Here is a 110,358-nt window from a genome sequence, read left to right as displayed (position 1 = left end):
GAACCTGTTCGTCAGTCGACCTGTAATGGTGAAGTGAAGAGCCGTATGCGTTAATAGCGCACGTACGGATCTGTGAGGGGTAAGGGGCGCAATCCAAGAGAAGGAGAGGCCCCGCCTACTCGACTATTAGGGATAATGAGGGCGATTTACATAAAAAGCGAAGAGATAACGGAATGAATGATTCCTGTATTTCTTCGTTTTTTTGCTTTTTTGGGAGTTAACGGAACAACCGCTTCCGTTATTATTTTAAAGACAAGGATACGAGCACTGAGCTTAAATGTTCAGCTCCCGGCCCCCCTTATACGGGATTTTTCTGCTAATAAGCCGAGCTTTGGCGGAAGCTGCATGTCCAAACGTGGAAGTTAACAGCCTGCTTCCAATGATTATTGAAGGGGACGCTAGTGATTATGAAGGCTTGCTGTACCTGAAGTTTCGCCGACAAGAGCAAGTGGAACGCTGTTGATTATTGAACGCAATCCGTGGCTTCGGTATGCTGACGCTATCGACATAATCAAGGAGGACGATGAATGGTGGAACTGGCTTCTAAACCGTTAAAGACGCACACGGTTGCTAGGAGCAATGCCCGCCGAAGGTTAAACCGTCTGATGAAAAACAGGTGGCTGTATCTGATGGCAATTCCGGGCATGCTCTACTTTATAATTTTTCGATACTTCCCAATGTGGGGGCTGCTGATCTCCTTTCAGGACTACCAGCCGGCTCTGGGCATGCTGCATAGCAAATGGGTTGGATTCAAGCACTTCGAGCGATTTTTCTTTGACGCATCCTTCGCTATGCTGTTCAAGAATACAATCATATTGGCCATATACAATCTGGTATTCTTTTTCCCGCTGCCCATAGTACTCGCTTTGTTATTAAATGAAATTCGCAAGGAAGTATTTAAACGAACCATCCAAACGATTGTTTACATTCCTCATTTTGTATCCTGGGTTGTGGTGGTCGGTATTTCGTATATGTTTTTTACAACCGAAGGTGGAATTGTCAATGATGTGATTGCTTCCATAGGCCTTCCCAAGGTGGAATTTCTAATTTCCAGCGAGTGGCTCCGAACTATGATCGTTTCGCAGGTAGTTTGGAAGGAAACCGGCTGGGGAACGATTATTTTCCTGGCTGCGTTGGCCGGCGTTGATCCGCAATTGTATGAGGCTGCGAGAATAGATGGAGCCAACCGTTTTAGGCAGCTGTGGCACATTACGCTTCCCGCGATACGCAGTGTCATCGTGATCTTGTTTATCCTAAGGCTAGGTTCCTTTTTGGATACAGGCTTTGAACAAATCTTCCTGATGCTGAACTCTATGAACCGTGAGGTAGGCGAAGTATTCGATACGTACGTTTACAACGTCGGTATTCAACAAGGCCAATTCAGCTACAGCACGGCAGTCGGATTGTTCAAATCGGTGATCGGATTGATACTGGTGGTTGGAGCTAACCGGATGGCCAAAAAATTCGGCGAAAGCGGACTGTATTAAAGGCGGGTTTAGCCTTGAAAACTGCCTTACTTAGGAAAGGAATGGTAACTAATGGTCAATAGGGGCTTAGGCAGCCGCATTTTTGACGGCTTTAATTATACATTTTTAATATTATTCGCTTTGGTCATGCTTATTCCGTTTATCTATATTGTTTCGGTCTCTTTTGCAGAACCGGCAGAGGTGCTCAGACGCGGCTTTATATTATTCCCGACCTCCTTCTCATTGGAGGGGTACCAATACATTTTCTCTACGAGCATAATTGTAAACAGCCTATTCGTGACTATAGGAATTACCGTAGTGGGGACATTCATCAATCTTCTGTTCACCTCGCTGCTGGCCTATCCATTATCGAGGCAGGATTTTGACGGGAGAAAGCTGTTTATGATGCTCATTGTATTCACCATGCTGTTTCATGGAGGCATTCTTCCAACCTTTCTTGTTGTAAAAGCAATGGGAATGCTTAACAGCTATTGGGCGCTGCTCATACCTAATGCTATCAGCGCTTTCAATCTGATTGTGGTGGTGAGCTTTTTCCGGCAGCTGCCGGAAGGGCTTGAGGAAGCCGCCAAAATTGACGGCTGCAGCGATCTGGGCCTGCTCTTTCGAATTGTGCTGCCTTTATCCGCACCTGTACTAGCAACGTTTGCCTTGTTTTATGCAGTGGGGCATTGGAATACTTTTTTCAGCGCGATCTTGTATATCAATGATTCGAAAATGTGGCCTATTCAGGTCTGGCTGAGGCAGATTGTCATCTTATCCCAAGGCGGGATCGGCGATTCGACCCAGTTTGATCAGAACTATGTAGCTCCTCCGTCGCAAATCATTAAGATGGCCGTAATTGTAATATCTACAGTGCCGATTCTGATCGTCTACCCTTTTTTGCAAAAGCATTTTGCCAAAGGGGTCATGCTTGGATCTGTAAAAGGTTGAAGGAGCTCCCGCCAAAAGAAGGATTGGGAAGCATTCATATAATATAATAGTAAGGGGAGGCAATACGACTATGAACAGGAAAAAGGCAATGAGAAAAGCAGGAATTGCAACGATGGGTGTTATGGTAGGCGCTGCTGCACTGCTGGCTGGCTGCGGCAATGATAAAAGTCCGGCAGCGGGAGGTACGGGAAACAGCAATGCGCCCGAAGCGAAAGGACCGCTGAATCTTAGCATTATGACCTTAATGTATGCCGAGCCGCCTAAAGCGGATAGCGAAGTACAGAAGAAGATCGAAGAATACACGAACACCAAGCTGGACATCTCCTGGGTACCCAATTCCTCCTATAAGGAAAAGGTCAATGTGACGATTGCCTCCGGTGAGCTGCCTAAGGCGCTGCTCGTACAGAACAATAAGGATTCCAATATTTTGAGCGCTGTACGTGCGGGTGTATTCTGGGAAGTTGGCCCGTATTTGAACGATTATCCGAATTTGGCAAAAATGAATAAGACTGTATTTGATAATATTAAAGTGGACGGCAAGATTTATGGCTTGTATCGTGCCCGCGACCTTTCGACCTATGGGATTATTTACCGCAGCGATTGGCTTAAAAATGTTGGTCTTAGCGAGCCTAAAACCGTTGACGATCTATATAATATGTTTAAAGCCTTTTCTTTAAACGATCCTGACAAAAACGGGAAAGCGGATACGGTTGGCTTAACGGAAGAAAAAACAATGGATGGCTTCGGAGTGATAGCAGCCTTTATGGGCGCTCCGAATGGCTGGGAAGTGAAGGATGGCAAGCTAAGCCCGGATTTCCTGGCGCCGGAATATTATGAAGCTATGAAATTTTATAAAAAACTATATGATGAGAAGCTGATCAAACAGGATTTCCCTGTTCTGAACACGCAGCAGAAGAAGGATGATATTAACCAGGGTAAAGCCGGGGCCGTTATCTCGAACATGATCGATGGAGCCAGCTACCAAGCTTCGCTTACCAAGTCATTCCCGGGAGCGGATGTGGATGTAGTAAGCCGTATCACAGGTCCTAAGGGAGAACGTACGCCTGGTGGAGTAGGCTATAACAGTGTGTTTATGTTCCCCAAATCAAGTGTGAAAACAGAGGCGGAATTGAAGCAAATTCTTGGCTTCTACGATAAGATGTCCGATCAGAAGATGCTGGATTTGCTGGGCTGGGGTATCGAGGGAAGACATTATAAGCTCGAAGATGGCAAGCCTGTATTTATCGATCAAAAGCTGCAGGACACAGAGGTTGGCTCCAGCTATCTCCAACTGCAGGTAGCCAAGTATACAGCCAAAACGACAGGCAAAGAGACTCCGCTTATGGAGAAGTATGGAAAAATGATCAAGGATAACGAGTCCATCGCTGTGGGGAACCCGACGAATCCGCTTGTTTCCGAAACGCAAACTACCAAAGGCAGTGAGTTAAAGCCTATTATCGACGATGCCAGAACTAAATTTATTCTAGGCAAGCTGGATGAAGCAGGCTGGAAGCAAGCGATAGAGCAATGGAGAAAAGCAGGTGGCGACAAAGTCATCGAGGAATTCAACGTGCAAAATGGAAAAAACGGCAAATAAATTAAAGATTTTATTAAAAAAGAGGGGCAGCCATGCCCCTTCTTGCGTTATACTTGCTCTATAAGCAAGTAATTAGAGGGCTGGAACGCAGACGTGGTCCATCCCATCACAGAGGGTCTTTTTTCAGCTTTATTATGGTCGTTTAAAAAACTCTAATCAAGGAGGAGTGACAATAATGACAGCAAATAGGTTGACGGCTTGCATATCCGGTACGGACAGAGGAATAGGCTTGGAGCTGGTGAAGCATCTTCTAAAAGAGGGATATATCGTATTTGCAGGGGGCATTATCAAAGACAACGAATCTATCAGTCAGCTTGCGGAGCAATTTCCAGGACAGCTGCACGCTTCCATTCTCGATGTGGGCAGTGACGCAAGCGTGAAGGAGTTCGCCGCTTTCATCGAGAGTAAGACCGACAAGCTGGATCTTCTGATCAATAATGCAGCCATTCTCGGCGAAACGAAACAAACGGTGGAAGATTCTATTGATTTCGATGATATCCAGCGCGTTTATAATATCACTGCTGTTGGTGCCATCCGCTTATCGAACTTATTAATCCGGCCTGTTATGAACGGCGGCAAGCTGATTGTGAATATTTCGTCAGAAGCAGGCAGCATCGGGAACAGCTATCGGGAAGCCTGGTTCGGGTACTGTATGGCTAAAGCTGCGTTGAATATGGGGTCATCGATTATACATAATAAAATTCGCAAGCAGGGTGGGCGGGTTATGCTGCTGCATCCGGGCTGGGTCAAGACCTTTATGCAAGGTACATGGAATGACCAAGGCACTTATACTCCTGAAGAAGCAGCTTCTAACATTGTGAAAAGAATCGATGAATTTAAAGATCAGATTCGCGAACTGCCGATTTATATCGAGGCCGATACCGGGAAAGAACTTCCTTGGTAGACGGAATGAGAGGAGAGCTGACAATGGCGGAAAAAATACTATTGGTAGGCGATGGGGAGGCAGCTATATATCATCCTTTGGAGCCGGTCAGATTAGAGCTGGAAGCGATTCTAAAGGATGAGTTTGAGCTTATAAGCACGGAGGATTATAACGCTTTCGTTAATTTGGAGTCAAGTGAATACAAGCTTTGCATTTGTTATACGGATTGCTGGAAGCGCGATCTGACCTCCGGGCAAACTGCAGGGCTGTTGAAGTTTGTATCGGGGGGAGGCAGCTTGATCGTCCTTCACAGCGGTATTTCTATACAGGGCAGATACGAGCTGCTGCAGATGGTTGGAGCTAAATTCACCCATCACCCCAAGTATCAGTCGTTAAATTATTACGGAACGTTAGAGGGACATCCATTGCTCGTTGATGTCGACAATTTTACCGTTGATGAAGAGCCTTATATGTTTGAATTCGATCCGTTTTCGAAGAAAACCGTATTTTTGGAATATGAATATGAAGGGGAGCGTTATCCGGCAGGCTGGGAACAGGACTATGGTTTGGGCAAGGTTATTTATTTGCAGCCCGGGCATAACGCAGCTTCATTCAGACCGGCAGCCTATCGACAGCTGGTTCTTAACAGTGCCCGCTGGGCAGCGGCAAGGGAGCAGGTATAGCAGTTTTGTATAGGTAACGTGTGAGAAGATATATTGGATGATGTGTAAGAAAATTTGTAAGAAAATGTGCAAGAACATGTGTAAGCTGAAAAGACATCTCCAAGTATTCCAAAGCTGCCCATAATGAGCAGCTTTTTTTTGTTTGAATGCCAACAAGTGTAGGTTATTGCTCATTCCTTTGTCGGAGAAAGTATAATGCCCGGCGCGATAAATGTGCAATAGAAAACTAGAGCCATAATAAAAATGTCCAGTTGTGTGCAATATGCGGTCACTCTATAGTAAGCGTAAGCAGCTGGGAGAAAGGGAATTGCAATGATGAAAAAAATAGCTAAACCGCAACGAACCGTCAGCTTCTTCCACAAAAGCTTAATTATTACCTTACTCATATCCAGTATTCCAATGGCGCTCCTGACCATGCTCACCTATTATATTGGGATTCGTGAAATCGAGAGAGAAGTGGGACGGACGCAAAAGCTTCAATATGAGCAAGTTTCGGAAAGGATGGATGCGCAATTAGCCCACTTAAAGTTTACGGTGAACCAATGGGCTTACAACCCGGTTTTTAATGATCTGAAAAATCGCAGCATTTCCAAGGATGTGCGGTTCACTCTGGACTTGTACAATCAGCTGATCGTTATGAAAAGCTCGAATCCTTTAATCAACCAGGTCTCGTTATTTTTGGATCAAGAAGGAAGCTTGCTGATTGACGGAGAGAATGGCAGCCGTACGATACGAAATACAGATGAGAAGAACCGCTATCTTACGCTGCTGCAGCAGAAATCCTTCATGTTCTGGAATGAGGCACTGCCTCATAGCAGCAATGAGAAAAATTCCGTTGCCATGTCTTTAATACAGAAGGTTCCGATTGAGGCCGAGCCCTCCTATGGAGTTCTGATAGTTGATTTGAAGAAGGATGAAATCAATGCCTTGCTCCAGCAGTTGAATCCGGTAGGTCAAGGAACAGCTTTTCTTTTAAAGCAGAACGGATCCTACTTAGTGACAGACAGCAAGCATGGGATGGCCTCGACAACTAGCTCAACTCCAGACGCAAATTCATTGGATGAGATTATACGCACCGAGGTAATCAAGCATAATCAGGAGGCAGAAGCGGGAACTTTTCTTTATTCAGCGGATAAAGAAACCTACGTAGTTTCCTACGGAAAGCTTAAGAATACAGGCTGGTTCTATGTATCGGCTACTCCATTATCTCATCTGACCAAGCCGGTTGAATTAATTTCCAAGCTGCCCCTTGGCGCGAGTCTGATTGGCCTGCTGCTATCCGTGCTTCTTTCCTGGTTCGCCTCCAAACAGCTGTATCGTCCGTTGCAGCATTTAATGCGGGTATTCGGATCAGATAATAAAAGCTTAGCGCAGGGCGAAAAGAACGAGGTCGATTTTATCGAAAACAAGTGGAACTATCTCATCCGGGAGAGAACAGATTTGCAATTCAAAATGGAAAAGGCGGTTCCAGCTCTTCGGGAGGGCTTCATGCTCCAGCTCGTTCAAGGCCATCTAAGCACATTTTCGGAACAGCGGATTCGTGAGGAATTCGAGCAATTCGGTATTCAAATCCAGGATCAACAATTTTCCTTGCTTGTCATCCAGCTCTATGGCTTTACGAATTCATACAGTAATTTTGCCAAAGGGGATGAGCAGCTGATTACTTTTGCGGCAGCTAATATTGTGGATGAAATGGCTGGGCAGCTATCCAAACAAACTCAGATCATAAACTTTCAGGATTTGACCATAGGTGTATTATTCATTTCGCCGGAGGATCATTCAAGAGAGCAGATCAAGTCGGAGCTCTTTGAATTTGCGCGCTTGCTTATTGAGCCCTTACGGGATTATTTGAAGCTTCAAGTAGTTATAGGCCTAAGCCGGATTACGACTTCACTTAAGAAGATCCCTGTTATATTGGAGGATACTCGGCAGGCTGTCCGGTACCGGGATATAGAGATGGAGAATTCGATCATTGATTCGGAGGATATAGTGCTAAGAGGCGAGCATTCCACCCATTATCCTTTTATTCAGGAAAAAATGCTGATTCAATCGATGCAAATGGGGTTGAGGGATCAGTCGATGCAGCTGGTTGAGGAGTTTTTAGAGGCTTTGCAGGTGAAATCAAGTAAAGAATTCGTTATCCAACAAGGCATGCTGCAGCTGCTTGGCAATGTTCAATTCGCCATGCTTCAAATAGGCTGCAACCCTCAGCATATTTACAACGGGGTTAATCTATTCGAACAGCTGCTCCTGATTCGTGAGCCTGCCGCTATGCTGGATTGGTTTAAATCGAAGCTTATCCATCCATTTATTGAAGAGATGCAATCGATCAAGGATTTACAAACCAAGCAAATCGTTGACAAAGTCATAGCAATGCTTAACGAGAATTTTATGCAGGATATTTCCCTGGAGGCTTGCGCAGACAGGTTCGGTACTTATCCTCAGAAGCTAAGCGCGAGCTTTCGGCAAACGGTGGGCGTTAATTTTATCGATTATTTAACCAATCTAAGGCTGGAGAAATCGAAGGAATTGCTTATCAGCACCGATCTGAAAATAAATGATATTGCAGAGCAGGTCGGCTACCAGCCAACCTACTACAATCGTATCTTTAAAAAGCATGAGGATATAACGCCAGGCCAATACCGCGAAAAGCATGCATACAGAAAATGATTTGGAGGAGGAAACTAACGCATGAAAGCTTTGTCCGGTATAAAAAAGGACTCCTTTCTTTACCTGCTCGTTTTACCGGGAGTATTATACTTTCTAATCTTCAAGTATGTCCCTATGTGGGGAATCGTTATCTCCTTTCAGGATTACTCGCCTTATATGGGGGTATGGAAAAGTCCATGGGTAGGGCTTAAGCATTTTATCGATTTATTTAACAATCCCGATTTTATGATTTTATTCCGGAATACGATGGTTATCAGCTTGATGAGTATAGTCTTTTATTTTCCGATGCCTATATTAATCGCTTTGCTGCTGAATGAACTGAAATCCGCCATGTTCAAACGTGTCATTCAATCTGTCGTCTATCTTCCGCATTTTCTTTCATGGGTTATTATTTCAGGCATCACGTTCCTGATGTTATCGCAGAGCGGAGGGATTATTAATAAGCTGCTTCCTTATTTCGGATACAAGCCGTTCAATTTCCTGACCAATCCCGACATATTCTGGTGGCTGCTAACCGCACAGAGCATATGGAAGGAAACGGGTTGGGGAACGATTATATATTTGGCTGCCATTGCAGGAGTAGATCCACAGCTTTATGAGGCTGCCAAAATGGATGGAGCTAATCGATTACGGCAAATTTGGCATGTGACGATACCCGGTATCCGCAACATTATTATCACGCTTCTTATTTTAAGGCTGGGTCATATTATGGATGTCGGCTTCGAACAAGTATTTCTTATGATGAATGGCGCTGTATCCGAAGTGGCCGATGTGTTTGAAACCTATGTTTACCGTAACGGTATTCAACAGGGACAATTCAGCTATAGCACGGCGGTAGGCTTGTTTAAATCTGTCATCGGCTTGGCCCTGGTTATTATTTCCAATAAATTGGCTAAACGCTTTGGAGAGGAGGGGTTGTACTAGATGAAAGAGAGTCGCTTATTTGGTGCAGTGAATGGAGCTTTCCTGGGGATAGTTGGCATTCTGACTTTGTTTCCTCTCTATTATGTGTTTGTCGTATCGTTCACCGATCCTGCTGAGTACATACGAAAACAGGGCTTCATCTTATTTCCGGAAAAATGGTCGCTGCTCTCCTACAAATACATTTTGTCCACCTCTACTTATCTGAATGCGACAGGAGTCAGTGTATTTTTGGCAACGGTAGGCACCGTACTTAGCTTGATGGTAACAGCTTCACTGGCTTACGGTTTATCCCGCAAACGATTGAAGATAAGAAAGCATCTGATGATGATGATCTTGTTTACGATTCTATTCAGCCCGGGCATCATTCCGCATTATATTCTGGTCCGTGATTTAGGCTTGATCAACAGCATTTGGTCGTTAATTATCCCTGCGCTTAGCAGTGGTTGGTATGTGTTCTTGATGAAAAGCTTTTTTGACAGCATCCCGCCTAGTCTTGAGGAAGCAGCCATGATGGACGGGTACAATGACTTCGGAATTTTTTTCAAAATCATTCTTCCGCTTTCATTGCCGGCGCTTGCGGCGTTTGGCTTATTTTATGCAGTGGGGTATTGGAACACGTATTTTAATGCGGTGCTTTATATCAATGTATCATCCAAATGGCCTTTGCAGATTTTGCTTCAGAACATTCTAATCGATTCATCCACATCTTCCTCGGGCTCCGGGGCAGCTGAAATTATGAGTGAACAACAGGTGCCTGCCCAGACGTTGAAAATGGCTGCAGTCGTAGTTGCAACAACACCGATTTTGCTGGTTTATCCGCTGCTTCAGAAGCATTTTGCCAAGGGTGTCATGCTGGGGTCCATCAAGGAGTAGCTGCAGTAACGATGCTTGATCAGAGTGGGAGTAGACGAAGTGTTCCGGGAAAATAGTGGATGGTGGCGGGTACAGGGGAAATTGGCTGTATAGCTGGATTTTCAATGACTTTGAGAGGGGTGAGCCGGACTTTTAAAGAGATAAGAGGCAGGAAGGCGCACGAAAAAACAAAATGAAACCAGGGGAGGATTTACCGCAATGAGAACCAGTAAAATGGAAAGAGCAGCAAAGACAACAGCGATAGCTATTCTCGCAACAACAATGCTATCAGCCTGCGCAAGCAATAGCACTACGGCACCTAACGATTCGACAGCAGGCAAGGTGGATGAAAAGCCGGAAACTATCAGCATCATCACTGAGTTTAATACACCTGAAGCTCCGGGACCCGACAATCCAGTATTGAAGGAATTCGAGAAACGGACGAATACAAAGCTGAATATTATGTGGACGTCGCCTAACAGCTACACGGATAAAATCAATCTCGTTCTAGCTTCCGGTGAGATGCCTGACTTGGTAAAGGTACTGGATTTCAACAGCTCGTTGATGCGTCAAATGATTCAACAGGGAGCCTTCTGGGATCTTACCCCGTATATCAAAAACTATCCTCATTTAATGGAGTACCCGAGTACAGTTTGGGAAAAGACCAAAATTTCCGGGAAAAATTATTTGATTCCATCCGTACGTCCTCTGCATGGAGGACCTGGATTACCGATTGTACGTAAGGATTGGCTGGATAAGCTAAAGCTGAAGGTTCCTGAAACGTTGGATGATATGTACAATGTGATGAAAGCTTTTGCTGAAAATGATCCGGATGGCAATGGCAAGAAGGATACAATCCCGATGGTTCCAAGAAATGACCTTAGCTGGGTGGAAGGGGTACTTAATCACAGTAACGGGAAATGGAAGGAACAGAACGGCAAGCTGATCGATACAACATTTGAACCAGGCACACGCGAAGCGCTGCTGTGGTTAAATAAGATTTATAAAGAAGGCTTCATGCCTGCCGACTATGCCATCATGAAGGAAACGCAGTCCGAGGATCTCGTCAAAACAGGTGTTGCCGGAATTTATCCTAACACTATTGAAGCGATTTGGAGGGTTCAAGCTGAGCTGATCAAGACGAACCCTGAAGCCAACTTTTTGCCTCTGAGCTATTTGAGTTCAGCAGCGGGTAAATATGCTCCATCCACTCCCGGCTTCAGCGGTGTATACTTGATTCCGAAGTCTGTGCCGGAGAATAAAATGAAGAAGATTCTCGCTTTGATGGATTATGGCGCATCCGAGGAAGGTTTTATGCTTGCCTGCTATGGCTTGAAGGACATTCATTACACTACTGATAAAGAGGGCTTTAAAGTAGCAACGGATCAAGCGTTCAAGGATAGCGTATCCCAGAGCTCATTCGGCAAAATTTTCGAAAGATACGATAAATACCTGTGGGCTTACCGGACCGGCATGCCGAAGGAGCTTTTCGAACGCAACAAAAAGATTGTGGATGAGCGTGAAGCCGTAACCGTCAACGATCCAAGCGTAGGCTTGATTTCCGAAACGTGGCTTAAGGCAGGACCGGATTTTACGAAAAAAATCGGTGATTTAAAAACGAAGGTCATTATGGGGCAGGAACCGATTGAGGCGTGGGACAGCTTTGTTGCCAAATTAAAAACAGATGCGACTTACACAAAAGCAATTGAAGAGATAAACCAAGCTTATCAGGCTGCCAAAAAATAAGCACTAGCTTATCAGGCTGTCTAAAAAAACATTAACTTACAGGTTGCCAAAAAATAAGTACTAGTTTATCAGGCTGTCTAAAAAAACATTAACTTACAGGTTGCGAAAAAATAAGCACTAGTTTATCAGGCTGTCTAAAAAAACATTAACTTACAGGTTGCCAAAAAATAAGCACTAACTTACCAGGCGCCCCAAATAAACACCAACTTAAGTATTTGTGTATAATTGGAAATAAGTCCCCAAGGGGCTTATTTTCATTTCAATAGGGTTACCACTGTATAGACGTCGGTGGAAGAGGTGCGAGTGAATTCGGGGTCGCGTTGGAAAGCAGCATGGCGATGCTCCAGCCCGCTTACTTGCTTGCTGCCGAATTCTTTCTTTTCCGTGCTTCCCGGAGCAGTAGATAGGTAGGATGGCTACCTGACGATTCAACCCCATCCTCCTGACCTTCTCACTTCCATGCGGTACATATCAATCTCTTAGGCAAATCCCCTCTTTTTTGGAGGAGGCTGGGAGCTTACAGCTTGAGGGACAGAATAAACTAGGGGGGCAACGACCCCCTAGTGCAACACCACAACCCGCACTCGGGATCCGCGCGCGTTGTAACGATAGAATAGCAGTAAGTGACCGGGAAAGTGTTGATTAGGGTAACAAGTGTTAGCGACGGTGAACGTGCTGACTAGGGTAACATATTGTGAGTAACGGTAGATGTGCTGACTACGTAACAAGTGTGAGTGACGGTAGATGTGCTGACTACGGTAACAAGTGTGAGTGGCCGGTTACGTGCTGATTATGGTAACAAGAGTGAGTGACGGTAGATGTGCTGACTACGGTAACAAGTGTGAGTGACTGGGAATGTGCTGACTAGAGTAACAAGTGTCTGTGACTGGGTACGTGCTAACTAGAGTAACAAGAGTGAGTGACTGGGAATGTGCTGACTAGGGTAAAAAGTGTGAGTGGCCGGTTACGTGCTAACTAGAGGTAACAAGTGCACTGGGAATGTGCTGATTATGGTAACAAGTGTGAGTAACGGTAGATGTGCTGACTAGAGTAGTAAGTGTGAGTGACCGGTTACGTGCTGACTAGAGGTAACAAGTGCGAGTGACGGTAGATGCGCTGACTACGGTAACAAGTGTGAGCGACGGTGAACGTGCTAACTAAGGTAACGTATTGTGAGTGACAGCAGATGTGCTGACTAGGGTAAAAAGTGTGAGTGACTGGGAATGTGCTGATTACGGTAACAAGTGTGAGTGACGGTAAACGTGCTGACTAGAGTAGCAAGTGTGAGTGACGGTAAATTGCTGACTAGAGTAACAAGTGTGAGTGACCGGGTACGTGTTGACTAGGGTAGTAAGTATGAGTGACGGTGAATGTGCTGATTACAGTAACAAGTATGAGTGACGATAGATGTGCTGACTAAGAGTAACAAGTGTGAAGAAATCTAAGGTTTAGCAGTGCTTTTTCGTTACTATTGCGGATAATCTGCCTTTGCTATGCACCCGAAGTGCCCCGGAATGGATGACTAAGCCAATTGAATTTGAATTAACTGGAATTCCTCCTGTAAATTTGACATAGAATCCCGAAAAGATGAAGTTAACTGGAAATCCTCCATCTATTTAGGGCGCTTGGGTAGCAATTGGCTGAAATTAATAGAATTAACGGGATGTTTTCTAGTTATATGTATTAATAACCCATAAATGTTAAAATTAACATGACAAATTCCAGTTAAACCAGGAAGTTCAGCATACCAGGAGCCAATTCGTATCGGACCACACGTTCTCCTTTGCCGCGCAAAGAGGGAAGCAGCCAGCCCTTGGTACATAACTTTTGCAGCATCTGAACAGCCGTCTTATGATCGATTTCAAAATGAAGCTCCACATCCTTCGGCCGAATAGGCTGAGCCAATTGAGCTGCGAGTAGGATGATTTCTTTCTCGGCGAGCAGCACGCGAGAGATCGGCCCCCGACTCGTCTGGTATCTGCTCAGAACCATGCGCAGCAAAGCGATGCATAGATCGGGACGCTGCTCGATGTCGTCATAAGCGAAGGAGATAACGGAGTACCCCATCGCATGAAGAAAAGTTTCGCGGTTCAATTCGCTGCAATATTTGTGCCGGTCCATGTCTCTTACGTGCGATGCAAAGCCTTTGATCTCAAATAATACTTTCACGTTATCCGGAAGCCAGGCCAAATCGGCAAAGTAAGACCGGCCCCGCCAATCGAGTACTTCATATTCGGGATGGAGATCCTCGAAGTTTCCACGGAGCGGCCACCAGACATTTTTTAGAAACAGCGATTCAGCGTGTTGATGTCCCCTCTCCAGTCGTGACCGGCGTTCTCCTGCTCTGCTTTCTAGATGATGACGGATAAATGCGGCGTGCGCTTCTTTTAAAGTCATTTTCTGATCCCCCTTGGAAAAAATAAAAACGCCCCGTTCCCACTCATCAGAATGGAAAGGGACGTTCTTCATCACTTGCTTTTTATTATAAGCGCAGTACATATGATCGAGCAAGTGATGATAATTGGCGGCAGGGGCAGGGGGCACGATTATTTACAACAAGAGCTGGTGCATCGACCGATAATAAAATTACATTTCAGTGAAGGGAACAATGTTGCCTGCAGAAAGTTGCTAGCAGAAAGTTGCCTGCACAATGTTGCCCGCAGAAAGTTGCTAGCAGAAAGTTGCCTGCACAATGTTGCTAGCAGAAAGTTGCCCGCACAATGTTGCCTGCAGAATGTTGTTCACAGAAAGTTGCCCGCAGAAACTTGCCAGCGGAAGCATAGAGGATCGTTCCTCTAATCAGCAGGAGGATTCTTTGCGCTATTCGATGACGCGACTGAGGTCGGCGATAAATACGCGCCTTGTTCCGTTGACGAATCCATTGAATACAACATGTTTATCGTCCGGAGCCCATGCAGGATGCGGATCGAGCCGAAGTGTAGATGTAACCTTCGTCCCTGGATTGCCGACATTAATCCGCACAAGAGTCGTTTCGGTTTTGCTTACAAGGTCGATTAACCGTAAAGGAACCGTTCCGTCTCCGAAGGTGACCTTTTCCTTCTCATAAGCATCGGTCAGAATGTGACGCCCGTTGGGATGAACCGTAGGATGGCCGGAGCCGGGAAATTCCTCAATGATTTTCTCAAAGCCTGTGCCGTCCAGGTTCGCTTGAACGAGATACAGCTGCTTGTCTCCATCCAGGCACAGATTCATGGAAAGCTTCCGTCCGTCAGGGAACCAGTTGATATGGTGCCCGCCTTTATCCCATTGCTCTGGACCTACGGCTACATGAATATCGCTGCCGTCCGGTTTCATTGTGATGACCCAGAACTTAAGGGGGTAATCCGTAAGCTTATTCCACGGCTGTGCCTCATTCGTATCGAACCATCTCATCGTAAACAGCAATCTGTCGCCTTGCGGATTGAATTTGCAATGAAAGCCGTAGCATTCTCCATGCTCATACAGCTTCTTGTCGATGGCAGGCTGGGCGCGGTCGAACACCTCTTGGATCGACACAAGCAGCCTGCGCTTGCCGCTCTCCGTATCGGTGATGTATAATCCGTCGTCATCACGGAAGCCAAAGTTGCGGGGGACAAGGTCATCGGGAACCATGACGCCATAGCCGTACTGGGTACGTCTCATCCGTTTCATGCATGCAGAGATAATGCTCTTCCCGTCAGGTGAGATGCGGTAGATGCTTCCTTCGAGCCTTCTTTTTTCACCGTTATGAGGGTTCAACTTCACACAATAGGGCTCCCAAACTGCCGTATCCACATCGTTGTAATAGATGGAGTCGTCATCGGTACCCCAGTTAATATTGGCTCCGAGCTGCGGTTCCCAGCCGAAGGTTTCGGCTACCACCCGCTCTTCTGCCGTATGCAGATCGATAAGGACAACTTCGGCGGCTTCGCCGGGCAGTGGCAATCGCTCCTCTTGAGGCATGCGAAGCAAGGCCACATATCTTCCGGATGGGCTAACTGGCGAAGTATCGAAAAAACGGTGAAATGAGCCCTTGCATTCCGGAGTCAGGCACCACACAGGGACTAGCGGATCATACTCGGTGTAGAGTGGGAATTGCTCGTTAATGATCAACAGGGATCTCTCCTTTTATTGAATTGCACAATTATCTTAATTTCATTGTAAACGCTGCTCAGAGAGAGATGTTTATCCGCAGAAAAGATGTTTTTGTCTATAGGTTATATAACAATGTCGGGATGAATGAAGAAGGAGGCGTTTATGGGAAAGCACAGTGTAGATATACGATGGACTTCCAGATATGACTACGAGCAGGGTGGAAGGTTAAATCTTCATGAACATGATTTTTTTCAAATCATTTATTTTATTGATGGAAAAGGTACATTCACTCTAGGAGAAGCTGAATATGTCATTTCTCCGGGCGTGTTTATTTTTATAAACCCCATGCTGAAACATGGCTTCATCCCTTACGGGAATTCGCAAATCAAGACACTTGATCTGAAATTCGATATTAGTGACAAAGATATTTTGGAAATGGCGAGCGGTTTACAAGCCTATCAAACGGATGAATCCATGGTAATTAAAGATTTACTTGAAAAAATAAGGTTCGAAGGTTTGAACAAACGATTATTTTACGGGGAGATGGCTTGTCTATTCTTGATCCAAATCTTATATACGTTATTCAGGCAGAACGGCGAGCCTCCCAAGCAAAAAAACATAACACAAGCTGTTTATAAATTGAAAAACGAGCCTATAGAAGCGGCGCAACGGCTGGAGCACTATATACAAGAGCATTATGCTGAGGAGCTGTCTTTGGGAGCGATTTCGGCTCAGTTATGCTACAGCAGTAACTATTTGAGCCAAATTTTTAAAATGAATTACGGCTGCACCTTTACGAATTATTTGAGGAGAATAAGGATTGAGAGATCCAAGGAATTGATTTCCTATTCAGCCTTAAGCCTGAAGCAGATTGCAGAATCAGTGGGGTTCAAAACAATTTACCATTTCAGTAGAGTATTCAAGGAAACAGAGGGAATTAATCCGGGAAAATGGAAATTAAGGGAGCTCGAAGGGATTCGCAAGGATGTGCATTTCAATTAGTCGGATAGATCTGACAGACATTGACTTCATATTCAGAAATAAGCTATAGTAGGATTATCTTTTACTAAGGGAGAGATTTTGATGTCGGTGGCCGTTCTTAACTAAAAAATTCCATAAAGAGGTTTCGCTAATCCATGGACAAATTGCTGATTTAGCATTGTTTATTTGTTATGGCCTAATGGTAGCCTCGGAATTAGTTAAGAACAACGGATATCATACAATGCCTTAGGTGTATTCCTATCATTGCACCCGGATCCGTGCTGAGTTCAGCGCGGTTTTTTTGTTTTCCGGGGCTTTATTTAGGTGTCGATAAAAGGGCGGAGAATGGACGTAAGTTCATTCTTCGCCCTTTTTTTATTTTTTAAAAAGGAGAGATAAAAATGAACGAGAAAGCATTACAGCGGCTAGAGTACAACAAGGTCAAAGAAATTTTGATGGGGTACGCGATTTCATACTTGGGGAAACGGCATATTGATCAGATGCTGCCGATGACTTCGGGTAAACTAGTAAGAAAAAAACTGGATGAGACGGCGGAAGCCAAGTCTTTAATTCGGCATGGAGCAAGCGTTCCGGTTCCTTCGCTGGAAGGGATTGAAACTATACTAACGCTTCTCGGCACGGGTTATGTATTCAGTGAAAAAGACTTCATGCATATCCAGCAATTCCTAACCAGCTGCGCGCAGTTAATGAAATACATGGCGGCCAAATTGGAGGTTGCCCCTCATGTTAGCAGCTATGCGGCTTCCATGTATGAGATGGCTAAGCTGAAGTCGGAAATCAACCGGTGCATTCGAAACGGGCAGGTGACCGACATAGCAAGTAAGGAGCTGCTAAAAGCTCGTAAGCGAATATCCGTGTTTGAAGAACGGCTCAAAAGTAAGCTGGATTCCCTCATGAGCAAACATCGTTCCATCCTGCAGGAGAATATAATCAGTACACGAAGCGGAAGGTATGTGCTCCCAATCAAGAAAGAGCATCGAAGACTAGTGAAGGGTACGGTGCTGGATGAGTCGGCAAGCGGTCAAACAGTATTTATTGAGCCGGATGAAATTATGAGCTTTCAGTTTGAGCTTTCAAGTCTCAGAGCCGAGGAAGCACGGGAAGAAGTAAAGGTGCTGAGCGATTTGACAGCTCTTGCAGAGGAATCCGCACAACAATTCCAAGTTAACGTGGAAACCGTTGGCACCTACGATTTTCTGTTTGCCAAAGCTAAATATGCTTTAGCTATCGGAGGTTCCAATGTTGAATTAAACGAGGAAGGAATGATTGAGCTTCGGGAAGCGAAACATCCTTTGCTGGGCAATCAGATGGTTCCCCTTCAATTTGCAATCGGCAATAACTACAAATCGCTTATTATTACAGGGCCGAATACAGGGGGAAAAACACTGGCGTTAAAAACGGTCGGTTTGCTAACCGTCATGGTACAGTCGGGTTTACTTGTCCCTGTGCAGGAAGGAAGCTTGTTTTCGGTATACACAAACGTTGCTGTGGATATAGGCGATGGGCAGAGCATTGAGCATGCGCTCAGTACGTTTTCCGCACATATTCGAAATGTTATCGACATTTTGCAAATAGCCGACAGCTCCACACTTGTGCTTATCGATGAAATGGCTTCCGGGACGGACCCTGGAGAGGGTATCGGCTTGTCTGTTGCCATTCTGGAAGAGCTGCATAGAAGGGAAGCGACTGTTGTGGCGACAACCCATTTTACGGAGATCAAAAATTTTGCCGCGGCAGCACCGGGCTTTGAAAATGCGCGAATGGAATTCGATGCGCAAACGCTCCAGCCCCTCTACCGCCTGCGGATAGGGGAAGCGGGTCAAAGCTACGCCTTCCAGATTGCCTTGAAGCTGGGAATACCAGCCGAAATTATTCACAGGTCCCGTGAAATTACAGCAAGCGGTATCTCAGTTAAAGTGGCACAGGAAATTACGATGGCTGAGCCGGAGCCGCCTGTGAACGCAGGGAGCAGCAGAGTTCGGCAACCGGAAACCCGTACATGGCCCATCCAGCCTATTCATAAGGAGGAAGCTGAAGCAGGTACCATGAAACATGAGACAGTTGCTGCAAGCTTTCAGCTCGGTGACCGCGTGTTCGCAGCTTATTTAGGCCGCAGCGGCATTGTTTGTGAAACCGAGGATTCCATGGGCCAAATAGGTGTGATGATCCAAAAGCAGAAATTGAAAATAAATAAAAAGCGCCTTGTGCTTCAGATCGAAAGCAAGGACTTGTATCCTGAAAATTACGATCTGGATATTGTATTTGAAACCAAACAAAACCGCAAAATGCGGAAATTGATGAATCGCAAGCATGTGAAAGGATTAACCATTGAAAAGAGACCGGAGGAGTAATAGTTGCTGAGATGAAAAAGGGTTAGCTGTTCCCCAATCAGAGTATGGGTCAATGAAATATGGGTCCGAATGAATGAAGTCCGCGTAAACACGCGGGCTTTTATAATTTCAAAAAATATTTTCGAAATTTAGGTTTCCTGTTCTTTACATTTTAATCATACTCGATTAATATATGAATGTAAGTAAGTACTTGCATTGAAGAAGGGTAGATAAATGAACAGCAATCAAAGTACTAGTGATAAGCTTTTGTTGGCAGCAATCGATCTTATGGCGGATAAGGGGTATGATGGCACAACCACTAAGGAAATTGCCCTTGCTGCCGGAGTGAACGAAGTCACGTTATTTCGCCATTTCGGAACGAAAGAGAAGCTGCTTCAGGCCGCATTTAATCGTTATCATTATGGTCAAGAGATGGGAAAGCTTTTTAATGAAGCCCTGCAAGGAGAGCTGCATTCGGATCTTCTTATGCTTAGCCGAACGTATCATAAGATTATGAGCCGGAACAAGAAGTTAATATCAATCGCTCTCAAGGGGAGCAGCAATCTCCCTGATGAGGTTCTTCAGGAGGCCTCGCGCAATCCGAAATATTTGAAAAGCCTTTTAACGAAATATTTGACGACCATGTCTGAACAAGGTAAGGTTGTGACTTCGAATCCTGAGCTGAATGCACTGTCTTTCATGTGGATGAATTATGGCGCGTTCATTAGTAACCTGAATGCAAAAGAGGCTGTCTCAGATGACTCGCTGGACGAATTTATCGAGGAAAGCGTGCGGCTATTCGCTAGGGCTTTAACCCCCTAGCTTTTTTATAAAACAGTATGCAAGCATGTGCTTGCATACAAATCCATCAAAAAGGAGTTATTAGTTATGAAATCTGATTCAAAACAGCACAAAGGTCCGATTCTAATGCGCTTAATGATGTTTACCGTTATGATGTCATCCATGAGCTCCCTTATGTTTAACATTGTGCTTCCGCAAATCGGTGAGGAGTTTCATCTGACCCTTGCTCAGGTGAGCTGGCTGTCATCCGCCTATACGCTTATCTATGCGTTTGGCACTGTGACTTACGGGAAGCTTGCGGACAGATTTCAGCTTAAGAGCCTATTGACCTTCGGTCTTACGTTGTTCGCGGCTGGTTCTCTAATAGGGCTTGTTTCCCAAACCTTCTGGTTAGCGCTTCTCGGAAGATGCCTGCAATCTGCGGGGGCCGCAGCTATACCGGCGATTGCACTAATAATCCCTGTGCAGTATTTTTCGCCTGAGAAGAGAGGCTCCGCATTAAGCATGTCTGCCGTTGGGATTGCGCTCGGAAGCGCTCTCGCACCTGTCATTTCAGCGATCGTAGTGAGCTTTGCGAACTGGCGTTGGCTATTTTTACCCTCTTTGTTAATATTGCTGTTGCTGCCACTTTTTCGTAAATATTTGGAGCATGAACCGAAAGAAGCCCCTCGGACCTTCGATTGGCTCGGAGGAAGCTTACTCGCTGCATCCATTACGCTGCTTCTGCTTGGGGTCACGAATCTAACCTGGTCGTATTTGGTTTTCGGATTAGTCTCTTTAATCCTCTTCATTGTACGAATTTGTACCACTAAAGATGCTTTTATCGAGCCCCAATTGTTTCGAAATAAAAAGTATGCCAGCGGGCTGGCGCTTGCATTTCTAATAGCGGGCATAGGTATTTCCTTATATTTGTTAACTCCGATCCTGTTCTCGGAAGTGTACCGATTAGGCTCCAATTGGATCGGCTTCGCCATGGTTCCTGCAGCGATAGCCTCTGCCATTCTGGGACGCAAAGGCGGCAAATTGGCGGATTTGAAAGGAAACTCCTATCTGATCTCTGTTGCTTCCGGTTCTTTAATTAGTTGCTTTGCCTTGTTGTCCATCTTCACAGGAATTTCTCCGCTTTGGATTTCATTCTTTTTAATATTCGGTAATGTAGGCCAATCTTTCCTGCAGATTGCGATGTCCAATTTTATTTCAAAATCATTGCCCAAAGATCAAGTTGGAGTAGGCATGGGGCTGTTTTCGATGATCAGTTTTATATCCCAAGGAATAGCTGCCGGTGTTTACGGGATTGTAGCGGCGCATGGTTCATCCGTTAGTTGGAATCCGTTAAATGTCGATCCGGGGGGTTACGTGTTCAGCAATATTTATCTTGTTCTTGCCGCTATGCATGTGGGGATTCTGTTGTTCTACCGCGTGCAGTTCCGAACAAAAAATCCAAGTGTTTCAATAGAGCGCTAAAGCAGCAGGAAGGAGCAGGCATGTAACGTTAAAAAAACCTTCAATCCGGCTATCGAAGCGGGATTGAAGGTTTTTTCAATAAATACTTGATCCGTTACTTTTACTTACCAAGCAGCATTCTGCTTTTTTTCTTCCACGTCTCTATAAACGGCTCGTCAACAGCCCATTGGACCATAACAACGGACTCGTCAGGGGTTAAGCCTACAGACAATAGCGGCATGGGAATCAACTGGCCTTCCATTGGATAGACAACGATATCCCGATCTGTCACGACACCTACCATTTCATCATTAGGCGAAGTAAAGGCGTCTCTGGCGTCCGGGCGCACTTGCAGAATATCCTTCCAGCCTACAGTTAGCCGGTCATAAGAAACTACCGAGGTGGGCAGTTTTAGCCGCACTTCCCGAAGCTCATATTGGTTCACGTCCTGTTCAGCAGGACTGCTGTAAGCCGCTATCTTGGGTACCCATTCCCCCTGATTCCGAACAATTGCCCAGCTTTCTCCATCTGGAAACAGTTGGCGTGATTTGGAGGCATTGGAGCCGGATAATTGTGCATCTAGGCTATTATCTGCCTTCCAGGCTGGTTGTGCGGTGTCAGCGTACAGCTTGCTCAAGGAAACATGCGGGTCTCGTACAGGAGCCAGCGCATTTTGAGGTTTAGCCTGGGCTAAATCCGGCAGTTCCTTAACCCATACGTATTCAGACTGTACCTCTTTGCCTTGCTCCTTTTGGTTAACGGTTTGTGAAATGGACAAGTACCGGTTGCCTGCAAAGAGCAGCTTTTCCGAAACTTTCAAGGGCTTGGATGGTTTCAATGCCAACGCAGGAGAGCCGCTTCCATCTGCTGACAAGGAAGCCTTGAGCATTCGATACTCCTCATTAGAGCTTACCTGGCTCTGAGTGGTGATCTTCGTAAAGTCTGTTTTATAGGGCATCAATATTCCTTCGCCCTCGGCGACTTTGCTCAGCTTCCCTTGCTCCTCGGCTAGCAGCAAAGTCCGGTAAGTGCTGTATTCAGGGCTGTCGCCTGCCGGAGGATGATCCTTGCGCAAGCCTATCAGCATCGCGGAATGAACCCGGAATGCATTAATATCCGTTGAACGCAATGTTGATGCCGGCGTTTCGCGTAAAGTGATTTTATCGCCTGGTATTCCGGCTGAATCTTGGTTGAATGGTTCATGCCAATCGACTGTGAAGAACAAGGCTGCCAACGCAAGAGAGGTACAAATGCCACTGATCCAAGGCATCCATTTCTTTTGTTTATCGACTTGTTTTTCCACATTGGCTCCAATACGTTTCTTCAATTTATCGGAGAACCCATGTTGGCTAAGCGGTCCATCGGCCAAGCCTTTTAGCAACTCGTCGTTAGTCGGATCCATTGCTTTGATTCTCCTTTAATTTCGAAATTTTTTTGCGGGCATGGAATAATCTCGATTTTACGGTTCCCTCAGTGACGCCTAATATTTGTGCGATCTCTTTCATTGAAAGCTGGTAATGCGCGTACAGCAGCAGGATCTCCCGGTATTTGACAGGCAGCTGCAGCACCAGCTTCCATAGGTCGTTTACCGCCAGTTTTTCAATAACGGCTTGTTCGGTCGAGGGTTGCACACCTGAAGGCGCTATAAAGCTCATCAAGCTTACCTTACGGTAGAAGGCGGAGCGGCGATAGTCCAAAGTCATATTGCGAGTAATGGTCAAAATCCATGTTTTCACAGACGATTCATTACGAAATGTATATAAATTGCGGTACACCTTAATAAAAACTTCCTGTGTTATATCGTCCGCCTGATCCCATTTGCGGGTAATACTGAAGGCGTAATTCCACACATCCTTACCATAAGCTGTCATTAGCTCTTCCAAGATAGCTTTCTTGTCGGAGCTTTTTGACAAATATTTCAAGTAATCAAAATTCACCTTGGATTCCAACACTGCCACCTCAATTATTTGACGATCGGCTCTCATTAAAAGTTCAATTTCCATAATGAGGCGTCTCGACCTGCACTCTTCTATACCTAGCTTACCTTTTTGTGCGTTACTTGAAAAGGAATAAGGTGAATTTTATGGGAATATATAACAAATTTTCAGCGTGGGCCTTTTAGCTCCGGTACAGTGACCAACTGATAGCCTTCAGCCTTTAAAAAGGCAATGATGTTGGGAAGAGCTTCAACTGTGTTGTCCAGGTTTCCATTCTTGCCGCCAAAGCTATGCAGCAGAATAATATGGCCAGGCTTTGTATGCAGTTTAATATTATCTAGAATGCCGGATGAAGAAGTACCCGCCCAATCGCGCGGATCGATGTTCCAATCGATTAGAGGGCGTCCGGATTGCTCGAGCTCCTTCTTCAACGTGACGGTGGCAGCGCCATAAGGGGCACGAATTAAGGTCGGCATTACACCAATCGTTTTTTCAATAATATCGTCCGTATCTTTAATTTCCTGATTAATCTTTTTGGCTGAGAGCTTGGTTAAATTCGCATGATCCCATGTATGATTACCGATGGTATGTCCTTCTTCGTTGATTCTTTTAAGAACATCCGGGTGCAGACTGACTTGATTTCCCACTACAAAGAAGGTGGCTTTAATATCATTTTTCTTAAGAATATCCAAAATCTTGGGGGTATAAATGTTATCCGGTCCATCATCAAAAGTAAGCGCCACCCGTTTGGCGGCTGAGGCCGGCGTATTTGTCCGAGCTGGCTTGACTTCCGAGACAGGCTTCGGCTGAGCCGAAAGAGGAGATGAATGAATTTCTGGCGAAGCAGTTTGTTCGGGTGCTGGTGAAGACTTGAGCTCTGCTTGTACTTCCGGTGGGCTATTCAAGGGTTGATTGCCAGGCAGTGGCAGGACGCTTCCTGTAACTATAAGATTGGTAATTGCCATACTAACCATGCCGCAAAAAGTAACACCGATGATCCACTGTTGTTTTTTTTCTGTCAATATTCGCGTTGCCATCCTAAGGAACCTTCTTTCAAACATTCATCTGTAGTATTTATTATACCAAATTTGACGAATAGACTCGATAAAAGGTTTATAGTTTCGACATTTTTTTTAAGAGAAAAAAGATTGAAAAATAGTTGGAGGTAGGGTCCTTAATGAGGACTTAAAAATCCGCAAATGACTTTCGAGCAAGCCCTTTTGTAAATAATTGGATTTTACATATGAGATGAATATCAAACGTTTCCGGTAACGTTTGATATTTGAAATGCGTTTTTGAGTCAAATAAGGGGTAAATTTTAAAGTTATTATTAAGATTTTAGCGATAAAACGGCTGATTTCTTGAGATTATGTAAATATGGGCAAAACCAATTGAAACTTGAAACATCGTATTGTAACATAGGGAACGTTTCCGGAAACGTTTGTGAAGAGGTGTGCATGTGGCAAATATTAAAGACGTGGCTAAGCATTTAGGAGTATCCGTATCTACAGTTTCAAGGGCGATGAATAATCATCCCGATGTTCGCGAAGAAACAAAACTGCAGGTGATGGAGGCGATCCGAGCTTTAAATTATCGGCCTAATGCGATTGCGAGAGGTTTGATCAACAAAAAGACGTATACGATCGGTTTAATGATACCGGAAATATCGGATCCGTTTTTTGCCGGCCTGGCCAATGCTGTGGAGGAGACCTTTTCCAAGCAGGGGTATCAAGTTGTTTACGGGAATACGAACCGCGACCCTGTAAAGGAGAAGCAGTTTCTTTCCAACGCTATTGAACGACAGTTTGATGGGCTTATCATTACTCCCGATTTTCTGGACGACACATTCAAGGAGCTGATTTCAGGTCTGGATATGCCGGTCGTATTTTTACGGAGAAGAACGCCCCCGGGAATATCGGCTCCCTATGTTGATGTTGATCATTATGAGGCGGCAACTGAGGCGGTCAAATATTTAATCGAGCTGGGTCACAGGCAAATTGGTTTTATCGGGATGCCGGAGAGCTCTTTTACCGGGATTCAAAGATTGCTTGGCTACAGGGATACCATGTGGAAGCACGGCCTTCTTTCTGATGACAGCAACATCGTTATGAGCGGAGGAAGAAATATAGACTGCGGCCGGAGGGCCATGAGCAAGTTGTATGAGAGAAATCCGAACGTAACCGCTGTATTCGCAGGGAATGACTTGCTTGGCATCGGGGCTCTCGAATGGCTGGCTCAGCAGAAGATTGTGGTTCCGGATCAGATATCTGTTATCGGCTTCGATAACTTGGAATACGCGGAGCTGCACTGGATCCAATTAACGACAATGGAGCAGCCTCGTGCGGAGATGGGGACCAAAGCGGCCGATCTGCTGCTGCAAATGATCTCTGATAAAGAAATGACGCCGGAGTCCGAATTGATCAAAGCCAGACTGATCGTAAGGCAATCCTGCAAGGCGCTGCAGACAACATTATCCATATGAATTAAGCTATGCGGCATCTTTCAACTAAAAGGCCCTTTGGGCAAAAAAACAAGGAGGAACGAACGTGTTTAAAAAATGGATGGGGTCATTAACTGCCTTTACGCTTCTCACTACTGTAATGCTGACCGGATGTGGAACGAATGGAACAAATGGTGCAAGTCAGACACCAGCTTCTGCGCCGAAAGCAGCGGATACTAAGGAAGCTCCTAAAGAAACCCCAAAGGATACTCCCGCAGCATCCAAAAAGCTGACCGTGTACGCAGCCCTGAATGAAGATGATATTGTGCAAATTCAAAAAAAGTTTAAAGAAGACACCGGAATTGAAATCGAATATTTGCGTTTGAGCGGAGCCGGAGAGGCAAGCACACGAATTCAGGCTGAGAAAGCTTCTCCCAAAGCAGATGTATTTGTTGGCGGTTCTGTTGAATTTTATGAACCCCTCGCATCCCAAGGCTTACTTGAGAAATATTCTTCACCGAACGCCAAAGAGCTGGATGCCCAGTTTAATGATCCTAAAGGCTTCTGGCAAGGCTGGTACATGGGTGTGCTTGGCATCGTGCTGAATAAGGACAGATTCAAAAAAGAGCTTGAACCGAAAGGCATCAAAGAGCCAAAAACATGGGATGATCTGCTAGATCCGGCTTATAAGGGCTTGTTCATAACATCCAATCCGGCAACGGCTGGCGGTGGATACATATTTGTAGCGGATCAGTTGTTCAGATTGGGCGAGGAAAAAGGCTGGGATTACTTGAAAAAGCTCAATGACAACGTTCATCATTACACCCCTGCTGCTGGAGACGGCATTAACCTTACGGCTACAGGAGAGTTTGTGGCTGGAATGTCTTGGGCACATGATATCGTTAAATCCGCTAAACAGGGCTATCCGATCCAAGTTATCGTTCCAGACCAAACCGCCTTTGAAATTGGTGGAGCAGGTATTGTCAAAGGTGGAGCTAACACTGAAAATGCCAAGAAGTTCATTGACTGGCTGTTAACCAAACCGGTTGGAGAGATGAATACGAAATTATCAAACCGCTATTCCGTTAGAAAAGATGTTGCTCCTCCAGAAGGTATGATCAAAATCGAGGATGTTAAGCTTGTGAAATATGATCGGGATAAGGCTTCCCAAATGAAGGCTGACGTTGTGAAGAAGTTTACTGAAATGACAGGCAAAAAACAATAGCAAGACCTACAGCCAAAGAAAGCTAATTGCTGACTTGTCTGTGCGGGGGCGGCATCTCTCTTGCCGCACAGGCAAATTTAGCAATGGAAAGGTGTGACCTGCCTTGACCTCACGTGCTGTTAAAGAAGCATGGGCCGATATGAAGCGATTAAAGCACGAGCCGCTTCTGGCTATCCTTATAGTAGCGATTATTATCATCACCGTTTATTTTGTATGCTGGCCGATCATCAAAGTGATAAGCTTCCCGCAATGGAACGATTACTTAAACCTGTTTACCAATTCACGTTGGTATCATGCAGCGTTAAACAGCTTATTCATGACGCTGATTTCTACCATTTCCTGCACCGTAGTCGCTTTTCTGTTCGCCTACGCCATTACAAGGCTGAATATTCCGCTCAAAGGGCTGTTCCGCTTTATTACCCTTTTGCCGGTTGTCTCACCTCCTTTTATCGTAGCACTGTCTTACATTCTGCTATTCGGCAGGCAGGGGATCATTTCCAAGCATGTGCTGCACATTAATATCGATATTTATGGCTGGCACGGGTTATGGCTTGTTCAGACCATTACATTTTTCCCCTATGCGTATGCTGTCATTAACGGGGTTCTCAAAGCAGGTCCAACGAACCTGGAGTATGCGGCCTATAACTTGGGAGCAACGCGCTGGCAAGTATTTAAGGATGTATTTTTTCCGCTATGCAGACCGGGAATTGCAGGAGGGGCGCTGATTGCCGCCATGAATGTGCTGGCTGATTTCGGCAACCCGATGATTATCGGAGGAAACTACACTCTTCTTCCGACAGAGGCTTATATGCAGATGGCTGGATTGTTCGACCTGCCTTCGGCGGCGATGTTGTCGACCGCTCTACTCGTTCCAGCGCTTGGGTTGTTTATACTGAACAGAAATTGGGTAGGACAACGCTCCTATGTAACCGTCACCGGTAAAGAAACATCCTTAGAGCCGTATCCTGTCCCTTTTTATATAAAATGGGGTTTGTTCTCCTTCTGTTTGTTCGTTACGATTGTTATTTTAGCCGTCTATGGGGTGCTGTTTTACGGTGCTTTTACGAAGACATGGGGATATGACTGGTCGTTCACTCTGAACAATATGAACTATGTGCTCGCTAAAGGAAAGGAAATGTTCAACAGCATCAAGTTCGCGCTTATTTCCTCGGTTGCAGCAGCATTGTTTTCGCTACCGCTTGCGTATATCGTGCAAAGAAGGCAGATCGGGATCAACCGTCTACTGGATTTTCTGGCTATTTTGCCTGGAGCTGTTCCCGGCGTATTTCTGGGACTCGGTTTTGCGATTGCTTTTAACGAAGGGCCGCTTGTGCTCACGGGAACTTCCACCATTATGATACTTGCATTAATGTTCTGGAATTTACCGACCTGCTATAGCGCGAGTCTTGCGGGTCTGCAGCAGATTGGAAGCTCTCTGGAGGAGGCGTCGCTTAATATGGGGGCCGGCAATTTTAGAACCTTCAAGAACATCCTGCTTCCCCTGCTCAGAGGACCTTTTCTTTCGGGACTTGTCCTTTCCTTTTTACGATCAGTGACTTGCTTAAGCGTTATTATATTTATTTATTCGGCGGGAACTTCGGTCGGGACTGTATCGATTCTAGGCCTTGTGCAAAATGGCGCTTGGGGCAGCGCATCGGCGTTTACGGTTGTGCTTATTTCCATCGCATTCGCTGTACTGGCCATAGCCCGGCTTTTTATGAAAGAACAGGGTAAATCCATTGGGTTATAACGGAGGCAGATGATGAGCGCACAGAATTCGATTATCAAAATTGAAAGCGTGACGAAGCAGTTCGGAGCTTTCAAAGCTATCAATAATGTATCGCTGGATATAGAGAGAGGCAGCTTTACCACGCTGCTTGGGCCAAGCGGCTGCGGTAAAACGACGCTGATGAGGCTGATCGCCGGTTTTCACGAACCCGATTCGGGAAGCATTTACATTGAAGGGAATAAAGTGAACGGCACGCCGGTGTACAAAAGAAACACCCCGCTCGTTTTTCAAGAATATGCGCTTTTTCCCCATATGACTGTTTTTGAGAATATTGCCTATGGCTTGAAGCTGAAACGGATACCCTCAAATGAGATCAAGGAAAAAGTCGGAACGATGCTCGATATGTTCGGATTGCAGGGAATGGAGCACAGGTATCCGAAGCAGATGAGCGGTGGACAACAGCAGCGGGTTGCGTTCGCAAGGGCGTTGATCATTGGACAAAACATTTTGCTGATGGATGAGCCTTTAAGTAATCTGGATGCCAAAATGCGCGTCGAAGTGAGGAACGATATCAGGGAAATGCAGCAGCGTGCCGGTATAACCGCTATTTTCGTAACCCATGACCAGGATGAGGCTCTGTCATTATCTGACCGGATCGCTGTGTTTAACAAAGGAACCATCTATCAAGTCGGTACTCCATGGGAAGTTTATTTCAAGCCTAACAACAAGTTTGTAGCCGATTTCGTAGGGGTAGCCAACTTTGTGGACGGCGAAGTAGTTGGAGTTGAGTCGCAGGACTATATGGTCAAATGTGCCGATATAGCGATCAAAGTGGATAAAACCGGGTATTCTGCAAAACTGGGCGATAAGGTGACACTGGTTATAAGACCGGAATGCATCTCTGTCTTACCAAGGGAAGGCAGCTATGGAAGCAGTGATAATGTATGGAGCGGGTACATAACAAGAAGCAGCTTTCTTGGACGAATGATCAGATATTGGGCGGAGGCTGGATCTATGCAGTGGATTATAGATGATTCCAGTCCTAGCGTTCGCGGATATCTGGAAGGCCAAATCGATCTTGTTGTGGACAAAAAGAAAATACATATGTTAATTGGAGAGCAATCATGAAACCTGTATTATATGCGCTGAATGTTGGGCGGGGTGACGCCTTTTTTCTCGAAATCCCGACGGATAACGGAGTCGCTGTCATCCTAATGGACGGAGGGGATCATTTCTTTCATGACTCCGTCAGGCCATATCGTTTCGTGCAGGAAAGAGGCTGGAAGCAGATCGACTTGATGATTCTAACTCATCTTCATCCCGATCATCTGACTGGCTTGCTTGAGGTGGCGGAGCACATTCCGATAGTGGAGGCGGTTCTGCCTTATCCGGAGCTGACGCTTGGTTTGGGTGAAATGCGGCATCCAAAAGCCGTTCAAACCGCTCGAATGTTAAATGATTACAATCAATTATGGGAGCTGCTTCGCCGGCAAAAAACAGCCGTTACTTTACGTCAGCCTTTTGGTGAGACGGCTTCATGGACGTTCGGGCCATTTATGCTGCGGCATCTTGATCCTCTGCATATAAGTGATCTACCAGCCTACAGCAATCTTCAACAGCTATGTTCTTCTCATCTGGAGACGGAAATACAAGAGAAGCTGCTGGTCGCCTTCGATTCATCATCGAATCGGGACAGCAGCGTCTGGCTTCTTGAACAGACAGATGGCCAGCAGCTGTTTTTATTCAGCGGCGATGCGCTGCTGTCGAACTGGGAACGGATTATGGAAAACGAGCAACTGCGGCCAAGCGGGTTCAAGGTTGGCCATCATGGTATGGCAGATGGATGGAACGAAGATCTGCTCAGGCTGCTATCGCCAGATTGGGTATTAATAACAAATAATAACACGGAATACGAACGGTTTCGGGATGATTGGAACCGGATTGCGCAAGCCTCGGAAAGCATGTTATATGTTACAGGCTCACAGCCGGACACGCTTTATCTTGCATCCAGCTTACCGCTCGCTCCGGAAAGGATTGAATTGAAATAATGCCATCCCAACAACGCTACCGCATGGTCGTCACTGATATTGACGGGACGCTGGTGGATTTGCAGCAAAAGATCAGTGAGCGGAACAAGGAAATGATCAACGCTTTTCAACAGCAGGGCGGGATCGTTACGCTTGCAACCGGCCGGGTAGAAGAGGCTGCGTACCCCTATGCGATGGAGTTGGATATTCGTCATCCGGTCATCTTATACAACGGCGGTAAAATCGTCGATTTCGATACGGAGCAATGTCATTTTGAAGCCATTCTTAGGCAGGATGTAATTGACAGATGTCTTCGATTGATAGAGAATTACCCACATGATATGATTTTTTACGCCGACAGGAAAATATGGGTGAAAGAAATCACGGAGCCTATCGAGGAATATATGAAGAAGGATAGGGTGCAATGTCATAGCTGGGAGTCTCCTGAATTTTTGAAGCAAAGTGAAGTCAATAAAATATTGGTAATAAAAGAAGATGGTGACTTTTGCCAATTAATGGAAATACTGGAGCCAGTGGTAGGAGTGCTCTGTGAATTGGTACGCTCGGAGCCGACGTATTTGGAGGTGCTGCCCCGGTCGGTGTCCAAAGGACAGGCTCTAGAAATGCTGGTAAACCGGCTCGGAATCGATATGCAGGAAGTGATAGCTATCGGTGATAATTTAAACGATCTAGAAATGATTCGCACGGCCGGCTTGGGAGTAGCTGTCGGGAATGCCCATCCTGAGCTCAAAGCCCATGCACAATATGTTGCCAAATCACATCTTGAGGATGCTGTGGCCGAAGTGATACAGAAATATTGCTTGCCTGCAGTAACGCTGTAGCCTTACGAGTAGAGGATGTGCTGAAGGAAGCGGCAGCTGATGTAAAGAGTAAGATAGCAGTTGTGAGGAAGTAGCAACTGAAATGAAACTAATGCATAAGCTGTGAGGAAACTAAAGTAGTAACTATAAGGAAAGTAAAGGGGCTGTCCCAAAAGACATTTTGAGACAACCCCTCCACCATTTTATCCTGAATAGATGGTTGCAAAAGAGCCCTCAATTCCACTTTAATAGTTGAAGGCTCTTTTACACATTCTTGTGTATTCAGTGACGCATAAGATGAGGTAGCTTTCCAACGCGTGCTAATCGCGGGTATCGGGTTCGTGGTTCGGTTACGGCATTGCATGGCAGTCTGGCGCACTCTGTGCAATTATCAGGAAAATGTCAAGTTAGTTACTCCGAAAATAGCGTTCCAAGTCTTATAGCTGGAATTTCTCATGCTAATTCTACGTATTTTGGCTAATATCCACCATATCCCCTCTATTAGAGTTAGTTTTTCCAGTTAGATTGATTTCAGGCGATATCCACGCTGGATTAGCGTGAGGATTTCCATTTATTTCTTTTCTTATCGCAGCCTCCCGACAAATCATGGTCTCCTCTAGATTGAAAGCAGCCTTTGAACATCGCTTCTCGCCCCATCACTTAAGCGACATCCAAAAAGCGGCCGAACTCATTTTTGGATTTTCGAACCCCCCACTCTGATGGGAACTTCCCTAAAAAAGACGCTTCCATTTCCGCTTACATAGTGGTTTTGGAGGCGTATTTGTTCATAATCTGGGACTGATTCATTCACTGATACCCTTTTGGGACAGCCTCTTGTGCTGCAAGCGTAGTGCTTCGAGTCGCAGTTCTGGCGCATGAGGAAGTACTCGAAATCCGAGAGCGTGGTGATCGAGCGCAGCCCCCCGCACACGGTGTGGCGTTGTATGTTAGGTGTGCGGCCTCAATCATCGATGGATTGGTAAGCAGAAGTCCAGAAATCGACGAAGACATTGGGAGGAACAGGTGAATCCATAAGGCGCTGGGTCATCAGGATCCCGACCATGTCTTCTTTGGGATCGGAATACCCGGACGTGCCCACAGCACCGTCCCAGCCGAATCGTCCGGGAACCGTGGCCAGACTGTCGCGCCGAGTAGTGATGCCAACGCCGAACCCCCAGCTGCTTTTGTCATCGAAGAATATACTTGCCTCCGCTTTCTGCTCCGGCGTAAGTTGGTCGGAGGTCATGAGCTCGACCGACGGCCTGGACAAGATGCGTTCGCGACCGTACCGGCCTTTGTTCAGCATCATCTGACAAAACGCCAGATAGTCATCTATAGTCGAGACGAGCCCGCCTCCGCCGGATTGAAACGCGGGCGGCTGACCCCATCGACTGCAGCTGGGATCGTCATGAACCGTGAGTGTTCCGGTTTCGCGGTGGGTCATGTAGCTTGGCGGAAGTCTTTTCAGCTTGGCAGCCGGTACGTGAAAACCGGTGTCCTTCATTCCGAGTGGCTGGAAGATTCGTTCGCTGAGGAACTCCTCCAGCTGCTGATCGGCGGCGCGTGCGATCAGTACGCCGAGAATGTCAGAACCCGTATGGTACATCCACCTCTCGCCCGGCTGATGAATCAGCGGCAGACTGCCGAGGCGCTTCATCCATTCATCGGGCGGATGTGCTGGAGGGTTCGGCCCAGGGGCTAGCCCTGCTTCAGCTATCGCTTTCTGAATCGGGTACTGGTTGGGGGGAGCCATTACAGCTCCGATTCCCAACCTTAAAGTCAACAGATCCCGCAAGGTGATCTGCCGATTCGCGGGCACGATGTCGTCGAGTGGCCCATCGAGCCGTCTTAGAACTCTGCGGTTAGACAATTCGGGCAGCAGCCGATCGACCGGCTCATCCAGCCGCAGCTTGCATTCTTCCACTAGAATCATCGCCGCCGCGGCGGTGATCGGCTTGGTCATCGAAGTGATACGGAAGATGGTGTCTCGCTCCATCGGGTCGCTGCCCCCCATCGCTTTCATTCCGATTGCATCGACATGAACCTCGCCACGTCGGCTGACTAGCGTAACAAGGCCGGGAACTTCGCCGCGCTCGACATAGCCGGCCATGACATTGTGCATGCGACCGAGCCGCTCCTTGGACAATCCTCCCGTGCTCATCATCTGATCCCTCCGTTCTTTCTAATGGATAACATTACTAGATCTAACAGAACGTTTCCCATAGAGGTGACTCCTTTATTAATAAATTGCTGATCGAGCAATAGGCCCTGCTTGTGGTTGGGTATCATAGGTCTATGTTCTTAATGAATTCTCCTTTCTTTGTCAGCTTGGTTTCCACTTTAATGAATGTTCAGATCCCTCCTATTTTAGCATGCAGCATTGGCTATGGTTTCTTATCGATTGCTAGTTAAGGCAATCTCACTCAGAAACTTCTTCATAAGTACGGGCAGGGAAATCAGGATTGGAGGGTCGTCCAAGCGAGGGACGTGGAGCATAACTTGCCGATGCAGGACAGAGGGATAGGGTTCGACTATGATAGGCTCCTTCCATCGGGTGCGCAGGGTTGTGTGCGGAAGCAGAAAATCTACAGCCTGCATTCCCCACGAGACTGATGTGCCCATCAAATAATAGGTACCCGGCTTAACTCCCGTAAAGCAAAAATCCCCTAATGAAGAAAGCAGCGTTCCATATAGGGGCAGTCCTTCAGGAATAGGCTTGGCAAACAACCCGATCAGAATGACACCCTCAAAAGGAATTTCCGCCTCGATAGTCCCCTCTACTCTTGAATAGTGATGTGAAGCAGGATGCGAATTGCGCCAATCGTTAAGCTTCTGTAACGTACGCAAGTGGTCGCCGGCTTGCAGCGCAGAGTTCCGAAAGTCGGACGGCGTCACGCCTACCCGTTCGGTAAACCGGGTGGTGAAGGTTCCGAGACTTTGTTGTCCGATCTCTAGCCCGATATCGCGAACAGTAAGATTTGTGCGCAGCAACAAGTCTTTTGCCTTCTGTAATCGGAGGGAAGAGACATAGTAGAGTGGCGAGAGGCCGATTCTTTCCTTAAAAATGCGTGTGAAATGGTACGGACTATAGCCTGCATATTTGGCCAATCGGGCAAGCAAAAGCGGTTCATAGATACGTTGGTGAATATATTCGATCACCCCGTCTATTTCTGAATACCGGTCGGTCACCGTTCCTACACCATCCTTTCATCGTTATGATTTCACCTTTCACACAATCGACAGAACAACCGTTCGTATTAATATTACCATATATTTCATATGGATGGAACCGCCTAATAGAACTATTCTTCCCGGGAACTTCCGGAAACCAGATGGCTAATAAGCCTGGGTGCGGCATTTTGAGATTATGTGTGCAGGGGTGCTGAAAAGTAAATGAAGGGCTCACGCGCTCCATGTGTTCTACGATTGTAGAAAAGTATGGTCTTTTTCTGGCTCAACCTCAAAATCAGTACTTGACTCTCCACGACCACTAGTCCTCGCAAAATCCTGCAAACATGCAGTTATATTCCTACCGGAATTGCTGTAGTGAGAACAAACCTGCAAAAGTACATCCATTTTCATGGAAAACGCACCGCTTCAGCTAAGAATGAAAAAATAAATGCACATTTGCATGAATTCTATGAGACTTCGGAAATACCGGCTAAAGGATGTATAAATGCAGTTTTTTGGGAGCAGAGCGAGCAGGCAGTGGCTTCAAGTCGAATAAATTTGTGCGCTGTCATTACCGTTCTTAAGTTTTTGTCCAGGGCTAGGCTGGATAAGGAGACGAAATCGAATGACTTCGTCAAGCGCTGATTTCGGTTTTGAGCCCTTATTCCTCGCTTATCTTACCGGTTTTGTAGCGATATGACCGTTTAGACACATTTTCGTGCTGAAAAGTGTAAAGAACGGTAAGGTTTAAACATTATCTTAAAATCTCGTTAATTTTCTACTGACATTAGGTTTATACAATTAGAAATATAAGAACGGAGTTGGAAAAGGAGTTTAGAGTTCAGGTCTCAGAGTTGATAGAGTGAGAGGGGGTACAAAGGAATGTCTACAGAAACGGCTCTGATGGGGAAGAAGTCGGAGAAAGCGTTGATAGCCCGGGAGAAAACAGCCATGAAGTCGTTAAGCCGTCGAAAGCGAAGGGAGGGGTGGATTGGGTTAGCCTATGCACTACCGGCGTTGGCGCTATTGATTTTGTTTCGGTATTGGCCGCTCTTGTTCGGGTTTTGGATGAGCTTTTGGAAATGGGGATATGTACCCGAGCGGTTTGTCGGGCTGGACAACTATACGCGTATCTTTACCGAGGAGCTATGGGTGAACGTTCCCGGAACAGGGTGGCAGCCCGGGGATATCGGACAAAGCCTGCTGATCACGATCTATTACGCTATAGGTACAATTCCGGCAACACTGTTCATTTCATTCAGTATAGCTTATGTGCTTTTCTATTTGAGCAAAGGGAAAACCGTGTTAAGGATTATTTTCTTTCTTCCGTACATCACCTCTCATGTGGCCGCAGCCATTGTATTTAAATGGATTTTTCATCCAAACGTTGGATTGGCCAATGGGATACTGGAGGGGATCGGGCTCACCCGTCAGCAGTGGCTGACGGATCCAGATCCGATACTCGTAAAAATCATGACCGCTTTAGGCGGAAGTTGGCCTGGCTGGGTGCCGACGGTATTCGGTGGTCCGACACTGGCGCTATGTGTCATCATTATCTTCTCGATCTGGAACAGTCTAGGTTTTCAGATTGTGGTTTTTCTAGTGGGTCTCTCACAGATTCCCAATGATTTGAACGAGGCAGCGCGGATGGATGGAGCAGGGACGTGGACGATTATCCGCCGAATTACATTACCGCTGCTGTCTCCGACTTGGTTTATGCTGCTCATTATATCGGTAATCGGAGCGTTTGAATCATTTAACGCGTTCTATGTGTTCTCAGGCGGTGAAGGCGGGCCGCTCGGATCAACGATGTCTCTGCCCTTATACATTTTCCGCAGCTTCTATGTATTCGGTCAAGTAGGCTATGCTTCAGCGGTATCGATGCTGCTTTTTGTTATTCTGCTGGCACTTACATGGCTGCAGATACGCTTCGGTGAAAAGAAGGTTCATTACTTGCATTAGGAATAAGCTGATCGATAAGGAGGCTTGAATTACATGCAGGGTTGGATTGGGGCGCATTGGTCCTCCAAAGCGGTGTGGGCGCTGATCACAGGGGTTATTGCTATCTTAGCCATTGCGGCGATGTTTCCCTTCGTCTGGATGCTGCTGACTTCGTTGAAGACCGCGGAGGAAATCAATCGAATGCCCCCTACGCTAATACCGGAACTGTGGAACTTTCGGAATTATACGGACGCTTGGAATAAGCCGGAGTCCACATTCGGCCAATATTTCGTAAATACAATAATCGTTGCGGGCTTGGGTACCGCTCTTCAACTGCTGATTTGCGTACCTATTGCTTACTCAGTCACTCACTTTTACTATCGCAGTAAATCATTTATTTTCCTGCTTGTCGTCACTACCATGATGATTCCGTATGACGTGACGATCGTCCCGAATTTCGTGACACTGCGGCATATTCCATGGGCGGGCGGGAACGATTGGTTAGGCACGGGGGGACAGGGCTTTTATGATAGCTATATGGGGATGATATTGCCCTTTTTAGCGGATGCATTCTCCATTTTTCTGCTGAGGCAAGCGTTCCTTTCGATCCCGAGAGAATATTGGGAAGCTGCACAGACCGACGGAATGTCACATTGGCGTTATTTATGGACCGTGCTGCTCCCTTTGGCGTTGCCTGCTATTGTAACTACTGCTTTGTTGGCTTTCATCGGCAAGTGGAACGGAGTTATGTGGCCGCTTCTGATCACTTCAAGCGAATCACTTCGCCCTATCCAGGTTGGTTTGCTCTATTTCGTCAGTGAAGAAGGGCCTAACTATCACCATTTGATGGCAGCTGCAACATTTACAATAGCTCCTATTTTGCTCCTGTATGTCTTTGCACAAAGATGGTTCCATCAAGGCATAGCGTCAACTGGATTAAAGGGATAGAACAATGCTTTGCATGAATCGAAAAAAAGGGAGGGACCCAAATGGATTGGCTTGGTCAGATTGAAGTGGTTTTGTTTGATTTGGACGGTACGCTGTATCGGGATGACATGTTTTATAAACGATATTTGGAAATTCTGCTGATGGAAACCGAGCATGAGGCCGCTTTGCAGGATGTAACGGAAGAGTTGACCCGAATGCTGGAAGGGCAGCATCTTTGCCGAATTGGGGATTGGTATCACCCGGGCCGGGACATATGGATGAGGCTGTTTAATGACCGGGTTATGGCGTTCGATTGGAAAGGTGAGCCGGTGGAGTCCGACGATGATGCGTTGGAAGGATCCAGAAGCGGACTGATCTATGCAGGAGATGCGTGGAGTCTTGTTAGTGTAACAGCTCATCGGTACGGGATTTCGGAAGAAAAGCGTCGTGCAGCCTTTTTCCAGGTTAGAAAAGAAATGCTCGCTGGAGCAAGCGGTTTTACGAAGCATAACGAGCTGCTCGAGACCATTGACAGCTTAACTGGCTTACAGGCGAAAATACTGCTGACCAATTCACCGTCAGAAACCGCTCAGGAGTTTATTCATGCTCTAGGCTGCATAAATTCGTTTGACGAAATTCATTACTCAACGGGAAAACCTGCCGGTTTGGAAAGCTTCTCCCGGGAGCTCATGCAGAAAATGAATGTACAGCCCCATCAACTATTATCCATAGGAGATCATGCATGGAACGACCTATACCCTATTCGTAGCCTTGGGGGCCGCACGGTATGGATCTCTCCTGTCGCATCCTCCGAAACAGAGAAGTGGGATGTGAACGTACCAGGTCTTGATGAGTTAACAGAGTTCTTAAAGCAACTGCAGCAGGCTAAAGCAGTAGCTGCTTCTTAAATAGAAGGAGGATGAAGCGTATGACGGAAAGCTTAACATTTTATGGCGGTTTGACAACAATCGGAGGCGTGCATATTGTCTACGGCTGTGGAGACACAGGGCTGGTGTTTGATCTGGGGATGACATGGGGGCTGTATGCAGGAGAAACCCGCATCCAGCCTGAGCATGGAATTCGCAACTACCTGCTGACGAGGATGGCCCCTCCGGTAACGGGACTCTACCATCCGGATTACCTAGGGGATGTTGGAGAGGCTGAGCTTAGAGGTGTATGGGGGAAAGAAAGTCTGCCTTCCTTCGATAAACTGCATGGCTTTGTAAGCCATATCCATCAAGATCATATGGCGCTTCTGCCCGCACTTCGTCCCGGTATTCCTGTATGGATGCATCGGGATGCACAAGCCGTGTATCGCGCAGTCATTGCCGCAGGAGAATATGGCGATACGCAGGCTGACATCCATACGGTACAAGACCGGGAGATCGTGAATTTCGGTGCATTTTCGGTCGAGTTTATAGAAGTAGACCATGATACACCGGGTGTGACCGGATTCATTATTCATGGCCCCAAGTACAAAATTGCTTTTACGGCCGATTGGAGACGTCATGGTCGCCATCCGTACCGAATCGATGGCTTTATAGAGCGCTGTCGTTCGGCAAGGGTAGATGTGCTTATCACAGAGGGAACCAGACTTCGCCCGGATACGCTGTTCAGGAAACCAAAGGACCGATTTGAGCAAAATGTAGCTGTGGAGTGCAGGCGTGCAATGGAAGATACCAACGGTCTTGTATATGTGAACATCCTTGCCAGAAATGTGGAACGAGTGGCGGATTTGATTGTTCGGACCCGGGAAGCGGGCCGGACGCTTGTAATGGATGAGAGCACTGCGGTTCTATGGCATGAGGCGGGACCGAATGTGGAGGTACTGCGGAATCACCCTGCCCTTGAGATTGACCGTGATATCATCCGAGTGCTGAAAAATCCTGAATGGTCAAAAGGGCCGCAGTCTAAGGAGTCCGTAGAGCTGCCTTATAAGACAATTACTATTTCAGAAATCACGACAAACCGCCGTCAATATGCCGTTTACTTGATCTATCCGCATACTCCTCTGCTAGCGGAGCTTGAATCTATGGGCGAGCAGGGCTGCACAGCACCGATTTACGTACATGCAGACGGCAATCCGCTAACACCGACAGACGAAACACTGCACCGCTGGCTTAAGGAATTTGGTGTAGATTACCGTTACTGCGCGACAGGCGGCCACGCGGCTCCTCAGGAAATCGCTGATATGGCCGAAGCGATTGATCCCCGCATCTTGATTCCGCTGCACAGCGTACATCCGACATTGTTGGATAGCCGGGGCGTGAAACGCTATTATCCAACCCCAGGTGAGAGCATCACGTTGGATCAGCTTGTCGGACAGATCACATCTGTTTGAAGCAAACATTATAAGAAAAGCTTCTATTCGAAGCCATTCGATGAAGATACATTCGTGTCTTAGCAGTAGCTTTTCTTGCAATATCAGAATGGTTCAGCTCCGCTGAAAACTTATACATTCTGACATTATAAGAAAAGCTTTTATTCGAAGCCATTCGATGAAGATACATTCGTGTCTTAGCGGTAGCTTTTCTTGCAATATCAGAATGGTTCAGCTTCGCTGAAAACTTATACATTCTGACATTATAAGAAAAGCTTCTATTCGAAGCCATTCGATGAAGATACATTCGTGTCTTAGCAGTAGCTTTTCTTGCAATATCAGAATGGTTCAGCTCCGCTGAAAACTTATACATTCTGACATTTTAAGAAAAGCTTCTATTCGAAGCCCAATCGATGAAGATACATTCGTGTCTTAGCGGTAGCTTTTCTTGCAATATCAGAATGGTTCAGCTCCGCTGAAAACTTATACATTCTGACATTTTAAGAAAAGCTTCTATTCGAAGCCCAATCGATGAAGATACATTCGTGTCTTAGCGGTAGCTTTTCTTGCAATATCAGAATGGTTCAGCTTCGCTGAAAACTTATACATTCTGACATTTTAAAAAAAGGGAGTGTTACAAGTGAATAAAAACCAAGCAGGTTATCGTTGGAAGGCAGCTATGGCAGCAACCCTGTTGTTGACTGTTGTTGGTTGCGGTACGGTCGGGCAGGGTGCGAGCCCGGCTTCGGGAGGTACGTCAACTCCTCAGACTGGTAAAACAGAAAGTCAACCGTCTCAAGGCATAAAGCTTGGCAGCAACGGTCCGATTACCATCGACTTTTGGCACATTCAGGCTTCCATTTACGGAGATGCTATTAAAGAGATGGTTAGCGAATTCAACAAGGAGTATGAAGGTAAAATCATCGTTAAAGAAGTGTTTCAGGGAAGCTACGACGACTTGAACAAAAAGGTTCGGGCGGCTTTGCAGGGCGGGGGACTTCCGGCTGTATCTATGGCGTATGAGAGTGATACGCTTGAGTATATGAAAGCTGGCCGCATTGTGCCGCTTGACGAGTACATTAACGATCCGACCTACGGTGTAAGCAAGCAGGATCTGGACGATATCATGCCTGGTGTGCTTGCGCGTCAGCGTATACCGGAGTATAGCGGCAAAACGATGAGTTGGCCGCACGGCAACAGCTCGATGGGCGTTTACTACAATATGGATCTGCTTAAGAAAGCGGGCTTCGATAAACCGCCGGCCACTTGGAAGGAATTCGAAACGATGGCGCTGGAAATCACCCAAAAAGCTAACGTTCCCGCTCTCGTCATGAGCAACGGCAACAACGGCGGATCTTTCCGTTCATGGCTCCGGACTTACGGAATCGACCCTATCGCGCTTGATCAGAGTGGAGTGAACTACAATAACCCGCAAGCTATCGAGCTGGCCTCTATGATTAAAAACCTGTCGGACAAAAAGGCGATCGTCTTGGCTCAAGACACCGAGCAGGAATTCACAAACGGCCGGGCTGCGATGGAGATAGGAACGACGGCAAGAACCAGCTCTAAGCTCGAATTGGTTAAGGATAAGTTCAAGTGGGGCATTACATTGATTCCGCAAGGCGGCTCCAAGGAAAAAGTTACAGAGCTCTATGGCGGCAACCAGGTGCTGTTTAAAACGACACCGGAAAAGCAGTTGGCAGGATGGATGTTCCTTAAATATTTTGCCGCTTCCAAAGCACAGTCCATTTATGCGGCCAAAACGGGATACTTCCCAGCAACCAAATCCGCTCAAAATACAGATCTGCTTAAGAAAAACTATTTAGACAATCCACAGAAAAAGCAGGCGTTTGAAGAAGTATTCCCTTATGCCCGAATTGACGTATCAACGGCGGCCCGAAGCAAGATGGACACATCTGTAGGGGGAGCGCTCCAAGGCATGATGGCAGGGAAGATGACTCCTGCGGATGCTATGAAGAAAGCACAGGATGATGCGGCAAAAGCGTTAAAAGAATATAAATAAACATCCCGGGAGGGAATGAGTTTGAGCTCCGTACATCGCAGAAATGAGATTATTCAAGCGGTTCGCCGTACGGGCAGCGTCTCGGTGGAGGAATTAGTAGCAGCTTACAACGTCTCGGTGGAAACTATCCGCCGGGACCTTCGTATTTTGGACGAAAGAGGGTATCTTCGCCGAACCTACGGGGGTGCGGTGAAGAAGGAGCAAACCACATGGGATCTGCCTTTTTATGAACGAATGAATTTGAATCAGGAGCGCAAGACGGCAATCGCGCGTGAGGCCGTTTTGCTGCTGGAGGAAGGGGATAGTGTATTCATTGACGGGAATACATCAGGGCTTGCCCTCTCCAGGTATGTTCCTGCCGATAAATTCCTGACGATTGTAACGAATTCGGCCATGGTAGCATTGAATTTAATTCAAAAAAAAGGCAAGCTCAAGGTGTATTTGGTTGGGGGCGAATTGGACGAAGAGGGTAAAACGTTCGGATACAGGCTTTCATGCGAGCTGCGCCAGTACCGCTTTGATAAAGCTTTGTTTTCCTGCATGGGCTTCGGACCAACAGGCTTGTATTATTCCAAGCCGGATCCGCTTCAGATAGCTCAGATGCTGGTAGAACAAAGCAGTCAAATCATTCTGATGGCAGACTCCTCTAAAGCGAACCGCACTGGCTTTTTATATGGGATGGAGCTTCAGCGCATTCATACCCTGGTTACTGATGATGGCATTTCATTTGAAATGAGGGAACTTCTTCACGAGACGGTACGTAGAGTTGTTATCGGACAGATTGAACAGGAGGATGCTGGAAGGTAGTCTAATATGGATGCATCGGAGAAATGTAACGGCTGGATACCAAACAAAGCTCCCGGTTATCAGACCAAGCTGAAGGAACAGGCGGGAGGAGACGATACTATAAACCGATTCCTGGGTGATTGAGCTGCCGTCGAGTGGTCCGTCTTCTTTACCGCCAAATTCCTTCGGCATGACTGAGCTCCCCCACAAACGGATAATGCTTATGTACTGTTGTTTAAATGCTGCTTTTCTTAGTAAAGACGGTAGGGGTAGCTTGCTCTCCAATAAGTTGGTTTCCGGATGTTACAAAGACTTCTTTATCCAAAATGACGCGATCCAAAACGGAATCACCTTCTATCACGCAATTTTGCATCAGAATGCTGTTTTTAATAACCGCGCCTTTTTTGATTTTAACTCCCCGGAATAAAATGCTATTTTCTACGGTCCCCTCAATGATGCAGCCATTGGCCACCAGCGAGTTTGTTACAGGGGCATCTTTCGCATATAGTGCTGGTGGTGCGTCCTTAATTTTGGTGTAAATCAAACCCCGCTGGAAAAAGAGAGCTTTCCATACTTCCGGTTTTAATAAATCCATGCTGCATTTGTAATAATTATGAATGGAATTGATAATAGCCAGATATCCTTTGTACTCGTAGGCATACACATTTAATTGATCCAGGTTTCGCATGATTACATGCCGCACCAGGTCGTAGTAATTTTGCGCCACGCTTTTTTTGACCAGATCAACCAGCAGTTCTTTTCTTAGGATAATCATACGCATATACACTTTATTGCTATCAGGCTTCAGGTGGTTTTCTGTCATACTGACGACACGGCCGTTTTCGTTCAATTCCAGCATGATGAGGTTGGATAAGTTTTCCTGGGCAGTATCCAGCTCCTTGTAAATAACCGTGATATCGGCATTTCTCTTTTTGTGAAACTCGACCGCTTCGGTGTAGTTGATGTTGCAGATCATGTGGCTGCTGGAAACTATCGCGATTTCCTCTGTACTGCGTTCGAAATATTCGAGATGTCCATAAAAGTTTTGCAAATCGCCGTTAAATCCGGAAGAGTTCATATTGGGGGGAGGCAAAATGAAAAGTCCTCTTTGTTTATGATCCAAATCCCACTCTTTGCCGGAACCCAAATGGTCGATGATAGAACGATAGTTATTATGAGTAAGGACACCTACGTTATTGATCCCTGAATTCACCATGTTGGAAAGCACAAAATCAATTAATCGGTACCTGCCTCCGAATGGGACAGTAGCGGTTGCCCGAGAATATGTAAGCTCATGCAAGAGCGGCTGGTTGATACTCAGATTGATTATCCCTAATACGTTGTTCATACATGTGCTCCTTCAATAGTTGAGGAAATAATCTGGTTTTCCCCGACTAATGTAATTTCCGACGATTCCTCCGCATTGCCGATCTGCACTCCGTCACCAATAATCGTACCCGGACTAATTATGGCTCTGTGGATGGTCACATTTCTTCCGATTTGGACATGCGGCATAATAATGGAGTCTTTTATCAGACTTCTTTCACCGACATGAACACCGTAAAATAGAACGGAATGATCGACTTCCCCGAACACCTGACAACCTTCATTTATTAGTGACTGGGAAGTTTTTGCGGTTTTGGCGATATATTGTGGGGGCTGATGAGGATTCTTTGTATAAATCCGCCATTTGGAATCGTGCAGAGTAAAGGGTGGATCGTCTGAAAGCAAATCCATATGCGCTTCCCAGAGGCTGTCAATGGTTCCGACATCTTTCCAGTAGTCGTTGAATCGGTAGGCTAGCAGATGCTCACTGCTTTCAAGCATAGCAGGAATAATATCTTTACCGAAGTCGTTGCTTGAATCGGGATTTTGTTCATCGGTAATCAAATGTTTTTTTAACGATTTCCAGTTAAAGATATAAACCCCCATGGAGGCCAGGTTATGCTTTGGTATTGTTGGTTTTTCCTCAAAGTCGATAATCCGGTCATTATTGTCAACATTCATGATGCCAAAGCGACTGGCCTCTTCGATTGGGACTTCAATAACCGCAATCGTGGCGTCCGCGTCAGCCTCCTTATGTTTTTGAAGCATGGAAGCGTAATTCATTTTATAAATGTGATCACCGGAAATGACGAGTACATATGACGGATCATACTGTTCCAAATAGCTTATGTTTTGGTAAATGGCATTCGCCGTTCCTTTATACCACCTGCCTCCATTTTGTTCGACATAAGGGGGGAGGACTGTAACACCCCCGTTTTTTCGATCCAAATCCCACGAGCTCCCAATTCCAATGTAGGAATTTAATACCAGCGGTTGATATTGGGTCAGAACTCCTACTGTGTGAAAACCTGAATTGCAGCAATTGCTCAAAGTAAAATCAATAATTCGGTATTTGCCGCCAAAGGGGACGGCGGGTTTTGCCAGCTTAGTGGTCAAATGTCGTAATCTTTTGCCTTCACCACCCGCCAGCAGCATCGCTACACACTCTAATTTCTGTATTTAAATCACTCCTTTATGTATGATGTTTTTATATTGTAAGCGGTTACACTTTAAATGTCAATATATTCTGAACTTTCTGACAATTAACTTTTTTGCACTAGTATAAGTGTACAAGATCTTTATGGAACATGAGCAGCGCTCACCCTATTCGGGTTTGATCCATGCGATTTTTCCGATTTGGTAATATACATGTTTTTGTCTGCCAAACTTATTAATTCCTCCATCTCCACCGCATTATCGGGATAAACAGACACACCTATGGATAGAGAGAGCTCTAAACTTAGTTGGATGGATACTTCCTGCAATTGTTTTTCAATTCTATTTATAATAATCGAAGCATCATTTTTATTTGCATATGGGGCAACAATGAGAAATTCATCTCCTCCCCATCGTGTTACAAAATCCGATTTTCTCGTACTACTTTTAAGCAAGGCAGCTATATTTTTTAAGACAGTATCTCCCATATCATGCCCATAGGTGTCATTAATCTGTTTGAATTTATCCACGTCGACTACAAACAAACTTAATTCCTTTTTCCTCTGATTCATCTTTGTTAAGAGTTTAGGCAATGCATTAAAAGCATATCTCCGATTATATGTCTGGGTGAGATAGTCTTTCTCTGAATAAAACTTCGCAATATCGTAGTTCTTGCCCAGAAACCAACCAAATACGATGTACACGATTGCACAAAGAATGTAGATATAGTCCAAATTCCCATAAAACAGTTGAGAATAGAAGATTAGGAACATCCAGCTAAAAAATGCCAGTATAGGTAGCCCGACCCTACCGGTGTATTTCATAATAATCATCCCCTATCTTTTAAGATAGTTATAGTTGGTATGTCTTTTCGGTTTATTTCGACATTATCCACGATAATCCTTTATATAATAATTTCGAATTCGTCTTAAACGACTTCATAGCTACCTGACAAGGTCAGCTCCAGCTGCCTCCCCGCGCTTTCTGGGGATTGAAGAAGGAGCGGGTAACTTGCTTAGCTGCTTACCCTATCTTAACTTAGAATAAAGTTGCATTAGAGCTTAAGGTATTTAAAGTACTCCATGATCAAGGGAGATTTTTAAAGGGTAAGCGGCGAAGCTGTGCAACGATGAGCTCTGGAGGATTTTGTGCGGAACGGAAAGTTCCTTTATTTCATCAGCCACCACTAATTTCTAAGGCGATATCTGAAGTCGAAATTCCGTAATGTTGGCCCAATTGGAGCATTAATGCACAAAAACGGAGTGATAACAGAAGGAGATGTTCCCTTATCACTCTGTTTTTTGGACTTTTCAGGTGATTGAGGAACAATTGCTTCCTCTATTGCCCTTCACTCTCATGGATGCAGTACTGGTGGGTAGGTGATTTCTCCTCTAAAAGGGAGATGGGGCTAAGTGTACATGGAACAAAGCAAAAGTATTCATTGTTATGAATATCGGCTCGAAGACCAGCTTGGGGGGATAAGGAAGTGGCGCCGCAGAGAGTAGAACAAAAGAGGGCAGGGATGTGGGATCGATGAGCGTGAGCGTCAGCCCTAATCGTCACCTCTGGTGAATGCTCGGTATGCAACCTGCCTTTGAAAAAGCTTGTGTTCCCCCACTGTAATCCTTCCATTTAAAGGATCACGATTTCAACAGCGGCTGTAAGAAAAGCAACAACTAAGACACGAATGCATCTTCATCGAATGGGCATCGATCCGAAGTTTTTCTTTTACACAAAAGAGTGTTTAAGCGCTTTACAGCGATAAAGTTGAAATGCCTTTTCTTATGTTAAAGGAGACACAGGATACTCTTATGGCTGCCGACAAAAGACGATAGATGGAAATCCTCCCGGTAATTCAGCCTCGATTTCGTTTGAAAGCAATCTAACTGGAAAAACTCCTGCTAATAGAGGTGATAGGGCTGAAATCAACCCAAATCCTTAGAATTAGCATGAGAAATTCCAGTTATATGGTTTGAAACGTTATTTTAGGAGAAAATAACGTGACATTTTCCTGCTAATTGCACAGAGTGTGCCAGGCTGCCATGTAATGCCGTAACCAAACCATGAACCATGAACCACGAGCCACGAACCCGATACCCGCGATTAGCACGCATTGGAAAGCGACCTCATCTCTGCTATACGCTGAGAATACCTAAGAAGGGCTATCTCCAAAGGGTAAACTCTAGTGAGTAAATGGCATCACATAAAATGTGCAAAAGAACCTTTAATACCAAAATGGAATTGAGGGTCCTTTTGCAGCTTATTCTTATATCAGGGGTGACTTATCTTATAGCTTTGTATTCTAGTATTATCCTTTTACAGAACCGGCAGTGACCTGCATAAAGGAACGGTTTGCAAAAATATATACAATTAAGATCGGCATTAAGGAAATACAGGCTCCAGCCATCATCAGATGGGTTTGAGTAGCTGCATTATAGCCATACCGCAGATTAGCAAGACCTACTGTCAAGGTTTGAAGCTTGGGATTCGTCATTGTAAAAACGAGCGGTATGATGTACTCGTTCCATGCATTTCGAAATTGAAACAAGGCGCCGACAGCTAATCCGGGGCGAAGCAAAGGGAGGATAATACGGAAGAAAACTCCGTAGAAGCTGCAGCCGTCCATGGTTGCGGCTTCGTCGAGCTCCCGCGGAATAGAGTTGAAAAATCCGATAATCATGAAAAAGACGGCGGCATGAGAGCCAAGCAGAATGAGAATAATCCCCCACAAGCTGGAATTCAAATTCATCGCGACAATCAATTCGAATTGTGGACGCAGAACGACAGCGCCAATCGAGATAAACATGGTGGACGCTTGGAGCATGCTGTAGAGCTGTTTACCTGGAAACACCCTGCGGTTAACGACGTATCCCGCCATGGAAGATATAAGCAGTGCAATGACTGTCGTCATCGTGCTGATAAAAAGACTATTCCACGAGAAGCGGGCGAAATCCGCCTGCTTCCATGCTTCCATATAGTTGGAAAACTTCCATTGCTGTGGGAAAAATGTCCCCCCGGCGGTTACTTCGGCATTGGTTTTCAACGAGCCAAGTATGGTAATAAGGACTGGAAACAACGTAAAAATGAGCACAGCCAAGAGGAACAGCCAGATGAAGACCTGGGATGGTAATCGGGACAAACGGTACGCACCGGCATGGGTTCTGTTATCCGTTTCAACGACCGGTTTATGAACGGTTTGCAAGCAGCTCGCCTTCCTTCCTTAAGTTTGGTTCAGACGACGTGATAGTTGAAAGTACAGCAGCGTGACAATACCGACAATAAGTGCGGATGTGAAACCGACAGCGCTGCCGTAGCCGATTTGTTGGTTGACGGCTGAACCTGTGGAAACAGGAAAAAACAATTTGTAAACGTATAAATACATGACCTCAGTTCGACCAGCAGGGCCGCCCTCTGTAATTAACATTATGCTTTCGTAGCCCTTTAGTGAAACGAGAATGGCCAGCATAACGATCATTTGCAGTACCTGTCCAAGCATAGGAATGGTGATGTACCATAGCTTCTGCGCCGGATTTGCTCCGTCAATGGACGCGCTCTCGTATACATCCTGGGGTATGCTTTGCAATCCGGCAATAAATAACAGCATGTAGTTGCCGACTGCTCCCCATATGGCGACGATGATCAATGTAATCATGCCATAGTCACTGCCAAGCCAATCGATATTGGTTTTGATGATCCCGAGACGAAGAAGCATCTGATTCAGAATACCGTTATAGGAATTGAAAATAAGGAAAAATACAATGGAAATGACAGCTGTGCTTATGACGGTAGGCATGAAGTATACGGCTCTCAAAAACTGCCTCCCCCGCAGCTTTTGATTTAATATGACCGCTAGTATTAATGCGGCGGGGATAGTCACGCTAAGCTTGCCCAAGGTGTAAATGAAAGTATTGATGACGGACTGCCAGTACAGCTTGTCGTTTAGAAGCTTCTCAAAATTGCCGAGACCTACAAACAATTCATTTCCATAACCTGGATAGTCGTAAACCATGTATCGCATCGCCCACAAAATGGGGTATACGGCAAAAATGAGCGTAATAACCAAGCTTGGTAATAAAAACGAATAGGTTTCGGCGTAATATCGCACATTCTTCATCCGGTAGGCTTCCTCCCCAAACGCTATTTAACAAGCTTGCCTTGAAGCTTCACTGGATCAAAGTCAGGATTGGCTGACAGCTTAACGTCTCCCGACTGGCGGGCTTTGTCTAAGGCTTGATTGTATCTCTTATTCAAATCAGCGATGATGCCATTAAGGTCTCCACCATCAAGAATATACCGAAGGAAGGCGTCCCCATAGTTCATACCATCTACAGTAATGGTTGGAGGAGCCGGCTGCAGCGTATCGTATTTGGTTGGAAGAAAGCCTTCAACTCCCTCAAGCTGAGGTTTCTTAGCATTGGCTAGAACGAAAGGAATGAGTGAGGTTCCCAAGCCTTTTTCATAATAGGAATTAAGCACTTCATCTCCATAAAGGAATTGCAGGAACTTCCATGCCTCCGCTTTATGAGCCGATTTGCTGCTGATCGATAACCAGGCACCCGCTTGGGTTAATCCGATAGCTCCGCGAATATTTCCGTCAATAGATGGCGGCAGGGCCGCTCCCCATTTGATTTTCGCAGGAAACTGCTGCTTGTATACATTCGGCTCTGCAGAAATGGAGATGTACATGCCGATTTTCCCTTCCGCAAACTGAGCGCGGAGCGAATCGATATCCAGAGATTCCGAGCCCGGGAAGAAGCTTCCGTCTTTCTTCATTTGCCGGAACGCTTCCATGATAGGCTTGAACCCGCTGAAATCGTATTTGCCCGTTTTAAAATCATACCCATAGCCGGGATACCCGCTTAGTTCGGCAATGGCACGAGGGGAACGCTCGATGGCATTAAGCGAGCTTTTTAGATTGGCGGAGAAGCCGAATGCGGTTCCGTTGCCGGATTCTGTAATTTTCTTTGCACTCGCAACCAGTTCATCTAACGTTTGGGGAGGCGACTTGATTCCCGCTTTTTCAAATAATTCCTTGTTATAAACGAGACGGTGAGTATAGCCGTAATTCGGAAGGGAATAAATTTTGCCATCCTTCATATTGATCTCTTCGGATAGTACGGCTTCAAACTTCTTCTTCATCTCCGCCGGCAGGTAAGTATCAAGTGGATCCAGATAGCCTTTTTTTAGAAACGGCATGAAGGTAACATTGTTTACACGTATGATGTCCGGAGCTTGATTGCTGGAGAAGGCGATATCAACCGATTGGGGGTAGTTTTCCGCCATAATGGATAACTCGACTTCTATATTGTCTTTGTTTGTTTTATTGAAACGATCCACTTCTTCGCGAATTTGCTCGGAGAAACCACGATCCGGGGTCCAATATTTCAGTTTCACCTTTTGATTGGATGCGGTAGGGGTGGCATTAGAACCAGCTTGATTAGGTTCAGGCGTATTATTGCTACAGGCGGAAGATAAGAAAGCTAGCAAAATACCTAAGGACAAGGCGGTGATACGTTTATTTGACATGGGAATCCTCCTGATTGTTATCACTTTTACTATTGTGGCCACGAAATCATTGTATATCCTTGCTGGATGACTTGACGAGGGGGGATTCGCTGATATACCGGGGACAATACAACGGTATTCGTGAAAACGCTTTACCCTATAGCGGGATTAGAGCTACAATATAAACAAATTCCTGAAAGCCAAGAGGAGGCCTCCAGTGTATCGATTGTTATTCCCTCAGATGTCTTTCAAAAACCGTATTTGGTTATCTTATTTAATTTTACTCCTGATTGCCGTATCTTCCTCTGGAGCTTTATCCCATATGATAGCAGCTCATGCTCTGGAAAAAAACGTTAAGGATTTAAACCGGAGCGCTATTCGCAAATCTGCGCTTTTGTTGGACGAACGATTGAAAAAAATTACTGTAACGGCCATGTCGGGCATGCTTAACGATTCGTTCACAGGAACGATGAAAGATATCCGCTTGAACAACACGGCTTCTTATTATGGCCATTTTGCGGATTTACAAGGATGGTTTCTGCAAATGAAGGTTAATGAGCCTGCTATTGACTCGGTGCTAATTACGACGCCTATCGGTGATTTTTATCCAACAACGGAATATAGGCAGCGCGGGAATTTATTTGAACAAAGCGATATGTATCGCGCCATTAAGGAGAAGAACCATAACGTTTGGATTCCGGAGCATACGGATGTTTTTTTTAGCGGCAAAAGAAGCGTCATCTCCTTAATCATGGAGCCGCTTATCGATGATCATACGCGAATGGAAGGTGTTTATATCATTGTTAATGTGAATGTAAACACTTTGATTGAAGCATTAGCTAATGAATGGGGAGAACCTGCCAGTAATTTAAATTTATTGACGGTAAGCGGTACGAACGTATTTACTTCCCTGCCTCTCGTTAAACCGTTCTTGAGCAAGCCGGAATTTATAAACAGGCTTGTTTCTGAAGCCGAACCTCACTTTACTTATAACGATAATCAGGATGACTATCTTGTCGATGTGCAGCGGATTCAGCTCACGGATGAATGGATGCTGGTCGGAGTCAGGGCGACTCGCGATTTATATGGGCAAGTAGCGGCTATTAAATGGACGACTATGGCGGTTATCGGTGGCTGCGCTCTCTTGGCGCTACTGTTCTCCGGAATGTTAACTTCGTATCTGCTGCGGCCTTTATCTCAGCTGGTCCAACTAATGAAGAAGGTGGAGTCCAACGATCTGGCTGTCCGGTTTACATCCGTGCGGCAAGACGAGCTAGCTTTCGTAGGCAATCGGTTCAACAGGATGCTCGAGCAGATCGGACAGCTGATTTATGATATGAAGGAAGCGGACCGAAGCAAAAGACTTGCTGAATTGAAGGCGCTGCAAGCACAAATAGATCCCCACTTTTTATACAATACGCTCTACACCATCTATTGGAAAGCAGAGCTTGCTCAATACGAGGATGTGAAGGAGATGACCTACTCCTTGTCTCAATTGTTCCAGCTGGGCTTGAATAGCGGACAGGATATGACAACCGTGGAGAAAGAAATGACTCATGTGACGGAATATTTGAAAATTTTAAAAAGATGCTATGATGATTGGTTCGAATACGAGATTCATGTGGAGGATGGCCTGGGGTCCATCAGGATACCCAAGCTGCTGCTCCAACCGCTCGCAGAGAACACAATTCTTCATGGCTTTCAATCTCGAAAAGGAGGCGGACGCATCGTTATTTCCGTATATTCGTTCTCCAAAGAAATTCACTTCACTGTAGAGGATAACGGAAGCGGGATGGATGCCCTTCAGCTGGAGAAGCAGGTGAAAGTACCGGCTCAGGATGCCTCTTCTTACGCGCTTCGCAACATTTACGGTAGACTAAAGCTTTATTACGGCGAGACCGCCGATTTTAGAATTGCAAGCGATCCTGGTTCCTGTACGAGAGTAACACTCATAATTCCATCGAATCACAAGGAACTGGAATGGGAGGATACCAATGAAGAGTGAAATGACGCTATGCGTTATTGATGACATTAAAACGATTGTTGACGGCATTGCCAAACATATACCGTGGGAGAGTTACGGAATTCGAATCATTGGAACGGCTACTAATGGGGAAGATGGATTGAAGCTTATTCTGGAGCAGCGTCCTAATCTGATTATAACCGATGTCAGGATGCCTATTATGGATGGATTGAACATGCTTGAGCAGTTGGATTCGGGGCGCGGGCAAACGAAGGTCATTTTGTTGAGCGGGTACAGCGATTTTGAATACGCGCGTCAAGCAGTCCGGCTTGGAGTGTTTGAGTATTTAACCAAACCGTTCCGTCCGAACGAACTGGTGGAAGTTGTGCTGAGGGCGAAGCTGCAGAGGGAGAAGGAGCTTGAACAAACAGATCGGCTGCATGAGCTGGAAGGAAAGATGCAGGAGAGCTTGCCCTTGCTGCGGCAAGAGTATTTGAAGCTATTAATCCGTTATAAAGCTGATGAAGGTTTGGCGCGCAAAAGATGGTCTTTTCTGGAAATAGCGATGGAACCCTCCGAGCTGACTTTAATGGTTATTGAGATTGATGATTTTGCCAAAAAGGTGGAGCCGCTTCCGACGGGCGAAGCAGAATTAATATTATTTGCTGTTCAAAACGTGTTGGACGAAACGGTTTCCAGGAGAGCTCCTCATATCATCTTCCGCGACAATATCGGCAGATTTGTTTGCCTTTTCCGGGCAAGCGGCGGTCAAGATCCCATTGAAATTGCAGAAGCATGCTGCCACAATGTAGTCTTGTATACCAATCAGACGGTTTCCGTTGGTCTTGGCTTGGAGACGAAGTTTCTTGCGGGATTGCCGCAGTCTTACAGACAAGCTCTGACAGCGCTCGCCTGTCATTTCTATACGACGGGAAACAGCGTCATTCGTTTTGGCGATTTTAAAATCAGCCCTTATATACCCGTTTTCGCCTCTGATCTGGAGCAAAAGGTCATTTTGTCTCTGGTGTCGGGCAATATAGATAAAGTCCATTCCGTGCTTATGGATGTATTTCATCAAATTCATGATGAAGAAGTTAGGCCGACACCGGATTATATGGTCAACACTTACTGGGAGCTGGCAAGAAAAATGGCTCATGCTGTTAAGCCGAGACTAACCGAAGCTGCGTTTGCGCCTATTGAAAGCCGGCTGCAAGCCTTATTTAATCCGCTTCAAACCCAAAAGGATTGGCAGCAGTCGTTATTGGATTTAGGAAGCGAGATTGCTGCATGCTTTAAGTCAAGGAAAACTAGCGATGCCCAGGACATCATCCAGATGGCTTCAGACTTTGTCAGGGAGCGGTTGAATGATAATCTGACTATTCAGGACTGCGCCAGGCATGTCCACTTAAGCCCATCTCATTTCACAAGCCTGTTCAAAAAAATGACGGGTATGACTTTCGTTCAATTCGTAACCATTGAACGCATCAAAGAAGCTCAACAACTGTTGGTTTCCGGTGTCACCGTTCAGAATGTCTCGGAGAAGCTTGGCTATGATGATCAAAAATATTTTCGCGAGTTGTTTAAAAAACATACGGGAATGACACCGAGTGAGTTTAAGGATTTCTACAAGTCCACATAAAAAGGATAGGAGTCTGTCCGACGAGTTGATCTTCGTGAATATGTATTCGTTAGAGAGACTCCTAGGATTTCTTTTTCCACTGAAGGCGGTATTGGTGTGGGGTTTGCCCCTTGCTTTCCTTGAAGGTCCGACAAAAGTAAGAGGTGTTCCCAAGTCCGACGGATTCGCCGATCTCGGTTACGGATTTATCGCTTATCGTTAAAAGTACACAAGCCTGCCGAATTCGGCGGGCTTTTAAATATTCAGACAGGCTAGTTCCGGTCGTTTCCTGGAACAGATGGGAAACATAATACGGCGACATATGCAGCTCGGCAGCCAATGATTCCAGACGGAACACTTCGGTGTAATGGCGCTCGATCCATTGCATCATTTGTTCGGCGCGGTGTACCGGTCTCTGATTAAGCACAGGTATGCGCCCTGGATCGGACAGCAGGGGACGCAAGTGACGCAGCAGCGAAACAAGGAAGGATGCCGCATCTTCCCGGTACGGCTCTGAATTCGCATCAACCCGGCTTTCTCCATAACCGGTGAGCACCTTTACAAGGTCATGCTCTTCCCTGAGTGGATAAATGACTGGACTTTGCAGAGAGCCTTGACACAGCTGCTGAAAGAACGAATGGAGCAATGGAAGGCTCCGAAGATAAGGTTCAAAGACAGAGGGCTCAAATAACACGAAGCTGCGAATATAATGATTGTTTACATCAATGACCGGCTGCAGTCGGTGAAGTTGATAGGGTTGAAACAAGCACAATGTACCGGACCCGATATCCAAGGATCGCTGATCGATCAGCAGTTGGCCTTTTCCTTCATGGATGTATTGCAGCTCCATACCTTGATGGGCGTGAAACGTTTCTTTAAATGAATCATGCTGAGTAGAGGTTCTGCGTACGACGGAGTATAACGGGAATTTATTCAAATCAAACAACTCGATATGCTTCATTGTTCGCTTCACTCCAGTCGATTCTTCCTTCGTAAACTATTGTACCACTTGGAATAGAAATCGCAATATTGTGTTATTTTCAAGCAAGGAGGTGTGACATATGAATCGAAATTTCTGATAAATTGAAGGTACCACAATCAAGGAGGAAATGTTTATGAGCGACCATCATGTAAAAGGTATTGTAGATATGGAACGGGACAAAGCCGGGCGGGAAGTGAAGAGCTCGCGTTATTTACGTCCTACGGATACAGCGAAGTTTTTGAAACCGCTCTTATGGCATGAATTCGAGCTTTCTCGTGCGGCAGCAGGATGGGTCACGGCAAGTAAAGCGTATGAAGTGAAGCTGAAGCTGGGACGTCTGACTTACCTGCACATCCGCCATGCAGAAAGTCTGCAGAAGCGTATTATCGAGCTTCCCGGAGGTTTGGGAGAGGAGAAATCTCCTCAACGGATTCGCGAAGTATACGAAAGGCTGGCTTCGGCACCTTCCTCAGAGGCATATTTGGCCGGTTATCGCTTGTTTTACCGCAACCTGCTCGCGGAGTACGATGAGTTTTTAACTAAAACCGATCCGGTTCTGGATGCACCGAGCATCGACCAGATTCGAATTGTTTTATTAGATCGTCAAGATATTTTGGCTTGGTTGGACGAACAGCTTCGGTTTGTAGGGTTGGATGAAACAGCCGGGCAGATGGTTGAGGAGTGGACTGACTATGCGGCCAAGCTGTGGAATACACTGAAAAGCTCGCAGTCCGGTACGAGTCCGTTGTACCCGGCGGCTCCGAACTATGAGCCTGTCGGCCCGATTCCTGAGGTGCCGGCAATGGATGAAGAACGGTTCCCTCCTCTTGAAAGTCATGGCGGCACAGCGCAAGCATATTCTGACGATGGGATGTCCCCTTTGTTTAATTCAGTACGCCAGATGGTCTACATTAACGCTACGGAAATTTCGCCTGCGGAAACAATGACCTACCTGTACTATTCGGTGCAGAACATGCCGCTGACCTTCTATTATGACTTCGCGCGCCATATGTGGGATGAGTTTCGCCATAGCGAAATGGGGATGCGGCGCTTGCAGCAGTTTGGCTTCAAGACAACCGATTTCAAATGGCTTCGGACTTCGACGCTTAGCGAGGAGAATGATGCGCGTTATGCGGATATGTATGCATGGCTGACCATGGTCGCAGAGGCATGTTCATTCGCGAAAAAGCGGAAGGCTGTAGAAGCTTTCTGGAAATTCGGAGATAGCATGTCAGCTATCCAAACCGAATTCGATATCGTTGATGAAAGGCTTCATGTCGATTTCGGCACCCAATGGGGACCGGAGCTGTATAAGCAGGTTGGAGATATGGTGACCCCTAAAATCATGGCGGAGAGGGCAAGGAAGCGTCGGCTTGAGGAGCTTCAGACTGTCCAACCGGATGAAATCGACAAGCTGGCGCAAAATTTCCCGGCATTTTGCGGCTTCCATACGAGCACGCTGGAATACGGTACCTATTGATGCGAGAGGGGCAGACGGCTGCTGTGCATAATTTATCACTTAGGGGTCAGGAGAATTCCTTATTTCGTCTTGGCTTTGGAGCTATGGGATTAGATGGTCGCTTCGGCGTACAGGACGATGAAACAATGATTGAATCCTTGTTATACAGCTTAGAGCAGGGGGTTAATTTCATCGATACGGCTCGGGCATACGGTCGATCTGAAGAATTAGTGGGAAAGGCGCTGAAGCGATGGGGCGGTCCGCGGCCGTTTGTTGCTACGAAAGTGGAGGCAAGGCAGGCGCCGGCCGGATATTTGCCCGGAGCGGGGTTTCACTATGCTATTCCGGTGGAGGCGGCATATCCCCGAGGCAGCGTAACGGAAAGTGTAGAGGAGTCGCTCCGTCAGCTTGATATGGATTGCATCGATTTGGTGCAGATGCACCAGTATTGGCCTCAGTGGGATGACTCCGATTATTGGATGGAGGAACTGATTCGCTTGAGAGAACAAGGGAAGCTCCGCTTCATTGGAGTGTCACTTCCGGACCATCGCAGTGACTTGGGCATCGGACTGGCCAGGTCCGGTCATATTGATGCCATTCAGACCATCATCAATATATTTGATTCCACTGCGTTTGATGGTCTTGTCCCTGTATGCCGGGATCATGGAGTCGCTGTCATTGCCCGCGTCATTATGGACGAAGGAGGACTTACAGGATGGCTTAAGGAGAACACCGAGATTCCTCCGTCAGACTATAGGTACCAATATTTCGATTGTGTTCCGCGTTCGTTATATATGAATAAAGTAAATCGATTGCAAGAATACATTCCGGACTATTCCGATAGCTTGGCGGAGTTGGCTGTGAGATTTGTGCTAAATGATCCGGGAGTGACGGTGGCGCTGACCTCGATGCAAGTCCGGGAATATGCGGAAGCTAATATCGACGCTGCCCGCAAGGGAGCGCTGCCGGATCACCTTTTTGACAGCATGAAAGTCCGCAATCGTTGGTTCCGCCATTTCTATCATGAGAGAAGGCATCTGGACCTATGACAACAGAAAAAGTGGCTTGGTTGGAGCTGTTTCCGGATGAATTCAAAACACGCCAAAGGAATCTTCCTTTGGTGTATCTTCCATTGGGGCTATGCGAGCCGCATGGGCAGATCAGCGCTTTCGGGCTGGATACGTTTAAGGCGGAGCATCTCACCTATGAGGCTGCCAGACGCTGGGGCGGCATTGTGGCTCCGACCATGAACTATCACATCCACGAAATCGGACCTTCGGCCAAATTTCTAGAGGAGCATGTCGGAGAAAACAATCCGCATATGACATCGGTACCGTCGTATATTTTTCTTCATTTTTTCTTGTATCAGCTCCGTGCCTTGTATAACGCAGGATTTCAAGCGGCGGTTGTGCTGTCCGGACATGGAGGAGCCCATCCGGAGGATTTGCGCCGGGTCATTAACTATTTTACCGGCTATACCGGAATGCGTATCTGGATGGGGACGGACTTCGATTTAGCAGCACCGCATTATCAAGGGGACCATGCGGGAAAGTACGAAATTTCCGTGTTAATGTATCTTCGACCTGAGCTGATTGATGTCAGTAAAAAGAAATTGGAAACAGTCCCCGGCAGCGGGGGCAGGCTCGCGCTTGGACATGATGCGTTGGATGCTTCGGAAGAGTTTGGCCAGGGAATTATTGAGGTGTGTTTGCATAAATTGGAACAAATTATGACTGGACTTACAGAGCATTTGCCTTCAGCCAATGAAAACCAAATGCTCTCTTTTGAGCAAACGGAGGGAATTTGGCAGGAGATGATAAGATCCGAAACGCAATGGAGCACCCTGCAGCCGAGACCCGGTCAGGCTCCTGTTTCCGATAATTCCCGTTGGAAACAAGGTGAAGTCGGGAGCATTCGTCACGGTTAGCTGAGGGGCTATATATCCGCCGCCAAGTGGGGTTCGACCGACCGCCATGCAATGCCGCAACGCGCGCCCGGGATTCGCGCGCGTTGAATTGAAAGGGTTGAACGGAAGGAAAATTTCTCAATCTGCAGCCTCCAATTTAAGGTGTTATCGGAATTTGAAATGCCGTTATGTGGGGCGAATAAGAAAACGATGCACATAAACAGAGAGTTAAAGGAACAAGTAAGCTGTTCCTTTATTTCTCTGTTTATTGTGCTTTCTGAGTAAATAGAATAACAAACACTTCCTCTGTTGGTCTCCGCTTCGGTTTCTTGGATGTCGCCCTGCTATTTACGAAGCCACCTGATCGCCTGTCCTCTACCTCATGGCCGAGCACGAACTGGAAAACATCCCGCTAATTTTGCCTTCAGTGCTGAAATAGAGCATTTATCTGGAAATTATACCTCTAATATCCCTAAAATATCCTGTATTTAAAGAAATGTTCTGATTTAGCTCCAGAAATTCCAGTTATATGCGACCAACTGAAAAAAACGATTAAATTAGAGGGGTTTTTTCCAGTTATTTCTACAGCTTATGGAACCGAGAGTGCTTTACAGCCCTTTGTGGTGGTTGGCGGAATATTATGAATCAGCGACCTCGCCTTTAATCGACTCCGTTTTTTATCAGGTACTGATTATAAAGCAGAGCCTCAAGTTCTTCCATATTTAGTCGAATAATAACCCCCTAGCAAAAGTTGACGGGGGGCAGGAATCGTGCGGGATTCGACCGCCATGCAATGCTGCAACGCGCTCCGGGAATCGCGCGGGATTCGACCGACAGCCATGCAATGCCGCAACGCACACCTGGGAATCGCGAGCGTTTGATTGCGGAGAGCTGCGGTTATCAACAAATAATTTCACTAGTAGTCTCAACCGCTTTTATGGATGCAGCTCTAGCTATTGATGATGAATATATCCTCTCGGATTTAGCTTTTTCAAAAGAACTTTACAATATTCGACAAAATTTTCATGAAATCTTATCATCCCCTTAAAAAAGGTAATTATTTCAATAAGTATAATGAAGATGCAACGAATAATTCGAACAGGGGTGAGACGCGCATGAATAAAACAAGCTATCAAGTACTTGTATGTGATGATTCCATGCTGATTCGTAAAAAGCTAAGACAACTTTTGGAGGGGATGGACGGGATTGAGGTTCTGGAAGCTGTTAACGGTAGAGAGGCTGTCGAGGTTTGCAGAGACAAGTGCCCGTCCGTTGTGTTTCTGGACATTGTCATGCCTGAGCAAGATGGAATTGAAGCGCTCATCGAGATCAAACAAATGAATCCGTCCATCATTGTTATTATGGCTTCTTCGGTTGGTACGGAAGGCAATTTGAGAAAAGCAATTAAAGCGGGGGCTGACGATTTCATTCAAAAGCCAATTCTTCCTGAAAATGTGGAGCTGTTATTAGCCAAATACATTTATGGGAAGGAGGAGCAAAATGTTTAGTCAATATTTCGGGCATTATTTGCTGGAAAAGGGCTATATTAATTTCGCTGAGCTGGAAGACGTATGGGAATATCAAAAAAAGACACATGTCAAGCTAGGACTTCTTGCGATCAACGAAGGCTTCATGAGTGCGGAGCAGGTGGAGCGGGTACATCTTCAGCAGACACAGAGGGATATGAAATTCGGGGAAATTGCCGTTGAGCAAGGCTTATTGACGGAGCTGCAATTGAATAAATTGCTCTCTTCCCAAAAAAGCAACCATCTGCTGCTCGGACAAGCTCTTGTGGAAAGAAACTACATGAGCTTATATCAAATTTCCACGACGTTGTTCCAATACAAGAAAGACCATGGTTTGTCAGATGAACGGTTTTCCACTATTAAAAACGGTGATATCCGCGCGCTTGTTGATTCACTGCTGCATAATAATGAAGGCGTCCATAGATCCATAGTTGTTGATTATTTGACGCTTCTTGCCAAAAATGTCATCCGCTTTATAGACCCGCACGTACGATTGGAAATCAGGGATTGGCTCGTTCCTGTAAGCAGCTATGATTGGTCGACCTTTCAGCATATCCAAGGTGAAATTAATATGTACGCTTATATACTGTCTAACCAAGCGAATTGGATAGACTTAGCTGCCAGATATGCTCAGGAGCCTATCACGGAAGCGGATGAAATGGCTGAAGCATCGGTCGGCGAATTCCTCAATTTGCATAACGGTATATTTCTTGTTAATATGTCTGATCGTGGAACCGAATTGAGCTTGACTCCGCAGATCGCTCAATCTTCTGTTTCCGTTGAGCAGTCTCCATCCGCTGTATTGGTAAAGGTTCACTACCTGGACAAATCCTTTGATTTTATATTGAGCACCGAGCCTGTTCATACCGGAGCTTTATCCTCAGCCATAGGTGTCTAATGCTAATGACAGCACAAAGAACCTCGGGAACGACTCTGGGGTTCTTCGTACTGTCCAAACAAGCAGAATACTCAAGCATGCCATATTCTCGGCATAGCGAGAGGCTCTTTCCCGAGCTCTGCCCATACATACTTCAGCAGCAGCTCCGTTTTTAAACCGGCCGAGGCAGGTGAGTCCCACAGGTTATTAATTTCTCCGGGATCTTCTTGTAAATCAAAAATCTCACCATAGGTTTGATTATAATACACGGTTATTTTGTAACGCTTATCAACATAGGTTTTTTGGTGAATGGTCGTCTTCTCATGCCGGAATTCACATATAGCATGATCTCTGGCCTGCGATTCAAGCCCACGCCACACCTTGCTCTGATCTACCCCACTTATGGAACAAGGAATATCCAGTCCGGCAAAGCTCAGGAAGGTAGGAGCCAGATCGACGAGTGACTGAATGGCGTCAGATTGCTGACCCGCCGGTACTTGTCCCGGATAGCGGACGATAAATGGAATTTTAATCAAATCCTCATAGTGGAACCCGCCTTTATACTGAAGGCCGTGTTGGCCAAAGAAATGACCATGGTCGGTCGTAAAGACAACGATAGTATTGTCTGCCAGTCCGAGCTCCTCCAGCTTATCGAGAATGTTCCCGATATATTTGTCCATCATACTGATCATCCCGTAATAGGTCGCGACAATCTGTTTACGGTCATATTCGGAAAGCTTCGTATGAGAATGATACCCATGGATGCCGAAGCCCGATTCCAACAAATGGCTAAAATCCGGTGCTTTCTGCTGCGTCATGCCGAAATGCGGGGGATTCTGATCATGCTCGCCAGGGGTCACTACCGGTATCGTCAGCTGGTCAGGATCATACATCGTATCCCATGGCTCTGGCACCAGATAGTCCGGATGCGGATCGAAAAAGCTGGACCATAGGAAGAAAGGAGTATCCTCTTGCTTGTACTGCTCTAAAAGTGCCCCCGTGCGTTCAGCAATCCATGTATTGTAATGGAACTGCTCCGGAATGGGCCATTTATGGAGGAGGGAGGAATCCATTGTACCGGTAGGAGCTACATAATAATCACGCCAATTTGTACAGCCCTTCTCCTCCATCCATAGAGCATAATGCTGTCCGACATGAGCTTCATTAGTATGGTTGCGCGCCAGCTCAACATGGTCGAAGCCGTAGAACGGGCCATGATGAGTTTTCCAAAACTCTAAATCCTGTAGGATAGGATATGATTCCAACGAAGGATAGGCTTCCGTGCTTTTCAGCGGCTGAAAATGCGCTTTGCCGACAAGCGAAGTACGATAACCGGCGCTGCTGAAATCCTCTCCAATGGTGTGGCGGTCTTCCAGAAGCTTGGTACCGAGTGTCCATGCGCCATGCTGACTAGGGTACATTCCTGTAATGATGGATGCGCGGGTTGGCGTGCAGGTTGGATTGGGGCAGTAGGCTCGTGTAAAAGTAGTGCCTTCCCTTACAAGCCGGTCCAGATTAGGCGTAGATACTTCGGACTGAAACGCACCTATTGTGTTCCAGTGCTGTTGATCGCTAGTTATCAGCAGAATGTTAGGTTTACTCATATTGTTTTACTCCAATCCTAATCATGATAAAATAAAAATGCGTATATATTCAGATTATATCCGAGCTGATATGATACAGGAATGTTGGAATGTATTTGGCATTATGTTGTGTTTGGATCATGTCCTATTTAATCGGGGGGAGGAAAAGCATGCAGGAATATACGAATGAGTTTGCTGAGCTCTGGCTGAATGTGCCGAATGCCCTGGAGCGGGCGGGTGAGCTGTGGTTGGTGAGGGCAGGCAGGAATAGAGCGAAGCCTAACTATGCCGTCGGCCCCAAAGTGATCGATTGCTTTGGCTTTCATTTTGTTCTGAAAGGCAAGCTCCAATTGGAGTACGAGGGAAGACAGGTGCTGCTGCACAAACACGATATATTTTGCCTGCTGCCGGGCATTTCTTATGTCTATGGGATTCAGCCTGCCTCAGAAGCGTTAGAGATGATTTGGCTGACACTGGATGGCAGACAGGTTCCTGAACTGTTATCCTGCCTGGGCATTAATAGAAATACACCCTATACAAGAAATCGATTGAATCGCTCATCAACGCATCAGCTGCGAGCTATAATCGAATTGCTGCGAACGGATCAGTCGGAGCCTGTTCAAAGGCAAATTTTGCTGCTGCAGCTTTTTGCAAGCTTGATGGCCCCCCCAGAGGAGCCGTTTCATACCCAAGAAAAGCTGCGCAAAAGCTGGGTCAAAACAGCGGAGGCCTACTTGCGGCTGCATTTTGCCGAACCTCTAAGCATTGTGGAGCTGGCTGCGACAGCCGGGGTGCACCGCTCTCATTTCTCCGCATTATTTTCCAGAGAGCTCGGAGCTTCACCTCAGCAATACGTACTCCGTATGCGAATGGATAAGGCCGCTGCCATGTTAAGTGAAGCCTCCTTATCGATTACAGAGATTGCACTTTCAGTAGGCTATTCAGATCTGTATTCCTTCTCACGGGCCTTCAAAAAATATTTTGGCTGTTCACCGAGCCAGTGGAGTTTCTAATTGCCAATTACAGAAAGTAGTAGATTCGTTTATTAACTTCTTGTATTATATAACTACTAATTGTCGACAAGTAGACATAATGAGGTGAAATGCTTGCAATTTCCTGCGATATGGTTACAAGGGGATTCTCTTGGTGAGAAAATTTCATGCGAACTACGCTTACGTATTATTAATGGAACGCTTGAACATGGAGCGATATTAACAGAAAACCAATTAGCTGAAGAGTTTGGTACAAGCCGTTCTCCGATTCGAGATGCACTGAAGGCACTCTCCAATGAGGGGCTAATACGAATGGAGAGAATGGGTGCAATAGTAATTGGTCTTAAACCAAAGGATATGGAAGAACTGAATGATGTTCGTTTCTTGCTGGAGGGATTCGCTCTACAGATCTTATCAGATGCTTATGATGAGCTTAAGGTCAAAGAACTGCATCAAATTATTGATAAAATGGAATTGGCTGCAAGCCACGATGATCCTGTACAATTCGCCTATTATGATTTGTTGTTTCACGAGACTATTATTTTAAGGGCCCAGCACACGAGGATACTACATTTATGGAATAGTATACGATACGTCGTACTGACGGTTTTATTAGTGGCGACCGGGCGGAGATTCTCGAAAAATAAACAGGAGATAGAACCCCTTATCAATCGACATAAACGGATAGTGGATGCTTTGATTTCACGTGATAGCTCACACATTAAAAAGATCGTTCAAGAACATTTTATGGATACGAAGAAAACAGTAGATGAGAGTTTATTTCTTTGAAGCCACATGAGAGTATCCACATAACTGTGAACGTATAATTTAATTACCCTGAAGTAAAGTTTTACCAAAGGGTCTATACAAGCAGAAAGAACTTATTTATAATTAAGTTGTCGACAAGTATACAAGTTGATCAAGGATCCTCGTTAGCAGCTGCCGGCCGTTCGAATAGTTAATGTTGCGGTTGCTTGGTTATTAATTTGGTTTTGAAAAGGGTGGTGCTGATATGGGTAAATTTAAAGTGGTTTTGACAGGACAAACATGGCCTTCCGCTTTGGAGAAAATTGAAGAACAATGTGAAGTAAAAGTTTGGAAAGAAGCCAATCCGATCCCCCGGGCTTTATTACTTGAATGGTTAAAGGAAGCGGAAGGCTTGTTCAGTACAGGTGATGTCAAAGTAGACGCGGAATTGTTGGCTGCTGCTCCTCAATTACGAGTTGTAGCTCAAGCATCAGTAGGATATGACAATATAGACATCGATGCTTGTACCGAGAGGGGAGTACCCTTTGGCAATACGCCAGGTGTGCTTGTTGAGGCAACAGCTGATTTAACTTTTGCGTTGTTACTGGCAGCAGCTCGTCGAATTCATGAAGGATGGGACCATGTAAGATCCGGAAATTGGAAAAGCGGCAGCGGAATTCCGTTTGGCGTTGACCTGTTCGGGAAAACTCTCGGTATCGTTGGTATGGGGGACATCGGTTGCGCTGTGGCTAGGAGAGCCAAGGCTTGCGGGCTGAACATTATTTATCATAATCGCTCTCAGCGAAAGGATGATGAGTTATTGCAAGCGAGATATGTCGGATTCGATGACTTGCTGCACGAGGCAGATTTTATTATTGTCCTGGTTCCGTTATCTAATCAAAGCCGGGGGCTGTTCGGAACCGAGGCGTTTGCCAAGATGAAATCATCCGCCTATTTTATCAACGCTTCCCGTGGCCCTGTAGTGAATACCGATGCGCTTTATGAGGCATTAAGAAATAAACAAATTGCTTACGCCGCACTTGACGTCACAGATCCGGAACCCATTTCCGGGGATCACCCTTTGCTCAGTCTTTCGAATATATTAATAACCCCACATGTAGGCAGTGCGACGTTCGAGACAAGAAATCGAATGGCGAATTTAGCAGCAGATAATTTATTGGCAGGGCTTGATAGAAAAAAACTTCCAGCCTGCGTAAATACATCCGTTAATTTTGTATAGCAAATAAATATGATTATAAGGGAGCGTACCTAAATGGCTGTTATGAAAGCAGGATTATATATTTCGGAGAAGCAGGTAATGGTCGGTCAAATCGAAATACCCGACTTGCAGCCGGGAGAAGCGCTGATCAAGGTTGCCTATGCAGGTATTTGCGGCACAGATATGATGATTTATTCCGGCAAGCATCCAAGGGCTCAAGCGCCACTAGCCATGGGACATGAATTTTCCGGCGTGATTGAGAGGATAAATGGTGAATCATCCTTTGCAGTAGGCAACCGTGTCGTTGTTGAACCTACACTTAGCTGTGGTACTTGTGCAGCTTGTATGGCAGGCGAGCATCATGTATGTAAAACATTAAAGCTCATTGGCATTGATAAGCATGGCGGTTTTGCAGAATATGCAGCGGTTCCCTTAGACAGACTTCACCTGATTCCCGAAGGATTATCGGATGCCCATGCGGCCCTTGCTGAACCTGTAGCTGTAGCTGTTCATACCGTCCGTCGTTCCAATCTCAAAATAGGGGACAGCGTCGTAATTTTAGGTGCCGGTCCGATCGGTCTGCTAATTGGGGCGATAGCCAAGCACGCAGGAGCAAGCGAGGTTATAATTTCAGATATCAGTGAATATCGTTTGGAAAAAGCAAAGCAGCTAGGATTAACTCCCCTTAATGCCAAGGATGTAAACATTACCGAGGATGTGTTAAAACGAACGGGTGGGAATGGCGCAGATGTTGTTTTTGAGGTGGCAGGCAACCAAATTACAGCTAAGCAAATGATTGAAACGGTAAGAACTCAAGGACAAGTTGTCGTTGTTAGCGTATACAAGCAGCCTCCTATGATTGATCTGGCGGCCATGCATTTTAGAGAGATCTCATTAACGACAACAAGATGCTACAGCAAGGGTGATTTTGCCAAGGCAATCCGGCTAATGCACAATGGAGCGATTGATGTATCTTCGTTTATTTCTCATGACCTCCCGCTTGACCGCATTGAGGAGGGGTTTCAATTTATGTCTAACCCAGATGTTTCACTCAAAGTGTTATTTCATCCATAATAAAAAGGAGACTATAAATATGGGACATCATTTATTTGACCTGGAAGGCAAGGTAGCTGCAATATCAGGGGCTACAAGAGGAATCGGGCGTTCTATGGCTATGGCGCTTGCAGAAGCTGGTGCGGATATTGCCCTGCTCCAGAGATCACCCGATCAAATGGAGCTGAAGGAGCAGATCGAAAATCTTGGTAGAAAATGCGCGATTATTCCTTGTGATTTAGAAAACACAGCGCAGGTGAAGGCTGCCATTCCGAATGTGATAGATCAGTTTGGTACCATAGATATATTGGTCAATAATGCCGGAATTCAACGCCGATCACCGTCTGTTGATTTTTTGGAATCCGATTGGGATGATGTGCTGCAAATTAATCTGAAGGTAGTTTGGCTATTATGCCAGGAAGCCGGGCGTTATATGGTTCCAAGAGGCAAAGGGAAGATTATTAATACAGCATCCTTACTATCGTACCAAGGTGGAATTACCGTTCCAGCCTATGCTGCAGCCAAGGGTGGCGTAGCCCAACTGACCAAAGCTCTGGCGAATGAATGGGCCAAGCATCATGTGAACGTAAATGCAATTGTTCCCGGCTACATTGCTACGGATATGAATACCGCGCTGATCAATGATCCTGTGCGCAGCACTCAAATACTGAATCGGATTCCGGCGGAACGCTGGGGGAACCCTGACGATTTTAAAGGAACGGTGGTGTATCTGGCATCAGAGGCATCCAATTACGTTCATGGCCACCTGCTGGCAGTGGATGGAGGATGGCTGGGACGTTAAAGCTGTAATCAGCGGATAGAGCAGAGGTTACCGTTATAGTTCAGAGATTCCTTTAAAAGTCTGAGCTGATTTAAACCACATACGTTATTAGGGTTATCCTCCAAGCGGTTTAACAATTACTTGAGGGATAACCCGATTTTAGGTTTTAGCCATCACACAACTTTTGGGTGAACAGCGCATGGAACCTTGCTGGGAGTGGACGGAGGTTGGATAGGAGTTAAGCGATTAGCGAAGCTCTCCTGATAGCCCGGAAAAATTACACTGTCCGTTTTGAATTGTGGAAGGGGAAATATGTAACATATTTCCCCTATTTGTTTGTTTACTTTCACGAATCGATACGATATGTTAAAGGCGAATGAGCGAGGAAGTTCAGCCTTCCCGATTCCGTAAACTGTGTTACTACTGGAGGTACTAATGAATCGATGGACATTTTCATTTCCGCTTCGGGAAAATAAACTTTTCTTCAAAATCCTGGCTTATTTTCTTTCTTTGCTTATACCTATTGTCGTTATCGGCATTGTTTTTTATTTTCAGTTTTACCATGCGCAAAGAAATCAATTGAATGAAAAAATCGCTTCCACTTTAAAAACGTCGGTATCTACAATCGATACTAATCTTCATACAGCACAAAAAGCCGGCATCAGTTTATTTTACGATCCGACGATACAGCGCATCATGCTGCCGGAAGATTTATATGCATGGAGTAACCGTGCCGAATTACCGCTTATTAGCAAAATCATAGCTAATTATTCTAATATTGCTATTGAATATATCGTGAACATGTTTGTGATGATTGATAAGGAAAAGGTGTTTACAGCCGGGGGGATTGAGGACTTTTCGCTTTTCTTTAATAAGACCTACCAATATGCAGAGTATCCCAAGGAATTTTGGGAGAAGCGTCTGGAAACGACCCATCGGCAGTTTGAAATACTTCCCCCGACTTTCGTAAGCACAAACAAACGTAAGGTCGTTCCATTTATAACAGTTAACCATGTAGGCAGTCATCAAGCAAACCTGGTCATCAATATTCCGCTGGATATGATCGAGCGTATATTAGTAAACAATGCTATCTTTACAACTTCCCGCTTTGCAGTCATTGACGGCCAGCAAAATATTATATTGAACGGCAGCCCTGAACTGATCAGTGAAGATGTGATATCCGCACTTTTCCAGGAAGCCAAGGAAGGCCGGAAAACAAGTGAAATCCATATAGCAAATCAGCTGTATGTCATGAACATAGATAAATCGGACAGGTATGGGTGGTACTATTTTGCAATTACTCCTGAAAGTGAATTCAGGCTTCTGGCCGGGCGGATTTTTTCTTTAATCATTTCCATTTGTATTGTGCTGGCGGCTATTGGTATCGCTTTCTCATTTATTTTCAGCAAAAATTTGTATACACCGATCAAAAGGATCCGCGATATTTTGGAGCATAATCCGAATGGCAACGATACCGCTGATTCCATCGAAACGGTAAGAAATGAGATGGATTTCATCAACCATGGAGTACGTCAATTATTAGAAAATAACATGGCTTTTCAGAATCAATTGAAACGAAATTCGGAGGAGTTTCTGGACCAATCCATTTACCAGCTGCTCACCGGAAACGTCCCGAGCGATGGGGAGTATACGAATCACCCGATTGCTGAAATGTTTAAAGGAGCAGCCGGAGGGTATGTATGCTGTAATTTTAAATTTACATTTAAAGAGCTGTTTTACGATGAAATTCAAGATGTGGACCGGTTAATTATTATTAGTAAACTGAAAAATTTGATTGCCGGATTGATGAACGGTTTTTTGCCCACTTATGTGATCGAATATAAGCCCCGTTTATACGTAGCTGTCGTTAAGATGGAAGAGAAAGATGAAGATCAATTGCGTAAAGCTCTGTCTATAGTTCTTCATACATTTGAGTATGATTTCCGCTATTGCAGTGTACGCATTGGGATTGGCAAACGTTATGACCAGTTGGAAGCTATGCACAAGACGTTTTATGAAGCAATGACAATGCTCGACCAGGACGTAAATTCGGAAGAAACCGGTATTTTGGATATTACCGGCAGACAGATTCATCACAAATATTTCTATCCTGCTTCCGAGGAGAACAAGCTGATTAATTTCCTGAAATTGAGGGATTTGGATCAAGCGGTTCGCTTAATCGAGGAAACCGTTCAGAACAATATAGAGAAAGGGATCTCGCATCCCTTCTTGGCATTGCTGTTAGAGGAGATTTACCATACATGCTTGCGGTTCGCGTTTGAATCCGGCATAGAGATGGACCGCTTGATGGAGGAAGATTACGGGTCGCTGATTCACCGTAGAAATACATCTATTGACTTGCAGGAAAAGAAGGAGCTGCTCTTCCTGTTTGTGGCCCGCTTGGTCGAAATCACTGCTGTACGGAACGAAAATAACCCAGGACATTTAATTACTATGGTATTGCAGTATATCGGGGCCGGATACCAGCATGATTTATATTTAGAAAAAATTGCGGGCGATATGGGGATATCCGCTAAATATTTATCCCGTATCTTTAAAGAGAAAACCGGAATTAACATTACGGATTATATCCAGCAGCTGCGCATAACGAGAGCGAAGGAATTGCTCGAAACCACCCGTTCGAATGTCAGTGATATTGCCGCGGAAATCGGAATTTATAATCGGACGACCTTTATCCGCTTATTTAAAAAATATGAAGGCGTTACTCCGGTTGAATACAGAAAAGCCAAATCGATAGCTAAGCCGAAGAATGATGAGTAATGCAGCTTGCTCTGATAAGCAATAAACAGTATTACAGTGGATTTTTGTTACATGTAGACAAATGAAACATCCCAGAAAAAGGGGAAATGTATAACAAAAGTGTCCGTTTTACTTGTATCCTTTACGTTTGCGCTTGTCTTACAATGAGGGCATTCAAATGTAAAGGAGGAGGAGCAGCTCAGCAATGAAAGCAATTAAGGACCGGTATTTGTATGCCACGTTCTTATTGCTATAAGTTGCTTTTTAAGCTTGGTCCGTTCTTGGGCTGATGGTCAAGAAACACTAGTAAAACTAAAGGAGGTTTCATCTGTGTTCGGAATGAGGAAAAAAGGAAAAAGTATCTACTTGCTTAGCGTCATAATAATTCTTATGTTAAGCGGTTGTACCCCGGGCAGTACGCCCTCGGAGAGTTCGAAATCGGGGGAGAAGGGCAGCCCCAATCCCGTGACGCTCGAATGGTGGGTTAATCCTTCGCTCGGCTTCGTGGAAGAAAATGATATTAAGCAGGTCATAACTGAATATAAGAAGGTCGCCCCTCACGTAACGATTAATTATGGGATCGTTCCGGCTACCTCGGTGGATGAAAAGATAAACGTGGCCATTGCTTCAGATTCGTTTCCGGACGTGTATGTTGACGCTATTAATCGACTCGGTCCTCTGTATGTTCGAGGCATAACGGCCGAACTCGATTCATATATGACGGATGACTATAATTATAAGGAATATCTGGATAGTGCCAAGGCTTTGATGAACATAGATGGAAAAATAGGCCTCATCTTAATGGAAATTCGCAGCGAAGTGATTATGCTTAATAAGGATTTATTCGTCAAGGCAGGCGTACAGAACCTTCTTCCCGATGCGAAAACAAAAGCATGGTCAAAAGATTCGTTTGCAAAAGCAGCAGAAGCCATCGGCAAGCTTGGAAACGGCGTATACGGCTTTGGTCTTGCGGCAAGCGAAATAACCAACGACAAAATGATAGACGGTTTTATTTATGCGGACGGAGATGAGTATACCAATAAGGAACGCAATAAAGTTACTTTTAACACACCAGGCAATGTGAAAAAACTGGAATGGGTGACTCAGCAAGCTAAAGCGCCTTATACCGTTCCCGGCACTGCGGGCAATAAGGTACCTGACCTCTATGAGTTGTTCAAGCAAGGGAAAATCGGTATTATGACGAACGATGCAGGGCAATATCGCAGCCATACTGAAGCGGGCATCGTTCCGAAGACATTCGAGTATATGAATGCATTTTATCCAACTGATGATGGATCAGCGGGAAAACTACTTATCAATGGGTCAGGGATTGCAGTGAAAAAGCAGGAGAACAAAGTAAAGGAAAAGGAAGCGGCTAATTTTGCACTTTGGTTTTCGAATGGCAAGATCGATATCGTGAACAAAGTGGTATATCAGAAGGCCTCCAAATTACCGACAAGAAAATCTTTACAATCGTTTATAGTAGACGAACACGGCAAGGAATTGTTGGCTATGCTGGAACAAGGTAAAGGTATTAATAATCCTGTAATAATACCGAATTATCAACAAATACGGAAGGTTTGGTTTAACTACTATCAACCTGTCATGCTGAATGACGGCAAAGTGACAGCGAAAGATGCATTGGCCGCATATGAGAAGGAAGCACAGAAGTTGTTGGACGAAGGAAACAAGCAGTCAAAAAAATGATTCGAGAGAATAGAAAACCATATCCGGCACAGCCTAAGGAGAAAAGAAAAAATGGAAAACAACATCGGATTCAGAATTATTCCCCGCAGTCAGCGTCCCGATCTTCAATTGATTGAGCAATTTAGGAATGTCGTGACACCCCATCTTAGTGACAATATGAACCGCATATTCGCCAGTTGCTCACAGCTGAAACCCTATCATGCGGGAGGAAGGCTGGTTGGCACTGCATTGACTGTAAAAACCAGACCGGGAGACAACCTGATGATTCACAAAGCGATCGAAATGGCGCTTCCAGGTGAAGTGATTGTGGTTGATGGGGATGGGGATCTGACGAATTCGCTTATTGGTGAGATTATGACCCGTTTAGCGGAACAAAAAGGGGTTGCAGGCTTCGTGCTCAATGGCGCAATCAGAGATTCCGGAGCGATCGCAGGTAGAAATTTTCCTGTTTATGCCCGAGGCATTACCCATCGCGGACCCTATAAGGACGGGCCTGGAGAGATAAATGTGCCTGTTTCTATCGGCGGAATGATCGTAAATCCGGGCGATATCATTGTTGGGGATGAGGACGGGCTAGTAGCGGTCCCTGTACAACATGCGGAATTAATATTAGGAAAAGCCCGCCAGATGCAGCAGATCGAAGATAAAATCATCGCAACCCTTGAGCAAGGCGAAAATATTAACCGCGATTGGATAGACGAGTTTCTTAAACAAAAAGGGTGTCAACTGAACGACACGAATGCTATGAATTAAATTCTGTATCCGTTTTATTTGGCGGGTTATGGAGTAAATGAAACTAGTAGCGGAAAGATTGCCACCGGTACGTTGGATCTTCAGTTTATCCCAACAAACTATTCATACCGGGGGCACTTTCTACACCAGGCTTATTGGCACCTTGTCTGAGGAGAGGAGAATTTTTTCGTCATGATATCACTTTACCGGGAAGTATACAAAAACCGAATCAACTACTTATTTCTGGCTCCTATGTATTTGTTACTGACCCTGTTCTTAATCGTGCCGGCGCTGCAGGGACTGTATTACTCACTATTCGATTTTACTATCGGTTCTTCCCTAAGATTTGTCGGTTTTGACAATTTTTCTAAATTGTTAAATGAGGATGTATTTTGGATCGCATTAAAAAATACTTTTATATTGGTCCTGATCATTGTGCCGGTGAGCATATTCACGGCCTTGTTCATATCGGTTGCCGTTTACCGCAGCTCACAAGGGATCAAGACCTTTGTCAGAGGCTCATTTTATTTACCGCTGGTTGTATCGAGCGTCTCCCTGACGTTGGTCTGGGGTTTCGTCTTTAATCCTGTGGTGGGCTTGGCCAATCAAATTTTGAAGGCTATTGGCTTGGCCGCTGTTATCTGGTTGGGCGACCCGAAGTATGCGTTTCTAGCAATCACCATTGTGCTGTTTACGTTTGTACTTGGAAAACCTGTCATCTTATACCTCGCTTCACTTGGCAACATTCCCGAAACCTTCTATGAAGCGGCCAAGATCGACGGGGCTAATGTATTGCAACAATTTTGGCATGTGACCCTTCCGTTGCTGAAGCCGACGACGCTCTATCTGGTCATAACAGGAACAATTCAAGTATTCAATGTGTTTGTTTTAATCAAAATAATGACTAGCGGAGGACCCGGAAACTCTACCCAGACGCTAGCTTATCTTCTCTATGAAAAGGCATTTGTTTTCGGCCAATATGGAATTGCTTCTGCAGTGGGGGCTGTACTTGTTTTTTTAGTAGCTATAATTGCTATCATTCAGTACAAATTTTTGTCAACCGATATCGAGTATTAAGGGGGATTCCCATGAATATAACTCATCCGTCCCTACAAGGGATTGTTCAAAAATCATTCGTCGTGCTGGTCGTACTGCTCGCCTTGCTCAGTCTGGTGCCGTTGTATTTCGGTGTGTTGACATCGTTTAAACCGAGTAGTAGCGGGGGAGCCGTCAGCTTGATCCCGGAAAATTTAACTTTAGACAACTACAAGTACTTGTTCACACGCACGAGGATATTACGCTGGTTTTTCAACAGTTTGTTTACATCCACTCTAGCCGCAGCCATCATTGTTTACTTATCGGCACTGGCAGGATACCCGCTTGCAAAGAAAAAATTTCCCGGTGTAAAATGGTTGTTTTGGATCATCATTGTTTTCATGACAATTCCAAAGGAAGCATTGCTCCTGCCTCTATTCATGATGATGAAGGAGTACCACCTGTTTAATACGTACTATGGAATTATCCTGCCGGCTCTGGCTTGGCCATTTGCTGTCTTCCTGATGAAGCAATTTATCAGCACGATCCCTTCCGACTTATTTGATGCTGCTGAGATCGACGGCTGCGGCCCACTCAGATTGTTTCATTCGATCTTACTGCCCATTATCAAGCCTGCTCTTGGGGCATTGTCTATCTTCGCCTTTGTTTATGTCTGGAACGATTATATTTGGCAGTTAATTGTCATCACTTCCTTAGAAATGAAGACCCTGCCATTGGGAGTAGCCGGATTGCAGGAACAATCGGCCTCTGACGCAGTCAACTATGGACAATTAATGGCCGGATCTACACTGGGAGCCATTCCTTTACTAGCCGTTTTTCTGTTCTTCCAAAAGTATTTTACTTCAGGGATTACTATGGGAGCCGTCAAAGGATAGACCGATAGCAGGTTCCTTGGAAAACGACCTGTCTCGGGATATTGGTATTTGAAAGTGGTATATGTACAAGGAGGAGAATACAATGTCAATACATCTAGAGAAGACTATATGTGTAATTTCCGTGTTCGCCTTGGCTGTTTTCGCCGGTTGCAGCACCGGAAAGCCTGCGGCTAATGAGGAGGCTGCCACGGCCAACAGCGGTAAGCTGCTTCCAAATCCGCTAACTGTAAAGATTATGCAGTCGGAGCATCCTTCTCAACCGCTTTTAACAAATACCCCGATTATCCGCGAGGTATTCAACAAAACGAATGTTCAGGTAGTTCTCCAACCGGTGCCTGCAAGCAGTTATGAAGATAAGAAGAATGTGCTCATTGCCACCAATGACATTCCTGACGTTATTCGTGTAAGCAAGAAGGACCTTCATGAATTCGGGCGTACCGGAATGTTTCTGAATATTTCTGATTATTTGCAATATGCGCCTAACTTTAAGGCATTGATAGACACACGGCCCGAATTCCAAAAAAACTTGGTAGACGGAAAAATTTACGGCTTTCCTGTTCTTGAGAATTGGCGGATGAGTGTAGCTTTTCAACCGTTAATCCGTAAGGACGCATTAGAGATGCTTAACCTTCAAGCTCCGAAAACATTCGATGAGCTTTACGAAGTGCTCAAAAAATTTAAAGCGGCCTATCCCGACAAAATTCCAATGACTACAAGAAACGGCACCCTTTATATGTTAGGACAGCTTACTTATCCGATGGGAACCGGGGGATACACCAAAGCAGGCTCTAAGAGCGGCGTGTATTTTGAACCTTCTGATAAGCAATACGTTTACGGTCCTGCTAGCGCAGAATTCAAAAAACTATTGGAGTATATGAACAAGCTCTATATGGAGAAGCTTCTCGATCCCGATTATGCAACTAATACACAACAGATGTTTATTGAGAAGCTGAGTTCGGGCAGGGCGTTCTTCTATTATGATAATAGTACGTTTTCCGAGGATATTAATAATGCGTTAAAGAACAAGGAACCGAATGCCCAAATGATATTGCTCGATCCGCTTCAAAACAGCAAAGGTCAAGCCCGTTCTTACCGTGGTGCAAAAGATTGGTTGGACTTTAACTTCGCAGTCAGCTCCAGAGTTAAAGATCCTGTTGGTATAGTCAAGTTTTATGATTGGATGTATTCAAAGGAAGGAGTACTTTCAACCAATTTCGGCGCATTGAACGAAACCTACGAAATAGTTAATGGAGAGCCTAAATACAAGAGCAGCCTGCTGGATAAGCATAAAGACAAGCCGAACTATGTATTTTCGTTAAGGTCTGAAATAGGCAGCGGACTGAACGCGATTTCTGTTAATATCGACGAATCGCTTTACAAGGTTACTAATTCCAAGCTAGTTCTTGATATGGCGGAACGGATCGACAAGAATACAGGAACAAGCGTAGATTTTATGTTGGAGGATCCTCCTTTCACCAAAGCAGAAATAACCAGCTTGAGTAAGCTCGAGGTTCAATTAAATACGATGGTTGAGCAAGAAATGGATAAGTTTATTATGGGTGTTCGTCCATTGAGTGAATACGATAATTTCCGTGAAGAATTGATCAAGAAGGGCGCTAAAGATATTGAGAAAATTTATAATGATGCTTACGCTAAATTAAAAAAATAACTGGTAAATTTGGTGAAACGACAATGATGATTCATAATTGGATAAGAGAAACACATAAAATTATAGGAGTAGGCCCGAATTTCAAAGCATTTCGCGAGCAAAGAGGGATTGCCCATAATGAATTCCCTCAGCTCTTTTTAAAATCACCGGAGAGCTTATCCGTGGAAACCAACATATACCTTTCCAAGCAATTAACTGAATTTTTTTGTGAGGTTGAGATGGCCGTAATCATTGGAGAGGATGCCCAAAACGTGGTGGAAGAAGAAGCTTTGTCCATTGTAGCAGGGTATGCATTGGCCAATGATATAACAGCCGGTGCCCCGTTCGACAAAGGAAGGTCCAAGCTGTTCAATCAAACGACGCCTATCAGCGAGCTCGTGAAAAAGGTGGATCCGCAAAACGTATATTTGGAAATGTGGGTGAATGGCGAATGTATCCAAAAGGATCATACAAGCCAATTGCTGTTTTCCCCCCAACGCTTAATCTCCTATATATCCCACATGGCTACTTTGCGCAAAGGAGATATCATCTTAACCGGAACGCCCGCCAATCCTTGGAAAGGTGCGATTGGAGATGAAATCGAGCTTAAAAGCCCGGAGCTTGGGAGTATGAAGCATAAAATTCATAGCGATACAGGTACAAGAAGGCTGTTATAGTTACTTGAATGTGAAGAGGGCTGTCCCACTAGTCTGTAAAGACTAAGGGACGGCTCTTTGCTTTGAAAAAAGCATGTAGCTCTCTAAATACTTGCAGCTTTCAGGAGAACCAAGAAAATGCTAGTGTGCAATGGTTAAAAAACAACAAAATCTAATTGCCGGAAATTGACCGGCTCCCTATAGTGAGTGAGGAAAGGAGGGAACAATTGATAACGAAGCCGATTCGAAAAGCCCAAAACAAAACGATTTACTTAACTAAGAGGAGGTCAACCAATGTTCGGTTCGACACGTAATAAGCGAAGAAATATTTTTGTACTTTGTATAGTATTCATTATCATGTTAAGCGGGTGCTCCGCAGGCAGCACAACAGCACCGAAAAAAGAAGAAGGCACGAAGGATACTCCTGTGACGCTGGAGTGGTGGAGCAGTGCTTCATTAGGACTCTCGCAGGAGGATGAGTTTAAGCAAATACTAGCCGAGTATAAGAAAGTCGCTCCTCATGTAACGATTAATTATAACGCAGTACCGACTACGGGGCTGGATGAGAAGATGAACGTAGCGATTGCCTCAGGCTCGTTTCCTGACTTGTATGTTGATGCGGTTAACCGCTTGGTACCTCTTTACAATAGGGGGGTTACCACTGAGTTAGATTCGTATATTACAGATGACTATAAGGTATCCGATTATGTTAAAAGCGCCAAAGATATCATGGAGATCAATGGAAAGCTGGCCATGTTCCTGATGGAAGTCCGGAGTGAAGTGCTGCTGGTCAACAAAGATTTGTTCGTCAAGGCAGGCGTTGAGAATTTACTCCCGGACCCTAAGACAAGAACGTGGACGAGAGATAATTTCGCCAAAGCTGTAGAAGCAATCGGTAAGCTTGGAAACGGTGTGTACGGTATGGGCATGGTAGCAAGCGATCTTGCTAACGACAAATTCCTGGACGGTTATATTTATAGCGACGGCGATGAATATACGAATAAGGATTTCACTAAGGTTACTTACAACACACCGGGAAATGTCAAAAAGTTGGAATGGTTGGTTCAGCTGGCTACTTCTCCGTATGCCGTTCCCGGCGCATCGGGCACTAAGGTTACGGATATGTATGAGTTATTCAAGAAAGGAAAAGTAGCCGTAATCATGAACGACAGAGGGGATTACCGCAGAGAGATCAATGAAGGAACAATTACGAACAAAATCAATTACATGAATGCCCATTTCCCGACAGATGACGGCTCCCAAAGCAAGCTGGCTGCTACAGGGTCCGGGATTGTGGTGAAGAAACAATCGGACAAAGTGAAAGAAAAGGAAGCTGCCAAATTCGCAATGTGGTTCTCCAGCGGTAAGCCTGAGATTGTGAACAAACTGCTTTACCAGAAATATTCGAAGCTTCCTTCAAGAAAATCATTAGAAGGTTTTATTGCAGATGAACAAGGCAAAGTATGGTTGGATATGCCGGTAAAAACTATCGTCAATCCCGTAGGCATGCCGAATTACATGCAGATCCGTAAAGCATGGTTCAACTACTTTCAACAGGCAATGCTGAACAATGGCAAAATGACAGCTAAAGATGCTCTGGCCGGATATGAGAAAGAAGTGCAGAAGCTGCTGGACGAAGGAAACAAGGAATTGAAAAAGTAATTGTCCGGAGTCTGGATTTTGTGCTCTGTTTGAGAAAGGAGATTTTCACATCATGATACCGCTCTATCGAGAGATATATAAAAACCGGATTAATTATTTGTTTTTGGCTCCGATGTATATATTGTTGTTCCTGTTCTTGATCGTTCCGGCGTTACAGGGGCTGTATTATTCCGTATTTGAATTTAATATTGGCTCTCCCAAAACATTTGTCGGTTTCAAAAACTTCACGTATTTATTCGGAGAAGATGTATTTTGGATTGCTTTAAAAAATACGTTTGTTCTGGTTCTGATCATCGTGCCTGCAAGTATTTTCACCGCGTTATTCATTTCTGTTGCTGTATACCGCAGCTCACAATGGGTGAAAACGTTTGTCAGAGGATCATTTTATTTACCTTTAGTTGTATCAAGCGTATCTCTGACTTTGGTCTGGGGCTTCATCTTTAATCCGGTGGTCGGACTGGCCAATCAAATATTAAAAACGGTTGGTTTATCCCCTGTTACCTGGTTGGGAGATCCCAAATATGCATTTCTTGCGATCATTATAGTTCTGTTTACGTTCGTACTTGGAAAGCCGGTCATTTTATATTTGGCTTCACTTGGCAATATACCTGAAACTTTTTATGAAGCGGCCAAAATTGATGGTGCTAACGTTCTGCAGCAATTTTACAATGTAACCCTTCCTTTACTAAAACCGACGACACTTTATCTGGTCATAACCGGGACGATTCAAGTTTTTAACGTGTTTGTCTTAATCAAAATTATGACGGCCGGAGGACCCGGAAACTCAACCCAAACGTTGGCTTATCTGCTTTATGAAAAGGCATTTGTTTTTGGCCAATATGGCATTGCGTCAGCAGTAGGGGCTGTGCTCGTCTTTTTGGTAACAGCAATTGCCATCATTCAGTACAAATTTTTGTCAACTGACATCGAGTATTAAGGGAGATCTCATGGATAAAACTCAACCGTCGCAACAAGGGATTATTCAAAAGTCGTTCGTTGTGCTTGTATTATTGCTTGCCATACTGAGTCTGGTACCGTTGTATTTCGGTGTGTTGACCTCATTTAAACCTAACAATACGGGAATAACCGTCAGTTTAATCCCGGAAAACCTGACTTTAAGCAATTATGAGCACTTGTTTAAGGAAACAAAGATCATTCGCTGGTTTTTCAACAGTTTGTTTACTTCCAGCATAGCAGCAGCTATCATCGTTTACTTCTCGGCGTTGGCCGGATATCCGCTTGCAAAGAAGAAGTTTCCAGGGGTTAAGATACTGTTTTGGATTGTTATTGCCTTCATGACGATTCCAAAGGAAGCGCTGCTCCTGCCGTTGTTCATGATGATGAAGGAATATTATTTGTTTAATACGTATTTGGGCATTATCCTGCCCGCACTGGCTTGGCCGTTCGCTGTTTTTCTAATGAAGCAATTTATAAGCACCATTCCGGCGGACTTGTTTGATGCTGCTGAGATAGACGGCTGCGGTCCGCTCAGGCTGTTCCATTCCATATTACTGCCCATCATTAAGCCTGCTTTAGGGGCACTGTCAATCTTCGCTTTTGTTTATGTCTGGAACGATTATATGTGGCAGCTTATTGTCATTACTTCTGTGGAAATGAAGACCTTGCCTCTAGGCGTAGCAGGACTGCAAGAGGAAGCGGCAGCCAATTTCGGGCGTTTGATGGCGGGAGCTACACTGGGCGCTATTCCTTTACTGGCTGTGTTTCTCTTCTTCCAGAAGTATTTTACTTCCGGCATTACTATGGGAGCTGTCAAAGGGTAAAACAAGGCGGCAATAATAAGCAAACAAACAAGCGAGACCAGAAACAACAGGTTATAAGATGGGAATTCAAAATAACAGGTACTTTAAAGGAGAAATCATTTTAATGGAAAAAATCGGATTTAGAATTCAACCCCGCCGTCAGCTTCCCGATCTTCAACTGCTGGAGCAATTTCAAGATGTCGTAACGCCCCATATCAGCGATAATATAAACCGGTTATTTGCCAGCTGTTCGCAGTTGAGACCTTATCACGCCGGAGGAAAGCTGATCGGTGTGGCACTGACTGTAAAGACGAGACCGGGGGATAACCTTCTGACACACAAAGCGATTGATATGGCGCTTCCGGGAGAAGTGATCGTTGTAGATGCAGGCGGGGATTTGACGAATTCCATAATTGGCGAGATTATGACCCGATTGGCTGAAAAACAGGGGATTACAGGTTTTGTAATTGATGGCGCTATCAGAGATTCCGGAGCTATTGGCCAAAGAAGCTTTCCGGTCTATGCGAGAGGAGTTACCCATCGTGGCCCTTATAAGGATGGTCCTGGTGAAATCAATGTGCCGGTTTCAATCGGCGGTATGACCGTCAATCCGGGTGATATCATTATAGGCGACGAAGACGGTCTGGTAGCGGTACCTGTGGAAATTGCGGATGCATTATTGGAAAAGGTCCGCCAAACGCAGAAGATAGAGGATGATATTATCAGTACCCTTGAGGCGGGAGGATCTATAAACCGCGACTGGGTGGACGAGATGCTCAAGCAAAAAGGATGTCAATGGAATATTGAATAATGAGGTTTAAAGTATGAACTCCACTCGAAACATTTATTGTGTTGGCAGAAATTATGTCATGCAAGCAAATAAATCAAATAATGAATTTCTTACATCTCCACTTGTGTTCACTAAGCCTACTCATGCGCTTACCGAGGCGAAGGGACAGGAAATCATCCTTCCCGGAGAATGTGGTTCCGTTTATTTTGAAGCGGAGCTGGTCATTCGGATAGGTAGGCTATATGAAACAGGAATTAAGGTGGACGAACTGGTGGACGGCTTGGCTATAGGGATAGATTTTACATTGAGTGACCTGCAGAATGAATTGAAGAAAAAAGGTTACCCGTGGCTATTGGCAAAGGGCTTTCCCAACTCTGCTGTCTTGAGTGAATTAATGCAATTTCCAGGCGTAGAAGCATGTAAAAAAGTTAACTTTGCACTTGTAAAAAACGGTGAGCAGGTTCAGCTTGGTAACATTCAACATATGCTTTTTGATTTACAAATCATAATCGATTTCATAGCGCGTCACTTTGGATTAGGCGAAGGAGATATTATATTTACTGGAGCTCCGGAAGGGGCAGGTCCAGTCACCGACGGCGATCACCTATCACTATTGTGGGGGGAACAAATTGTTGGAAGTTGTACAATTAAATTGTCTTAAGAATGCAGTAGAGCCGGGTAACCCTATTGCATAAATCATTTTGGAATTGGTGTTCAGTAGAAGTTGTTCGGCAAAAAATAACACAGGCAGCTGCGGCAGCCTGTGTTATTTGAAGTTGTTTCCGAGCCGCCGGAGATGAAGTTTATCAAATGGGGCAGGTATATCTACGATTCAGTAAGGAAAAACAAAAAAGTCCAAGTGTGCAATATAAGAATAACAACAAAATCTTATTGAAGGAATTCGTCCTACTCTTTATAGTGGAGTGAGACGGTCAGAAGCTGTGGAGTATGCAATGAATACCCGGATTCAAATTGACCGCTAAAGACGCCTTATGTAGGGGATGCAAAGGAGGGTTAGCTCATGCTTGGGTCAACATGGAGGGAAGGAAGAACCGTACTCATGATCAGTTTGATCCTCTGTATTATGTTCAGTGGTTGTTCCACAGATAGCAATACAACAGTTCCCCGAAAAGAAGAAGGTGCGGGCTCAACTGCTGTAACGCTAGAGTGGTGGAGCAGTGCTTCGTTGGGACTCGTGGAGGAAGAGGAATTTCAACAGGTGTTAGCGGAGTATAAGAAAGTTGCCCCTCACGTTACTATAAACTTTAGCTCTGTACCAACTACAGGATTGGATGAAAAGCTAAACGTTGCGATTGCTTCAGGATCGTTCCCTGATTTGTATGTTGACGCAGTTAACCGCTTGGTCCCCCTGTTCACCCGTGGTGTTACCACCGAATTAGATGCCTATATTACAGAAGACTACAATTTGTCGGACTATATGAACAGTGCCAAGGATTTAATGACCATTGACGGAAAGATGGCTATGATACTGATGGAAATCCGAAGTGAAGTGCTGCTAATCAACAAGGATTTGTTTATCAAGGCAGGCGCTGAGCATCTGCTTCCTGATTCAAAGACAAAAACGTGGTCAAGAGACTCTTTTGCCAAAGCTGTAGAAGCGGTCGGTAAGCTTGGAAACGGGGTATACGGTTTGGGAATGGTAGCAGGTGATGTAGCTTATGACAAGTTCGTTGACGGTTATATATATAGCGATGGGGATGAATATACGAATAAGGATTACACCAAAATTACTTACAACTCACCAGGCAATGTGAAAAAACTGGAAGGGTTGATTCAACTGTCCTCTTCACCCTATGCTGTTCCTGGGGCAGCAGGCAATAAAATTCCTAATCTGTATGAGTTATTCAAGCAAGGAAAAGTAGGCATTATGATGAACGACAGAGGAGATTTACGCAGGGAGATTAACGACGGTATAATTCCTAAGAAATTCGAGTTCATGAATGCCTACTATCCAACAGACGACGGTTCAAAAAGCAAGCTGTTCGTTAACGGTTCAGGGATTGCGGTAAAGAAGCAAGAGGATAAAGTGAAGGAGAAAGAAGCGGCAAAATTTGCGCTATGGTTCTCAAGCGGTAAGTCTGAGATTGTGAACAAACTCATTTATCAAAAGTATTCCAAGCTCCCATCGAGAAAATCATTGCAAGCTCTTGTTACAGATTCACAAGGCAAAGAGTGGGCGGCAATGCCGGAACAAGCTATTAACAATCCTGCTGCTATACCGAATTACCAACAAATCCGTAAAGTGTGGTTCAACTATTTTCAACAGGCGATGTTGAATAATGGGAAAATGACAGCTAAAGATGCCTTGGCCGGATACGAGAAAGAGGCTCAGAAGCTGCTGGATGAAGGGAATAAGTAGTTGAAGAAATGACTCTCCATAGAGACGGCTTCACACAATCAACAAATCAATTGGATTTCAACCTTCATCATCGGAGGAACTATATGGGACTATTCGCGAGAACAAGCGGCATCATGGATAAGAGGAAGGCGTGGTTCCGGAGGAGTCTGCTGCTAATGCTGGCGGTAATCATTTTGCCGTCCATGCTGCTTTCAGTCAGTATCCATGTAATGGCTACGAAAGAGCTGAAGGAGCAGATCAATCAGACGCATCAAACGTTGATTCAACAAATGACACAGCGTGTTAATCAACAGCTGACTCAATTTGAGTTTACAGTGCGCAACTGGGCTATTAACCAGATCTTCGGTGAATATTTGGAGCATGTGGATTATTATCAGGAGTTAACAACGATCCGCTCCATTATGAATGCGTTAGGCGCCATGGAGAATTCAATCTCCTTCATTAAGAACATAGAAGTGTACATTTCGACTCAAGATTTGCTGATTTCGAATGTGAACGGTGTCTCCCGAATATACAATATGGAAAAACGCGACCGTTACAGGGAAGCCTTTCAACGACCAGGTGACATGTATTGGGCTTATGGATTGAATGTATCAAGCAATACGTTGAATAAAAGCATGGCATTAATTCATAAGATTCCGTCTGAATCCTCACATCCTTTTGGCGCCATAATTGTGGAAGTGGATCCGGTAAAGTTCTCATCATTTATCGGTCAAATTAATCCATATCGGGAAGGCTATACTCTGCTGCTTAATGAAAATCATGAGCTTCTATCCGCCGGTACTTTTGAGAAACGGGAGGATGCAGCGGTACTAGCATCAGAACTGATGAGACACAATGGTACGGGAACTTATGGATTCTCCTGGAATGGGGATCAATATCTCATTTCTGATGGAATCATTCCCCGTATGAAGTGGAATTTTCTTCTGGCTACACCCATTTCCAAATTAACAGAGCCTGCAGCTGTCATTACCCGAGTTATTGTTGGTATTTCAGCCGTTACTTTCATCATGCTTGTCATCCTTGCGTGGGTCGCTTCAAGGAAGCTATACTCTCCTATATCGCGGATGATGTCTTTATTTGTATCGGAGGAATCTGAGTCGGAGCCGTCGGTTCATCAAGACGAGATCGAATTTATTGAATCTCGCTGGGCACAGTTGACGACGGAGAGCCGAATCATGCAGGTTCGCCTTGATACGCAGCTGCCCTCGCTTAGAGAAGGTTTCATGTATCAGCTTATTTATGGTCACTACTATCATTTGAGCGAGGCGGAAATTCGCAAGAGGCTAAAAAATTACAATTTGGATCTGGGCAACGCCCGCGTACAATTTGTATTGATCCAAATTTCCGGCATTTCGAAGCTGATGGGTAAATTTAACGAGGATGATGAGCAACTAGTTACTTTCGCTGCATACAACATCATTCAAGAGATGATAGTGGCATCTGGCTTAAACGTGTCTGTGTTCAATTTTCAAGATATGACGGTGGGCTACATTCTCATGCTGCCAGATGGGATGTCAGCAGAAGAAGAGAAGCAAACCGCTTTGAAGCTTGCAGGAGAAATGATCCAAACACTGGAGCGCCTGTTAAAGACAGATGTGACGGTGGTCGTCGGTCAGCCTACAGATGAGCTGCGTGGTATGCATGCATGCTATGAGCAGACCGAGCAAACGTTGCGCTTTCGAAGTGTTCATGAGCCGGCGCAAATCCTTTATCTGGAAGATCTGATCATCCAGGGGGAGGAGGAGGTTTTTTATCCGTTTGAGCTGGAGAAGGATTTGCTGCAGGCGCTGCGGATCGGAAATGCGGAAGAATCGACTGCATTATTTAAACGGTTTGTTTCAACTTTCAAGGAAAGTGCCGATATCGAAACGGTGCTTCATCAAGGATTGCTGCAATTGCTTGGCAGCGTGCTGCATGTGGTGTATCAAACAGGACACAGCCCGCAAAAGGTGTTTGGTCTAAGTAACTTGTATGAGGAATTACTGCAGCATAGTGATCTCCAGAAAATGTGCGATAGTTTTGTGAAGATCGTTATGGAGCCGTTCATCGAGCATATTGTCGAGTCTCAAAATGTTAAGCTGGTGCAACTGACCGAGGACGTAAAAGCAACGATTCATAGCAAATATATGACCGATCTGTCATTAGAAATGTGTGCGGATCTTCATCATGTCGATCCGTTTCGGTTGAGCAAAGCCTTTAAAGAGGTAACAGGGATCAATTTTATTGATTATGTGACCGATTTCCGTATTCGTAAATCCAAAGAGCTGCTTAAAAATACGAATCTTCGCATCAATGAAATTGCCGAATTGGTAGGTTATCAGCCGACCTACTTTAACCGAATTTTCAAGAAACGTGAGAATATGACTCCAGGTCAATTCAGAGAAAAATAAGTTTAACCCCTCGTATGGATAGATGATTCCCGTACTATAACCTCGTAAGGCATAAGCATCTTAAAGGGTAGCGTATAGGCCGCTTGTAAATAATCAACCAATGCTTTGGCGGCGGCCATGCCAATCTCGTATTTAGGAATGTGAACGGAGGATAGCGGCGGCGTTGTATATTGGGAAATTTCAATATTGTCCAAGCCGATAAAAGCAATATCCTCCGGGATTCGCAGTCCTTTCTCTGTCACCGCACGCATAGCGGAGATCGCCAGCAAATCGCTGGCCGCGAATATGGCCGTGGGCCGACGGCTGCTGCTGTCAAGCAGCTCCAGCATACGGCTGTAGCTCGTATTTACATCCCAGCCTGAATGGATGATCCACTCCGAGTTCAGCTCAAGCCCCGCTTCCTGCAGGGCGTATTTATAACCCCGGTATCTCTTTTCCCGTTCCATGTCTCCTGTAAGGCCAGCTCCTCCAATAAAACCGATGCTTTGATGACCTTGGTCAATAAGATGCTGCACGGCCGATTTGGCTGCGTTAATCCGATCATATGCGATAACAGGTACTGTGCCATCAGCAATATCGATTCCAACGATAGTAGGAAACTGTTTTTTTATTCGTGCATAAATTTCAGATTTAATTCCCTCAACAATGATCATACCTTTAATTTTGTTGTCCTTAAGTATGTTGTCAAGGATTGCATCGTTTTGAATATCGTCCAGGTTGTGCATAAAAGCAAGCGAGTAACCGAGGTTGGCGAGGCCCTGCTCAATTCCTTCCAGTATGGATAAAAAATACGAATGCATATGTTTATGCGAGACTGCAATGATACAACCGACTTGATTGCCGGATTCAATGGTTATCGTACTGCTGGCAGTGGAGCCAGAGGACGATTGTTTATAAAAAGCAGCACCCCCTACACGTTCCACGCCTTGCTCTCTCAGCTCAGTCAGGTCTCTGCGAATCGTAGCTTGAGAAACATTAAGCTGCTCGCATAGATCATTTATTTTCATCATGGAATTCGTTTTAAGTAGCTGTAGAATTCGTTCATGTCTGTTTTTCATATATTCAATCCCTTGATCGAAATTTTTCACAGTGGCTCTCTTTACATTTAAAAGAATATAATGCCCAATGTCAAGCATCTCAGCTGTTCTTGTATAGGGATAAAATAATATGTTGACGGTTAGAATTGGAACATTTATGATTGAAATTAATCATAATTATGAAATATATTGATCATTTTTTTTGTGAAAAAGTGAAAGTGAATAAAAAAAGTTAGGTGTTTTGACGTCAAAATGAAATAAAACGATCATTTTCTGTTTGTTTTATGAAACATTTTTGAAAAAGAGGTGTTCTAATTGATTAAAGCGGCTTTGCTTGGAGCAGGACAGAGAGGTATGCATGCGTATGCCTCCTATGCATTAAAGAGACCTGATGAAATTCAATTTATTGCGGTTGCCGAGCCCGATGCGCAACGAAGATCGTTGTTTGCCAGCCAGCATGGAATACCGCCGGAAATGCAGTTTACCTCATGGGAGGAAATGCTTCAACAACCGCAGCTATGCGAAGTACTGTTGATCTGTACACAGGACCGGCAGCATTACGAGCCAGCCATGAAGGCTTTGGAGCAAGGCTATCATATTTTGCTTGAAAAACCGATGTCTCCGGAACCGCTGGAAACGATACGATTGGCTGAAGAAGCGGAGAGAAAGCAGCAAATTTTATCCGTGTGTCACGTGTCGCGTTACGATACCTACTATAGCGCTTTGAAGGAAGTGCTGGACAAAGGGGTCATTGGAAGGGTCATGAGTGTTCAGTGGACGGAAAACGTTGGTTTTTGGCATCAGGCGCATAGCTTTGTGAGGGGAAATTGGCGTAACTCGGATGAGACCAGCTCGATGATTCTGCAAAAAAGCTGCCATGATATGGATATGCTGCAATGGTTTATAGGAGGAAAGTGCTTGGAGGTGTCGTCCTATGGCAAGCTGAGCTACTTCCGTCCGGAGAATGCACCTCCAGGCTCGACGGAGCGATGTACAGACGGCTGTGCGGTAGAGCATGAATGTCCATACTCTGCGATCAAGCATTACCATAACGAGAAGAAGAACAGCTTTATTATGGTAGCATCGCCTATTCCAACGCTTGAGGCCCGGATGAAAGCTATACAAGAGGGACCCTACGGAAGATGTGTCTTCCGCTGCGATAACAACGTGGTTGATCATCAAGTAGTAAATATGTATTTTGATAATGAGGTAACAGTATCTTTCACAATGTCAGCGTTTACTTCTGAAAATACGCGTACTTTTAAATTTATGGGAACCATGGGCGAAATTAGGGGGCATCATGAAAATAATGAGATTGAGGTCAACTATTTTTCAGGTCGCAAGGAAATTATCCGCCCACAGCGGTTTGAAGGCGGTCATGGCGGAGCGGACTATTTGACTATGAGGGATTTTATCAGACAGGTACAAAACAAAGAACTTAGCGGGAAAACCTCGGCTTCAGTATCGGCGAGAGGACATATTATGGCTTTCGCTGCCGAGCATTCCCGCTTGACCGGTAGAAATGTGAATTTAGACCGCTATATCGAAGATTTGCAAAATACTCAGCTGTAAATTTGTAAGCGCAAGTCAGCGGAGCCATATTCAACTAGGGGACCTTGTGATGTATACAATAAAGGCTACATAACCTAGCACGATGACGATAATATAAATCCAGGAGAGCCTGGACCAATTGCTTTTTGTTTTGGAATCATAATTAGGGTTGCCTTCTTTATTTGTTTTGGAGATGCCGACGAGTATGGTTGAAACTAAAGCTATAAACATTATAGTTGCAATTAGAATGTAATAAATTAGTAAGGACATGATCATTCACCCCATGCTGTTCTTTTTTTCACAACCATAATATATCAGGCTATGGCTCCGGAGTAACCATCCACTTTTTTGCTTTTTGTCCCATCCACTTGGCATGGGGGGCTTAGAGAGGCTGGTGCGTTAAAAGGATAGTCCAAACTGCGGTCACGCAGAGGAGGACTATCCTTTTCTCTTAATGAAACCATTACTTTTTAATAAATTGAAAACTGTCCACGATTCCTTGTAGTTCCTCTTGAGCCTCCTTCAAAATTTCTTCATTGGCCCCAGTGGTGATCCGGTAAAAGCTTCCGTTTGCTTCAAAGAAGAGAATCGTATACACGAAATTTTTCCAACCTTCTTCGGTTGTGTGGTAGACCAATCGCTTGGCGGGGTAGCTTTGGAAAACTTCTTCTTTTTCTTCTATCAGATAGGTTTTTGAATCGGTATTGGCAAGTATCTGTGTCTTTATATTTTTATAAAATTGATCCAAATTTATACCATCCGGCAGTTCCTGTTTAGGTACGGCGGTATGGTTTACTTGAATATTCGCCAAAACTTTCCATATTACCTTTGTTCGACAAATGAAATTTGCTTTTTCATAGACAAGGAGAGGCTTGCATATAAATTTATTCATACACTCTGTGCTCAAATAAAAGGAAAATATATGTAAATGTTGAAGTTGTTTATTATCATTCCTAATGTGAGGTCTCCTATGATAACGATAAACGAAGCTTATGTAGATTCATTAGCGTTGAACGCAGCTGCCGTAAAGAACGGTCGTGACTTGGTTAAGAAAAATAAAATTACGAAACGATGCCGCACAGAGGATAGGACGCTGCTGTTCGGAGATTGCCAAGGGAGCGGTAAAGAGCCGTATCGCTGCTCAGTGGATTATCTGAAACCTGAAAGTCCGGTGTTTCGCTGTACTTGCCCGAGCAGGCAATTTCCTTGCAAGCATATTTTAGGGCTTCTGTATGCTTCTGCCGCAGGCCAAAGCTTCAGTATTGAAGCGGTACCGCAAGAGATTGCGGAGAAGAGAGACAAGGCCGACAAGCGGGAGGAGAAAAAGAAGGAAGCTGCCGGCAGCGATGATGCTGCGGTTCCTAAGCGGAAGACGAATAAAGCGGCATTGTTGAAAAAAATAAATGCCCAGCTGGAAGGGATCGAGCTGTGTGACAAATTAATCCGGCAGTTGGTTCAGAACGGACTTGCCGGGATCGATAGTAAAGCGTTGAAGATGATGGACGATCAGGCCAAGCAGCTCGGCAATTTCTATATCCCGGGCATCCAGAATAAACTGCGGGAGCTGATTTTATTAATTAAGGAAAATAAGGACCGCGAGAGCTGGTATACGGAAGCGATGGATCAGCTAACGTATTTGCATGCCTTACTAAAAAAGAGCGGAGTTTATTTAACTTCGCGTCAGCAGAACCCTGAGCTTGCCATGGATACCGATTCAGGGTTGGAGGAAGCCATTGGGCATGCTTGGCAGCTGGCGGAGCTGCGTGATTGTGGTCGCATGCAGACCGATGTAGAGCTGGCCCAGCTTACTTTTCGCTCCAAGCTGGATGCTGCGCGCAGCGAATATGTTGACGAAGGCTTTTGGCTGGATATGGATAGCGGCAAGCTGTACACTACACGCCATTACAGGCCGATAAAGGCAGCGAAGCATATGAAGGAAGAGGATTCTGTTTTTGACATTGTAAGGGCGAGAGAGTTGTTCACCTATCCGGGAGAGCTAAATCCGCGGATACGCTGGGAGGATGGGCGGATACGGTCTATGCAAGAAGAGGATTTCGACAGAATTTACTCTTATAGCAGGGGTTCATTTACCGAGGTAATCAAGCTGGTGAAAAATCAATTGAAAAATCCGTTGTCAGATAAGCATCCTGTAGCTCTTCTTCGTTATAGCGAAATAGTAGTGGGGGATGATGAAAGTTATGTACTGCTGGATGAGCAGGGTAAACAGATCGCTCTCCATGATACAGCTTACTTGGATCACGCCACGACACATCTGCTGTCATTGTTAACTCCGGAGCTGGCCGCGAACCAGGCGATGCTGGTTTTGTTCGAGCATGATTTATCCAGTGGGCGGTTAATTGCGCAGCCGCTCAGCTTGGTTACAAAACGCGAAATCTTACGTTTTATTTATTAGTCGGTGAAGTGAGGAGTCAGGTCATGAGCATAGCTGTTTTATATGAAGTGCATCAGGAGGTTCGACGATTATTTATAGCTGGAAGCGGGGTGGCTGCAGGTGATTTTCGATTAAGCAAGCTGCTGCCGCAGCTGCAGAAGCTTGGAGAGAGCGCACCGGTCTTCCGGCGTTTAGCAGAAGCCATTCAGCAAACATTGGAAGCAAATTCCGAAAGCTCTTCAGTCAAGCTGCTTGAGCTGGGAACATTGCTTCATTCTATTTTGTATACGCAGGGGAGTTCTGAGCTATCAGGGGAACTGAAGCGGTTTGAACCGTCCGGGTCCCTTGGGATAACCAATGTACATTACCGGAAGCTACGGCCGTTAATCGACGCGCTGACGCAACGGGGACCCGGGAGACTTGAGATCGTCCGCCAAGCCAAGGAGGAGGGGCTGTTCCACGATATGCGTACGCATATCCCGGCTGTTGTTGGCCTGGAGGATACTTATACTGAGATAGCCGATTATTTGGCAGAAGCTGTTATACCTTCTATAGGTGCTCCGGTGCTGCCTATTTTGATGAAACAGTTCCAATTAAACGGAGGAAAAGCGGATGCTCGCAAGCTGCTTCTGATTCATCGAATCGGCGGTATAGAGTACAGGGAGCTTTTTCAGCAGGCGGTAGATGCCGGTTCTACGGATGTGCGGTTAGCCGCAATCGATATATGGAGTAATTATGCTGAATTTGAAGGCAGACTGGTAGAGCTTTCTCGAGATAAAAAGAAAGAAGTGCGGCGTGCCGCGTTGTTCGCATTGGCCAAACATCCATCGGACAAAGCGATAGACGCGCTTATGAATGCATTAGCAGGAAAAGATTACAGCATTGCTCTGGAGCCTATTCAGGATTGCCTGGACGATCACCTTACGGCACGGCTGCTGGTCCATGCAAATGAGTTGTTCAATAAGGTGACGGAAGGCACTCTCGATGAACAAACAGTGGAGCGGTTAGCAACCACCGTACATTGCTTGGAGGGGAGAAGGACAGAGACGGTTGAAAACTATTTAATAAGCTTGGTATCCAACCCCTCCTTTAATCGAAAGGAGACCGATGCTGTTCGGGAACATGCGGCAAAGCTGCTGCTCCATAGCGAACGGCAGGAAGCGTATGCGTTCTTGCGTAATTTACACACTCTGCCGGACCAGCGTCTGATTGCTTACAGCTTTGAAGCGGCTTTAAGGGATTTGCCGCCCGCAACCGTGTATGAAGATTATTCGCCGCAGTTTCGGAATAAGGAGCAGTTCGCAGCCAAAGAGCTGCTGCGAGTTATGTATAATAGGACGCAACCGCTGATGTATGCGTGGGACAGGGCACATAAAGAAACAGCCGATATACAATGGGATTCCCGCTGGGTGCATGTATTCGTAGAAATTAACGAAGAGGAGCTTGTTTGCCGGCTTGCCGACGAGCAGGACCGTAAGGTGATTTCTTATTTAGCAGATAAATGGAAGGTTGCTCCTCAGATGCTGAAGCCGCGAACCGCTTCGATTCTATTTGCGCTGTATAAATTAAGGTACAAGGAAACACCTGAATTGCTCTTGCAATCTCTGGAGGGGGCAGCGGCTCGGCAAATTTATTACTTGGACCGCGACTGGCTGTCGCTGATTCGCCTTCTTCCTGCCAAATATACGGAAAGGCTTGAGAAGTTTGCGGAAAAGCTGACTTATGAGAGTGTGAAGCAGCAAATGCTTGAGGTTGTGGAAAGCGTCAAAGCTAATGTGCAGGATGAATCGAATGAGAGCAAAGGAGCGGGATGGATCGAATGGATGAAAAGCAAACTGTTATGAGGCTTCCGGCTGAACGATTGTATGAACGTGAGCTGCAGGCATTAAAAGAAATGGATACAGGTCCCAAGCCCGCGGGCTGGCAGCTATCACCGCGGGCGGTCCTGACGTTCATTACAGGAGGAATGGCTGGCAGTACGACCATTTCGCCCAAATACATCGGGAACTCCCGTTTGGTAGAAATTGCGATTGCTACACTTCTTACGGATCGCGCGCTGCTCTTGATAGGGGAGCCGGGAACGGCTAAATCATGGCTGTCCGAGAATTTGACCGCTGCCATCCATGGAGACTCCTCCAAGGTAATTCAAGGAACAGCAGGAACGAGTGAGGAGCAGATCCGTTACTCATGGAACTATGCGATGCTGCTGGCTAACGGCCCTTCCGATGCAGCGCTGTTGAAAAGTCCTATATACCGGGCTATGGAAGGCGGAGGAATTGCCCGCTTTGAAGAAATATCCCGCTGCGCCTCGGAGGTGCAGGATGCGTTGATCTCAATCCTGTCTGAGAAAACGATCTCGATTCCGGAGCTTGGCAAAGAGGTCGCCGCTGCCAAAGGCTTTTCCATTATTGCCACTGCCAATACAAGGGACCGCGGGGTCAATGACATGTCAGCCGCCTTAAAGCGGCGGTTTAATATCATCGTGCTGCCGGCTCCTTCTGAGCTGGAGACAGAAGTAAGCATCGTCCGTAAACGGGTGCAGGAAATCGCAGCGAGCTACGAATTGAAGGCGGCGTTGCCAGAAGAGGAGGCTATACGTAAGGTTGTTACCATTTTCCGGGAGCTGCGCCGCGGTATGACATTGGATAGCAAAGAGAAGATTAAGCCTCCAAGCAGTGTGATTTCAACGGCTGAAGCGATTTCCTTGCTTACGAACAGCATGGCTTTGGCGGCCAGCTTTGGAAGCGGCAAAATCCAGGATGAGGATCTTGCTGCCGGCTTGCAGGGAGCCATTGTGAAGGACGATGAGAAGGATCAAATCGTTTGGAAGGAATATTTGGAAAACGTGATGAAAAAGCGGGGATCGGAATGGCGAAGCCTATATCATGCATGCCGGGAGATGAACGATTGAGCAGCGGGGACGATAGAGTCCACATATTTGGCATTCGCCATTTGTCCCCGACCGGAGCTTATCAATTAAGAGCCTATCTGGATCGAATCCGGCCCACAAGGGTCTTAGTGGAGGGACCTTCCGATGCGACTCCCCTTATTGGGCAGGTTACAGGGAAAGGAGTCGTGCCTCCGGTAGCTATATTGGCTTATACGGATGCACTGCCTATCAGGACGCTCCTGTTTCCTTTTGCGGCCTATTCTCCGGAGTATCAGGCTTTTCTATGGGCAGCGGAGCACGGGGCGAAGGCACAGTTTATCGATTTGCCCTCGGATGTATCGGTTCAGATGTACAAGGAACGTGAAAAAGCGCGGGCAGAGCCGGATCATCCTCAAGAAGGCAAGGTGCAGGAAGAGCATAGCGACCGACAAAGCAGGCGCTATGAGTTTTACCGTCAACAGCACTGGATGTATGAACGGATTGCCGAGTTAGCGGGTGAGCCCGATTATGAAAGCTATTGGGAGCGAAATTTCGAGCATAATACGACCCCTGAAGCTTACCGAAGCGCTATAGGGGAGTATTCCAAACAAATGCGGCAGCTTCAGGAGCAGGATGAATGGTCGGCAGACCCGCTGGAGGCGGCGTATAACTCCATTCGTGAGGCTTATATGCGACGAAGCATATTACAAGCTCTCGAGACATGTGGGGCTCAGGATCGAATTGTCGTAGTAACCGGTGCTCATCATGCTTCAGCGCTGCAACTGGCGCTTCCCGGATTGACGGATAAGGAGGTGGCTGCACTCCCAAGGTCCTCAACCAAATTAACGCTTATGCCTTATTCGTATTATAAATTATCAACGCATTCCGGATATGGAGCAGGGAATCCGGCTCCGGCCTATTTTGAGCTGCTGTGGCAATGCTTGCAAAAAGGCGATATGGAACGGCTGCCATCGCTATATTTGTCTCGGGTAGCGAAGGAGTTAAGGAATTCGGGCACATACCGCTCGACCGCCTCTGTAATCGAAGGGGTTCGCTTGGCGGAAGCACTTGCTTCACTCAAGGACGGAAGCCAGCCTACATGGAAGGATTTGAAGGATGCGGCCGTTGTCACTTTAGGTTTAGGCGAGCTCTCTCCGATTGCTGAAGCTCTTGCTCAGGTCGATATAGGGACCGCGATTGGAGAGCTTCCGGAGGGAGTCAGTCAAACTCCGATTCAGGATGACTTAAACCGCCACTTGAAGAAGCTGAAGCTGGAAAAGTATAAGTCCTTGGTCAGCCAGGATCTCGAGCTTGATTTACGCGAAAACCGGCGAGTCAAGTCGGAGGAGGCTGCTTACCTGGATCTGCACCGTTCGACCTTTCTGCACCGTCTGAAGCTGCTGCAAATCGGATTCGCGCAGAAGAAGCGGCTGAGCCAGGACGCTGCGACTTGGGCGGAGCATTGGGTGCTTCAGTGGAGTCCTGAGGCGGAAATCCAGATGGTGGAATCGACGCTCAAGGGCGAAACGATCGAATGGGCAAGCGCATTTGTGCTGAAGGAAATGCTGGAGCAGTGCAGAGACCTTAAGCAAGCCTCGCATATCATTCATATGGCTTGCGAATGCGAGCTGCCGGAGATGCTGGAGGAAGCCCGGCAAATGCTGCAGCGAATAACGACGGAAGCTGCGAATTTCGTCCACATCGCGGCAGCGGCAAGAGAGCTTTCGCTCATCATCCGTTATGGCGATGTGCGAAGGGCTGATACAAGCACGCTGGTTCCACTCGTTCAGCAGCTGTTCCTGAGGGGCTGCTTGCTGCTTGTGGATGCAGCCATATGCAGCGATGAAGCGGCTCAGGAGCTCGTCGTCGCCATGAATGAAATGCATGCTGTTTCTCAAGAGCATTTCGAGATCGTGGATGACGAGCAATGGGTTAAACAGCTTACGCTGTTGGCCGCACATGATGACCGGAACGCGAAGCTATCCGGATTTGCCTTTGCGCTGCTGCTGGAGCGCAATCAAATCACACAGGAGCAATGCGCCCGTGAGGTGTCACGCCGCCTTTCACCAGGCATACCTGCGGACTTGGGAGCCGGCTGGTTCGAGGGGCTGTCGATGAGGAACAGGTATGCGCTGTTATCGCGGGCGGATTTATGGCAGCAGCTGGATGCTTACATACAATCCTTGGACGGCGATCAGTTCAAGAGGTCGCTTGTGTTTCTGCGCAGAGCCTTCGGTTCGTTTGAAGCGAGAGAGAAGACGGTGATTGCGGAATTGCTCGGAGAGTTCTGGGGGATGCCAGGGCCTGATGCGGGGGTACTGCTTCAAGAGCCGTTGAGCGAAGAGGAAAGAGGGAAGCTGGATGAGCTTAATGATTTTGACTTTGGAGACTTGTAGGCTATGAGTGATAGAGAGCAGATGAAACGCTGGCGTCTTGTGCTCGGCCATGAGGTTCAGCAGAGACTTAATGAGTATTCTTCAGGCGGAGAGCTGTTGAACGATGAAGATAAGATAATGGACGAAGCGCTTGCGGCCATATATGACGGAACCTCCGGGGGCTCAGCATTCGAGGGAGAGGCGACCGGAGGCCGCCGCCGTTCTGCGGGGTTAGGAAGCTCCTCACCCAAGCTAGCCAAGTGGCTTGTGGATATACGCAGTTTTTTTCCATCGGATGTGGTTTCGGTCATTCAGTCAGATGCCATCGAGCGAAAAGGGCTAAAGCAGCTGCTGTTCGAGCCGGAAACACTCGCCCAGATCAAGCCCGATATTCGGATGGTCGCTACGCTCATGGCATTGAAGGGACGAATCCCCGAGAAGACCAAGGATACGGCGCGGCAGCTGGTGAAAGCAGTTGTCGATGACATCGTCAAGCGACTGGAGCAGGATATTCGCCGCGCGGTAACAGGTGCGTTGAATCGGAGGCAGCATTCGCCGTTGCCGTCACTCAGCGGTATGGATTGGAAAACAACAATACGCAAAAACCTAAAGCATTACGATAAAGGGTTGGGCAAGCTCATTCCGGAACGGGTATACTTTTACGATAGAGCGAGACGGAGTAAGGAATGGACCGTGATTCTTGATATTGATCAGAGCGGCTCAATGGCTGATTCGGTCATTTATGCCTCTGTTGTCGGCTCAATATTTGCCAGCCTGCCTTCCCTGGATACCCGTGTGGTCGTGTTCGATACGGAAGTAGTGGACTTAAGCGAGCAATGCGCCAATGACCCGGTCGATATGCTGTTCGGTATCCAGCTTGGAGGCGGCACGGATATTAATAAGTCCGTTGCCTACTGCGAGCAGTATATAGTGGAGCCGAGAAAGACGCTTTTCATATTAATTTCCGATCTGTATGAAGGTGGCAATCAATCAGCACTCATTCGCAGAATGGAGGTTTTGCAGCAGTCCGGGGTCAAAGTGATGTGTCTGCTGGCTCTCTCCGACAATGGCGTTCCTTCTTACGATAACCAGCTTGCCCAGAAGCTGTCCCAGTTCGGCATCCCGAGCTTTGGCTGCTCGCCGGACCGTCTGCCTGAATTGGTAGAGAAGGCCATTAAGGGTCAGGATTTGCAGACGATTGCGGAGAGCCTTGCGACAGGCAAGATCCGTTAGAGGGATTAAATGAATGAACTGCCCCTGAACAGTGCAGGGTGCGAGCAGGCGGATATGGATCACTTCCGGCTGCTCGATCGTTCATTTCACCGGTCCTGATGTTTGAATGCTTACTTTGACTGACACATGAATGTCCGCTTTGGCCAGCTCCTCACCCCAATGATCCTTCACTTTCATGAAATGATCGTATTGATAAGCCCGAGCGTAGCGGCCAAGCCCCAATGGATCAATCTTATGCTTTTGAATCTGCTTGATGAGCGCTTCAAATCTCTTCCGGGCTTGTTTAGCCATCATTTCCTCCATCTGCGTTTCGTTCGCTCGCAAATCGAAGGGGAATAACAGCTCAGTCAAATCAACAGGCATATTGATTTGAATATCGAAATGAAATTTATTCTGCCGGTAGGAGGATTTTATTTTAGTTTTAACTTTGCTTGCGTTAAAGCTAACTCTGTTCGTATCAAACGGTGCTTGTTTGGATTCGGAAGGGATAACAAGCGTCATGCTGACGGTTTTGGAGTTTTTTTGCAGAATGGACAGCAGAACGCTATCTTCAGAGCTAATGGAAAATGTATAGTTCCCCTTATGGTTAAGCAAGGTTGTACCGTGCAGCTTGATGTCCTCGTTGTTCACCATTGTAACCTCAGAGATACACGGAGTGATGCCCCTCTCATACATTTGCCAATGCAGCTCCTGTACCGTAGTGCTCACCGTTTCTGACCGGGCGCTCTTCGTATCGACCATTCCGCGCAGCAGCAGGGGGAGAATAGGCTCGTCCTCCAGGTTTAAAAATACGAGATCCGAGAGAGGTCCGTTATAGGTAATAATTCGGGGAGTTAACGGGTTTTTCGGATCGCGCAAGTAAACATCCAGCATAGGGAACCAGCCCTCCTGCTGCAATACTCTTTTGCTGATCAGCAAAATCTGTACTTTCCTGGCTTGAAAGGAACCCGGCGCATAGGCATCTACCTTTGCTCTAGCCTGCCGAAGTGTGGATATTTTCACTTCCACTTCCTGACTTTTTTTCTTGACATTTTTGCTGAAAACAGGGTGAATGTCGTAAAGCAACAGGTTATTATCTTGATCCAAATCGATACCGATCCCAAGAGGGAAGACGGCATCCTCCATATCCAGCCTGTCCTCGCAGCCGGAGGTTGTCAGGGCAACGAAGATGAATAATAAAGCGCACAGCAGCGGCTTGTTCATAAGCGCTTCCTCCACTGAAATTGATGATGCATCCATAAATAAAGCAATAGAAAAGCCGGGAATAAATAGTCGAGAACAATTGCACTGAGACCCAAATATTTTTCGAATTGGTCGCTTTGGTTAAAGGTAGGCAGGTAGAAAAAAGTCATTATAGCAATCCCGATGCACAGCACCCTCAAATGGCCGCGGTGATCCGAATTCCCTGCGAACCAGCTTGTGCAAAATACAGACATATACGTAGTAGAGATCCAGCATAATGAAAAAATAAATAAATAAAAGGCGATAAATAAAATTTCGATCCTTTCTATAAACTTAAATTCTATCGTTTTCAATACATTAACGACCGGTTCGTTGTACTGTAATATTTCATCGGGACTGAAAAAGACAAAGCAGACAAACGTAATGAATAACAGCACGAGCATTGCCATAGTATTGGAAATGATTACAGCAGCGCCGGCCATCTGCTTGTTTTTCAAAAAAGGATACATAATAAACGCCGATTCCAGACCTCCAAAAGATAGAAATGTGACTCTTAGAGCTGAAAATATAGGGAGCCACCCATCCTTGACTACGGGAAGCAGATTGAGGAGGTGTGCATCCTTCAGCGGTAGCAAATAGGCAAAGGGAATCCACAAGGAAATAATAAAAACAAGCTCGACGTATCTCCCCAAAATACGAAGTCCATTACGCGCAATGAGATATGTGGGGATGAGCAGAAGCAGCATGATCATATAATTGGGAGTTTGAGGCAGCAGCCAGCTTTTTATATACAATATCGTCCTTACACCGCCTACATAGCCATACGCAAGAAACCAGGCGGCAAAAATCAGGGATGCTGCTTTACCTGCCCATTTACCAATGTATCGGGATAACAGATCAAATAAAGTACCATCGGGATGCTTTTTCATGATTTGAATAACCATTAAGCTAGCCGCTATGGAGAGAGCCCAAGCGATAATTATCGTAATTAAGCTGTCAGTGCCCGCTCTTTCGGCTAATTCCTTAGGCAAGGACAATAATCCGAAGCTCACCTGGATACCGAATTGGATGATAATAAACTGCATGAAAGTGATCTCGTTAAAGGCATATTTCTTCAATTATTATCACCCTTTGGATGTTTACTTCACCGGACCCATTGCCTGAATGGATACTTTCACGGAAACCTTAATATCAGCGTCTGCAAGCTCCTGGCCCCAGTGATCTTCTGCTTTCTTATAGTTGTTGTATTGATAAGCACGAGCGTACAAGCCAAATCCTACCGGATCGATCTTATGGCTCTGTATTTTCCGGATTAGAGCTACGGTTTCTTTCTGTATTTCCTCACTAATCCATTTCTCCAGATTATCTCCCGACTTACGGACACTGACAGGAAATAAAACCTCGCTCAAAACGACCTCCATTTGGATTTTTACATCAAAAAGAAATTTGTTCTGCTTGTAAAAGGTATTTATTTTCGTTTTTACTTTTCCGGTGCTAATACTGACTTTATTCCTATCAAAAGGTCCTTTCTTTGTCACGCCCGCGATGGGTAGGGTCAGGCTGACCGATTTGCTAGTATTATTTTGCAATATATTTAGCAGAATGGCTTCTTGAGTCTCAAGTGCGGCGGAATATCTGCCTAAATGATCGAGCAGTGTCGTTCCAGTCAGCTGGATATTTTTATTCTCATCCAATTTGACTCCTGACACGGAAGGGGTAATCCCCTTTTCGAATATTTCGCGATGCAGCTCTTGTGCGGTTGTTTTGGCCGTTTCCGAACGGGCGCTTTTTGTATCAACCATGCCTCTCAACAGTATAGGCAAATACGGCTGGTCATCAGGGTTTAAGTATATAATCTCCGATACAGGTCCATCGATGGCAATAACTCTGTCGGTAACTGTATTTTTTGAATCTCGGAAAATAACATCCAGCATACGAAACCAGTCTTTATGCTGCAGCAGTCGATTGCCTACAAGAATAACCTGAAACTTCCTGCCCTGGAATACTCCTGGCGAATGGGCATCCTGCTGGACTCGAGATTGACGAAGTGTGTGCGCAGGCTCGCTGATTTCATGGCTTTTCTTTTTAACATTTTTGTTGAATACAGGATTGGTTATGTAGATATGAAATTTATCATTGTCATCGATGTCTAAGCCTAGCGCAAGGGGAAAGGTGGCATCTTCCAAATCCAACCGGTCGCTGCAGCCAGCCAAACCGATTATAACGATGATGATAATCCCAACATACAGCAGTCCTTTGCTCATAGAGCCTTTCTCCTTAGAAATCGATCGTGGATCCATATATATACAAGTAAACAAGCGGGTAATATGTATTCGACACCTAATCCAGCCTTGGAAAGGATGGATTTCATTTCCTCGCTCTGACGGTAGGAAGGCATGAAGAAATAGGTCGTCATAACGAGGATTCCACACAGCAGCAGCATGGTACCTCGAGAATCCTTTCTGCCAACGAGCCAATTTGTACAAAAGGCGCTTATGGAGAAGGCCGGGATCCAGGCAAGGGAAAAAATAAACAAATAGAAGGTGATAAATAAAATTTCGATCCGTTCAATGAATCGGAATTCGATCGCTTTCAAATAAGTAATTACCGGCTCGTTGTACTCGCTTATTTCGTCAGGGCTGAAATAAACGAAGCAGGCTGCAGTAATGAACAAGTAGGTTAACAAGGACATGGTGTTAAAAACAACGACCCCTAGAGCAGCTCTGCGCTTATTGCGTAAAAACGGATATAAAATAAACGTGCTGGCAAAACCGACAAAGGAATATATAGTTGCAGGCAGGGCTGATAGTATGGGCATCCAGCCTTCTTTAAGCACAGGCAGCAGGTGAAGCCAATGAGCCTCTTTAATTGGTGCCAAATAAATAAAGGGAATCCACAACGATATAAGAATGACCAGCTCCCCATATCTGCCCAATACGGTGAATCCGTTACGTGCGATCAGGTAAGCGGGAATCAGCAGTATTATCATGATGAGATAGTTTGGAGTTTGCGGCAGCACCCAAATTTTAATTACAAGAATTGCTCTGACAATCCCCTCGTAGCCGAAAAACAAAAAATAGAGCGTAAGCAGAATGGCCGCCATTCTGCCGATCCATTTGCCGGACAGCGATGTTAATAAATCTAGCAGAGTATCATCGGGATACCTTTTCATAACTTGAATTAAGATTAAGCTTGCCGCTAGACTTAGAATCCAGCCTAATAGGAGAGCGATCCAGCCGTCGGTTCCTGCTTGTTCGGCCAATTTTCTAGGAAGGGACAGGAAGGTGACACTAATTTGAATGCCAGAATTGAGGAAAATATACTGCATAAGCGTGATCTCATTAAAGGCGTATTTTTTCATTTTCCATCACCCTTTGGACGTTTTGAGCCTTGTCTCTTCAATTGAACGGCCCTTGTGCTTAAAGGACGATTCAGCATGGACCAGAGCGGTAAACGGATGAAGGTATCCTTCCAGTCCGAGTAACGCACCGGTGCGAACGGGCTTCCATAAGGCGTACCAAGTGATTCAAGTGCTATGAGATGAGCAATAAGTGTCATTAACCCAATGATGATACCGACAATGCCAAACATGGAAGCGGCCAGCATCATGGCAAAGCGTAAGAGACGGACGGCGGCAACCATATCGTAATTCGGCAGGATGAATGAAGATATGGCAGTGAAAGCTACGACGATAACCATCGTATTGCTTATAAGGCCAGCTTGAACAATCGCTTGTCCGATAACAATGCCCCCGACAATGCCAACAGTTTGGCCTACAGGAGCGGGCAGTCGAACCCCCGCCTCCCGCATCATTTCGAGAGTGACTTCCATAATAATCGCCTCAACGAATGGCGGGAACGGTACACGTCCTCTGAATTCTCCAATCGAGAGCAGCAGCTTGATGGGGATGATCTCGAAATTATAAGAAATGACAGCAATATAGAAGGCTGGCAAGAAAATAGCTGTGAAAAACGCAAATAAACGCAGTAAGCGTATAAAGGTAGCGATCGACCAGCGCGTGCTGTAATCGTCTACGCTTTGAAAAAAAGAAGTGAAGGTGACGGGCGCAATCAATACGCTTGGGGAACGATCCACAACAATAGCGAATCGACCTTGCACAATTTGCGAAGCGGTTGCATCCGGCCTTTCCGTCAATATGAATTGAGGGAAAGGGGAGTAGGGGTTATCCTCGATCAGCTCGGCCAATTCGCCTGTGTTGATTACGACATCAACATCCAGTTGGCTGAGGCGGTCTGTAAGCTCTTCGAGCACCTCTTTCTTCGCAACATCAGCCAAGTACATGATGGATAATTTGGTTTGCCCCCTGCGTCCAACTCTTATCTCCAAGGTTTTTAACTCGCGGTTCGGAATATAGCGGCGAATTAAAGCGATATTCTGGCTTCCCGTTTCAACAAAGCCTTGATGAGCCCCTCTTAACGAAGCTTCAATCTGGGGGTCTTCAATAGCTCTTTGCGGCCATCCTGCCGTATCGAGAGCATACACTTCTGTTCGGCCGACAATAAACAGGATGCTGCTTGCGTGCAAAATGGCCGTTTCAATCTGAGACCAATCGTATAACGTGTCGTAATGGCCGACCGTTACCGTAAATCCTACGCTAGTATCACCGCTCCCGGAATCGAATTGAAGCGGCCGAAGGACGTTGTTGTTGATTGAGTTTTTATCTGCCAGACCGTCTAAATATACAAGGGCAGCCATGTCCCCTGTTTGTTTGATCGTAAATTGTCTTACAATAAGATCAGGGGTTTTGGTAAAGATGCTATGAATAACGGCCAGATTCTCAGCTAAATTCCCGCTCAAGGATACTTGCTGCTGCTTCTGATTATCTTGTTTCTGAGCTGTTTGGTACTTTGGCTTACCGAACCATTTCGCAAATCCCATTGACCGTCACCTCGAATCAGCAAAATACAAAACCAGTCCATGCCTGATAATATATAATTTACAAAATTATGTTATTTTATGTAACGAGGTTAGAGGCAATAAAAAAGAAGCCTTCTACCCCACCCGATTGATGTGGTTGAGGAGGCTTCATCCTATTCTATAAAAAATCTGCATTAAACAACCAAGACCCCGTGGATGCGCGTACTATCCTGCAGAAAACCTTCGCGTTCGGTCAGTTCGGCAAAGGATTTCAGGGAATCGGGGTCAATCTTATCATTCCATATGATTCGATTGAAGGCAGAGGCCAACAGCTCTGTCGACATGGAAACTCCGGTTAGCTCCTGAAGCTCGGCTATGACTGCGCGGTAGTTCTCCGGACTGGCTTGACGGATTTGCTGCACAGCCTCGCGATGAGTCTTAATAAACTGCTGAACCTTATCAGGATGCTGTTTCAGAAACGTTTCATTAACGGCGACGATGGTGTTAGGATAACGTCCATTTACAAACAGCTGATCCCAATCGAGTAATATGCGCGCATTCTTGCTGTTCAAAAGCACACTTACCCATGGTTCAGGGAGTAGAGCCCCATCGATTTCGCGCTTCTGGAGAAGCTCCTGAATAGCCGACGGTTTAGCTTGGATGACACGGACGCTGCCTCCTCGAAATACATCCCGCAGGCTGTTTTCCCGAAACAGGTGGCGCAGTAATATATGCTGGCCGTTGCCGAATTGAGGGACGGCAATTGTTTTTCCGTGGAGTTGTTCGGCAGTGCGGATGTCTGTATGTTCTCCCACCAAGAGCGCGGCTCCTCCCTGGCATACACCTGCTAAGATGCGGACACCCTTTTGCTCGACAAAGGCATTGAGAATCGGACCGGGACCGACATAACCAATATCGATCTGTCCTGAAATAAGAGCTTGCGTTAACGCGGGGCCTGCTGAGAAAATACGAGTATCAACAGCTTCGTGAAAGGTTTCCTCCAGAAAGTTAAGATGCTTGCTTAACAGGGCAGGAGCATGAGTTAAATTCGGCATGATGCCAATTCGCAATGAAGAGGCTGGCAAACTATTCACATGGAGATGGAGTCTTTGACTAATGGAGGATATGCTCGTATCGATATCCTTGGAAGCCGTTTGAAGATCTTGAGCGGCTCCAGCCAATGACAATACCGAGGATGCCTGACTTTCCGATAAGTCTGCAACCTTAAGTGCGGAGCCAAGCGATTCTTGAGACAAAGCCGTTATCGTCACAACCTGATTCCATAAACTGAACTTCGCTTCGTTTGCTTGAGATAGAGAATGATTGACTTGACCCATATAGCCGTTGACTTCCTCAAGTCCGCGATCAATGCCTCTGAATGTTTCCGCAGCTGTTTCGGCAGCGTGATGCACGGTTTGCGCAGAAACCCCTGTTTTTTTCACAATGGAGGAGCACGCTTCTATCTGTTTGCGAATTTCTTCGAGCACCTTCCTCATCTGCTGCCCGCCGGCATTGCTTTCCGTGGCTAAATTCCTGATTTCTTGAGCGACTACTGCAAACCCTTTGCCATGGTCCCCTGCATGAGCAGCTTCAATAGAGGCATTTAAGGCAAGAAGCTGAATGTTCGCTGCAACGGATGAGATCAGATCGATAGCTTCGGAAATTTGCTTCGATTTCGTCTGCAGGTCTCCCATCACCTGTATTAAATTGGAGGTGATCTCGATGCTTTTGGCAGCTTCTAGCTGCACGGTCTGAATAGATTCGACACCTAATCGCGAGGATGAAGTAGTTACTGCAACGGATTCGTTGGCAGCAGCTACATCCTGCAAGGAGGCATCCAGCAGGAGGCCAAGCTTCTCGGTATGCTCGAGACTTTCTTCCGTTCGTTGTGTTTGTGTAGTAGTAGCTTGAACGATATGCTGCACCGCTTGCGATACGGCTTCCGTGTGCAGCAGGTTGCCTTTAACAAACTGCTCAAGAGCTGTAGATGATTCACTCAGAGCCCGGTTGGCGCCCCAAATACCGTTTAACTCCCCCTCCTTCAATGCTGGCTGCGGTTCAGGGGGAATCCCTTTGGTCCGGAATGGAAACAGATTGGATAATACAGGCTTCATCGTGATATCACCGCCATATTAGAAATAGATGAATTTAAAACATAGTAATTCAATATGATTTAACGGAATAATACAAAAAACGTAGGTGTCTGTCAAGCTTTTTCCAAATAGTTAGTTTCCAGATGATTGACGTTGGCAAATAACAATGATATCATAAACAAATAAAACCAATGAGAAAAGTAGGAATAATTATCTGCATCTTCCGGTCAACTGGAGACATGGTATCCGCGAAGGACTATGTCTTTTTGTTTTGAATACTTATTTTGTTTTGAATACATTGGATTGGCTTTTTTGAGCTAGGATTTGGCTAATGAATGCAAGAAACGGCTAGTACATTAAATAGTAAAGCGAGGAATGACCCATGACGATTCAATGGCAGTGGGATCAGCCCCATCCCTTCGATTTGGTAACTGTACTGAGGCTGGTACAACTATCCAATTGTTATAAAAGCCTCATTCTGATTGGTTCCAATAGTACGTTGGTGGATTGTAAAGAAGTATCGCAGGCTGTTTCCTTCTTCCTCATTGCCAAACAGGACCAGCCGCTGCATATAAAGGTGGAGGGGGAAGACGCCAGTGAGGCCTTCGTGCAAATTATAGATTATATCGCGGTGGCTGCGGACTACATATCCTTGACAGTACAAAAGGAAGGAAAAACAGCATTGGATTCGATAGCCAATTCTTATATAGCCCCGGCTTCATTCCGAATGGTAAAGGATGGCCGGTTGGCATTAAGATCCGCCAAAGTGCCTGTATAGAATTTAAAAGAAATAGGAGTGCCTTCACAACTGAGGGCACTTTCTTCTGTTTAGGCAATCTATATTTTAAATGAAGGTGAGGTGACTCCGTGAGCAAGCGGGTTTAAAGTATTTCTAGCTGATGACGAAAGAACGATTAGAGAAGGTATCGCTAGTTTGATCCCGTGGGAGGAGCAAAACCTTCATTTTATCGGCTCTGCTAGCGATGGGCTTATTGCTTATGAAGAAATTATTCGATTGCGTCCGGATATTGTTATAACCGATATTAGAATGCCTAAAATGAACGGATTGGAGCTTATTCAACGAGTGAAGGAGGGAATTACAAATATTCATTTTATCGTATTATCGGGCTACGGTGAATTGGAGTTGGCTTCTCAAGCGATGCAGCTTGGCGTAAGGCATTATTTGTTAAAGCCCTGCGACGAACAAGAAATCATCCATGTGCTTAAGGAGGTTATTAAGGATTTGGAAGATGAATGGGAGCAACCATGCTGATATTATGGAAAAGCAATTGGAAAAGCAATTAGAAAGCAATTGAAAAAGCAATTGGAAAAGGCAGTCGGAGTCGCGGTGTTTCCTGAAATCTGTGGAAGCTGATGCGTGCGCGATTGATCCTCTTAATCCAAGTGAGTGAACCTGATAGTATGTGTCAAATGACCTTACTTACATTAGAGCTACATCAGAGCTTAAGATCATTAATGCACCCCCTGATCAAGGGGGATTTTTATAGGGATAGCGGCGATGAGCCCTGGAAGGTTTGTGCGGAGCTGAAAGTTCCTCTATTCCATTTGCCACCTCCAATCTGGGGCAATTGCGGAAGCGGGAATTCCGTTATGTTGGCCGAATTGGAGCATTTATGCACAAAACAGAGCAATAACGGAACTGGCTGTTCCCTTATCACTCTGATTTTTGGACTTTTCAGGTAATAAAGGAACAATTACTTCCGCATTGCCCTTCACTTCCATGGATGCAGTACCGGCGTGTTGTTTAGGGTTATGTGCAGGGATCTCTTCGCTACTAAAAGTAGAGTGAAGCTAACTGTACATGGAACACCTGCAGAGGAATTTTGTCACGAATAAGGCTATTCAAAGGATTTACGAACCTATAAAGTGACCGTAGTTCCACCCAATTTGAATGGTAACGTGTGCAAACAAAAATAAAGGATCGAGGTTCCTCTTCAGTTGGTGAAAATAGTTGTAAACTATACGGACACTATCCAAGCAGCTCTTGCTTGAGAAATTGATAGAGCTTTGTGCTCGCTAACCCCAATGGGTATTCTGAAGATTTGCAGAGGATACCGCAAGGCATGTCGGTGGCATTGCCGTTCAAAGTCCGTATCAGAGTGCCGGCAGGCGCTGGATTTAAGCTAACTTCGGGAACAAGGGCGATGCCAAGCCCACTTTGGACATAATACTTTAATGCGGCCATGCTTCCAATTTCCATAGTGTCCAAGGGGCTTCTGCCTGATTCCTGCAATACAATCTCAAGCTTTTTACGGTAAGGACAGCTTGCCGCTGTAATAAGCAAACGATGACCTCGAATATCCTCAGGTATCAGATACGGTTTAGAGGCCAACGCGTGCTGCTCAGGGATCAAAACCACAAATTTCTCTGTAAATAAGGGTTCAAAATAAAGCCCCGATTCAATCTCCGGTGCCGAACACAGAGCCAAGTCAAGCTCCCCGCGAAGTAGCCGCTCACTCAAGGCAGGTGTGTTAGCGATGTCTACGGCTATACGAATTTTCGGATAATAATTTAGAAAGCTTGCTAATACAGAAGGCAATCGATAACTCGCGTTGGGCTCTGTCACCCCTAGACGAATATTGCCTGCTTCACCAAGCTGCATATCCGACATGGTGTTTTGCAATTGCTCCAGATCCTTAACAATATGCAAGCTTCTCTCATGAAAAAGTCTGCCGGCTTCAGTCAGCTGAATTTTTTTTCCGCGTTCTATCAATTGAACTCCCAAGTCAGACTCCAGTTTTTGGATTTGCATGGTGACAGTGGATTGAGCATAGTTCATTTCCTCCGCAGCACGGATAAAGCTTCCGTATGTCACAATCGTTTGGAATGTTTTTAATGTTTTAAGATCCATTTAACCTCTCAGCTCCGAACTTTAGTTCAATATTTTTGAATAGAAGGTTTCATTAATTCAATTATACAAAATGGATATAGCCCTATAAACTAAAAATATTAAAACCGATAAGGAGTGATCTCTCATGGACCTAAAAAACAAAGTGGCTCTCGTCACTGGCGGCGGGACAGGGATTGGCAGGGCAACCTGTATAGCATTGGCAAAACGGGGCGCGTCCGTTGCGGTGAACTATTCACGCTCCAAAGCCGATGCCGATGAAACGGTGGAATGGATTATTAACGAAGGAGGAAGCGCAATAGCGATACGAGCCGATGTATCTCAGGATAGTGAAGTCAGGGAAATGGTCCATACGATAGTGCGACAATTCGGGACAATCGATCTGCTCGTCAATAATGCCAGTATCACTCGACATATTCCTTTAGACGATCTGGATGCAGCAACGGAGGATGTATGGGATGAGCTTTATGCTGTTAATGTCAAAGGAATGTTCTACTGTGCCCGAGCCGTTGCTCCCTGGATGAAGAAGAATAAGCAAGGTGCCATTGTCAATGTCGGCAGCATTGCTGGATTGTCAGGGTCAGGCTCCTCACTTCCATACGCTGTATCCAAAGCGGCTGTGCATGGTCTTACTAAATCGTTGGCACGTGCTTTGGCGCCGGAAATCAGGGTTAGCAGCGTTGCTCCTGGAGCCGTAGCTACACGCTGGTGGGCGGGGAAGGAAGAACAAATGGAGAAGCTACCCGTAATTTGCTGCTTCAGCGAATTGCAGCACCTGATGATATTGCCAAGCTTATCTGCTCGGTTTTGGAGCAAGAATCAATGACAGGCCAAATCATAACCGTAGACAGCGGTCAAACGTTGTAGAATAGCAACTTTTCCCAGCGGCTCATCGTCTTATTCTATATGGAATTGGAATGAAGATGAGAAGGTGTAGAAGATGACGAACAAGAAGAATAGGAAAAAACCGAAGCTAGCTCTCGGCCTCTGCATATGGACAGTAGCAGCGGCGGTTTCGGTTATTAGCTTAACTGATGCAGCACAGCCCGCGGCGAGTATTTATGCTATGGAAAATAGCGAGGCATCCAATTTGTCGCAGCAATTGGCTAGATCGGTAAATGAGGCTAAGCAGGCATTCGAGAGCAATCATGCGATTCCACCTGACCTTCTGGAACAATTAGCAGAGGGAAAAGAACAGTTAATCCCCATCGCTCTGAAGCAGCTATCCTTAGAACCGATGGGAGCGGAGACTAACCGATCAAAGGAGCATACAGATTTATCGTCCGATTGGCGGTTTTGGGCTGAAGCTTCGCTGCCATGGAAAGACACTCGGCTTCTGAATGCACTTCTGGACTGGACCCGGGACTATCCAGTCGACATGTATGAGAGTGAGCTGTATGTCCGTTTTGTCGCCGAAGCCTTGCAGGATGGTCAGAAGGATAGGCTGCTGCAGCAGTTGGATTCAGCCGATCGCCGCGGGACTCAAGTACTGCTGAGTATCCTGCAGTACAAAGGCTGGCTGGACGAAAGTAAGTATGATAGATGGCTCGCCGCTTATAAAGGTAAGCCGCAGTATGACGGCATTATTGATTATTTAATTTATTCCGGCAGCACCAACTATTTGAAACGAATTTATGATCGCAATGAGCTTTCTCCAGCCCAGATGCAATCAGTCATATCTGCTCTGGTCAGTATTCGAAACTACGATGAGGAAACCTCGAAATGGTTGAAGCAGCTGGCCGCTGCCACGAAGGACGTATCGATTGAACAAATGATTGATCAGGAGCTTGTGCTGCATCAAGGAGACCGAGCAGCAGCGGAAAGATTGTATCAAAGCGGGACTAGCGGCGGGTTTATGCTGCCCTTGAATGGAAGAGTGGAGAAGGTGCTCGCAGAGCTATACCCTGACGGAGAACTGTCCGCCGGAATTCGTCTCTATGAAAAGATCCGCGGGAAGCCCTATTTCTACGGTCTGGATGATCAGTGGTACAGCTCGGAA

The 110,358-nt window shown here is 45.7% G+C and carries 84 protein-coding genes and 4 pseudogenes (1 of these 88 only partly in view); 63 read left to right on the top strand and 25 right to left on the bottom strand.

Going from position 1 to position 110,358, the window contains the following annotated elements; genetic code table 11:
* Window positions 1–605: 605 nt before the first annotated feature.
* From NV381_RS02620 to NV381_RS02580, 9 genes are all read left to right on the top strand, one after another.
* Window positions 606–1,487 (top strand): ABC transporter permease, encoded by an 882-nt coding sequence (locus tag NV381_RS02620; RefSeq protein ID WP_379372845.1) that lies wholly within the window; start codon window positions 606–608, stop codon window positions 1,485–1,487.
* Between the two features lie 51 nt (window positions 1,488–1,538).
* Window positions 1,539–2,417, top strand: a complete 879-nt coding sequence (locus NV381_RS02615; RefSeq protein WP_258211688.1) for a carbohydrate ABC transporter permease — start codon at window positions 1,539–1,541, stop codon at window positions 2,415–2,417.
* Window positions 2,418–2,487: 70 nt separating this feature from the next.
* On the top strand, window positions 2,488–4,014 hold the full coding sequence (locus NV381_RS02610; RefSeq protein WP_258211687.1) for an extracellular solute-binding protein: 1,527 nt from the start codon (window positions 2,488–2,490) through the stop codon (window positions 4,012–4,014).
* 175 nt (window positions 4,015–4,189) lie between these two features.
* Window positions 4,190–4,918, top strand: a complete 729-nt coding sequence (locus NV381_RS02605) for an SDR family NAD(P)-dependent oxidoreductase (protein WP_258211686.1) — start codon at window positions 4,190–4,192, stop codon at window positions 4,916–4,918.
* Between the two features lie 23 nt (window positions 4,919–4,941).
* On the top strand, window positions 4,942–5,580 hold the full coding sequence (locus NV381_RS02600) for a ThuA domain-containing protein (protein ID WP_258211685.1): 639 nt from the start codon (window positions 4,942–4,944) through the stop codon (window positions 5,578–5,580).
* Window positions 5,581–5,892: 312 nt separating this feature from the next.
* On the top strand, window positions 5,893–8,250 hold the full coding sequence (locus NV381_RS02595) for an AraC family transcriptional regulator (RefSeq protein WP_258211684.1): 2,358 nt from the start codon (window positions 5,893–5,895) through the stop codon (window positions 8,248–8,250).
* Window positions 8,251–8,271: 21 nt separating this feature from the next.
* Window positions 8,272–9,174: an ABC transporter permease gene (locus NV381_RS02590; RefSeq protein WP_258211683.1), complete on the top strand. Its 903-nt coding sequence runs from the start codon at window positions 8,272–8,274 to the stop codon at window positions 9,172–9,174.
* A complete protein-coding gene (locus NV381_RS02585; protein WP_258211682.1) occupies window positions 9,175–10,047 on the top strand; it encodes a carbohydrate ABC transporter permease in 873 nt (290 codons plus the stop codon). It begins immediately after the preceding gene.
* A gap of 198 nt (window positions 10,048–10,245) precedes the next feature.
* The gene (locus tag NV381_RS02580; protein ID WP_258211681.1) at window positions 10,246–11,772 is read left to right on the top strand and encodes an extracellular solute-binding protein; all 1,527 of its coding nucleotides are present in this window, start codon (window positions 10,246–10,248) and stop codon (window positions 11,770–11,772) included.
* Between the two features lie 1,725 nt (window positions 11,773–13,497).
* Here the strand turns inward: NV381_RS02580 and NV381_RS02575 are convergent.
* Complete coding sequence (locus NV381_RS02575) at window positions 13,498–14,169, bottom strand: hypothetical protein (RefSeq protein WP_258211680.1); 672 nt, start codon at window positions 14,167–14,169, stop codon at window positions 13,498–13,500.
* Between the two features lie 423 nt (window positions 14,170–14,592).
* Window positions 14,593–15,864 (bottom strand): TolB family protein, encoded by a 1,272-nt coding sequence (locus NV381_RS02570; RefSeq protein ID WP_258211679.1) that lies wholly within the window; start codon window positions 15,862–15,864, stop codon window positions 14,593–14,595.
* A 144-nt stretch (window positions 15,865–16,008) separates the two neighbouring features.
* Between NV381_RS02570 and NV381_RS02565 the strand changes: the two genes are divergently transcribed.
* The 5 genes and pseudogenes from NV381_RS02565 (at window position 16,009) to NV381_RS02550 (ending at window position 21,443) form a co-directional block, all read left to right on the top strand.
* The gene (locus NV381_RS02565; RefSeq protein ID WP_258211678.1) at window positions 16,009–16,848 is read left to right on the top strand and encodes an AraC family transcriptional regulator; all 840 of its coding nucleotides are present in this window, start codon (window positions 16,009–16,011) and stop codon (window positions 16,846–16,848) included.
* A gap of 380 nt (window positions 16,849–17,228) precedes the next feature.
* Window positions 17,229–18,753: pseudogene (locus tag NV381_RS02560) on the top strand (endonuclease MutS2); the annotation flags it as partial.
* A gap of 167 nt (window positions 18,754–18,920) precedes the next feature.
* Window positions 18,921–19,199, top strand: a pseudogene (locus NV381_RS38340) (DNA mismatch repair protein MutS); the annotation flags it as partial.
* A gap of 213 nt (window positions 19,200–19,412) precedes the next feature.
* A complete protein-coding gene (locus NV381_RS02555; RefSeq protein ID WP_258211676.1) occupies window positions 19,413–20,000 on the top strand; it encodes a TetR/AcrR family transcriptional regulator in 588 nt (195 codons plus the stop codon).
* Between the two features lie 66 nt (window positions 20,001–20,066).
* On the top strand, window positions 20,067–21,443 hold the full coding sequence (locus tag NV381_RS02550) for an MFS transporter (RefSeq protein ID WP_258211675.1): 1,377 nt from the start codon (window positions 20,067–20,069) through the stop codon (window positions 21,441–21,443).
* Window positions 21,444–21,543: 100 nt separating this feature from the next.
* On the opposite strand, the gene NV381_RS02545 is transcribed toward NV381_RS02550, so the two are convergent.
* The 3 genes from NV381_RS02545 to NV381_RS02535 form a co-directional block, all read right to left on the bottom strand.
* A complete protein-coding gene (locus NV381_RS02545; RefSeq protein ID WP_258211674.1) occupies window positions 21,544–22,824 on the bottom strand; it encodes a hypothetical protein in 1,281 nt (426 codons plus the stop codon).
* Window positions 22,811–23,407 (bottom strand): RNA polymerase sigma factor, encoded by a 597-nt coding sequence (locus NV381_RS02540; RefSeq protein ID WP_419182237.1) that lies wholly within the window; start codon window positions 23,405–23,407, stop codon window positions 22,811–22,813. Before NV381_RS02540 ends, NV381_RS02545 begins: the two co-directional genes overlap by 14 nt.
* Before the next feature lie 119 nt (window positions 23,408–23,526).
* Window positions 23,527–24,396: a polysaccharide deacetylase family protein gene (locus tag NV381_RS02535; protein ID WP_258211673.1), complete on the bottom strand. Its 870-nt coding sequence runs from the start codon at window positions 24,394–24,396 to the stop codon at window positions 23,527–23,529.
* A 422-nt stretch (window positions 24,397–24,818) separates the two neighbouring features.
* Between NV381_RS02535 and NV381_RS02530 the strand changes: the two genes are divergently transcribed.
* The 6 genes from NV381_RS02530 (at window position 24,819) to NV381_RS02505 (ending at window position 31,622) form a co-directional block, all read left to right on the top strand.
* Window positions 24,819–25,841 (top strand): LacI family DNA-binding transcriptional regulator, encoded by a 1,023-nt coding sequence (locus NV381_RS02530; protein ID WP_258211672.1) that lies wholly within the window; start codon window positions 24,819–24,821, stop codon window positions 25,839–25,841.
* Window positions 25,842–25,905: 64 nt separating this feature from the next.
* A complete protein-coding gene (locus NV381_RS02525; protein ID WP_258211671.1) occupies window positions 25,906–27,024 on the top strand; it encodes an ABC transporter substrate-binding protein in 1,119 nt (372 codons plus the stop codon).
* 103 nt (window positions 27,025–27,127) lie between these two features.
* Entirely contained in the window at window positions 27,128–28,774 is a 1,647-nt protein-coding gene (locus tag NV381_RS02520) for an ABC transporter permease (protein WP_258211670.1), read from the top strand.
* 12 nt (window positions 28,775–28,786) lie between these two features.
* The gene (locus NV381_RS02515; RefSeq protein ID WP_258211669.1) at window positions 28,787–29,881 is read left to right on the top strand and encodes an ABC transporter ATP-binding protein; all 1,095 of its coding nucleotides are present in this window, start codon (window positions 28,787–28,789) and stop codon (window positions 29,879–29,881) included.
* Window positions 29,878–30,801 carry a ComEC/Rec2 family competence protein gene (locus NV381_RS02510; RefSeq protein ID WP_258211668.1) on the top strand — a complete coding sequence of 308 codons (924 nt, stop codon included), beginning with the start codon at window positions 29,878–29,880 and terminating at the stop codon, window positions 30,799–30,801. Before NV381_RS02515 ends, NV381_RS02510 begins: the two co-directional genes overlap by 4 nt.
* On the top strand, window positions 30,801–31,622 hold the full coding sequence (locus NV381_RS02505) for a Cof-type HAD-IIB family hydrolase (protein ID WP_258211667.1): 822 nt from the start codon (window positions 30,801–30,803) through the stop codon (window positions 31,620–31,622). Before NV381_RS02510 ends, NV381_RS02505 begins: the two co-directional genes overlap by 1 nt.
* A gap of 940 nt (window positions 31,623–32,562) precedes the next feature.
* Here NV381_RS02505 and NV381_RS02500 read toward each other — a convergent pair.
* On the bottom strand, window positions 32,563–33,765 hold the full coding sequence (locus NV381_RS02500; protein WP_258211666.1) for a serine hydrolase domain-containing protein: 1,203 nt from the start codon (window positions 33,763–33,765) through the stop codon (window positions 32,563–32,565).
* 230 nt (window positions 33,766–33,995) lie between these two features.
* On the bottom strand, window positions 33,996–34,790 hold the full coding sequence (locus NV381_RS02495) for a helix-turn-helix transcriptional regulator (RefSeq protein WP_258211665.1): 795 nt from the start codon (window positions 34,788–34,790) through the stop codon (window positions 33,996–33,998).
* 864 nt (window positions 34,791–35,654) lie between these two features.
* On the opposite strand from NV381_RS02495, the gene NV381_RS02490 reads away from it, so the two are divergent.
* The 6 genes from NV381_RS02490 (at window position 35,655) to NV381_RS02465 (ending at window position 42,790) form a co-directional block, all read left to right on the top strand.
* On the top strand, window positions 35,655–36,734 hold the full coding sequence (locus NV381_RS02490; RefSeq protein ID WP_258211664.1) for a carbohydrate ABC transporter permease: 1,080 nt from the start codon (window positions 35,655–35,657) through the stop codon (window positions 36,732–36,734).
* A gap of 33 nt (window positions 36,735–36,767) precedes the next feature.
* Window positions 36,768–37,661, top strand: a complete 894-nt coding sequence (locus tag NV381_RS02485) for a carbohydrate ABC transporter permease (RefSeq protein ID WP_258211663.1) — start codon at window positions 36,768–36,770, stop codon at window positions 37,659–37,661.
* A gap of 41 nt (window positions 37,662–37,702) precedes the next feature.
* A complete protein-coding gene (locus NV381_RS02480; RefSeq protein WP_258211662.1) occupies window positions 37,703–38,548 on the top strand; it encodes an HAD family hydrolase in 846 nt (281 codons plus the stop codon).
* A 20-nt stretch (window positions 38,549–38,568) separates the two neighbouring features.
* A complete protein-coding gene (locus tag NV381_RS02475) occupies window positions 38,569–39,981 on the top strand; it encodes an MBL fold metallo-hydrolase (protein ID WP_258211661.1) in 1,413 nt (470 codons plus the stop codon).
* A 619-nt stretch (window positions 39,982–40,600) separates the two neighbouring features.
* The gene (locus NV381_RS02470) at window positions 40,601–41,983 is read left to right on the top strand and encodes an ABC transporter substrate-binding protein (protein WP_258211660.1); all 1,383 of its coding nucleotides are present in this window, start codon (window positions 40,601–40,603) and stop codon (window positions 41,981–41,983) included.
* Window positions 41,984–42,004: 21 nt separating this feature from the next.
* Window positions 42,005–42,790, top strand: coding sequence for a DeoR/GlpR family DNA-binding transcription regulator (locus NV381_RS02465; RefSeq protein WP_258211659.1), 786 nt, complete (start codon window positions 42,005–42,007; stop codon window positions 42,788–42,790).
* A 214-nt stretch (window positions 42,791–43,004) separates the two neighbouring features.
* Here the strand turns inward: NV381_RS02465 and glgD are convergent, their stop codons facing one another.
* The 6 genes from glgD to NV381_RS02435 form a co-directional block, all read right to left on the bottom strand.
* Window positions 43,005–44,117 carry a glucose-1-phosphate adenylyltransferase subunit GlgD gene (gene glgD, locus NV381_RS02460; protein WP_258211658.1) on the bottom strand — a complete coding sequence of 371 codons (1,113 nt, stop codon included), beginning with the start codon at window positions 44,115–44,117 and terminating at the stop codon, window positions 43,005–43,007.
* Window positions 44,114–45,274, bottom strand: coding sequence for a glucose-1-phosphate adenylyltransferase (locus tag NV381_RS02455; protein ID WP_258211710.1), 1,161 nt, complete (start codon window positions 45,272–45,274; stop codon window positions 44,114–44,116). The genes glgD and NV381_RS02455 overlap by 4 nt, the downstream gene beginning before the upstream one ends.
* Window positions 45,275–45,393: 119 nt before the next feature.
* Window positions 45,394–46,074 carry a GGDEF domain-containing protein gene (locus tag NV381_RS02450; protein ID WP_258211657.1) on the bottom strand — a complete coding sequence of 227 codons (681 nt, stop codon included), beginning with the start codon at window positions 46,072–46,074 and terminating at the stop codon, window positions 45,394–45,396.
* Between the two features lie 1,484 nt (window positions 46,075–47,558).
* On the bottom strand, window positions 47,559–48,389 hold the full coding sequence (locus NV381_RS02445; protein ID WP_419182236.1) for a carbohydrate ABC transporter permease: 831 nt from the start codon (window positions 48,387–48,389) through the stop codon (window positions 47,559–47,561).
* 81 nt (window positions 48,390–48,470) lie between these two features.
* The gene (locus tag NV381_RS02440) at window positions 48,471–49,364 is read right to left on the bottom strand and encodes a carbohydrate ABC transporter permease (RefSeq protein ID WP_258211656.1); all 894 of its coding nucleotides are present in this window, start codon (window positions 49,362–49,364) and stop codon (window positions 48,471–48,473) included.
* Window positions 49,365–49,387: 23 nt separating this feature from the next.
* Entirely contained in the window at window positions 49,388–50,776 is a 1,389-nt protein-coding gene (locus tag NV381_RS02435; RefSeq protein ID WP_258211655.1) for an ABC transporter substrate-binding protein, read from the bottom strand.
* A gap of 196 nt (window positions 50,777–50,972) precedes the next feature.
* On the opposite strand from NV381_RS02435, the gene NV381_RS02430 reads away from it, so the two are divergent.
* Window positions 50,973–52,760, top strand: a complete 1,788-nt coding sequence (locus tag NV381_RS02430) for a sensor histidine kinase (protein WP_258211654.1) — start codon at window positions 50,973–50,975, stop codon at window positions 52,758–52,760.
* Window positions 52,750–54,357: a response regulator gene (locus NV381_RS02425; RefSeq protein WP_258211653.1), complete on the top strand. Its 1,608-nt coding sequence runs from the start codon at window positions 52,750–52,752 to the stop codon at window positions 54,355–54,357. Before NV381_RS02430 ends, NV381_RS02425 begins: the two co-directional genes overlap by 11 nt.
* Before the next feature lie 61 nt (window positions 54,358–54,418).
* On the opposite strand, the gene NV381_RS02420 is transcribed toward NV381_RS02425, so the two are convergent.
* Window positions 54,419–55,309, bottom strand: coding sequence for a helix-turn-helix transcriptional regulator (locus NV381_RS02420; protein WP_258211652.1), 891 nt, complete (start codon window positions 55,307–55,309; stop codon window positions 54,419–54,421).
* 142 nt (window positions 55,310–55,451) lie between these two features.
* On the opposite strand from NV381_RS02420, the gene NV381_RS02415 reads away from it, so the two are divergent.
* The 6 genes from NV381_RS02415 (at window position 55,452) to NV381_RS02390 (ending at window position 61,107) form a co-directional block, all read left to right on the top strand.
* Entirely contained in the window at window positions 55,452–56,798 is a 1,347-nt protein-coding gene (locus NV381_RS02415) for a DUF455 family protein (protein ID WP_258211651.1), read from the top strand.
* 23 nt (window positions 56,799–56,821) lie between these two features.
* Window positions 56,822–57,826: an aldo/keto reductase gene (locus NV381_RS02410; protein ID WP_258211650.1), complete on the top strand. Its 1,005-nt coding sequence runs from the start codon at window positions 56,822–56,824 to the stop codon at window positions 57,824–57,826.
* Window positions 57,823–58,704, top strand: a complete 882-nt coding sequence (locus NV381_RS02405) for a creatininase family protein (protein WP_258211649.1) — start codon at window positions 57,823–57,825, stop codon at window positions 58,702–58,704. The genes NV381_RS02410 and NV381_RS02405 overlap by 4 nt, the downstream gene beginning before the upstream one ends.
* 772 nt (window positions 58,705–59,476) lie before the next feature.
* Window positions 59,477–59,731, top strand: a complete 255-nt coding sequence (locus NV381_RS02400) for a hypothetical protein (RefSeq protein WP_258211648.1) — start codon at window positions 59,477–59,479, stop codon at window positions 59,729–59,731.
* A gap of 67 nt (window positions 59,732–59,798) precedes the next feature.
* On the top strand, window positions 59,799–60,191 hold the full coding sequence (locus NV381_RS02395) for a response regulator transcription factor (RefSeq protein WP_258211647.1): 393 nt from the start codon (window positions 59,799–59,801) through the stop codon (window positions 60,189–60,191).
* A complete protein-coding gene (locus NV381_RS02390) occupies window positions 60,184–61,107 on the top strand; it encodes a hypothetical protein (RefSeq protein ID WP_258211646.1) in 924 nt (307 codons plus the stop codon). The genes NV381_RS02395 and NV381_RS02390 overlap by 8 nt, the downstream gene beginning before the upstream one ends.
* A 71-nt stretch (window positions 61,108–61,178) precedes the next feature.
* Here the strand turns inward: NV381_RS02390 and NV381_RS02385 are convergent, their stop codons facing one another.
* Window positions 61,179–62,690 carry a sulfatase gene (locus NV381_RS02385; protein ID WP_258211645.1) on the bottom strand — a complete coding sequence of 504 codons (1,512 nt, stop codon included), beginning with the start codon at window positions 62,688–62,690 and terminating at the stop codon, window positions 61,179–61,181.
* 149 nt (window positions 62,691–62,839) lie between these two features.
* On the opposite strand from NV381_RS02385, the gene NV381_RS02380 reads away from it, so the two are divergent.
* The 19 genes from NV381_RS02380 (at window position 62,840) to NV381_RS02290 (ending at window position 85,880) form a co-directional block, all read left to right on the top strand.
* Window positions 62,840–63,682, top strand: coding sequence for an AraC family transcriptional regulator (locus NV381_RS02380; protein ID WP_258211644.1), 843 nt, complete (start codon window positions 62,840–62,842; stop codon window positions 63,680–63,682).
* A 93-nt stretch (window positions 63,683–63,775) separates the two neighbouring features.
* Complete coding sequence (locus tag NV381_RS02375) at window positions 63,776–64,450, top strand: GntR family transcriptional regulator (protein WP_258211643.1); 675 nt, start codon at window positions 63,776–63,778, stop codon at window positions 64,448–64,450.
* A 223-nt stretch (window positions 64,451–64,673) separates the two neighbouring features.
* Entirely contained in the window at window positions 64,674–65,648 is a 975-nt protein-coding gene (locus tag NV381_RS02370; RefSeq protein ID WP_258211642.1) for a 2-hydroxyacid dehydrogenase, read from the top strand.
* A 33-nt stretch (window positions 65,649–65,681) separates the two neighbouring features.
* Entirely contained in the window at window positions 65,682–66,701 is a 1,020-nt protein-coding gene (locus NV381_RS02365) for a zinc-dependent alcohol dehydrogenase (protein WP_258211641.1), read from the top strand.
* Window positions 66,702–66,720: 19 nt separating this feature from the next.
* Window positions 66,721–67,482, top strand: coding sequence for an SDR family oxidoreductase (locus NV381_RS02360; protein ID WP_258211640.1), 762 nt, complete (start codon window positions 66,721–66,723; stop codon window positions 67,480–67,482).
* A 414-nt stretch (window positions 67,483–67,896) separates the two neighbouring features.
* Window positions 67,897–70,242 (top strand): AraC family transcriptional regulator, encoded by a 2,346-nt coding sequence (locus NV381_RS02355; protein ID WP_258211639.1) that lies wholly within the window; start codon window positions 67,897–67,899, stop codon window positions 70,240–70,242.
* Between the two features lie 318 nt (window positions 70,243–70,560).
* Window positions 70,561–71,928, top strand: a complete 1,368-nt coding sequence (locus tag NV381_RS02350) for an ABC transporter substrate-binding protein (protein ID WP_258211708.1) — start codon at window positions 70,561–70,563, stop codon at window positions 71,926–71,928.
* Between the two features lie 51 nt (window positions 71,929–71,979).
* Window positions 71,980–72,681 (top strand): RraA family protein, encoded by a 702-nt coding sequence (locus NV381_RS02345; protein ID WP_258211638.1) that lies wholly within the window; start codon window positions 71,980–71,982, stop codon window positions 72,679–72,681.
* Between the two features lie 171 nt (window positions 72,682–72,852).
* The gene (locus tag NV381_RS02340) at window positions 72,853–73,737 is read left to right on the top strand and encodes a carbohydrate ABC transporter permease (protein WP_258211637.1); all 885 of its coding nucleotides are present in this window, start codon (window positions 72,853–72,855) and stop codon (window positions 73,735–73,737) included.
* A gap of 11 nt (window positions 73,738–73,748) precedes the next feature.
* Window positions 73,749–74,591 (top strand): carbohydrate ABC transporter permease, encoded by an 843-nt coding sequence (locus tag NV381_RS02335; protein WP_258211636.1) that lies wholly within the window; start codon window positions 73,749–73,751, stop codon window positions 74,589–74,591.
* Window positions 74,592–74,673: 82 nt separating this feature from the next.
* A complete protein-coding gene (locus NV381_RS02330; protein ID WP_258211635.1) occupies window positions 74,674–76,260 on the top strand; it encodes an extracellular solute-binding protein in 1,587 nt (528 codons plus the stop codon).
* Window positions 76,261–76,283: 23 nt separating this feature from the next.
* Window positions 76,284–76,916 (top strand): fumarylacetoacetate hydrolase family protein, encoded by a 633-nt coding sequence (locus tag NV381_RS02325; protein ID WP_258211634.1) that lies wholly within the window; start codon window positions 76,284–76,286, stop codon window positions 76,914–76,916.
* Between the two features lie 273 nt (window positions 76,917–77,189).
* Window positions 77,190–78,557 (top strand): ABC transporter substrate-binding protein, encoded by a 1,368-nt coding sequence (locus NV381_RS02320; RefSeq protein ID WP_258211633.1) that lies wholly within the window; start codon window positions 77,190–77,192, stop codon window positions 78,555–78,557.
* Between the two features lie 52 nt (window positions 78,558–78,609).
* Complete coding sequence (locus NV381_RS02315) at window positions 78,610–79,494, top strand: carbohydrate ABC transporter permease (RefSeq protein WP_258211632.1); 885 nt, start codon at window positions 78,610–78,612, stop codon at window positions 79,492–79,494.
* A gap of 10 nt (window positions 79,495–79,504) precedes the next feature.
* Window positions 79,505–80,338 carry a carbohydrate ABC transporter permease gene (locus tag NV381_RS02310; protein ID WP_258211631.1) on the top strand — a complete coding sequence of 278 codons (834 nt, stop codon included), beginning with the start codon at window positions 79,505–79,507 and terminating at the stop codon, window positions 80,336–80,338.
* Window positions 80,339–80,441: 103 nt separating this feature from the next.
* On the top strand, window positions 80,442–81,128 hold the full coding sequence (locus tag NV381_RS02305) for an RraA family protein (RefSeq protein ID WP_258211630.1): 687 nt from the start codon (window positions 80,442–80,444) through the stop codon (window positions 81,126–81,128).
* A gap of 13 nt (window positions 81,129–81,141) precedes the next feature.
* A complete protein-coding gene (locus tag NV381_RS02300) occupies window positions 81,142–81,768 on the top strand; it encodes a fumarylacetoacetate hydrolase family protein (protein ID WP_258211629.1) in 627 nt (208 codons plus the stop codon).
* A gap of 360 nt (window positions 81,769–82,128) precedes the next feature.
* On the top strand, window positions 82,129–83,487 hold the full coding sequence (locus tag NV381_RS02295; RefSeq protein ID WP_258211628.1) for an ABC transporter substrate-binding protein: 1,359 nt from the start codon (window positions 82,129–82,131) through the stop codon (window positions 83,485–83,487).
* An 83-nt stretch (window positions 83,488–83,570) separates the two neighbouring features.
* Complete coding sequence (locus tag NV381_RS02290; protein WP_258211627.1) at window positions 83,571–85,880, top strand: helix-turn-helix domain-containing protein; 2,310 nt, start codon at window positions 83,571–83,573, stop codon at window positions 85,878–85,880.
* 2 nt (window positions 85,881–85,882) lie between these two features.
* Here the strand turns inward: NV381_RS02290 and NV381_RS02285 are convergent, their stop codons facing one another.
* A complete protein-coding gene (locus NV381_RS02285; protein WP_258211626.1) occupies window positions 85,883–86,938 on the bottom strand; it encodes a substrate-binding domain-containing protein in 1,056 nt (351 codons plus the stop codon).
* 294 nt (window positions 86,939–87,232) lie between these two features.
* Between NV381_RS02285 and NV381_RS02280 the strand changes: the two genes are divergently transcribed.
* Window positions 87,233–88,489, top strand: coding sequence for a Gfo/Idh/MocA family protein (locus NV381_RS02280; protein WP_258211625.1), 1,257 nt, complete (start codon window positions 87,233–87,235; stop codon window positions 88,487–88,489).
* Between the two features lie 30 nt (window positions 88,490–88,519).
* On the opposite strand, the gene NV381_RS02275 is transcribed toward NV381_RS02280, so the two are convergent.
* Window positions 88,520–88,738: a hypothetical protein gene (locus tag NV381_RS02275; protein ID WP_258211624.1), complete on the bottom strand. Its 219-nt coding sequence runs from the start codon at window positions 88,736–88,738 to the stop codon at window positions 88,520–88,522.
* Window positions 88,739–88,931: 193 nt separating this feature from the next.
* Window positions 88,932–89,360, bottom strand: coding sequence for a photosystem II reaction center PsbP family protein (locus NV381_RS02270; RefSeq protein WP_258211623.1), 429 nt, complete (start codon window positions 89,358–89,360; stop codon window positions 88,932–88,934).
* 78 nt (window positions 89,361–89,438) lie between these two features.
* Between NV381_RS02270 and NV381_RS02265 the strand changes: the two genes are divergently transcribed.
* Genes NV381_RS02265 through NV381_RS02245 form a run of 5 tightly spaced genes read left to right on the top strand, consistent with a single transcriptional unit; the run spans window position 89,439 to window position 97,337 of the window.
* Window positions 89,439–90,881 (top strand): SWIM zinc finger family protein, encoded by a 1,443-nt coding sequence (locus tag NV381_RS02265; protein WP_258211622.1) that lies wholly within the window; start codon window positions 89,439–89,441, stop codon window positions 90,879–90,881.
* Window positions 90,882–90,904: 23 nt separating this feature from the next.
* On the top strand, window positions 90,905–92,704 hold the full coding sequence (locus tag NV381_RS02260) for a HEAT repeat domain-containing protein (protein WP_258211621.1): 1,800 nt from the start codon (window positions 90,905–90,907) through the stop codon (window positions 92,702–92,704).
* The gene (locus tag NV381_RS02255; protein ID WP_258211620.1) at window positions 92,680–93,771 is read left to right on the top strand and encodes an AAA family ATPase; all 1,092 of its coding nucleotides are present in this window, start codon (window positions 92,680–92,682) and stop codon (window positions 93,769–93,771) included. The genes NV381_RS02260 and NV381_RS02255 overlap by 25 nt, the downstream gene beginning before the upstream one ends.
* The gene (locus NV381_RS02250) at window positions 93,729–96,125 is read left to right on the top strand and encodes a DUF5682 family protein (RefSeq protein ID WP_258211619.1); all 2,397 of its coding nucleotides are present in this window, start codon (window positions 93,729–93,731) and stop codon (window positions 96,123–96,125) included. Before NV381_RS02255 ends, NV381_RS02250 begins: the two co-directional genes overlap by 43 nt.
* A 3-nt stretch (window positions 96,126–96,128) precedes the next feature.
* The gene (locus NV381_RS02245; protein WP_258211618.1) at window positions 96,129–97,337 is read left to right on the top strand and encodes a VWA domain-containing protein; all 1,209 of its coding nucleotides are present in this window, start codon (window positions 96,129–96,131) and stop codon (window positions 97,335–97,337) included.
* A gap of 81 nt (window positions 97,338–97,418) precedes the next feature.
* On the opposite strand, the gene NV381_RS02240 is transcribed toward NV381_RS02245, so the two are convergent.
* From NV381_RS02240 to NV381_RS02215, 6 genes are all read right to left on the bottom strand, one after another.
* Entirely contained in the window at window positions 97,419–98,540 is a 1,122-nt protein-coding gene (locus NV381_RS02240) for a Ger(x)C family spore germination protein (protein WP_258211617.1), read from the bottom strand.
* Complete coding sequence (locus tag NV381_RS02235; protein ID WP_258211616.1) at window positions 98,537–99,637, bottom strand: GerAB/ArcD/ProY family transporter; 1,101 nt, start codon at window positions 99,635–99,637, stop codon at window positions 98,537–98,539. Before NV381_RS02235 ends, NV381_RS02240 begins: the two co-directional genes overlap by 4 nt.
* A gap of 21 nt (window positions 99,638–99,658) precedes the next feature.
* Window positions 99,659–100,783, bottom strand: a complete 1,125-nt coding sequence (locus NV381_RS02230) for a Ger(x)C family spore germination protein (RefSeq protein WP_258211615.1) — start codon at window positions 100,781–100,783, stop codon at window positions 99,659–99,661.
* Complete coding sequence (locus tag NV381_RS02225) at window positions 100,780–101,880, bottom strand: GerAB/ArcD/ProY family transporter (RefSeq protein ID WP_258211614.1); 1,101 nt, start codon at window positions 101,878–101,880, stop codon at window positions 100,780–100,782. The genes NV381_RS02230 and NV381_RS02225 overlap by 4 nt, the downstream gene beginning before the upstream one ends.
* Complete coding sequence (locus NV381_RS02220) at window positions 101,877–103,418, bottom strand: spore germination protein (RefSeq protein WP_258211613.1); 1,542 nt, start codon at window positions 103,416–103,418, stop codon at window positions 101,877–101,879. Before NV381_RS02220 ends, NV381_RS02225 begins: the two co-directional genes overlap by 4 nt.
* Window positions 103,419–103,591: 173 nt before the next feature.
* A complete protein-coding gene (locus NV381_RS02215) occupies window positions 103,592–105,511 on the bottom strand; it encodes an aliphatic sulfonate ABC transporter substrate-binding protein (protein ID WP_258211612.1) in 1,920 nt (639 codons plus the stop codon).
* Window positions 105,512–105,872: 361 nt separating this feature from the next.
* Here NV381_RS02215 and NV381_RS02210 point away from each other — a divergent pair, with 361 nt between their 5' ends.
* Together NV381_RS02210 and NV381_RS02205 are read left to right on the top strand one after the other, a co-directional pair.
* Window positions 105,873–106,268, top strand: a complete 396-nt coding sequence (locus NV381_RS02210; protein ID WP_258211611.1) for an HPr family phosphocarrier protein — start codon at window positions 105,873–105,875, stop codon at window positions 106,266–106,268.
* A gap of 120 nt (window positions 106,269–106,388) precedes the next feature.
* A pseudogene (locus NV381_RS02205) lies at window positions 106,389–106,763 on the top strand (response regulator); the annotation flags it as partial.
* Between the two features lie 717 nt (window positions 106,764–107,480).
* Here NV381_RS02205 and NV381_RS02200 read toward each other — a convergent pair.
* Complete coding sequence (locus tag NV381_RS02200; RefSeq protein ID WP_258211610.1) at window positions 107,481–108,362, bottom strand: LysR family transcriptional regulator; 882 nt, start codon at window positions 108,360–108,362, stop codon at window positions 107,481–107,483.
* 124 nt (window positions 108,363–108,486) lie between these two features.
* Between NV381_RS02200 and NV381_RS02195 the strand changes: the two are divergent.
* Window positions 108,487–109,226, top strand: a pseudogene (locus NV381_RS02195) (SDR family NAD(P)-dependent oxidoreductase).
* Between the two features lie 73 nt (window positions 109,227–109,299).
* Window positions 109,300–110,358: the 5' portion of a hypothetical protein gene (locus NV381_RS02190; protein ID WP_258211609.1), read on the top strand. The gene runs 1,425 nt beyond the window's last position; the window shows 1,059 of its 2,484 coding nt (coding positions 1–1,059); its start codon is at window positions 109,300–109,302; its stop codon lies beyond the right edge, outside the window.

This window comes from Paenibacillus radicis (ex Xue et al. 2023), from assembly GCF_024722015.1.
Lineage (GTDB): Bacteria > Bacillota > Bacilli > Paenibacillales > NBRC-103111 > Paenibacillus_S.
Note: the sequence above shows the minus strand (reverse complement) of the source record. Positions and strands in the feature narration are given on the sequence as shown.

Bases quoted from the DNA above. Each gene is read 5' to 3' on its own strand.
- NV381_RS02620 (WP_379372845.1), top strand. From the start codon at position 606: ATGAAAAACAGGTGGCTGTATCTGATGGCAATTCCGGGCATGCTCTAC.
- NV381_RS02615 (WP_258211688.1), top strand. From the start codon at position 1,539: ATGGTCAATAGGGGCTTAGGCAGCCGCATTTTTGACGGCTTTAATTAT.
- NV381_RS02610 (WP_258211687.1), top strand. From the start codon at position 2,488: ATGAACAGGAAAAAGGCAATGAGAAAAGCAGGAATTGCAACGATGGGT.
- NV381_RS02605 (WP_258211686.1), top strand. From the start codon at position 4,190: ATGACAGCAAATAGGTTGACGGCTTGCATATCCGGTACGGACAGAGGA.
- NV381_RS02600 (WP_258211685.1), top strand. From the start codon at position 4,942: ATGGCGGAAAAAATACTATTGGTAGGCGATGGGGAGGCAGCTATATAT.
- NV381_RS02595 (WP_258211684.1), top strand. From the start codon at position 5,893: ATGATGAAAAAAATAGCTAAACCGCAACGAACCGTCAGCTTCTTCCAC.
- NV381_RS02590 (WP_258211683.1), top strand. From the start codon at position 8,272: ATGAAAGCTTTGTCCGGTATAAAAAAGGACTCCTTTCTTTACCTGCTC.
- NV381_RS02585 (WP_258211682.1), top strand. From the start codon at position 9,175: ATGAAAGAGAGTCGCTTATTTGGTGCAGTGAATGGAGCTTTCCTGGGG.
- NV381_RS02580 (WP_258211681.1), top strand. From the start codon at position 10,246: ATGAGAACCAGTAAAATGGAAAGAGCAGCAAAGACAACAGCGATAGCT.
- NV381_RS02575 (WP_258211680.1), bottom strand. From the start codon at position 14,169: ATGACTTTAAAAGAAGCGCACGCCGCATTTATCCGTCATCATCTAGAA.
- NV381_RS02565 (WP_258211678.1), top strand. From the start codon at position 16,009: ATGGGAAAGCACAGTGTAGATATACGATGGACTTCCAGATATGACTAC.
- NV381_RS02555 (WP_258211676.1), top strand. From the start codon at position 19,413: ATGAACAGCAATCAAAGTACTAGTGATAAGCTTTTGTTGGCAGCAATC.
- NV381_RS02550 (WP_258211675.1), top strand. From the start codon at position 20,067: ATGAAATCTGATTCAAAACAGCACAAAGGTCCGATTCTAATGCGCTTA.
- NV381_RS02545 (WP_258211674.1), bottom strand. From the start codon at position 22,824: ATGGATCCGACTAACGACGAGTTGCTAAAAGGCTTGGCCGATGGACCG.
- NV381_RS02540 (WP_419182237.1), bottom strand. From the start codon at position 23,407: ATGAGAGCCGATCGTCAAATAATTGAGGTGGCAGTGTTGGAATCCAAG.
- NV381_RS02535 (WP_258211673.1), bottom strand. From the start codon at position 24,396: ATGGCAACGCGAATATTGACAGAAAAAAAACAACAGTGGATCATCGGT.
- NV381_RS02515 (WP_258211669.1), top strand. From the start codon at position 28,787: ATGAGCGCACAGAATTCGATTATCAAAATTGAAAGCGTGACGAAGCAG.
- NV381_RS02510 (WP_258211668.1), top strand. From the start codon at position 29,878: ATGAAACCTGTATTATATGCGCTGAATGTTGGGCGGGGTGACGCCTTT.
- NV381_RS02505 (WP_258211667.1), top strand. From the start codon at position 30,801: ATGCCATCCCAACAACGCTACCGCATGGTCGTCACTGATATTGACGGG.
- NV381_RS02500 (WP_258211666.1), bottom strand. From the start codon at position 33,765: ATGATGAGCACGGGAGGATTGTCCAAGGAGCGGCTCGGTCGCATGCAC.
- NV381_RS02490 (WP_258211664.1), top strand. From the start codon at position 35,655: ATGTCTACAGAAACGGCTCTGATGGGGAAGAAGTCGGAGAAAGCGTTG.
- NV381_RS02485 (WP_258211663.1), top strand. From the start codon at position 36,768: ATGCAGGGTTGGATTGGGGCGCATTGGTCCTCCAAAGCGGTGTGGGCG.
- NV381_RS02480 (WP_258211662.1), top strand. From the start codon at position 37,703: ATGGATTGGCTTGGTCAGATTGAAGTGGTTTTGTTTGATTTGGACGGT.
- NV381_RS02475 (WP_258211661.1), top strand. From the start codon at position 38,569: ATGACGGAAAGCTTAACATTTTATGGCGGTTTGACAACAATCGGAGGC.
- glgD (WP_258211658.1), bottom strand. From the start codon at position 44,117: ATGAACAACGTATTAGGGATAATCAATCTGAGTATCAACCAGCCGCTC.
- NV381_RS02450 (WP_258211657.1), bottom strand. From the start codon at position 46,074: ATGAAATACACCGGTAGGGTCGGGCTACCTATACTGGCATTTTTTAGC.
- NV381_RS02440 (WP_258211656.1), bottom strand. From the start codon at position 49,364: ATGAAGAATGTGCGATATTACGCCGAAACCTATTCGTTTTTATTACCA.
- NV381_RS02435 (WP_258211655.1), bottom strand. From the start codon at position 50,776: ATGTCAAATAAACGTATCACCGCCTTGTCCTTAGGTATTTTGCTAGCT.
- NV381_RS02425 (WP_258211653.1), top strand. From the start codon at position 52,750: ATGAAGAGTGAAATGACGCTATGCGTTATTGATGACATTAAAACGATT.
- NV381_RS02415 (WP_258211651.1), top strand. From the start codon at position 55,452: ATGAGCGACCATCATGTAAAAGGTATTGTAGATATGGAACGGGACAAA.
- NV381_RS02405 (WP_258211649.1), top strand. From the start codon at position 57,823: ATGACAACAGAAAAAGTGGCTTGGTTGGAGCTGTTTCCGGATGAATTC.
- NV381_RS02400 (WP_258211648.1), top strand. From the start codon at position 59,477: ATGCTGCAACGCGCTCCGGGAATCGCGCGGGATTCGACCGACAGCCAT.
- NV381_RS02395 (WP_258211647.1), top strand. From the start codon at position 59,799: ATGAATAAAACAAGCTATCAAGTACTTGTATGTGATGATTCCATGCTG.
- NV381_RS02390 (WP_258211646.1), top strand. From the start codon at position 60,184: ATGTTTAGTCAATATTTCGGGCATTATTTGCTGGAAAAGGGCTATATT.
- NV381_RS02385 (WP_258211645.1), bottom strand. From the start codon at position 62,690: ATGAGTAAACCTAACATTCTGCTGATAACTAGCGATCAACAGCACTGG.
- NV381_RS02380 (WP_258211644.1), top strand. From the start codon at position 62,840: ATGCAGGAATATACGAATGAGTTTGCTGAGCTCTGGCTGAATGTGCCG.
- NV381_RS02370 (WP_258211642.1), top strand. From the start codon at position 64,674: ATGGGTAAATTTAAAGTGGTTTTGACAGGACAAACATGGCCTTCCGCT.
- NV381_RS02365 (WP_258211641.1), top strand. From the start codon at position 65,682: ATGGCTGTTATGAAAGCAGGATTATATATTTCGGAGAAGCAGGTAATG.
- NV381_RS02360 (WP_258211640.1), top strand. From the start codon at position 66,721: ATGGGACATCATTTATTTGACCTGGAAGGCAAGGTAGCTGCAATATCA.
- NV381_RS02355 (WP_258211639.1), top strand. From the start codon at position 67,897: ATGAATCGATGGACATTTTCATTTCCGCTTCGGGAAAATAAACTTTTC.
- NV381_RS02350 (WP_258211708.1), top strand. From the start codon at position 70,561: ATGAGGAAAAAAGGAAAAAGTATCTACTTGCTTAGCGTCATAATAATT.
- NV381_RS02345 (WP_258211638.1), top strand. From the start codon at position 71,980: ATGGAAAACAACATCGGATTCAGAATTATTCCCCGCAGTCAGCGTCCC.
- NV381_RS02340 (WP_258211637.1), top strand. From the start codon at position 72,853: ATGATATCACTTTACCGGGAAGTATACAAAAACCGAATCAACTACTTA.
- NV381_RS02335 (WP_258211636.1), top strand. From the start codon at position 73,749: ATGAATATAACTCATCCGTCCCTACAAGGGATTGTTCAAAAATCATTC.
- NV381_RS02330 (WP_258211635.1), top strand. From the start codon at position 74,674: ATGTCAATACATCTAGAGAAGACTATATGTGTAATTTCCGTGTTCGCC.
- NV381_RS02325 (WP_258211634.1), top strand. From the start codon at position 76,284: ATGATGATTCATAATTGGATAAGAGAAACACATAAAATTATAGGAGTA.
- NV381_RS02320 (WP_258211633.1), top strand. From the start codon at position 77,190: ATGTTCGGTTCGACACGTAATAAGCGAAGAAATATTTTTGTACTTTGT.
- NV381_RS02315 (WP_258211632.1), top strand. From the start codon at position 78,610: ATGATACCGCTCTATCGAGAGATATATAAAAACCGGATTAATTATTTG.
- NV381_RS02310 (WP_258211631.1), top strand. From the start codon at position 79,505: ATGGATAAAACTCAACCGTCGCAACAAGGGATTATTCAAAAGTCGTTC.
- NV381_RS02305 (WP_258211630.1), top strand. From the start codon at position 80,442: ATGGAAAAAATCGGATTTAGAATTCAACCCCGCCGTCAGCTTCCCGAT.
- NV381_RS02300 (WP_258211629.1), top strand. From the start codon at position 81,142: ATGAACTCCACTCGAAACATTTATTGTGTTGGCAGAAATTATGTCATG.
- NV381_RS02295 (WP_258211628.1), top strand. From the start codon at position 82,129: ATGCTTGGGTCAACATGGAGGGAAGGAAGAACCGTACTCATGATCAGT.
- NV381_RS02290 (WP_258211627.1), top strand. From the start codon at position 83,571: ATGGGACTATTCGCGAGAACAAGCGGCATCATGGATAAGAGGAAGGCG.
- NV381_RS02285 (WP_258211626.1), bottom strand. From the start codon at position 86,938: ATGAAAAACAGACATGAACGAATTCTACAGCTACTTAAAACGAATTCC.
- NV381_RS02275 (WP_258211624.1), bottom strand. From the start codon at position 88,738: ATGTCCTTACTAATTTATTACATTCTAATTGCAACTATAATGTTTATA.
- NV381_RS02270 (WP_258211623.1), bottom strand. From the start codon at position 89,360: ATGAATAAATTTATATGCAAGCCTCTCCTTGTCTATGAAAAAGCAAAT.
- NV381_RS02265 (WP_258211622.1), top strand. From the start codon at position 89,439: ATGATAACGATAAACGAAGCTTATGTAGATTCATTAGCGTTGAACGCA.
- NV381_RS02260 (WP_258211621.1), top strand. From the start codon at position 90,905: ATGAGCATAGCTGTTTTATATGAAGTGCATCAGGAGGTTCGACGATTA.
- NV381_RS02255 (WP_258211620.1), top strand. From the start codon at position 92,680: ATGGATGAAAAGCAAACTGTTATGAGGCTTCCGGCTGAACGATTGTAT.
- NV381_RS02250 (WP_258211619.1), top strand. From the start codon at position 93,729: ATGGCGAAGCCTATATCATGCATGCCGGGAGATGAACGATTGAGCAGC.
- NV381_RS02245 (WP_258211618.1), top strand. From the start codon at position 96,129: ATGAGTGATAGAGAGCAGATGAAACGCTGGCGTCTTGTGCTCGGCCAT.
- NV381_RS02240 (WP_258211617.1), bottom strand. From the start codon at position 98,540: ATGAACAAGCCGCTGCTGTGCGCTTTATTATTCATCTTCGTTGCCCTG.
- NV381_RS02230 (WP_258211615.1), bottom strand. From the start codon at position 100,783: ATGAGCAAAGGACTGCTGTATGTTGGGATTATCATCATCGTTATAATC.
- NV381_RS02225 (WP_258211614.1), bottom strand. From the start codon at position 101,880: ATGAAAAAATACGCCTTTAATGAGATCACGCTTATGCAGTATATTTTC.
- NV381_RS02220 (WP_258211613.1), bottom strand. From the start codon at position 103,418: ATGGGATTTGCGAAATGGTTCGGTAAGCCAAAGTACCAAACAGCTCAG.
- NV381_RS02215 (WP_258211612.1), bottom strand. From the start codon at position 105,511: ATGAAGCCTGTATTATCCAATCTGTTTCCATTCCGGACCAAAGGGATT.
- NV381_RS02210 (WP_258211611.1), top strand. From the start codon at position 105,873: ATGACGATTCAATGGCAGTGGGATCAGCCCCATCCCTTCGATTTGGTA.
- NV381_RS02200 (WP_258211610.1), bottom strand. From the start codon at position 108,362: ATGGATCTTAAAACATTAAAAACATTCCAAACGATTGTGACATACGGA.